Genomic DNA, 115,343 nt, shown 5'->3' with positions numbered 1-115,343 from the left:
AATTTAGGTGCAATGCCTTATGTATCAGTTACAGCAAATATTGATCATACCGATTTAAAAACAGCCTCCAAGGATGTACAGCGCAGTATCAAAGCCCTTGGCGAGCTTCCTCGTGGTTTATCGATGGAGCAAATAGGACTTGGAAAAGTATTATCAGAGACCATGAGCAGCCTCGAATCGGGTTTGGCCGTAGCCATTATCGTTATATTCCTGATGCTATCAGCCAATTTTCAGTCGTTCAAAGTTTCTATGGTTGTGCTCACCACAGTGCCTGCGGTTGTGCTGGGCTCATTGATTCTGCTGTTGTTAACCGGATCTACCCTCAACTTACAATCCTACATGGGGATTATCATGTCGGTGGGTGTATCCATTGCGAACGCTGTTTTACTCATCACCAATGCCGAACATATCCGTCGGCATAATGGAGATGCGCTGGCTGCAGCCCGTGAGGCAGCATCCTTACGGCTTCGCCCAATTATCATGACCAGTTTGGCCATGATTGTGGGTATGCTACCTATGGCTATTGGTCATGGTGAAGGTGGCGAACAAGTTTCACCACTCGGTAGAGCTGTAATTGGAGGATTACTATTTTCGACATTTGCCGTACTCGTCATCTTACCGCTTATATTTGCTTGGGCGCAAGAAAAAAGCAGTACACAATCGATCTCATTAGATCCTGAAGACAAAGAAAGTAAACACTATATTGCGGCATTAAAACCTTTATCGTAAAAGCAGTATAATCTATAAAATATGAAAAATAATTTGTTCAAAATATTATCTATCGCCGGTCTGATCGCATCCTTAACAGGATGCCATTCGGCTGCCGAGGAAAATGCAAAAAAAGAAAGTCCGGAAGCTGCAGCTCCGGCAATGGAGACATTTGTACCCACCAAACAGAAATTAACAAATAAAATGCAGATTCCCGGGGAAATCACGGGATTCCAGCAGGTCGAGATTTACGCTAAGGTCAGCAGTTACGTCAAAAGTCTCAACGTGGACATCGGAAGTAAAGTGCATGCCGGTCAGCTATTGGCTGTCCTGGAGGCTCCCGAATTGAGTTCACAGCTTTCAGCAGCCAAATCGCGGCTCAAATCGCAAGAAGCGGTCTATATGGCTACAAAAAGCACTTACGACAGACTCTTTGAAACCAGCAAAGTAGAGGGAACGGTGGCTAGACTGGATCTTGAGGTTGCTGAGTCAAAAAAGAATGCTGATTTTGCGCAGTACCAAGCCGCTAAATCGGCCTACGCAGAGGTACAAAACCTGTTGAACTATTTGGAAATCAGAGCACCCTTCGACGGTGTAATCGCAACAAGAAATGTCAATCAGGGCGCCTATGTTGGTCCTGCTGGCCGTGGCTCGGAAATGCCCATCATGACCATTCAACAACAACGCAAACTGAGGTTAGCCGTTGCTGTTCCGGAACAATATTCGGGTTTCCTCACCGAAAACCAGCCCTTACAATTTACTGTCCAATCATTGCCAGGGCAAACCTTCTCGGGTAAGATCGCTCGTAAATCGGGTGCCCTGGACAGCCGATTAAGATCCGAGCGGGTAGAAATTGACATTAACAATACCGACAACAAGCTATTGCCGGGTATGGTTGCAGAGGTCGAATTGCCTTTAACATCTCAAGACAGTACTTTTGTTGTACCGAAATCGGCGGTATTTACTTCAGGCGAAGGAAGTTTTGTGATTGCTGTTGTTTCGAACAAAACACAACGTATTCCTGTACAGAAAGGACGCAGCATTGATGGTCAGATCGAAATATTTGGTGACTTAAAACAAGACACTAAATTGGTCAGCAAAGCGGATGAAGAGATTATAGACGGAACGTCAGTCAAATAGGACTTTCTACTAATTCCTAAACAAAAGAAAGACCAACCCCATTACAACCGGGTTCGGTCTTTCTAATTTATTCGGTCTTTCTAATTTAAATGCCCATAAATTTAAAGGGTTGGGCAGCCTTAAACAGGTTATTTGAAATCCCATTTATTGCCATCCCTTGCTTCATGTCCAACTTCATCGTCGGAGCCCCTTTCTTTAAATCAAATTTAGCCAGATCTACCCACAGTGTTCCCGGAACCAATACATTCTCAAAATAATAGATTTTATTCTTCTGATCAGTCACGGATCTCCATCGTGTAGACGAAATATTAGGTTCAGATTCCGAGCTTATTCCAAAGGGAACCGAGCAGTTGCGGATCACACTGAAAACACTGGCAACAGAAAGCCGCACATCGTCTGTTTGCGGGATCGCATTAATATAATAAGAAGCCCTCACAAAACGATCAGCAGCACGGTTTGTTCCCGCCAACATGATAGTTCCCGGAATTCCCTGCCAATACCTGTTTAGCGCGAGCTGATCTTCAAAGATGGGCGAGTTTGTCATAACTGTATAGGCCGCATCGTGATGAATCACCAGTTTACCGTTGATGTATTCAAATATAGCATTATCGCCTGTGGCATCTGAAAGCGATAAATGTATGGTCGTAAATTTGGTAGTTCCCGGGATGTAATCACTTACAATTACAAATGGCTCATCCTTTAAAGCAGATACCGCTTCATTGACGGTCGCAAAATTATCCAAAACATATTGGGCCCAAGCCGAGATTGCAAGCCCTTTTTTTGGTCCCGCTGGATCAAATTTAGGATAAGTAGATTCCACTAGCCAGAGTACATTGGCCACCAATCCCTTTTCATTTAAACCATCGACTGTAGCAATGTCCCATGCACTGGAAACAACACTCCCATATTGTGAAGTCCACTGCAATGACTGTGGACCGACCTCCCCGCTTCTTGCTACGCCGCGCGGAAACACCCATAAATTGGCCGCGATATCGTCTCTCCAGTCCATACTTCTAGCTGTGATAACGGTCTGATTAGGTCCTTTATATACAACGCGTGTACAGGATCGACCTTCGTTAGCAACAAAAAGAAAGACGACCAACATAAATTGTGCAAGATACTTCATATGTATAGATTTTTTTAATAAGTGATACAGCTTTTTTGCCTTTGAGGACAAAAGGATCCAATATCTTAAACAATAATTCGGACTTATTGTTTGTCTAAGCTGTAACCGGCATGATTTAATCCGGCACAGCTTAGACGAGCATAATCTATAGCCATAATAAATGGCCCTGGGTACTATTCAGCTGCTTTCGGGTCAATTGCTGCTGCTGCTGCAGTTAATGCTAAGGCCCCCCCAACGATCATAGCCTCCTGCCCCTTTTTTTCCTTAACAGCCAGCACGTCTCCGCGCTTATTATACAGTTCAATAATATTATTAAGGGCTACTGAACCGGTCTGCCAAAGCTGGGCAGCATAAAATTTTTGCTCCGTAGTTTTAACAATGGCTTTACCATCTTCTAAAATCGAATAACTTAAATAACTACGTAAACTGTAAGGTGAATCAGCGCCTTCAAATCGAGCAAGTTTTACCGCAAAACTCTCGCCACTCATATCATACATATACACTTTTTCTTTTTGGGATGATCGTACAATGGATTTAACATCGTTTTTAAAATCAAAATAATGCCCATCCACATAGGCATGTGGTGGGATAAGCACCACATCTTTAGGCAAACTTACCGATGCTGTGATAGAACCGTTCACCCAAGTATCATTGAATATAGTGGATTTACTAGCGTTTATATCGTAAACCGAAGCGTTCATCTTTCCATTAAAAGCAGCTTGTTCAGCAGAATAACCTTGCGTTTTACCATTAATAACCATGGCCGAATTTTTAAGATCCCATAAGATCGGTTTATCGATTTTATTTTCTATTCGAAGGTAAATTCGACCATCTCTGTCGGCAAAGGAATAATCAATTTTTACTGTATCATTATTAAATGAAAACGTTCCCTTGTCTTCATCTTTTTTTACATTCTCCCCATTGAATGTCATGAGATAGTTGGAAGAACAGGCTGAAAGAAAAACAGCACAATACGTTAGCGTGAGAACTTTGAATACTTTTCGCATAATATCAGGATATCTTAGTGTAATTGCAACGGCACGAGTACTATTGTACAACAATATAAAAAACTATTATTAAAAAAACAGCGAAACGACATAAAATAATTTCCTAATTAGGGTATTAATCGCAAAATATCACTGTTTCTATCAAAATAGTACATGATCGTCATAAAGCAGTAAATGGCCCTCTTTTATCGCCCGATACAGCTTTGAAATTGCTTTACATCAGTTTCCATAATAACAGGGATATTACAGGGGGTTAACAGGGGTATAACAGGGGGTTAGCAGGGGTAAATACCCAGTTAACCCCCTGTTAATACCTTGTAAAAAGACTACTATATCCTTCTTAATGGAGAATAGGATATTCGACTGATAATAACCATAAACAAATCAAGGAATATACTCAACTGTTGGTCTGATTAGCGTAACGAAAACGGTTAAACGAATAGAAGTTTTTTTAACCGGAAAGCAAAAGCTATATTTACAGTCAACTAAACCCAATCCAATGAAAGAGAAATTTATTGACAGAAAGGATCAACAGGCCAATAAGATATTTGAAAGAAGAACATTATCCTCCGATTATAGAACGATTATTCCCTTACTGTCTCCCGGCATGGAAATCTTGGACGTAGGCTGTGGTACCGGAACGCTCACGAATGAGGTAGCAAGCTATATCGGCGACGGAACTATAATCGGGCTCGATAATACACCGTCTTTTATCGACAGTGGCAATGAGCTTTATGGTAGCACCCAAAATCTGAACCTGGTCTACAGCAATATTTTTGATTATCAGCCTCCACATCCGTTCGACCTGATTATAACGGCGCGCACCATGCAATGGTTAAGTGATATTCCCAGGGCATTGGGCTTATTCAAATCCTGGTTAAAGCCCGGAGGACAAATTTCTATTTTAGACTACAATCACACCGCCATTGAATGGAACCCTGCCCCTCCGGAAAGTATGCTCACATTTTACCATACTTTCCTGAAGTGGAGAGCAGATGCAGGTATGAACAATCGTGTTGCTGATGAGGTCGCTGCACTGCTCCAGGAAGCAGGTTTCCATTCGGTTCAGGTTATCAATGCCGATCAGACCTACAAAAAAGGAGAAGCAAACTTTGATACCAATCTGGCCATCTGGAACAAAGTCGCCCAATCGCGACAAATGGTTACGGAAGGGTATATCTCCGACGAACTTCGCTTACAGGCTATCGCCGAATACAGCCAATGGATCGAAACGGAAGCGACCACCATGACACTTAAAATGAACGATGTACGGGCTAAAGTATAATCTCCTCTTATCCGTTTTCCTCCTACTGACATTCCCCGGGCTGGCCGTAAAAGCACAGCTCAGGGATACCATGATCAATGTAGGGAACCATAGCCTTCAATTTACTTTAATGGAGGGGAAGGGTATCCCCATTGTCTTTGAATCTGGGGGTGGAAATGATGCTTCCGTTTGGAGAAAGTTATTGGAACCGCTATCGAGCAAATTGGGCGCACCTTTAATTACCTATGACAGGGCTGGCTTTGGGAAAAGTGAAATAGACACCGTTAACATTAGCTTGACAAATGAAGTAAAGGATCTTAAAAATGCCTTGCAGCAATTGGGCTATCGTGATCGGTACTTTTTTGTTGCCCATTCCTTCGGTGGTAACTATACGATGAAATTTATAACGACCAATCCCGGTCAGGTTGTTGGCACAGTAATGATCGATATTGTTTCCCCTTATTTCATGACCATGGAGCGATCCAAATCATTGAAGAGCGAATATGCCAGTGAACTTGATAACATCAAAAAAGAAAGCTTAGGGTTCTATCATCTCGTTTTAAACTACGAAGCATCAACGGCTGTTTTACATGAGGTTGCAGGAAAAATCAATGTTCCTATGACTGTCATTGGCTCAGGAAAATCACCTTTTGAAGAACCCGATCGCAGTTTATTTATTGCTGCCCTTAAAAAATATGCAGATCAAAAAAACAATAGACGTTATCTTTTGGCTCAAAATGCGGAGCATCATGTCTTTTATGACGAACCAGATCTGGTCATTGATGAAATCGTCAAACTGTATCAAAAAACCGCATCCGAGTAATCAAAAAGTCTATCCGTACAACCGATTTTATTTGTAGCTTAGCAAGGCTGTACAACACACAACAACTTATCTTATGGATCATCAGGCCCAAAATGTCATCGATACACCGAGCAACAATACGGTGTTTATGGTATGGAATTTCCACGAAAATGTGGTCATTAAGGATGTCTTCCAACGCTTATGTGCATTGGTTGTCAATCTCAACAATTCGGCGCAGGTACGTTCAAACCTTGTGAAAGCAAGCGTGGTATTGGGCATAAGTCACCATGCCTGGAAAAAGCTTGAACTCAACGAACCTATGCCAAAGGAATTGGTTCCTTTCGAACCTATCATCGGTCAAAAACATATTGCTGTAGCTACCCCCGGAGATTTACATTTCCATATTCGCGCTTATGAAAAAAGCTATTGCATTGACATGGCGACCGAAATAGCAGCCTTATTAAGTCCCGTTGCCGATTGCAAGGAGGAAATTCATGGGTTCAGATATTGGGATGGCCGAAGTATCTTGGGTTTTGTCGACGGAACGGAAAATCCCCTTGGTGAGGATCGTGCTTTCTTTGGTATCGTTGGTGATGAGGATGCAGCCTATACGGGTGGAAGCTATTTATTTGTACAAAAATATATTCACGACATGAACGCCTGGCGTTCTTTACCCGTCGCTGAACAGGAGAAGGTCATCGGCAGAAGCAAAGCAAACGATATTGAGATGGGCGACGATGAAAAACCGACTAATTCACATTCGGCCCTAGCCAATGTCGGTGACGATTTGAAAATTGTTCGCGACAATATGCCTTTTGGGCAAATCGCAACAAATGAAATGGGAACCTACTTTATCGCTTACGCCAGCACATTCAGTACCGTACAATTGATGCTAAAAAGAATGTTTATTGGTGAACCCGAAGGGAATTACGATAGAATACTGGACTTTAGTACGGCGCATACCGGCTCCCTGTTCTTCTGTCCAACAATCAATATGCTGAAAGAATTTGCAGGTTAAAACCTGTTTATCCGCGAAGCAGATCATTTCCAACAGGATATCCCAACGTAGAGCACTGGGTCATGGAATATGGTCCCAATGGAATATGGTCCCACAAATTTATTTTTAACACTACACGACAAAAAAAATGGAAATCACTATTATTCAGCTAGGTGACGAAAACATTGGTGAAGTTAAAGGTTCAGGCGTCTTTATCCATAATCTCGATGATGGTCTACAGATTATGGTCGACTGTGGCGCGCAAGAAGCATACAAAGCAATTATTTATCAAGAGAACATCACAGACGATTTCTTCGAACTTAAAACAAAACTTGCCGGTGAAATTCTTCAAAAATATACGCAGTATGGCTTTGACATTGCCATCGTTGGCGATTTCTCCAGATACAACAGCAAAAGTCTAAACGATTTTATCTACGAAAGCAATAAATCAAAGAAAATCAATTTTGTAGGTACGCGTGAAGAAGCGATAGCCAGATTTTCAAATCGTTAAGTCATGCATATTGAATCAGAAAGATTAGCGATTCGCCCCATTATGGCGGAGGATAGTCAGGCCGTATTCGGTTACCGTTCGGATAAAGAAACCAATAAATACCAGGGCTGGATTCCAGACTCTTTGGCAGAAGTCGATGCATTTATTGCTAAAAATCCGGGCACATTCAATCTTCCAGAGTCCTGGTTTCAGCTCGTTATGACCGACAAAATAGCAAACGCAGTAATCGGCGATATTGGCGTTCACTTTTTTGGTACTGAACACCTGCAGGTGGAATTGGGCTGTACCATAAAAAAAGAATTCCAGCAACAGGGCTATGCCAAAGAAGGACTGAAAACAGTTATAGAGACCCTTTTCCGTCAGTATCATAAACATCGGATCACGGCCTCGGTAGCTCCGGAAAACAAGGCATCCATGCAGCTTTTAACAAGTTTGGGATTCCGAAAGGAAGCTCATTTTGTAAAAAGCTATTTCCATAACGGTCAATGGGAAGATGATGTGGTCTTTGCAATCCTTGCCGAAGAATGGGATTCAACACAATAAGTCGTCTCTTCGCGACTTATTGTGTCGTACGATTGATCCAATCGGCATAAGACAGCACGCCCAGTTCGGGCCTGCCCTCCCCTTCCAAAACTGCGATAAACTCCAATTGGTTGCCATCCGGATCATTAAAGTAAATGGCCAATGCCGGCATCCATGCAAAGACCATCGGTGCTTCGATCCCATCCTTTAAAAAATTATAAGGTGTCAGGTCACGTGTTTTCAGATAGTCCACGGCATAGTTCAAGATATCCTCTTTATCCGCTCTAAAAGCAAAATGTCTCGGTTGAAAGTTTGTTTCTTCCTGCCACAGGCCCAACATATAGTCTTTGCCGGTTCCAATCCATAAAAAAACAATAGGACGTGTCGGATCGCGATGTGCCACACGTAATCCCAATACCTCCGTATAAAATGCGACCGATTTAGCTAAATCACGCACCTGAATATGCGTTTCGTATAAACCTTGTATCATAAGTTATTTCATTTTAAAATTATTTCAATCCATTGATAGCGCGCTCGTGATGTAAATGCAAGATCGGATAGGATTTGCCCATACCATCTACAGCTGAGCGTCCGATAAGCTGATATCCTTTTTTCAGATAAAAATCAACAGCCTGCTGATTTTGCTCATTGACATCAACTTTATACACCTGGAGCTTATCCAGCACATACTGTAGTGCCACAGTCCCAATACCTTTTCCCCTGTAGGCTGAATCCACAAATAACATTTCTAGATTATCATCGGAGACAGCGAAAAAAGCAGTAGGCTGTCCCTCATCATCGATGACATATACCTTTAATTGTGGTAAATACTCGGTTGGGATCAGTCTCTTATATAACTGAAGATCCTCCTCTTTCAAAAAATCATGTGTTGCCCGAACCGAATTTTCCCAAATGCGCAGGATTGCCGCATAGTCGGCTTCACTTGCCGCTCTTATTTCCATAACGATTATCTCCCTCTAAAAATTCTTATTTACACCGTATCGCTACGGAATGGCATTCTTATAAAAGCTTCCCTTCCGCTTTACAGAAAGGCAATGTAAGTTAAATTGGAGAACTAAAATCATGAAAAAGTTAAATAAGACAGAAAGATGATGATTTAGGTTCCGATAATTTGATTTCAGAGAAAACAACCTTATCTTGTAAATAAACGCATTAGCCATGTACAACACACTTCTATTTAAAAAATATCTCCCGGAAGATTTTGACGCTTTCCACGACTTGGTTAAAGGGGATGATGTCATGAAATACATTACTGGTAAAGGATTGTCCAAAGAACAGGCCCGGAAAAAGTTCGATTCGATTCTCGAGATCAACCAGCATCCTGATTTAGGTTATTTTAAAGTAATCGAAGCGGATACGCTAAAGCTTTTGGGGGACTGTAAGCTTGTTAATTATAAAAAAGATCCAAGTGTATTCGAAATTGGTTATTTGCTGCGCAAAGAACATTGGGGAAAGGGGCTGGGAACACAGATTTGCGAGTCGATGCTAACCCTTGCCACAACATTAAATCCGGATAAAGATGTGATTGGTATCATTGATCCCGATAACACCGCATCGAGACGATTACTAAGCAAATTTGGATTCAAAAGTTTCTTCGTTGGGAAAGAAGACAATATTGCCACAGAAAAACTGATGCTCAAACGGACAGCATCCGAATAAACAAAGCCCATTCGAATTAGTAAAAACAATAGGAACTGTATATGCCCAAACCGAACAAAAAGTCAATGAAGTTTAAGGTAAAAACAACTTATAATACACACGAAAGTCTTCAAGATACCTTATCATTCTTTGGCGTAAATTGCCACCGCCCCTATTATATTTCTTCTGGAAATCCGATTTTTGAATACCCAAGCAATGCTTTTCGTATTGATTATTATGCCATCTGTATCTGTACAGCGGGCGATATAAATATTCAGGTAGACAATCAGGAATACCATATCTCGACAAACCATATCCTCATATCCGCCCCAACAACAATTATCCGGTTTTCGCAGGTCAGCGCCGACTTTAGAATGAAGCTACTCTTTTTTGACAAAGCATTCCTGCTTAAACATATTGTCAATCCATTCTTTATCGAACAACTGGGGCTTTTTAAAAATTCGACCTTTACCATTGTCAGCTCCCAAGATAAACAAATTGACAAGCTGTTAAAATTAATGGACTACTTCAAAGAAGTTACCTTAAGAACAACACATTTTACAGCAGATATCATCCGCACGATCATCTTTAATCTCCTGTTAGAGATCGCCGACGAATTGGTCTCTAAAGACCATAATACAACGGAAAGTGTACAAGAGACCAACAACCTGTTCTATAAGTTTACAGACCTGGTTCAGCGACATAGCAATCAATACAAAGAAGTACAATATTACGCCGACCAGTTATTTATTTCAAACAAATACCTCATTCAGATTGTTAAAAGAGCATCAGGTAAAACACCACATGAAATTATTGATGAGCGTGTGCTTAAAGAAGCCTATGTGCTGCTCGGGAATCCCGAAAAGACTATCTCAGAAATTTCTTATGAAATCGGATTTAATTCCATCTCAGCATTTGGTCGTTTTTTCAAAAAATACTCCACCTTATCGCCATCAGAGTACCGAAAGCGACAAAATATGTAGAAAGAGGAAATTCGGTAGAACAATAGCGAATTTGAGGGCACAAATGATTAAGGTGGTCTTTGTAACTTTACTCAACAATTAAAAAAACATAAGAATCATGAAAGAAATCACCTCAAAATTCGACAAAGTATTAAATGCATCTGCTGAATATGGAAATGTAAATCATGAACCCGATTCAAGCAAAGAACAACAACGTAACACACCGAAAAAATCGATGCCCTTTTCTGATCAGATCGGAAATTATCAACGCAATAAAGGTATTCCACCAAAATCATATAAAGACAGTAAAATTTACATCGTCGGAAGCGGTATAGCAGGGATGTCTGCAGCCTACTATTTTATCCGAGATGGTCATGTTCCTGCTGAAAACATCACATTCCTTGAACAGCTCCATGTGGAAGGCGGCTCGTTAGATGGCGCCGGTAATGCAACCGACGGCTATGTCATCCGCGGTGGTAGGGAAATGGATATGACCTACGAAAATCTTTGGGATATGTTTCAGGACATTCCTGCATTGGAAATGCCTGCCCCCTACAGTGTTCTGGACGAGTACCGTTTGATCAATGACAACGACTCCAACTACTCCAAAGCAAGGCTTATTCATAAACTTGGTGAGATAAAAGACTTCAGCAAGTTTGGATTGGGCAAAATGGATCAGCTGGCCATCATTCGATTGCTCCTCAAAAATAAAGAAGATTTAGATGACTTAACCATCGAAGACTACTTCAGCGAGTCATTTTTATCCAGCAATTTCTGGACCTTCTGGCGTACCATGTTCGCTTTCGAAAACTGGCATAGTTTACTTGAGCTGAAATTGTACATGCACCGCTTTTTACATGCGATAGACGGATTGAATGATCTTTCATCACTCGTATTCCCGAAATACAATCAATACGACACCTTTGTGACCCCTTTGCGCAAAGTACTCCAAAGCAAAGGTGTAAACATTCGATTCAATGTGTTAGTCAAAGACTTGGATATCCAAAGCAATACCGATGGAAAAGTTGTGGAGGCCCTGATTACAGAACAAGACGGTAAAGAGGTAAAAATTCCAATCGGAAAAGACGACTTCGTCATTGTGACAACTGGATCAATGACAGAAGATACCTTCTACGGCGACAACAAAAATGCACCGATCATCGCTATCGACAACAGCAGCAGCGGTCAAAGTGCAGGCTGGAAACTCTGGAAAAATCTGGCTGCCAAATCCGCCATCTTTGGTAAACCCGAAAAGTTCTGCAGTAACATCGAAAAATCAGCATGGGAGTCTGCGACCCTGACATGTAAACCTTCGGCTTTAGTCGAAAAACTAAAAGAATATTCTGTCAATGACCCTTATTCCGGCAAAACAGTCACTGGCGGTATTATTACCATTACCGATTCTGATTGGCTGATGAGTTTCACCTGTAATAGACAGCCACATTTCCCTGGCCAACCGGATGATGTTCTTGTCTTATGGGTATATGCCTTATTTATGGATAAAGAAGGAAATTACATCAAAAAGCCAATGCCACAATGTACTGGAGATGAAATTTTAGCCGAACTATGTCACCATTTGGGCATTATTGATCAACTGGACGATGTTATCAAAAATACGATTGTACGTACGACATTTATGCCTTACATCACCTCGATGTTTATGCCAAGAGCAAAAGGCGACCGTCCGAGAGTCGTACCTGAAGGATGTAAAAACCTGGGCTTGATCGGTCAGTTTGTCGAAACCAACAATGACGTTGTCTTTACCATGGAAAGCTCGGTACGTACCGCACGTATTGCGGTATACGAACTGCTGAACTTAAACAAGCAGGTTCCGGATATTAATCCCCTACAATACGACATCCGCCATCTTTTGAAAGCAGCCAAAACATTAAATGATGACAAACCATTTGTGGGCGAAGGCTTACTACGTAAAATGCTAAAAGGCACTTATTTTGAACATATCCTGCCTATCGGTTCTGAGGAACAAGAAGACCATGAATCTTTCCTGACAGAGCAGATCACCAAATTCAAAGATTGGTTAAAAGGAATTAAAGGATAGGGATCACAACCTGCGCCATGATTCCGTGGCGCAGATTTTTACGAATTGAAAAAACAATAACATCATGGACTTTAAAAATATAACGATAGCTGGCAGTGGGGTTTTAGGCTATCAAATCGCTTTCCAAACAGCATTTCATGGCTATCATGTCACTGTATACGACATCAACGACGATGTATTAAAAAAAGCAGCAGCAAAATTTGATATTTTGGCGCAGGCATTCGAGAAAGATCTTCATGCGAGTAAAGAACAACTGGCTTCAACCTTTGACAGGCTAAGTTATAGTTCAGATCTGGCCGCGGCGGTAGCAAACGCAGATCTTCTTATCGAAGCCGTTCCCGAAAACCCAGCCATTAAAATTGGCTTCTATCAGGAGTTAGCGAAAGTGGCTCCGGAGAAAACCATTTTTGCCACAAACTCCTCAACCTTGCTACCAAGTCAATTTGCCCAAGAAACCGGCCGTCCAGAGAAGTTCCTGGCGCTACATTTTGCCAATGAAATCTGGAAGCACAATACAGCAGAAATTATGGGCCATCCGGGTACAGACAAAACTGTATTTGAGCAGGTTGTAAACTTTGCAAAATCCATTGGCATGGTTGCCCTCCCGCTGCACAAGGAGCAGCCTGGCTATATTGTAAACTCCTTACTTGTCCCATTACTTTCGGCGGCAACAGATCTTTTGGTCAACGAAGTGGCGGATGCCCAAACGATCGACAAAACCTGGATGGTTGCCACTGGGGCGCCAACAGGCCCCTTCGGCATACTCGATATCGTTGGCATCACAACAGCTTATAATATCAATAAAATGAGCGCCGATGCAACAAATGATCCCTTAAAGATCAAAACAGTGGCCTATCTCAAAGAGCATTTTATAGACAAAAACAAATTGGGCGTCGCTACTGGGGAAGGGTTCTATACCTATCCCAATCCGGCCTATCAATCGCCCGACTTTTTAAAGTAGGTCTCTTCATAAACACTAAATCGTCGCAGGTGGAGCGGTGACGATTTAGTGTTTATGCTTATTTCAATCCGCTTCCTTCTTTCACTCATTCGCATATACTCCGTTCAACCATGCAAAAGTTGAACGATGCTGTCCATTCAATACCGGTTTGCTGATACCCATTGTTTTAAGGATGGCATCAAATGCTTCACCGATCATCAAATCATCACGATTGCTAAAAAGTGAAACCACAAGGTCTTTCTGTACATCGATATATACGATATGATGAAACCCGGTAGATTCACCTGAACGAAACAGGATTTTATGGCCTGCATTTTTTTGAATAAACCATCCGAAATGATACGCTATTCCATCCTTTACCGGGTAGGCCATTTGATCGAACAATTGCTCCAGTCCCGGCTGTATTAACCGATCTTTTACCAAAAAATTGGCCCATGTATGATATTCATCCGCAGATAGATAAACACCCCCATCCCCCTGTGTCGCACTTGTCACACTCTGATCGGCAAACAGGTAGGAGCCTTCTGTCGGATGATAACCGTAGACTCGTTCATCAACCGTCGTGCCCGGTTCATATACCAATCCCTTGCTAATGCCTATGGGTTCAAACAAGTGATTTTTGACAAAGGAAGCAAAGGATTTTTTTGCAACATGCTCGACAATCAGCGATAAAAGACAATAGCCTGTATTGCTATAGCGAAATTGACTTCCCGAAGGGAAATATAAAGGATCAGTCTGCCGGATATACTTCAGCACATCCTTATCCGATACCTGATCTTTCCTTTCTTTCGGTATAAGCTCTTCATAGTCCCAGATTCCGGATGTATGTTGCAGAAGCTGTGCTACAGTAATACCTTTCAGCGCGACTGGCAGATCTTTAAAAAAAAGGGACAATGGGTCGTCTAGTTTTAAACGCTTTTGAATCACTAAGGTATATATCGCCTGTGCAGTCACCTGTTTGCTTACCGATGCCAGGCGAAAATGTGAGCTGGATGTGATTGCACGCTTTTCCTTCAAATCTGCACGTCCAATTGCATAACGATAAATAAGACGACCATTTTGGCTAACTGCACAGCTAATCCCCGGAGCTGCCGGGTCCTTATAATAGCCTGCAATGGTGCTATCCAATTTTGATTTATCCATTTTTTGTCCCATAACAACACTTGTTACACAGATCAAAATAAAACTCAGTTTTAGGTTTATCATATTTTATACAGTACATTTCGGTTTATATTGTCAGCCTCCTGAAAGGCACAGCGTATTAAATCAATTTGATCTTATTGCTTTTCAAAAATGTACCCTTCAAAAATCGAAATTTTCTTGCAATGCGCGGGTGTTTTTATTGATTTTTATTTATTTCTTTTAATTTTGCTTTCATGCTTCATTTCTCATGAAGCCGAACTGATCCGGAATCCTTCCCTCAGTTCTTCATTAAAAAATCACGACAGACTATGTTTTTTATTTTCAGTATCTACGACTTTGTATTAGCAGAAAAAACGGTAACAGCGACCTTAAAAAAAGAAAACGCGCCAAGAAATTTCACCTTGCAGATTATTACGCCAGCCCGTCGGTTTATAGGCCTACCTTTTGGCGGTGGATTTGTCAAACTTTCCAGACTTTACGACGAACAAGGAAAATTGATTCACGCACGGAATTATTCAGATGAATTAAAAGCAGAGATCAAAGCGTTCAAAAGTCAGTATAGCATCCCCTATTTTCAGTTATGGAAAGGATTTCTAATTGTCACTGCGGCAATCCTTATCTGGGCAGTCATTTATGGGGTAAAGAATAAATTGGGAAATCAACAACGGGAAAAAGAAGTTGGTCAGATGATTGATAATTTGAAGCAACTAAAGGCAGGCCAGCTTTATGGCGCTACTTTTTTTACCGATCAGGATGGTAACAGTATAAATGGACTTCCTGCAGGTTGGATAAAAATAGATAAAATCGTGGGCGACACTGTTTTTATACATCGTTCAAAGCAGCTCGACACAAATTCGGCACTTTTTGACATGAAGAACATTGCTTCGTTCAGGCCCCAATCGACCGATGAATGGCAGGAAAAAACAGAAAAAATGGATTTAAATCTATTGAAAAAACAGCTCGAGGATGCTGCGACAAAAAAAGTCGATCTGCTCTATATCGGTAAAGACCACGAGAAATATTCAGGTGTTATATTGACGATAAAAGGTAGCGAGTAAGCCTTATTTCTAGGTATAACCAACGTATTGACTTTTCAGCGCAGACAGATCATGCGGCTAGGTCCATACTTAAAAAACTCAAGATCGGACGTTTTAAGCAGCGGCCGATCTTGAGTCTCTATTTTTAGTACTGGATTTTTTCGTCAATATCGTATTTCATACCTGGATAGTGCAGCAACCTTCGCATCAAGGCAATCTGACCGGCAAGATAATCCTCCCGTCCGATACACATCCCAATGAAATTTAGCTTGTCCTCCTCAATAAAAGGGATATTCATATTAATCTTAAATAGTTCAGCCAGCTGCGTATCGTCCACTTGCAGCAAAGCAGCATAGACTTTCGGTGATATCGATTTAAAATTTTCTTTTAATTCCAGCACACTGGGATAGTGATAACTTTCATCGAGTGTCTTTCCCATAAAAAATAGCTCATGGTAAGGATCATTTTCCTGAAGGCCAAGAACATGAGCCATAGCATAACGCACATTTACAAAATTACCCGCCATCCATACGATATGGTTGGTCTGTCCATCAATTCGTTTTAATGCATCTTCTTCCGAAACGCCATCCAACGCGTTCAGAAAAATTTGACTGTGCATACGATAAGCAGGAATGATGATTTCTAATTTTAATGATTTCGGTTTATCCATATCGTTTTGATTTTTTAAAATACTAAATAACTGATTTATACTAAAATTACACGTTTCAATAGCGATTACACTTGTCGTAGGACAAGAAATAAAAATGAACAAAATTGATAGATCATTGCGAAATAAATTCTAAATTTCTACTAAATTGAACTTCTATCTTTACCACATGAAGATTTTGATCATAGAAGACGAATTGGAGCTGGCCAAAAGCATCGCAACATACCTTAGCGAGCAACACTATTTATGCGAATTTGCGCCAACTTTACAGGATGCTCTAGACAAAATTCAGTTATACCAGTACGACTGTATCTTACTGGACATCGGTCTACCAGATGGAAATGGTCTGAAACTACTCGAAGAGTTGAAGACGCAGCGAAAGCAGGACGGTGTGATCATCATTTCTGCAAAAAATGCATTGGACGACAAAATTCATGGACTACAACTGGGGGCCGACGATTATCTAACGAAGCCTTTCCATTTATCTGAGCTCACAGCACGAATCTATTCCTTGATCCGTCGCAAACAATTCAATAGCTCAAATATTGTTGTGCAAAATGAAATACAGATTGATCTACTTGCAAAAACAGTTATTGTCAATAATCTTCCTATTGTATTGACAAAAAAAGAGTTCGATCTGCTGATGTTTTTTATTGGCAACAAAAATAAAGTAATTTCAAAAAGTACCTTAGCAGAACACTTGTCCGGCGACATTGCTGATATGCTCGACAACCATGACTTTGTCTATGCCCATGTCAAAAATTTAAAAAAGAAACTACAGGACGCCGGAAGTCAATCTTATATCAAAACGGTATACGGTACGGGCTACAAATGGGAAAATTAAAATAGTGAGATGAAACCCCTACTGAGCAAAATAACGACCCCATTTCTACTCTATGTATTGATTGTACTAGGTGTCAGTATTCCTGTTTATTATTTTGTAATCGACGGAATATGGAAAAGTGAATTAGACGAACATAACGAAATTATCGTCAAGAAAACAACCTACGAGCTGAACAGTTTAAAACTGTCCGAAGACAGCCTCCAAGCCAGCATCGCTTTATGGAATAACATACAACCTGAAACCAATATACATCGCGTAAAACCGGGCGATTTATTGCAAGATAGCGTGTATACCATCGAAAAACCGCAGCGTTTTGTCGAGCCAAAGACAATTGACCGATTTAGATGCTTATCATCTGTTATTCAGATCAATGGTGCGCCTTATCGTTTTACTGTACAAACAAATATTGAGGAATCCGTAGAGACTATTGCCGCCATTGCCGCAACAACACTGTTTTTCTTTGTTATCTTGGTCATTGGTTTACTTATTATCTCCAGAAAAATATCACTTAGGCTCTGGAAACCATTTCGAGATACCGTTGATAAATTGAAGGCATTTAATCTCAATAGTCAACAACAGGTTGACTTTCAGCAAACGGACACCATAGAGTTCCATGAGCTTAATCAATCCTTATCCAAGCTTCTTGAAAAAAACCTGGCCGTATACCGATCACAAAAGGAATTCACTGAAAATGCTTCTCATGAATTGCAAACACCTTTGGCAATCCTAAAAAATAAGCTAGATATCTTATTGCAGTACCCTGATCTAAGTGATGAGCAGTACCAGCTCTTTGAAGATATGCATAAAGCGCTTTCACGTAGCACGCGAATCAACCGCAACCTGCTGCTGCTCGCCAAAATTGACAACAGTCAATTCGATCATTCGGAAAAAATCAGTATAGACTCGCTTGTTACACAAAGTATTGAAGTCATGCAAGAACATCTGGAGCTAAAACAGCTACGACTGCAACAGGAGATCCAACCGTCGGTGCTGCTGACAGGAAACAGCAGTCTGACCGAAATCCTGATCAACAACCTACTCCTGAACGCCATACGTTACAGCAATGCCAACGATACAATTGCTGTACATCTCAATCAAACTTCTTTAACGGTATATAACCCCGGTTCAATGCCCTTAGATAAAATACTTTTATTCAAACGGTTTTCCAAACTCTCGAAAAACAGCCAAGGCAGCGGTTTAGGATTGGCAATTATTACCGAAATCGCCCTGTATCAAGGCTGGACTGTTGATTATCAATTTGAAAATAATCAACATATTTTTTCCATTCATTTTTAAAATTCCAAAAGTAGTCCTATTCTACGATCAATAACAGACATTAGGTAAGTGATGTCATCGCAGGACCGTGTAGAAAGTTTTATTTGCATATCCGTGTAAATTTAGCTTAGTTTGATACATTTGTAGGGACAATGCATGGATGGCCCATGATTTGGTATCATAGATAAATTTCGATTTATCGAAGTTTTTAACGTTTTTCTTTATATGAAGATTCTCCTAGTCGAAGATGACGTACGTGTCGCAGGATTGATCAAACGCGGACTTGATGAAAATGAATTTCAAACAGCTATTGCCTACGACGGCATATCTGGAAAGAAAATGGTCTTACAACACGACTTTGATCTTATCATAACCGATATCGTACTCCCTAAGATGGATGGATTGGATCTCTGCAAAGAAATTCGTCATCTCAAACCCGATGTTCCCATTATCATGTTAACAGCATTAGGAACTTCAGACGGTAAAATTGAGGGTTTTGACGCCGGAGCGGATGACTATCTGGTCAAACCTTTTGAAATGCGCGAACTCCTAGCCCGCATCAGAGTCCTGCTCAAAAGATATCAAAAACAAGATACTTTCACAGGAACAATTTTGCGTTATGGAGACCTGGAAATGAATCTCCATACCAAAAGCGTCAAAAGGAATACTGCCGAAATCCATTTGACCCCCAAAGAGTTCAAGTTACTCCATTATTTATTGCAAAATCCCGAGCGTGTCCTTTCCAGAATGGAAATTGCTGAAAAAGTGTGGGAAACACATTTCGACACCGGAACCAACTTCATTGATGTTTACATCAACTATCTACGTAAAAAAATCGACAAAGATTTTGCAACCAGATATATCCATACCAGATCCGGAATGGGCTTTATTCTAAAACAGGACTAATGCGGATCAGGACACGAATCTCCATATTATTCACGCTGATTACAGCCACCATATTGCTGGTATTTGCCTGTACAGTATATTTTTCAGCGGTGGAGAATCGGGAAAGAGAGTTTTACGCCCTATAGAAAAAAGAAGCTTACACCAAAGCAAACCTTTTTTTGAATGCAAAAGTCGACAAAAAGACCTTAGAAGATATCTACCACAACAACCGAAAAATCCTCAACGAAGTCGAGGTTGCAATTTACGACACCCGTTTTGATCTCTTGTATCATGATGCCGTAGATATCGACTTTGTCAAAGAGACACCAGCCATGCTGCAGGATATTCTCAAAAATAAAGAGATACGATTTTATCAGGAAAAATGGCAGGTCATCGGCATAACCTTTCCATATAAAGACAAAACTTACATCATCACAGCCGCAGCCTATGATCAATACGGCTACAATAAACTGAATAGTCTATTATCTACCATTTTTTTGGTTTTCATTTTGTCTATATTTCTGATCTATGCAGCAGGAATATTCTTTTCCAAAAAGGTCTTTCAACCTATCCTGGAAATGACACAACGTGTAAAAACCATTTCTGCGACAAGTTTGGATGCCAGGCTTACGAGTAGCGGAAATAAAGACGAGCTTTCCGAATTGGCCAGCACATTCAATGCGATGCTCGACCGCCTCGAGAACTCCTTTGATGCCCAAAAGCATTTTGTCTCCAATATCTCGCATGAGCTAAGAACACCCTTGGCCGCCATGATTGCAGAACTCGAGATTTCTGCCAATAAGGACCGTAGCATAGTGGAGTATAAAACTGTCATCGACAATACGCTAAATGATGCCCAAAAACTGAAGAAGTTATTTAATAGCTTACTTGATTTTGCAAAAGCAAGTTATGACAGTGCTGAAATCGCGTTTAAAACCTTACGTATAGACGAAATACTAATTGATGCATGCCAGCAGGTTCTCCAGTCAAGTCCAAATTATAAACTCGACATTTTTGTCGATCCGGCGATTGAAGATGAAAAACTTCTATCCATCAATGCAAATGAGTATCTATTGCAGGTCGCCTTTGTCAACCTCATTGAAAATGCCTGTAAATTTTCACCCAATCAAAAATGCCTAATCGCTATCAAAGCGGATGAAAATAGAATTCAGCTGGAATTTAAAGATGACGGAATAGGCATTGACCCAGTCGATCTGCCCAATATATTCACACCATTCTATCGTGGAAGCAACAAAGATTATAGCGAGGGAAATGGTATTGGTTTATCGCTTACCCGAAAAATCGTGCTTCTCCATCAAGGCGAGATCACCGTCCGCTCGGCAAAAGGCGTTGGAAGTGTTTTTAGCATTGATATCTCACATCGTTCCCTATCCTGATAGCATGCTATTTTTTTTTAAGTCTCCTTAACCAGCATATTGTGGTAAAGGAAAAATGTAGCACTGTCAGCTAAGCAGGAGAAATTCTGTTTTTTCTCAACTTTTTATACATGCTTTTCAAGGAAGGCGAAATCAGTATCAGCAAAAGTATGCTGATACTGATCATGGACATGATCTCATAATAATCCATGGCATAGCGCACAAAGGATTGGATCTTGACCCGCTCAGCAACGAGCTTTAAGGCTGCCGTATGTTCCTTATACTGCAGTCCATGCTGCAAAATGCTGACAGATTCCTGCTGCAGGTACTCCCGAAATAAGGGATTGCCCACTTCCGTTTGGTCCCTAAAAACCTGCTGGTGCTGGGCATATTCAAACAACTTGAAAAAATTCTGCAAACCGATACTGCTCGTGTAGCCCAGGTATCGGATAGCAAGACAGACCGCAGCAGCAGAAGCCCCCAATTGAGGGCTGACACTGGTAATGCAAAATAAGATGGTGGGTACCATAATAATCCCTACTCCGAGTCCATGTAAAACTAAGGGTATCCAAAAATGCGCATCATTACCCTGCCCCTCAAAGGAGAAAAACATCCATTGGTGAAACAGCAGCAAGCAACAATAGCCCGAAATCCAGATCCATTTTACGGGGCGTTGCCCAAGCATCCAATACAATGAGCCTAGAACACCAGCGACAATACCAGCAATATTAAACCACTGGATATAGGACAAATGAATAGGATCGAGTTGAATAACCTGTACGAGATATTGATTTGAGATAGTCAAGGAGAAGCGCTCGATATACATCATGTACAAAATCAATAAGCCCAAGAGAAAGTTCCTGTTTTTAAAAATCGCCAAATGAACATACACACGCCTGAGCACCATTTGCCGAACAATAAAAAGAATAAGCAACGCTAGACCTACCCCTAATATGATCAGCATATGTTGATCGTTAAACCAATAAACTTCTTGTCCATACACCATTAAATAGCCAAAACTGACGATCACAAGACTATAGAAAATACAGCTTGCCCAGTCTAATGAAAACAAAGGGTAAGGGCGTATATGCCGTATAGAGCGCATCGACAGCATAATGAGCAATAAACCCGGTACAAATGATAAGGCAGCGTATAGATAGAGCTGATCAAAATTGAATGAATCGATAAATTCAGCCGTGACGAAAGTATTAAATGGGGAGCTGCAGAGTAACATACCAAAAAAGACAGCATAACTTACTTCCTTAGCCCGATCGCTTTTCAACCGTGAGAATATCATGGAGATCGATAAGTTTACGGCAGAAGCAAACAACATCCCTTGGAAAAAGCGCAGGCCATATACCCAGCTGATATCGGTGATGCTGTACATCAAAAAGCAATTCAATAGCTGCAGAAGATTAAAAATAATGTAGTACTGCTTGATGGGAAAGTATAAAAAAAAGCGTCGTTCTAAAACGTAGAATCCAACAAAACCAGCATAAAACAAAATGATCAGGAACTGAACATCACTGGGTTGGGCACCGTAAAATCCAGCGGTGACATTTGTATTTGCACCTGGCAGGAAAAATAAGACCATACTCGGCATCAAGCTGCTAAACAGGATAAGCTTGATCAACCACTCCGGTACCCATTCTTTAAAAATTCCTTTCACTAGTTCTGCTTTTTTGATACCGACACATTCACATTCATTCCCGAAAGAAGCTGTTGCGCTCCCTTTTGCCTATCCAGCTCAATGCGCACAGGTACGCGTTGTACAATCTTCACAAAGTTGCCCGTTGCATTATCTGGTGGCAAAAGGGAGAATGCAGATCCTGTAGCCGGGGAGATGGAAATAATTTTTCCATAAAATTTTTGATCCGGATACGCATCAGCCACCACCTCAACCCTATTGCCAAGATGCAAATAACGCAGTTGTGTTTCCTTAAAATTAGCCGTTACCCAGGTTGGGGTTTCTCTATTGACGATAAAGCCTAAAACTTCGCCAGCACTTATCATTTGACCTTTTTCAATCGTGCGTTTGCCAATCTGCCCATCGTAAGGTGCACGAATAACGGTATACCCAACATCAAGCCTTTTACGGCCGACAGCAGCCGTCAAACGAACACGTTCGGCATCGACCACACCTTTTTTCATATCCACATCATGCACACGCTCCTGTGAAGCCTGTAATTTATGCTTTAACGAAGCCAGCTCACTCTTATACACATCCAACGTTGCTTTTACATCCTCCAGTTGCTGTGCCGTTGCAGACTTTTCCTGAAACAAATAATTATAGCGATCATATTCCAACTGTTGCTTGGTTACCCGAGCCTCCCCGGCAGCAATTGAGGTCCGTAAAGATTCATGTTCCGCCTGGAGAATTTCCTTTTGACTATGAAGAACATTGATCTCTGCAGCTTCCTTATTGACGGATGCAGCTACCTGATCAGCCTCATATTTATATTCCTTATTATCTATAAGCAACAAGGTATCACCCCGTTTAACCAATTGATGATCGTGATAATGCACAGAAACCACATATCCTCCTACCCGAGAAACAATGGGATTGATATACTGTGTTACCTGTGCATCATTTGTGTAGGTATACCGCAGTCGCATCCATAATGCTTGAGCGCCCCATAACAACAAGGCCAACAAGACAATTCCGGCCAACCAGTTGGTGATTCGAGTGAGTTGTGCCTCCACAACTGTTCTTCGTGATTTAGGTTTCATTAGATAGTACCCTTCAAAAATTCGATAAAATAATAATGTTTCTGTATCGCAATATGTGCGGTTTCAAGATCAAAAAGTGTTTTTAGGTATTGCATATCAGCATCCAATAGATCCGTAATCAAAGCCGATGATTTAAAATACCTGTTTTTTATAATTCGTGCATTTTCCTGCGCCAACGCCTTATTGTTTTGACAGACGTCCTGCTGCTTAATAGCCAATTGATAATCCAACAGGGCCTGTAACAGCTGATTTTCCAGAATCTCCTCTTCATGATGGTGTTTTACCTCTTGTCGATCCAATGCGATCTGTGCTCCGCGCACCACGTTTTTATTGAGATAGATAGCCGAGATCGGTATGCTTAATTTGAGCCCTGTGATACTCAGATTATACCAGCTGGGATTATAGGGATACAAGAAGACCTGTGGATTGGCAAAGGTAAATGTGCTGGTCAAACCCAACTCAGGAAGATAATTTGATCGCGCCTGTTTGACCGACAATTTCTTCAAAACAACTTCCTGTTCGGATTTTAGAAGGGAAAAAGCATGGCTTCGCGCTTCGGCAACAAGCGCTTCATAGCTGGGGCTTTCCACTTTAAAAGGTTCGGTCAAGGGGATAATCTCTGCTGTAATACCGCCAATTAGCTGCAGCTTCTGATTTGCAGCCTGAATATCATGACCGATCTGCACGAGCAACAGTTCCCGCTTCGAAAGTTCCAACGAAATACGCAAGACGTCACTGTGTAATACCACGCCCGCCTTATACAGATGCTCAATCTCCTTGAGCTGTACCCGTTGATCAGCAATATCCTGCTCGATTAAAGATCGGTTACTATACGACAGTTCCAAATCCAAAAAAAGATTGCAAACCTCCAATTTCGTCTGTGCTGCGGCATTCTTCCAATCGATTCTAGCCAGCTCATTTTCCAGTTTTTTGGACTCTATTTTCATTAGGTCCCGATGCCCATTGTAGAGGTTCAGATAAAAATCCAGGCCGCTATCGTACAAGTAATGAAGAATATCATGCTGGGAAGGTTTATTTAAAAGCCCCTGGTCATATACAGGCATATTACTTGCATAACTAGCAGAAGCTCTGGCGGAAATCTTAGGGAGCAACTCCATGCGTTGCTGCTGTACTGCCACCTCAGTTTCTTTGAGCTGCAAATAGGACTGCTCGATGTATTTACTGTTTTGTAGTGCTTTGTCGATCATGTCTTTCAGCGACATACGCAAAGAATCGAGGGCGAAGGTGTCCGAAATAGCGCATACTAACAATCCCATGGTTAGTATGCCTTTTGCCCAATAGGGAGGAAAAAAGTTCACGTGTGCTATGTAATTTTTTTGCGTTGCAAACTTAGACACTTATTGGAACTTGGATTTCTTCACAAACGCCAATATGTTATGGAAAAAAGACATTTTTTCATCAATTCAAACAAAAAGACCAATATCTGCCAAGAAGTCCTTACAATATCCTTTTTTACAGCACATAAAAAAGGCCTTTCAAATCATGATTTGAAAGGCCTTTCTCGACGGTATAATAATAGATTATCCGTATAAGGAATCTTCTATTGCATTCCACAACTGGATTCTTTTTTGTAGCGCAATTTTACTGATCTCTTTCATTTCCGTCCATTTAACCTCATCGTCCTTGGCAAGATCTGTGATCATCTGCATCGCCAACGGTCCATGCTCGTCGCCGTCAAGATCAATATGGCGTTGAAAATAATAAATAAAGCTATCCAGATTGGCTGTAGGAAAGTTTGTTTTAATTTCTTCCAAAATAGAGGTAAACATTCCCGGGATAAGATCTTCGCGTCCAAATGTAAATGCTGCAGCAATTTTATGCACCTCGCCCTCAGCAATCACTTCGAATGTAAAATTCAAAAAGTCTTTGATCCGCTTGTCCAATGTGGTCGTTGCAATGACATCGAATATGTTGCTCGATTTTTTGGCTTGAGCAATAAATTTGTTGACCAGATGAAGGTCGGCACCCATGGCATCCATGGCGTCCAGATACATCTCAAAATGGCTCAAACGGCGGCCATCAATGTATTCATCCGACTCCTCAGCCAATACAATTTCGTTGATTAGATAGCGTGTTGATGGATGCTCACTCGCAAACCAAGGTAAAGTCGTACAGGTCAATTTAATCTGTAAAGCTTTTAGTAAAGACATAAAATCCCATACAGCGTACACATGCCCTTCTGTAAAAGAACGTAGATTCTTGATCGTTTTGATCTTACGATATAAAGGGTGTTGCAATAATACCTCGCGTTCGGCAGCAATGTATTCGTTAATTTCCGCAATTCTATTCATGGCGCAAAAGTATTGTCTTATCTCTATTTTTAAAAGTATTTTCGATGAGATTACAGTAACATGATAAATTTTTCGCCCAGCTATCCGCTTCATAACCAAATCACAGCCAACCACGCGCCTCGCTTTTGACCTCCGTATTCCTGTTGCTAACGCCCATTTACCCTTAAAAACAAAAATATTTTTTATTATAAAAAATAATCTACTATATTTGTAGAGTATTCAGAATTGCATGATGCAATACCAACCGAGTGCAGGCACCGCGGTGGTAAATTAATACGGGTTTCGACCAAAATAAACGTCGCTGAACGATTATTTTCCCCAACAAGATCTGGATACAGTTTATGGTTTAATCCTTTAAATTTTTAAATTGTATGGCTACTACAACAAATCTTTACCAACACTTACTGGAAAAATTCAGTTATTACTCAACAGATGAACTGATACAGCTCAACAATGACACCATTTTGGGACAAGGCTGGGGTTCAGCCAAGGCAACCTTTAGAACAGCTTTGATCAGTACGTTCTCCAAAAGAGGATTGGATCTTTCCAACATCATTTCCAAGGAAGACGGTTTTACCTCGGTGAAGCATGTCCCTGTACGCTTGGAACAGAATGTCCTGATTCCTTTACAGTAATCGTTATCGGCAAAAAAAAAGCGCGCATCGAAAGGACTTCGTGCGCGCTGCTGTGGTTGGTTTAGGAAATTGCCGATTTAAAAGAAGGCAATAATCTTATTATTTATAGTTTGGATTCTGAATTAACACACCTGCGCTTTTCTCAATTTCTGTTTGTGGTAATGGCCAGCGGTAAAATTTGTCCTCAAAATGATAAGGCACTTTACTGTCTTTGACCGCATTGAGTACTTCGCCTGCGATATGCCAACGAATCAAGTCGTAATGCCGTAGTCCTTCGAAAGCGAGTTCAACCCTTCTTTCGTGGCGGATACGGTCGCGCATTTTTTCCTTGGTATAACCGGCAGGAAACCCGGGCATCTGAACGCGGCTTCTCAAGGTATTCATGGCATCGTAAACCGATGGGTCTGGTCCGGCGATTTCATTTTGTGCTTCAGCATACATCAATAACACCTCCCCAAACCGCAGTACAACCGCATCCTGTTGGCTCAATGTTGAAAAGCCAAAAGGTAAGTTGGCCGGATCCAAAAATTTCAATACCCCATAACCTGTAGGCCGCGGATTGGACGGTGTATGGATCTTACCGCCGCCAAAGTCAGGATGATCCACGAAAATTGTTTTGCTCAAGCGCGGATCCCTATCTTTGAAGGGATTGGCTCGGTCAGTTAAGGGTGATTCACCATAAGGCAAACCATCTTTGCATTCATAGGTATCCACCAGGTTTTGTAAAGGTGAAGCAGCGATCCAATCGCCTAGGTACATGTCCCAGGGGGCTGTATTATTCGGTGCCAGAAAATTGACCGAAAAGATAATCTCGGTATTGTTCTTCTGTGTTGCATCGCGAAAGACATTTTCAAAAGCCGTACTCAGGGTATACTCTTTCATGACATCGGTGCATAAGTCTTTTACCTCTTTCAAGATTGCTAAATCGGGCACCCCTTTGTCACCATAAGCCGCAAACAGTAAAACCCGTGCTTTCAAGGCTTTTGCTGAACTTGCGGTCGCATGCCCCCCATTATTGAAATAAGGTTTAGCCGCTAAGTTAGCGATCCCAAAATCCAGATCAGCCCGAATCTGTTTTAGGATATTCTCCGCACTTTCCTTTGGCTGACGTTGATTCTCCAGACTAAGGGAAGTCAGCACAAGCGGCACCTCACCATAAATACTGTACAATTGGAAATAAACAAAAGCACGGATAAAGCGGGCTTCGGCCTCCATATTTTTCTTCTCCCAATCGTTCATATCGGAGCCGTTATAGCCCTGAAGCTTCTCGATCAGGCGATTGGCACGTCCTATTCCCACATAAGCGTCGTTATAAATTCCGGTTTCATACCCCCCTGTGGTCGGATTTAAATTCCCACCTACGATTTCATTGACGCTACCTGAGTTGAACTGATTGTAGCCATTGTCGGTCAGACAGTCCCGGAAAGGCATCCCATAGGAGAACGTCTCACTCTGCAATGACGCGTATACACCGGCCAAGGCATTATCAAAATCCGATTTTTTGCTAAAATAGTTGTCCGAAGCAATCTGATCCAAAGGATTGAGGTCCAAGGCACTGTTACAGGAACCCAAAAATAGTCCGGATAGCATCAACGCTGTTATAAATTTCTTTTTCATAGCACTTAAAAGTTAACTTGTACACCAAATGAATAAATCTTGTTTTGTGGATACTGTACCAGATCACCATTTCCATAGCGTTCAGGGTCCAAGCCCTTAAATTTGGTCGCAGTAAGGAGGTTATCACCCGAAAAATAAACCCGTAGGCGTTCAATTTTATATTTTTTCAACAGCCCATCAGGTAAAGTGTATCCGAACACAAGATTTTTCAATCTGAAGTATGAAGCATCCTGTATAAAATAGCTGGAAGCACGGCTGAATTTCTCCGGAGCACTCCAACCCCAATAAATACGGGGCATCGTTGTCGAAGGGTTTTCAGGTGTCCAACGGTCTAACCAATCTTTTGTCGGCGGGCTACCCTGTACAAATGGCGTTACGCCCCAGCCCGAAACATAGGATTTGACGCCATATACTCCTTGTAATAGAGCCGAAAAGTCAAAAGCCTTAAAACTTGCACTTAGATTAAAGCTATAGTTCAGTTTTGGATCTACACCAGAAATAATTGTTCTGTCGTTCGCATCGATTTTTCCGTCCCCATTGACATCCCGATACTTAAGATCTCCCGGCAGTGTATTATCATTAAACTGCTTAGGCGACCCCGTTACTTCGGCATCGGATTGAAATATGCCAATGACTTCGTAGGTATAAAAGCTGTCCATCGCATAGCCATTTTTTTTGATCGTATAGCCGCCGATTTCAGGCTCGCCAAATTTGACCAGCTTGTTTTTGAAACGATCGAGGTTTGCACCTAGCTGATAGCGTAACCCTTCCAATGCTCCCGTAGTAATCTGATTACGATAGGTAATTCCCAATTCAACACCTTTATTCTCGACAATTCCATCATTTACATAAGGTGCTCCCAAACCAACGATTGCAGTAATCTGTGACTGTCTTAGAATATCGGTCGTTCTCTTCTTATACCAGTCAAAGGTGATATCTAAATTTTTAAACAGACTCAGGTCCAATCCCACATCGGTCATCGTTGTTGTTTCCCATTTGATAATCGGGTTGTTTAATCCCTGTTGAGCAACACCTGAATTTAGCGTACTATTGTCAAAAGAATAATTTCCGGTAAGTCCCAATACGGGTTGATACGGATAGTTGCCGGTATTCTGATTTCCGAGTTGGCCCCAGGATCCACGGATCTTCAAATTATCCAACCAACCGGAAGCGAATTCCTTGACAAAAGACTCTTCCGATACACGCCAGCCTGCAGAGAAAGAAGGAAACGCTGCCCAACGGTTTTTACCGTAAAACTTGGAACTACCATCGTAGCGCATATTGGCTTCCAAGAGGTATTTCCCTTGATAATCATAGTTCAATCGGCCGAAATAAGAGATCAGCGCCCATTGGTTGGCGGTTCCGTTTGCCCGTTGAATATCCGATCCCCCCGCATTTAATTCCGTTAGCGTATCGTCGACAAAATTCTGTCTGAAGCCCTGAAGGTAGGTATACTTACTTTTTTCAATGCTATATCCGGCCTGAGCTTTGAGGTGGTGTGCCCCAAACGCGCGATCATAGTTCAGGTAAGTAAATAAATTGGTGTATATTGTTTGCTGATCCTGATCCGTAAGGCCCTTTCCAAGATCCAGTGTTGTTCCGAGCGTGCCCGTATGGTAGTAATATTCATCCAACGTTGATTTATAATCCTTGTACTTGTCCATATTGAAATTATAGGCCCCTTTGGTATACCAGGAAAGACCTTTAAACAGCTGTACCTCCATCCAGGCTTGTAAATTGGCTGCATAGTCATCGGTATTGTACGTGAATTTCCGATCCAATACGGCCATAGGATTTTTATTGTTGTACTCCCAGTCGTAAGCTTTGTACGTGTACCGTCCGCTACCATCCGGCAAAAATGGGCCATAGGTTGGTGCCTGCGACATGGCCGATAGGAACAGGTCTTTGGATCCGCCTGGAATAGATTCGGTATGTCCTGTTTTGAGCAAGATATTTGTTCCGAATTTAATACCTTCCGAGATTTTGGTCGTCAGATTGAGACGGGCGGAATAACGGTCGTAGTTAAAACCTTTGATCATTCCATCCTGATTGACGTAGCCCAAGCCAACATTAAAGGTTGTCTTCTCGTTTCCGCCCTGGATACCGAGATTATGGGTATAAGTGGGTTTCGTTTGGAAAATAAGCCCCAGCCAGTCCGTATTTGGATATTTTACAGGATCGTTGCTATTGCGATAGGCAGCGATCACATCGGCGGGATATAGACCATCGTTGAGATTGGAATTCTTACGTGCTTCGTTGTATAATTCCATATACTGCGCCGAATTGGTGATCAGATCAAACATTTTCGTGGGCTTATAGATACCCACATTTCCGTCATACTGAACGGTTGTTTTTCCCGATTTCCCTTGTTTTGTCGTAATCAGAATAACGCCATTGGCTGCACGCGAGCCGTAGATTGCTGCGGAGGCTGCATCTTTCAGCACACTGACATTTTCAATATCATTGGGATTGACGTCGGAGAATTTTCCCTGTACACCATCAATCAGCACCAGGGGATCCGATCCGGCACCGCTAAAGGTGCCCTTACCACGAATGCGGATGGATACACCTTCATTGCCCGGTTCTCCCGACCCTTGATTGATTTGTACGCCCGGGATTGCCCCCTGCAGCATGGAAGCTGTATTGACAACGGGTCGTTTGATCATATCTTTGCCACTCACTGTAGCCACGGCACCGGTTAGGTTTACTTTCTTTTGCGTACCGTAACCGACCACAACAACCTCTTCCAAACTCGACGAAGCGTCGTTCAGCTGCACATTCACGGTTCCCTCATTTGCAGCAATAGCCATTTCCCTGGTTTCAAATCCCAGTGAAGAGAACGTCAGTACGGCAGTTCCACCTGTCAGGCTGAGCTCGAATTGCCCCTGCTGATCCGTTTGTGTTTCCTGCGTTGTATTTTTGACCCGTACTGTCACGCCGGGTAGCGGGCGCCCTGTATTGTCCAGCACTTTTCCTTTTATTGTACGCTGTTGACCTATCCTATCAAGGATGGTGGAAGGGGCTTTTTCTGTTGGTGCAAAACGACGGTCTGTCGTCCTTAGTGATGCTGCTGAGCCCGTATAGGGTACAGCTATCGAAAGACAGAGTGCCATTATACTGGCCTCAGGACCGAAGGACAGGCCCTTGATCAAAGGCCATTGTCTTGTCTTTTCTGTTTTCATATTTACTTTTTTTGTTTATAAGGTGCTTTATCTTGAAATTTTTGACACAAAGCATCCCCTATCATGCAAAAAATTGCATGATCCAATTCGGTTGAGGACGCTATGTTTAGTTATTTTTCTTTTGTACGATAGGCGATCCAGTTATGATCTATACATACGTTAAGTTGTTGTGATTTGGGTGAATAAATCTGATAGTTCAGTATCTTACCATCTTTCCATTCCATATCTAGTGTGTGATTTCCCTTGATGCGCATGCCCCTCACCCGGCCTTCTTTTTTCCAGGCCTGAGGAACCGCCGGTAGAAGATACACCGTATCCTGATGAGACTGCACCAGCATCTCGGCAATGCCAGCTGCTCCACCAAAATTACCATCGATCTGAAATGGGGGGCCTGCTGTTAGCAAATTGGCGTAAACACCACCGCCGGCGCCATAATTGATATGTGTATCGACACGTGGGGTCATGAGTTGCCGAAATAATTTATAAGCCCGTTCGCCTTCATGCAATCTGGTCCAAAAGAGTAGTTTATGAGCAATAGCCCAACTCGGTCCATCATCCCCCCGCACATCTAAGCTTTTTTTAGCGGCAAGCTGCCAATCTGGATGTTCATCATAACGAATCAGATAGCCCGGATACAAACCGTACAGATGCGAGATATGCCGATGCTGCGGATCCACCTCTTCATAATCTTCGATCCATTCCATGATGCGGCCATCTTTGGCGAGCTGCACAGCTGGTGCTAAGCGTTTCAGTTGTGCCGCAACCTGCGTTAAAAAAGGATCCGATTGTTTGCCCAATAATCCCGCTGCATGGATGATATTTTCAAATAATTCGCGTACGATCTGATTATCTATCGTTGGTCCCATCGTGACATTTGCCTGCTGCCCATTCGGGAGCTTGAAGGAATTTTCGGGAGATACAGAGGGGGACGTCAACAGCCAACCCTTGGTTGGATGTTCGGTCAGAGCACTGGAGTAAAACTGTGCTGCCCCATAGAGAATCGGGTATATCCGCCGTAGATAGTCCATATCTTCGGTATAAAGGTAATGTTCCCAAAGGTTATTGCAGAGCCAGCCCGAGCCCGCATTGGCAATGCCCCAGGAAGCAGACTCTCCGGGTTCGGTATAGCCCCATACATTGGTGATCACATGGGCTACCCAGCCCGGTGCGTTATAATACGCTTTCGCGGTTTTTGCCCCCGGAGCCATAAGGCCTTCCACAAGTCCCACCAAGGGCTCATTGAGCTCGCCCAAATTGGCCGCACCGAGGTGCCAATGGTTCATCTGCACATTGATATCGAGGTGGTAGTCCCCATTCCAGGGCGTCTGAATCTGATTTGCCCATAAGCCCTGTAAGTTTGGTGGTAGCAAGCCTAAGCGCGTACTGCTGATACTAAGGTAGCGACCATACTGATAGAATAGTGCTGCTAATCCTGGATCCTGATCCGGTTCTTTACCAAAGGCCACCAAACGCTCATCGGTCGGTAAGTCATCTTTCGACTGCCCTAATCGGAGCGACAAACGGTTGAACTTTGCCAAGTAGTTTCGTAGATGTTCGGCATACTGCTGGCTATAGGATTTTTTCAACGCCTTTGTTAGCGTTTCAGCTGTCGCACGCTCAAAATCCTTACCTTTAAAATCAGTATCTGTTGCCACGTAAATTAGCACTTCGTCAGCCTGTTGAATAACAATAGATTGTCCTTTTACCAGCTGTTTCCCTCCTTTTATCTGCGCGCGGACACGTGTTTTAAACTGCATTCCTTTACCGTCCACACCATTGTCCAATTGTCCGAATAAAATAAGCTCGCCATTCTCGGTCTTGGCAGTAGCCCTTTCGGGGCGGTCAATCTTGATTTCCAGGCTAATCTGTCCTTTTTTGCTGCTCTGTAAACGAATAACGCCCAGGTCATCAGCAAAGCTTGTCCAATATTCGCGGCTATACCTGACGCCTTTGAGCTCATAGCTTGTTTTTGCCATCGCCTTATCGAGATCCAATTCCCGGCGATAGTTCTGCACTGCGTTGAGATCCGTTTGTCCGTCAAAGGCAAGCATCAGATTGCCGAGCACTTGATAACAGCCCCATTGCTTACCGCCCGATCCGGGGCCCTTGCAGATAAAATGCTGGTCTATCAGACGCTGAGCAAGGTCGTTTTTTCCGCTTTTGATCAGATTTCGAATACTATCCAAATACCTGCTGGCCTCATAATTATTGGCATCCTGAGGGCTTCCCGACCATAGGGTGATATCATTGAGCACAATATGGTCATTCTTCAATCCACCATCGGGCATCATACCAATTTTTCCATTACCCAGTGGTAAGGTCTCCTCCCATTGTTTTGCCGGCTGCCGATACCAAAGTTTGCCCCCCTGCACTTGCCCAAATAAGTTGCCCGAAAAAAAGAAAACCACAAGCGTGCAAAGTAACTGACCTTTCCGAAGATTTATTTTTGATGATCTATTCATGTGGTTTTAGTTTTTTGTCCAGTCATCAGTTCGGAAGGGAGATCCGGGTATTCCGGCTTCGTTGTATAAAGTCAGGTCCGGGTTATCGGCCCAGCCGTAGCGCACTGCGACGGGCGATGGTACTTCTTTGGCAGATACGATCAGCTTATTTCCGACCTGTTTGACTTCTGCAGGATAAAAAACCTGATCGGCACCAGCAATTGTGAAACTACCGTTGCGGTTATCCGCTCCCTTCAGCACAAGCTTTTTGCCCATGGGGTTAAAGCTAAGTTCCATTTCCGCGGCTTTTGTCGTCCAATGCTGAAGGACAGGACCCGAATAAGGGATCTTCTTGCCATAGAGCTGCGCTGTTGCGATCCAGCCAAGTCTTCTACCGACATCCTGCTTATTTTTCGGATGAATATCCTGTGCATCGCCGATATCCGTTATAACAGCCATACCTGTATAAGGCAATTTGAGTGTTTGGCGCTGGGCTTCCCGTAATCTCGCCCAGGAAGAAGGCTGCGGTGTTACACTTTTCGCTTTAAAGTTGGCCAGTTGAACAAAATAAAAAGGCATCTTTTCATTGTTCCACTGCTGGCGCCAGTCCTGAATCAGTGCGGGCAGCAGTTGCTGATAAGGAGCGTCTTTTGAATCTGCGTTACTTTCACCCTGGTACCAAATGGCGCCTTTTATTTTAAAATCCACAAAAGGTTTAACCATGGCATTGTAGAGCACAGTCGGTCTGTTGGGCCCCTCCATCGCATTAGGTTTTGCCGGCAGCTTCGCCAGATCATAACCTACTTTGCATTTCCAGTCTCCAACGAGAGATAGCTGTTCACCATTTGGCCCTTCCAGTCGAGGTTGTTCTGTTCCGCCATATATTCCACCATCGCCGGCTCCATCAAATACGCGAACAGCGATATGCAATAGGCTTGAATTGTTGGCCGCTGCAGGAACAGTATACTTCCGAATCTGGTCGTAACCGACAGTTTCACCCACTTTTGTACCATTGACATAAGTGATGTCATTGTCATCAATCGCTCCCAAAATCAACTTGAGGGGTTTACCTTGCCAATGTGCCGGTAGTTCAACGTCTTTGCCAAAATAAACGACACCATCCATTCCCGGAAACAGGTTCTTGTCAAAAAAGCTCGGAATAGTAATCGTCGACCAGCTGCTTTTATCCAATTGTGGGGCAAACCACTCGCCCTGCGTTGCTGTCTTCACCTGATCCTGCTGCTCGGCGACGCGATTCCATTCGGCCAGATCTTTCGCATAGATTTCCTGTGCATCCGGACGTTGAATTTTTTCAATGGCCGCCGTATAGGTTGAAAAAGGTGAAAGTGCCTCCCTGCTCATCCAGGCTTCAATAATTGTTCCGCCCCAGGAGGAATGGATCAGGCCAATGGGAATGCCTGTTTTCTCGTAGATCTCGCGTGCAAAAAAATAGGCTGTCGCCGAAAACTCCGGAATACTTTGTGGCGTCACTGGATTCCATCCACCGGACTCCACCTTCACTGCGGTGGTAGGTTGATTGGCGGTTGCTTTTGGAATCTGCAAAATACGAATATTGGGAAAGTTGGCTGCTTTGATTTCCTGCTCAAAGTTATTGATCTTACCCCAGCCCGCCAGGGGCATTTCCATATTTGACTGTCCTGAACAAAACCAGACTTCACCGATCAGAATATTTTTTAGGATCAATTGATCACCATCGTTGATGGTAATTTGGTAGGGTCCACCGTATTTCGGTGTCTCCAGATAGACTTGCCAGCCTCCCTGCTGATCGACCTCAACCTGATAGTTCTTGTTGTTCCAGCTGGTGTTTACGCTAAGTTCCTTGCCGACTGCGGTACTGGTTCCCCAGATCTTGACCTTTTCTTTCTGCTGCAGCACCATATTGTCGCCAATAAAAGCCGGCAGCTGTACTTTGGCCTGTAGGGCAGAAAATCCACTGGCAACGCTGAGTAGCAGGGCCAACAAAGTCCGTTTATACTGTTTAGGTTTTATCATGATTTTTGAGTTTTTTGCTCAATTGGGTTTATACATTTGGCGCATCCGAAGTCCCGGCTGTTAGCGTCGAAGCTTCAGATGTACCACCGTTATTTTTTAAAGTGCCGATATTTTTAGTAAAACACTGGGACGGTTGCTATTCAGGTCTGGATTTACGCCAACTTTCATCAGGTAGTCGCCCGAACAGGTTTGTCCCTGACCTAAGCTCGACTTGGTTCCCGGATACAGGTTGATCTCCTCCACCCGGTATTGCTTTTGGGCATCCAGTCCTTTTAAACGGACAGGATCGGTTGTGCCGATACCATAGCGGTTATTGACCAGGTAGTTGAAGATGACAGCCTCGGTTTTTTGGCTATTCACGTAGCTGAGGGCGGCAAAGTCACCTTCACGTGGATCGGCCAGACGATACTGCTCCCCATGCCAGATTGTTCCTTTAAGCGCGTCGTAATTCTTTACCGCCTGCTGGCAGAATAACAGATCCTGTTCTTTCAGATGGCTCACCACAATATCAAAACCCAGTTTGCCCATCATCGCTACATCCGTACGGAATTTTAGGGACTGTTTTCCCCAGTCTGTCACATGGTTTGAGGTGCTGATTGCCGGGAAAAAGTACGAATACTCGTACTGCATAAAAATACGCTCCAGAGGGTCTGTATTGTCCGAAGGCCAAAATTCGGTAAAGTACCGAAGTGCCGCATAGTCCACACGACCACCACCGCCCGAACATAACATCATCGGCACTTTCGGATACTTCGAACGAATGCGCTCCAGCACCTTATAAAGGCCTTCCACATAAGAAACATAGAAAGCACCCTGATCTTTTAGAAATGCGGAATGCGCATTGTAAATGACCGCATTACAATCCCATTTGATATAGGCCAATGCCGGATTTTTGGTAAACAGGTCGTCCAGAATCTGGAAAACAAAATCCTGCACCTTGGGATTTGTCAGATCCAGGATCAACTGATTACGGAAGTAATGTTCTTCACGTTGCGGCTGTTTGACAACCCAATCCGGATGTTGCTCGTAGAGTTCGGATTTGGGGCTAACCATTTCGGGTTCTACCCAGATACCGAATTTAACGCCCTGCTTGGTCGCTTCTTCGACAAGTGTTGCGATACCATTGGGCAGTTTTGTCCGGTTCGGTTGCCAATCTCCTAGACTGGAATGATCGCTGTTACGCGGATATTTATTTCCAAACCAGCCGTCATCCAATAAAAATAGATCTACGCCTAGTTTTTTGGTATCCTGGAGCAAACCTTTTAATTTTTGTTCATTAAAATCAAAGTAGGTCGCCTCCCAATTGTTGAGTAAAGTCAGGCGTTCGCCATTTCCATCCAGCAGCTGATATTTACGGGCCCAATTGTGCAGATTTCGGGAGGCGGTGCCTTTTCCCTTTGTCGACAAGGTATAGATCAATTTGGGTGTTGTAAATTCCTGGTTGCTGGCTAATTTTACATTGGAAGCATAGTTATTTATTCCGGCAATGATACGTAGGTTATTGAGGTAATCCACTTCAAAATCCACCTTAAAATTCCCACTATACCCAAGGCTTGCCATCAGCACTGTCCCTTCATCTTCGGATGCTGCCTTGCCCAGTGACACCATAAAGGAAGGTGGCTGGAATAAATTCGCCCGTGTTCCGAGCTTACTGTCCAGCACTTTAATGCCATGTGTTAACGGAGCCTCGTCCACCTGCATTTCTTTTGCCCAGTCGCCATGGTACTGCCGTAGCCAATACGCGTTGGAGCGCAGGGTCAGATTGGCCGAAGCAAATTTTTCCAGCGTGACGGCTTTCTTTTCCTTATTCTGGATCGTTGCCCACTGCTCAATGATATCTTCATTCAAAAACGATTTGTAGTGTAAAACGACATAAATATCGTATACCGGATCTTTTAGGGTGATATCAAGCTGTTTGACATTGGTATCCAGGTTTTTCACCGCATGCTTTTCATAGCGCAGGTCCAGGGAACGGTTACCATCGGCATGAACAACACTGATGGCTGGTTCCAGTAGGTTTTTCGAACCTGAGGGGGTATACGCCGCATTGGAGAGGCCACTATAATCGGTCAATTGTTTATAACCGCTTGCAATGGTCGAGTACTCTTTAGAATCACTCAATTTTTCACCGTAATAGAGCATTTTCAGTGTTTTCGTGGAATCGTACTCCAACACTAAGGCATTCGATCTGGTTTCAATAGGAATCTGTTTGGACTGCGCCTGTGCCTCCAGATGGACAAGCCCCTGGGTCATCAAAAGCCCGAGTACAACATGTTTAAAATGATGGGTTGGCATATATAAATAGATTTAGGATTTGTTAACGAACTTGACTATTTTGTTTGCTTTCAATTGAATCTTATAAAGGTATTTACCATTGATTTCCTGCTGTGGGCTTAGACCTGCCAATTGGGAAGGGCTCAATACCTGAATCGTTTGATCTTGCGGCGATGAAACAATAAGCTGCCTAATGCTGCTGTTGTTCCATTCCATCTTGTCGATATGTACATTGCCCCGGGCTTTGAGCCCTTTGACCGTTCCGGCCGACCAGCGATCAGGCAGTGCAGGAAGTAATTCCAGCACATCCGTCTGCGACTGCAGCAACATTTCACTCACCGCAGCCACATAACCCAGGTTGCCATCAATCTGAAAAGGTGGATGTGCGCAGAGCAAGTTGGCGTAAACGCCACCGCCATTGTTGTAATCAATACCATCGCCGCCAACGAGGTTAATGAAATTAGTTAGGATTTTATAGGCGTGATTCCCATCCTGCAAGCGGGCCCAAAAAGCCACCTTCCAGGCCATGGACCAACCGGTGGATTCGTCGCCTCGCGCGGTCAGCGTAACTCGTGCAGCTTTGGCCAGTTCCGGTGTTTTTAAAACAGAGAATTGGTTACCGGGGTACAGACCAAACAGATGCGAAACATGGCGGTGCTTGTCCTGTGGATCATCACGATCCGTTTCCCACTCCTGCAACTGTCCCCATTTACCGATTTTGGGTTTGAGCAGCGCATCGCGAAGTGCCATGATATGTTTACGGTAATCGGCGTCCATATTTAAAACTGTGCTCGCCTGGATGTAGTTGTTAAAGAGATCGTAAATAATCTGGTGGTCATAGCTCACGGCATCCTCTGTGGGTCCATGTTCCGGCGACCAGCCCTTTGGCGCCACCACAGTTCCGTCCGGTCTTCGAACTAGACGATCATCCCAAAACTCACTTATTTCTTTCAAAATCGGATACGCAAATTCGCGTAGGTATTTCTCGTCCTTGTTAAAGGCATAATGCTCCCACAGCGCCTGCGCATACCAGGCACTTCCAGGGGTATTCCAAAGAAAGCTCTCCCCACCGAAGATATTATTTTCGGTCTTTACGGTCCAGCCCCTTACGCCCGGAAATTCCTTTTGTGTATTTATTTTTTTCACCTCACGCATGCTATTGATATAATCGAGGTAAGGCCAGGCCGATTCACCCAGATTAGCGACTTCCGCAGGCCAATAGTTCATCTGCACATTGATATTGGAATGGTAATCTGAGCGCCATGGTGGATTGTTACTGTTGTTCCAAAGCCCTTGCAGATTTGCAGGCAAACCACCTTTCCGTGAGGAACTGATCAGCAGGTAACGTCCATATTGGTATACCAATGCTTCCAAAGCCGGGATCGGTTGTTTTTTATACGCCTCCAACAGCGCTTTTGTTGTTTGCTTGGCGTCCAGCTGGCTATGGTCGAGATCAAGCTCCACGCGGTTGAACAGCGCTGTATAATCTGCAACGTGCCGTGCCAGGAGTTTATTTACGCCATATTTTTCCGCTTGCTGCAGATAACGTTCATTGACCTTCATCGGTTCTTCGGCCGACTTCCATTTGGTCGCCCGTGTATTGGCGTAGTCTGTTGCGGCACTCAGCAGCAGAACAATTCGATCGGCAGATTTTACGTTAAGGACAGCCTGTCCTTTTTCATCTGTCGTTTTGGAAAGTGAACCGCCTACGACCTGCACGCGTACCTGTGCGGCATACCGCATGCCATTATCGAGCGTTCCCTGAAACCACAGGTGACCATCTTCTGCCTGTACCGCCTGCCCATGTGCATCCTGAAGTGCGATCTGGGCATTGAGTTTCCCTTTTTTACTGTTCGCATACTCAAATACCATGACCTGATCGGGCTGACTCGCAAAATACCGTCGGTTGATTTGCTGTCCATCCTGCTGATAGGCTATTTCATGCAGACCTTTATCCAAATTCAATTTCCGGCTATAAGCGGTAAAGGATTTATTAATATCGGAGTCAAAACGAACAAAAAGATCACCAAAAGCCTGATAGGCACCTGTTTCCTGTTCATCACCTGTCCAGAGGCTATTTTCATTAAATTGAATATGTTCCTGATTTACGCCCGCGAAGATCATCGCGCCAATTCGTCCATTTCCGATAGGGTATGCTTCGGTCATCCAATCTTTGGCAGGTCGATCATCCCAGAGATAATACCGTTGGGCCTGGGAAGTGCCAAAACAAATGATCAGGAGTGTTAAGAGAACGTATTTCATTTTTGTGTGCATCAACATAGCGGTTTATACAATTTTATTGGGCAATGCCCAAGGGTGAAAAAACAAGGTATATGACAATCATCAGGACAATCAAAATTGCGCCCACACCATAGCGGCCTTTCCAATAAGCTTCTTTATCCTGGCCCGAAAACTCAAATTGATACTCCGATAGATAGTTTGGCTGGCTCAGTCTACTTCCCCCCCAGATGACCAGCGCCACAGCGATAAACAACAGCGCGAACAGGTGCAGATAGTGTAGCTCTGTTTTCCAGACAAACACCAGAAAAAAATAACTGAACATGTATAAAAACAATCCAATCTGTGCCATGCGAGGTGTCACACGGCGGGATAAAATCCCTAAGATCATAATGGTGAAAATGGGCATATTAAATAAGCCCGATACGGTCTGCAAATAGGTATAAAATCCATCATGGGCAAAAAGGATAAAAGGGGCAATAAACATCGCCGAAATTGAAATAATCAATTCAAACAATTTCCCTTTTCGCACCAATTCCTTTTCACTGTATGGTCTCTTTTTATAAGCCAGATAGGGTTTGTAAATATTAAAAATAAATAAACTGCCACAGCTCTGCAGCCCTGCGGTATATGTTGTCATCGCAGCGCCAAAGACCAAGGCCAAGGAAAAACCGATCAGGATATCGGGAAAAATTAAAACGATAAGTTTCGGAAAAACAGAAGCCGTAGGCTGTACATGCGGCAACAGATGCACAGCCAAAAGCCCCGGCAGATTGATCAGCAAGGGCATAAGGAGCTTACCACCCGCAGCCAAAGTCATCCCTTTTTGGGCCTCCTTTAAATTCTTAGCACTCAGGGCCTGCTGTGCAATATAGGGTTCCATCCCCCAGTAATAGAAATTGATCAGCAGCATTCCGGTAAATAAGGTCGAAAATGGGACCGCATCATGCTTTCCGCCAACAGCATTGAGGTGCTCTTTTTTTTCATGCAGTAACTGCGCTAGACCCGACCAGATATCGCCACCTCCAAGGTGCCAGAGCGCAAAGACAGGAATAAGCACAGCAAGTAAAAACAGACATAAGCCTAAGCTTAAATCCGATAAGGAAATCAGCTTGAGACCACCCAAAATACTATATAAACTACCTATCACGCCTAAAGCCCATACCAGCAACCAGATGCTCTGCCAGTAGGTAATATGCAATAACGCCGGGACATCAAACATGGTCGCAAGGCTCAATGCTCCACCATACAATACAGGAGGCAGCAAATTGACAATATATCCAATCAAGATGAGGATAGAAACCAGCATTTTTGTTTTGGTGTCAAATCGCAGCGCCAAGAAATCCGGAACCGTCCGAAAGCCATGCTTAAAATAAATAGGTAGCAGAAACTCCGATACCAAAAGCATGGCAACAACGGAACTAATGCCCCAGCCGATAACTGAAAGATTATTGATATAAACCGATTCGTTTTCACCTATAAACTGGTTGGCGCTCAAGTTTGTCAACAGCAAGGCTGAACCAACCATCCAAAAGCTATTGCTCTTTCCAGCAAGAAAGAAGCCGTTGAGCGTCGTGGAATAGGTGGTCTTAAATTTCCATAAGGACCATAGCGCAACCAAACCGGTAAAAAGACAAAAACTAAAAATTATCATCGTAAAACTTTCTTTTTTATACAGAGCCGCGATCTGCCAATGTTGTCGGTACCACTTCCCGGATCAATGTTCTTTCGAGCACAAACTTGGCTGCTTCCGATCCGATACGTGCAAAACTTGTCGAAAAGGTGGTAATACCACCGCTGATAATCTCTTTGATGACATCATCATTATGCGATAAAATCCCCAGATCCTCGCCCAAGGTCCAGCCCTTTTGCAGCACCTCTTTTAACATCTGATAGAGTTCCGGATTGTGAATGGTAAAATACAGTTTCCCTTTTTTTAGATCCCCTACATGGTACTGCTTTTCGATACGTCCTTTTATCTTATAGTCTTTCAGAAAGCGTAAGAACGCATTTTTGATTTCATTGGGTTCGGCTGTATTTTCCCGAAAATAGAAGATCACTTCTTTATACTTTTTGATCTTTGGTTGTAGTTGCTGGAATACAGCATAGGTGGCTGCTTCAAATTCCTGAGAAACATAAGAATATTCCGCGCCCAAATCCATCAGCCGGTCGATAATCAATAGTTTTGACACAGGAATATTTCGCAATAAACGCTCAGAATCGGCATTTTCAATCGGAGCGACAATATATACCGTATAGCGTCCCTGAATACGATTGAAAATATCTTCAAAGGTTTCCATATTGTTGTGATGGAAAAAAAGATCGACCGTAACTTCCTCCGGAAGATTGGCCCGCAATTCGGATACCAAGGTATCCTGAAAAGTATCGTAAGCATATAACAAGACGGCAACTTTCTGTTTCAACTGCGTATTATTACTGACTACAAAATATCCTTTTCTATTTTTGGATTCCACCACGCCATGAGCAATTAGGTCGCGGTAAGCTTTGGCAAAGGTTTCGCGTGCATAGCCTAGGTATTGGATCAAGTTATTGACAGAAGGCAAACTGGCGTGCACCTCCAGTTCATTGGCATCAATGGCATCCAACACGCCCTGTACGATACATTCATGTTTCGAAAGCCCATTTAAAGCTTCCAATCGTTTGATCCGATCGATCAACGCCTTAAACTGTTCTTCTTTGGTTATCTTCATATAATATTATTAACTAAAGAGCAATCTTAAGCAATTTTGCTCCTGCTTGCTCAAAGGCAATGGGATTTTTAGCAGTAAATTCCTGCGCTGTTTTTTCAAACAGTTCCACCGCCTTATAGGTTGTATTTGGCTCCAGGCCAATCTGTTTAAAATCTATGTTTATTGCTACCGGGGCTGTATTGTAATTAAATATGGCCACATACAGCGTTGTTCCAATCTTTTTGTAATAATACGTATTTGCTGCTTTTCCTTCTACAAATCCTGCCGGACGGAAGCTTTTACCGTCGGCAATAATTTTTAGAATTTCGGGGTCCTGCAGATATTGATTCATCTTTGGCTGCCAGTTTTCTTTTTTCGATAGGTCGTCACCAAGGATAATGGTCCCCGTTACCACACCGGAAAGCAGTCTTGCCTTATTGACTTCAGGGCTTTCATCATGAAAGACCAGGTGGTCGGCATCGATAAAATCGTAAAGATAAGTTTGCCACCAGCCGTAACTAACGCTGTTTAGCGTATATTGAGTTTGATCGATCGTCTTCCAGGCGTCGCAGGCTATTCTGCGCATGTGTGCAAATTGGGCTGTCGCCAGGGAAGGCGAAATTGCGGCATAGATCAACATTTTACCCTGCAGCACGTCGACGAGATGTTTCATCCCCACAGCATAAGCCTGCATACCTGTCTGAATTTTCTTATCGTAAAAACCTGTGGATTCGATTGCCGCATGAGAGAGGAAATCGACCTTGATCATTCGGAAGCCACAGTCGACCAATTTCCCTAAGATCACATCCATACGGGCCAACGTACCTGGATGTGTCGGATCAAGAGCCCGACCACCATCTAAATTGTGGTAGCCTTTTTGGGTTTTTGTCCAAAGCTGGCCAAAGGTAAACTGGCTTCCCTCTGCCTTGCGGTCGGGGCCACTTCCATGCCCCCAGTCTGTAAAAGGGGCCCAATACACACCGGGCTTGAGGCCCAAAGAATCACAATAGCGAACAAATTGCTTCAGCTGCGTGTAGTCGCCTGACATACCTCCGGGCGTCATATTATCCCAAAAAGAGTCAAGATCTATAAAAGCTTCGCCATCTGCGTTCCGGAAATAAGGAATATCTTTTGCGAAATAGTCTGCTGTGCCTGTGGCATTCTGAAAATTAAGTTTTTCCTGTATAACACCCCAGCTGTTCCAGCCGACAGGTGTAGCTCCTTGCCACGATTTCACATAGGCCGGCGATAGCTTCCGGTGTATTTTAGCATAGTTTTCGAGCCCAGTACGCCAATCCTTGTCGTAAGACACGAGGTATTTTGGGGAGCGAATGACATCCCCCTTCACCGTCCCGTGCGCCATGGAATCCCGTGTGATAGTTACATCTGTAAATCCCGCCTGTGCTGCCAAGTGGGTATATTGCCCCTGATCTCCTTCGATCGCGATACCCGATTTCCAGACGGATTGATCCAATGAACCAATCAACAGACCTTTTCCGCTGTCCTTATCGTATACAACACCGACTTCGGCGCTGCGCTTACTATTCATTGCAAGGACATTGTTTTCATACGAAATAAACGTATCATTATCAAAAGGAACAGCCAGCTGATACAAGGATTTCCCCAGACCGGCAACTGAAGTATTTGACCAGATAGGCACAAGTTCATTACTGGCTATATTTTTACCCCTAACTTCAAGTTCAAGGATGACGCCATCTATTGTGTCGTAGAAATAAAAATGCTGCAGCAATGTGATGCCCTGTTGGGTTTTAACAGAAATGGTATACTGTATACCTTTGCCCAAATTGTCCTGAATGGGCTTTTCTGTGACGCTGCGGGTTCCTTTCAGTTTATCAGTGCTAATTTTTTGTCCATTAGCAAGTGCCAGATAGGCACTTGCTTGTTGGATATAGGCGACTTGATCTTTACTTAGTGAATATGTTCCATCTTGTTTGTTATAGGTCAACGTTAGGCCATTTTTCTTGACCTGAAAAGGCTGCGCATACACAGTCATCGAAGCAGTCAGTAAGAATAATATTCCAAAAAAATATTTCATCGATTTATTTTTGAGTTCTCTATTTTGATTCCGTTTTTTCAAAGATTTATTAAGGACATTAACTTTTATACTATTATTGTCCATTCCAGAAACTGAGCTCGCTCATGTTACTCTGATTTGTATCACCATTCGCATTATGTTTGACCCGGATTCTAATATACCTAACTGGTGGTGGATTTTTAATCAATTCAAACTTTTTAGCGGCACTTCCATCATCGGTTCTTACGGCATCCAATAACAATGTCCATCCTTTTCGTATCGCTTCATCCTTCCAGCCAGCGTCATTGGCCGGCAATGTAGTAGCTGCATTACTAATATCTGCTATTCCCCACACCTCAAATTGATCCGGATTATGACAGCAATTTCGCCCTGTCTCCTCTAAAATACTTAGATTATTATATATCTTACCCATATCGAAACTAATGGTATGCGGTAAAGGCACATTACTTTGACTATGGTATATATTCGGATATCCCTGCGGTCCTATACTACCATCCCACAAATTTCGAAGGGGACTTTCATTCAATGTACCAACATCGTTGGGTAACGAGAGCTCTTTGAACAATGATTTATCACATAAAACATTAAAATAAACCTGTGGAAAAACCGCATCAGCTGTGGCACTAAAAATATCTATAGCATTCCGCTTGGGTTTATAAGAAGATCTATACGTAATTTCCGTTCCTGGCTTATAATCGTTTAAATTCAGAATACTATCTGTTGGAGCAAGATCAACTTCTTTGATCATATTCGCGGTAGTGGTATATTTCACTTTTGTCGTCACATTTACGGTATCCGGTTTGTTAAAATTAAGTTCGACCTTTCCATTATCAAAAGTTACATAAGGAACATCAGCATTATAAGGTCTATTCAATAAACTCGCCCGATAAATAGGTCCATATATTTTGGCGTTCAGAAGTTTCGGAATGGATTTATTTCCTTTCGCATCGTATGAATAGATCGTGAATGTATATACTGCTTCCTCCAAATTGGCAATTGTTGCCGAGATACTATCCTTTTGATCGGTGACATTGACAACGACGGAATCTTTTTGATTATAAAAAATCACATACTTGACAATACTTGGATCAGAACTTTTTTTCCAGGTCAGTATTGTTCGCAAATTTCCTGGCTTTTCAAGCACCTGACCAACCAAACCGGTATAAACAATTTCATGCCCCCCGAGTAAGTCCCGGAAATCTGTCTGTTGTTTGCTACAACTTGCAAGTAATGCAAGAAAGAAACAGATTAAAGTAATTATATTATTTTTCATTGTTTGTTACATTGATAAACTTTACTATTCAGGTGTTCCATAAGGCGTTATCTCCATCAGATGCGCACCGGCCTCTCTTCCCCAAACGGTTGACACAGCTATTCGCAAATACTTAACTGGAGGAGCACCAAATGGCACTCTAAAACTTACACCTTGTTTAACAAATTCTTCGTCGGCAGCAGTCGAGTTGGCCGGTGCATTTCCGGATGGTGGATCGGGGAAAATAAAATTCCCTAAATTCACCCAATTGCCAATCACCGCCCCTTCATCTGCTCGCACAGGTAACTTGACATTATCAGGTATGGCAGCATTGCTCCCCCATAACGAAAATTCCCTAGGATTGGCATACTTATACGTATACTGTGATCCTGTTCTTTCAAACAACACAAAGCGACTCAGCTTATATGTTTTTCCTATACCAAAACTGCAGGAGTAAGGGAGAGGTTCTCCGAACTTGGTATGCCAGCCACTGCCATCGGCCCTACCGTCCCACAAATTTTGTATCTGCCAGTTAAAATCTATTGGAGTATCTGAACTCAGATTCAGTGTACTAAATTTGTTTTTGTCCATCGCCTCTTCAAACAATGGGGTCAATGAAGTCTGTAATGTATCTGAAAAATTTCCCCAGCGGTCAGCAACATATACTGCAAATTTGCGTTCAACGGCATTAAACCCAAATACAGAATGATTTATTTTAGTAGCTTTGGTAATAAACTGGTCTTCAATTTCCATCAAACCAGTGTTTTTATTGAAGCTTAACAACACGATGCTGATCTGCTTGCCCGACGGATTATCGCCCGTAACATTGACGCCAGAAAAATCCGGTGATAGCACAAGTGATGGACGGGTTTCCAGATAGGCTGGTATCTTCGGATTTACAGTAACGGTAACGGGGTCAGACATAATATTAGCTCTCGTTACTGTATACAAAGTGACTTCGTAAGGTTTTTCTTTCGCAAATCCCTCCACAACCACCGTATCCTTATAATAAGAAGACTTGGTTTCCCTAACAAGGTTATCGTTTACCTTGTATTTGGCCAACACATACAGAATATTCGGTGAATTGGGCAAATTATACGTTATATTGGCACCACCTGTAAAATTATCAACCTTAATGTTACTAACAGGTAAAGGTTTACTTGTATCTTCCGAGATAACGACATTAAAGCCGTTGTTTTTCTTACAGCCGCTTATAATAACTGCTGTCAGTATAAAGAGAGCTAAAGGAAGAGTATATTTTTTAATATTCATCATAACTAAGTTTACTGTTACCACAAAGGATTCTGAACTAGATTACTATTTACCGGAAAATTATCGGAATTAATTGGCCATAAATAGTTCTTTGCACTAAAGACCGGAACAAATAAGGTCAAAGGGCGATAATAATTAACGGATTGCTCATTATATATATTCCAACCCTGTATAGGCTTACTCATGACACTCTGCAATTCCTTCCACCGGCGCAAGTCCCATCCCGGCACGCATTCAAATGCGAGTTCGATTCTTCGTTCCTGATGGATGATCTGACGCAAGCCTGATTGTGTCGTATATTTTGAGGGATTTGTCGACAAACTAGCGGTATACGAATCTCTTATTGCTGGTATATTTGCTCTAGCCCTTACAATATCGATATAGGGTAGTACCTCACTAAAATTCTTGCCTTGTTCATTTAGGGCCTCTGCATACATCAAATAGAGATCGGAAAGTCGCATCAATGGAAAATGAAAGTTTTCATAAGTCATTTGCGTACCGTATACTGTTAGATAATTCACCAATTTTTTGGCCCAATACCCCGTAATATTTGTATGTGATTGATCTTTAGGCCCTGCATAACTTGTCGTTCCTTTTGCCTGTACATAAAATGCATTTGTCGGATTATTTAATTCGCCGTTTCCATACCATACACCACCATCGAAAGCGATCGCAGCATAAAAACGAGGCTCACGTTTGAAATGTGCAGCGACAGTTTCATAACCATTGTGTACATAATATTGATCGTTAACTGTTGCTGTTTTCAGTGCATACCTATTTCTGTAATCCCAGGTTTTGTCCTCCTCAATAGGGAGTCCATTCGCTGTATAAAATAGTTCCTGTTGCGCAATCGGAACAGAAAGTGTTCCCTGTGCGCTACCTAAATTGGCTGCTGAGGCGGCAGAAAGCCGTGGCATAAAACGTTCTTGTAAACCAAACCCAAATACAGGATTCAAACCCCATATTAATTCAGTGTTCAATTCCCACTTTTCGGTAATGGCGGTTTGCATAGTCAAAACATCCTTTAATTCTTTTGGAAGATTTGCGGGCATCGCAGCTGTAGGTGTAAACGTATGCAAGCGCAGGCCATTAGCAAGACAAGCGTTTAGTGCCTCGGAACAAGCTTGAGCAGCGCGGTCCCATTTGGTATTATCTTTTGCCTGATTAAACAGAAGTTGACCATCTTTATTACCAAAGCCAATGTAATCCGGATTTCCATTAAATAAGGGACTAGCTGCAGTTGTTAAAATCTGCGCTTTGACGGAAAGTGCTATTAGTCCTGTAATTCGCCCCAATTCCAGTTGTGGGTTTTGGATTTGAATGGGTAGATTCGGAATAGCCTCGTCAATTAACCGTACCATATAGTTTACAACCGAATCTACCGGAGCCCGCTTCACCTTAACGTCTTCGATTGAGCTATTAATTGGTAAGTTGACATCAATAATTGGAATAGGCCCGTACATTCTAAACAAGTAAAAGTGATAATAGGCTTTCAAAAACTTCGTTTCTGCAATCCATCTTTTCTTTTCCGATTCACTAAGGTCGATGGGCTTATCAATGTTCTCAAGCATAGTGTTATAACGTCTTATTGCCTTAAAAATAGCTTGCCCTCCCTCAGCACCATCCCAGTAATTCAGCCCTGGTTTCCCCGTGTTCTGCGTACCTCTCATGATATTAAATCCCACAGGATTAAGCCCCTGATTATCATTAATTTCATTTGGTGCAGGATAGATTATCTCCCCTGAAGTAGAAAAACCCGCGTCCAGCCAAGGCGTATTCATCTGCTGTAACGTTGAGTAACAGGTAAACAGATAATTTTCAGCTTCGTTACGATTTCTAAAAGCATAATCGATTGTACCGACATTGTCAGGTGTAACATTCAGGTACTTCTTACATGACACCGTCGAAATAAACAGGACAGCCATGTATAAAAATTTTGAATATGATGTCTTCATGTGTTGATTCATTATAGTAAAAGGCTTATATACCGAGGTTGATGCCTAGGTTATATACTTTCTGGAGCGGATAGGCAAATCCATTTCCTCCCAGCTCGGGATCCCACATTTTGAAGGGGCTCCACGTCAACAGATTCAATCCACTAAAATAGATACGCAAGTTCCTGACCTTAATCCTGTTTAGTAATTTTGTCGGGAATCTATAACCAAACTCCAAAGATTTCATCCGGATAAAGCTACCGTCGCGTAGCCACCATGTACTATTTTGGCGATTGTTTTCTATCTCCGCTCCATTTGTACCCAATCTTGGGTATAGGGCATATAAATTTTGGTTATCTTCAGACCAATGGTTATCTGCATACTGTTGGATCACCTGGGTATTTCCCGGTAACCAAGAGTCAGGGCTCTTGATAAATGGACTTGTCCGAGCTGGATCGATAACAAAAGAAACCCTTGCCTGCCCCTGGAAAAATACGCTAAGATCGAAATTTTTATATCCTGAGGATAAACCGAAACCATATACAATTTCTGGAACTGTTGGGTTGCCGAACCAAGTTTGGTCCTTACCGTCGATAACACCATCTCCATTTAGGTCACGATATTTAATGTCACCACCTCTTGGTGCAATTCCATTACTACTGAAAATCTGGGTCGGCGAATTCTGCGCTTCTGTATCGTCAACAAATAAGCGCTCGGCGATATAACCATAATTTCTATTTATTGCCACACCGGTATGAAGTCTATATTTTTCACTGTAATTAGGCTCTTCATACTGGGTATATTTGTTTTTGGCGAACGTAAAATTTGCGATGGAAGAGATCCAAAAATCATTGCTAAAGTTGTGTTTTCCATCCAATGAGAATTCAATTCCTTGAGATTCCACCTTTCCAATATTTGCGTTTATGCCCGCCTCTAAGCCCATTGTAGTTGGAATATTAGCACGATCCTGGAGAATATCGGATTTATAGTTTTTATAAACTTCAGTAATCAGCTTCATATTTTTCAGGAAAGTAAGCTCCAATCCCAAATTGATCTGTCTCGAAATCTCCCAGGTGACATCTCTATTTTCATAATTATTGATTGTTACACCATTATGCGAATAGCCATTATTAATTCCAAAATATGCTGGATTGCCACCATTTAGATTTACATCCGATAGATAAAAAAATCTTCTATCACTAATTGCATCATTTCCAACCAAACCATAACTACCTCTAAGTTTCATTCGATTGATCACATTGGAAAAATGTCCATAGAACTTTTCATCAGATATAATCCAGGATGCCCCCATTGTTGGAAAGAATCCATACCTATGATTTTCCGAAAAGCGCTCAGAACCGTTGTATCCGAAGTTGAACTCCAAGAAATATCGGCTTTTGTAGGCATAGGTCGCACGTCCGGATAAGCCTAAATTTCGATAAGGCAGCGAGGTAAACAGAGTCTTTGCGTTCGCATTTAACTGCTGTTGTTGTGTTCCTATCAGTGCCGCGCTAATATTGTGGTTTTCATTCAAATCAGCTGTATAGTCCAATACGCCCTGTAAATATAAAAATGTGCTGAGTGTACTCTCTCCGGCGTAATAATTTAAATACTCTCGCGCCTGATCAGGTTTATTGTTAATCCAGTTCAACGTATATTGATCACTAGCTTTGTCGTAGGATTTTACATTATAAAAATAAGGTGCATAAGCCAGTTGTGATTCAAATCGCGCATACCTATTTGTGCTAAAAATGCTTCTGAAATTCAGACCTTTTGTAATAAAATCCAATTTTTGATTTAGTTCCAACTGAGCCAGCATCCGTGATTCCGAAAATCTTCTGTTTCCTCGAAGTAAAGCAGCATAGGGATTAATGTTCTTTACCTCAGTTGACGAAGATGGTAATGTACTACCATCAGGCAAAACAGTCGCATCGGTATTGTTCCCAAAGAGAATATGTTGTACACCGGCATTTGCCGCATCAGGTTCATAAAAAGCTGGAAAATCCACCGGACTTGTATGCATCGCTATATTATAAAGATCTGTTGCAAAAGATGGATCATTGGTCATCGGCCCCCTATATTCATTGAAATTTCCGGAAAGACGAACAACAAGTTCCGTACTTTTAGTCAGATCGATATTGACATTAGAACGGAGCTGATAATTTTTAAAGCTGACATTGTTATTATTGTTATTTCTAATATCCGTCTTCAAAATGCCCGCGTCGTTTGCATATGACCCAGCAATATAATAGCGAGCCACACCACCTCCACCAGAAACATTCAGATTTGCTCTTTCGGTACTTGTCCGTTTCTTAAACAACATATCCATCCAATTGACAGCTGGATAAACAAAGGGATTACTTCCAGGTGCACCTTCCATAGATGCCTGCGTATTCATAATTTTGTTAGGAGTATAAAGTGGTACTGCAGCTGGATTTCTTGTCAAGAGCGCTTCATTATATAATTTCATATAAGTAATTGGATCAGCGAGCTGCAAATTTTTAACAGATTCAGATGCAGAACGTTCCAATCTAACATCAATTTTTGCTCTTCCACTCTTCCCTTCTTTTGTTTTTACGAGAATAACGCCATTTCCGCCCCGCGCTCCATACAAAGCCGTAGAACTGGCATCTTTCAAAATAGAAAAGCTCTCGATATCATCAACTTGCAATCGCGCTAGATCGGAACTGGTCATTTCAACGTTATCAATCAAAATCAGCGGATCTCTTTTGTAGCCAAAGGTTGTAACGCCACGAATAAAGAAATTTGAGTTATCCTGCCCCGGTTGTCCACTTGGTTGAAATGCAATTACACCTGCTACTTTTCCGGCCAACGCATTGGTTAGATTACTCGCCGGCACTTTCAAGTCTCCGGGCCTAACGGAAGTCACTGCTCCGACAATTGCTTCTCGCCGTTGTTTTTGCCCCAATGCCGTGACTACAACTTCACCGATCTCGTTGCTTGTCGATTTCATCCGTACTGTTACAGTGAGCTGATTAGGCTGCACTTTCAGGAGTTGTTGCTGATAACCTACTATGGAAAATTTGAGTACATTTCCATCAGCAACATCCAACTGAAACCGTCCTTGTGCGTCGGTCTTTGTCGCCCGTCCCTTTCCCTCCTGGGCGACAACACTCACACCCACAATTCCCGCTCCCAGCGTATCAACAACAGTCCCGGAAAGCTTCCGAAACTGTTCCTGAGCATATCCCTTACTTATAGCCAAAGCAATAAGAAACAGGAATAGTCCAGTTTTTTTAATAAAGTTAATAGATTTCACACTCATAGATTAGATGGTTATTATTGGTTATTATATAAGGTTTAAAACAGAATAGCAATTCCCCTTTAAATTAGCTATACTATACTACTCTATACTAGTTATTAATCAAATGTATAAAATGTATTTATGTCATCCAAATATTTTTTACAATAATAGGTTCAGGCTGTGTGTCATAACTAGGCTAGCGAGCCACTATTTACCACGAGGAAATAAGGGAAAAATAAAGCGGGATGTACAATCATGGCTGATTATACATCCCGCTTAGTAAATAATTTAAAAAATTTTGATCACAAAAAAAGGTAGGCCTAGCCTACCCTTTTGTCAATGAGTGATGATATTTTAACGTATGATTGAGTGAATGTGCGGTCTGCCGGGCATCGTCCTGATAGGACGATAAATCTTGGCAGGCTCTGATATCTGCTACATCCACCTTGTTTCTTACTTTGCTGATGACCTGATTTAATTCCGATTTCCAGTTTCCCGGATCGCCAAAATCGTCCACCCAATTTTTGTTAATAAACCTTTTATAGTTCAAAAGCAAAATATACAATTCCTCACCACTACCGGCGCGATTGATTGACGTGCGCCAGTTCTCTAATTTTTCTTTAAAACTCATAACCAGCAATATACAAAAAAAATATTACTTTTTCAAATTAAGGAGCTTATACAGCCTTTCATTGACCTGAATATGACATGTCGCATATTTTTTTGACCGACAGCACTTGCATTGCATGGATAGGACCTCAATTCCCTGTCAAGTAATATTCAGAAAAACTATTATATTTATTCATTGCGATTTTAACGCTTAGGCGTTTCCTATTGGTTTGAAGACACTATTATGCGTTATTTTGATTTTGACGACAGCAAATACGGCTTTCCCTTAGCGATGGATGCCCACCGGTTCGAGGATAATACCGATCTGATTTTTGAGGCCGGTCCGCACACCATCAACTTTTTTGAGATCATGTTTTTTGAACAGGGAAACGGAGTCGCATATACCAATGAAAAACGTATCGAATTATGCCCAGGCACCATCTTATTCGCTTCACCCAACCAAATTAAGCAATGTGACTTTGATAAAAACGGTGTCAAAGGATTTCATTTAATCTTTAAACCCGAGTTTTTGGAATCTTTCTTTCAGGATAAAACACTGGTATACAAACTCCCCTATTTTTACAACTATTCGTTTGCACCTTATATTGTCGCGATGGAGGGTGATTTTGAGTTGTTCAAGCCCATGCTCTCCGAAATTGTTTTTGAAATCGGCGCGTTCCGATCCGACAGCCCCAATATGATCCGCGCATTACTTGCCAGTATTTTACTTCGACTGGACCGGCTATTTCGTGCGTTTCACCATATAGCCAACGAAAGCGCAAACAACAATTTGCTCACGCGATTTAAAATGCTCATGGAAGAGCATGTCAACTCCAACCTGAACTGCAACCAATATGCTAGTTTACTAAAAATACATCGCAATGAGCTGAATCACAAAATCAAAGCCTACACGGGACATAGTCCAATTACCCTCCTCCAACACCGAAAAATACAGGAAATCAAACAGCGGCTTCTATTGGATGAACAGTCTATCGCCCAAATTGCCTTTGAACTTCATTTCAGCGATCCTAATAATCTTTCCAGATTTTTCAAAAAACTGACGGGCTTATCTCCTTCCGCCTACAAGCAGAAAATGCAAAATGATAGTTTTTCATAAACTTGTGATATTTATTCAATGACGCAGCAGGCTACCTTTGCATAGATCGTCATTCCAATCGCGCGGTGAGGATCTCCGTTTTAAGATTCATCAGCTGGATACCTGTATGTTATCGAGCTACACAATGGAAAAATATGCTAAAACTACTGCTACTCTCTTGTTCACTGTATGGGCTGTTTACTACTCCACCTTACCGTATTACCGGTCGGTTGGTTGACCATCAGTATAACCCCGTTGGGTATTTTATTCTTGAAACCTATGCGTCCAATAAGGAAAGGGAACCCTTGGCTTTATTAGGTCGAGATACCGTTAGAAACAGCAATGGCGAATTTAAAATACAGGTGGTAAAAAAGGGCAGCTATCTCCTGAAAATAGCCGTTCCGGATTACACCGATTATTCCCTGTTTACCACGATCCAGGATTCCAGTTACTCCTTTCCCGAAATACACTTACAGCCGACCAAATAAGTGCCATCTATGCAACCTTGTATCCAGCCTTTTGCTGTTAGGAAGCTTAGCTTACCCATAGACCCTGTTTTTGCGATCACATTAGCCTTCTCTAGGGTGATTGGTCGTATTCGCGTAAGGTATGCAAGGGACTTACTGGCGCCCTTGCTTGCTTATTCTTTGCCTATTCTCTGCCGATTGGTTGCTATTTAATTACCGTTTTAGCAGAGAAACAGCGAAGAAACACCAAAGAAACGGCAAACGAATAGCAAACCATTCTCGAAGCAGATACAAAGAAGCCCCGAAGAATAAGCAAAGAAACGGCAAATAACCACCAATCAAGCAACAGAGAATCAGCAAATAAACAGCAAACCGATCTCGGAACAAGTGCAAGATAGCGTACAAAAAAATTTAATTAATGACTAAACTTTACTGGTATTACCGGGTCTCATTAACAAGAGTACACCAAGATCATTTGCTTTCAAATTTAATCCGATGCCCTATATGATGACAAAAGTCCCATTTAAAACCATGCTCGTTCTTCTTTTGTTGACTACTGCCACACAGGCTATTTGTGCAAATATTGCGCAATATAACCGTACTGCCCTTTTGCTTCAGGACCATCTGGGCGATGGTTACAGCAAAATCGGATCACGCGTTTATTATCGCGGTAAAGAAATTCCGAACGCCAATGCCGGTTCATTTCAATTTTTAGGTTCGGGTTATGCAAAGGATACCTGGAAGGTTTATTTTCGAGGAGCAATAATAGCTGATGCAAGTCCATCCACTTTCCAGTTCCTGGGAGACGGTTATGCCAGCGATGCCTGGAAGGTTTATTTTTATGGCAAGCCACTGTCAAATGCAACAGCGTCTTCCTTCAAGATACTGGGAAATGGTTACAGCAAAGACCCCTGGAAAGCTTACTATTTAGGCAAAGAAATTAATGGGGCCAATGCTTCAAGCTTTGAAAATCTCGGCCGGGGTTATGCAAAAGATAATTGGTCGAGCTATTATAGAGGCGAAAAGAATGATAAATTTGCTGGTCCTACCACTCAGCCCCTTGGCGGTCAATATGCCAAGGACAATTGGTCTGTTTTTTATAAAAATCAGAAAGTGGAAGAGGCTTCTCCTTCAACCTTTGAATACCTTGATGACGGCTATGCCAAAGACGCCTGGAACCTTTTTTACCGCGGAGTCAAAGTCGAGGGCGGCAGCCCCAACTCGTTCAAATTAATCGGAAATGGCTATGCAGCAGATCCCTGGGTAGTTTACTATCAGGGGGTAAAAGTTAAGGGTGCCTCGCCATCTACATTTAAAGCGCTTGGAGGAGGTTATGCAAAAGACTCCTGGGCAGTTTTCTATCGCGGCCAGGAGTTAAAGGGAGCAGGTGCTAGCACGTTTGAGTACTTAGACAACGGCTATGCACGGGATGCGTATACGAAGTTTTATCGGGGCGAAAAATTGGATTAATTTTATTCTATAATAATGTTGATACCGACCATTTTGGCCTTGTATTTAATTTTTTCGATAAGCCCAGAGTAGCTTCAGTTGCGCAACAGGAATTCATTGAACAACGGCCAATCCACGGAAAGATAGTATAAGCAAACGAAAATCTGATGGTGACCAAGTTTGGCCTTTTTACAGTGCTTGTTCAGTGATTGTTCAGTGCTCGTTCAGTGCTTGCTCAGTGATGACTGAACAAACACTGACTGATTACTGTCTAAATACTGATTAAAAATTGGTTTTAGGTATAATTTGGTAGCAGTATATTGTTGCCGTTGATCCCCAAATTATATGCGGTAAATACAAGCATTATTTACCGCAAAAAAAGCGGGGAATAAACAATTTATTCCCCGCATAAAGTAATGTTTAGGGTCTTTTAAGGATTAATAACCAAGCTATTCCCGAGGCCGGTCATAAATACAGGGCCTATATTTTGGGCTTTCAGCAGATCGCGATGTTTTGTATCCAGTTTAGGCGCTCCAGCATCTGCCGCTGCTGCAAAAGGATAATTCCCCACAAAGGTACCCAATACCGGACTGCTACTCGTAGGCTCATAGATGCCATCTGTTGTTAGTGTGTATTGTGGATTAACTCGGGTAAATCCAGCCGGCAGCTGTTGACCTGTCGGTACATCGAAAACAATGTTTCCCTGATACACAAAATTGACCGGTTGATCGGTAAAGGTCAACATGGTAGACTGGGCAGATTGTGAAACCACATTATTTGCGATATGCCCATCCGTTGGCGGCAATGTCCGGCTATTGCCACCTTTACCTGAACCTATATCGAATGACTGCTTACACTTGATCATGGTATTGGCAACGACTTTTACGCGTTTTACCTGAAAGTAACCGCTTAAAGGTGAATTTGGTACACCGTCCATGATGGCCAACGCAGCTTTTTGTCCCGTGCCGGCCATATTCTGGAAGTAATTGTTGTAGACAAGATGATCTTCACCGATGATACGAATACCGCCAGCGGCACTATTGCCATTACCAACAAAATAGTTACCATAAACGGCTGATCCATTACCATGCCGCAGACAAAGGGTTCCCTGGCTTTCATAGAAATAGTTGTTGCGGATCGTATCGGCTCCCATCTTATTGGATATAATTTCCGTTTCGCCGTTACAGCGCTGGAAAATATTATCTTCAATGGTTGTAAGTGCATTTGTCATCGACCAATCGCTGGTTCCGACACGGATGGTTTCCCCACCATTATCCGGTACCGCAGCACGCTCACCAAAGAAGTTGTGATCGATCCGGTGTTTCATTGGTTTACTGGTTCCCCATACGACCATGGTCGGTCCCTGATGGGTCTTTCCTTTTAAATAGCAGTGGTCAATACGATGGTAGGATCCATTGATGGAAACCCAACGGTAGTCGGTCGTTGCTGCCGGTGGATTATAGTCCACAATCGACGTATTGGTAAGGCGGCAGTTTGAAGAGGAAGAAGTAAAATCCACCACATTTTTGCCTGTCGTATACCCATCCTGAAATACGAGTCCATCCACAACTAACCATTGTCCCGTGATACTAACAGAAGAAGTACCTTTCATGATAACAGCCCCCCGCTGCTCTGCCATCAATACAATAGGCTGCTGTTTTGTTCCCTGAGCACTGAAGGTTAGGTCCTGATTGGTCCATTGGCCGGACTTCATAATGACCGTGTCTCCGGGCTGTAAGCTCAGTGCCTGAAGATCCGCTGCCGACTGAATGCTGTGGCATTGCGCACAGGCAATACTGTTTAAAGTGAGTTTTTCAGCTGGCGATTTCTCACAGCTAGTTCCTACCGCCAATAGCAGCAGAAGTGAAGCAATAACTGAATTCTTTTTGATCATATTTAAATTTGTTTAAAAGGTTCTTTCGTTAAAGTGCTCCCGAAAAAGGATAAACTGTTGTATTGCCCTTGCTTCCAAAGACATGAACCACGCCATTGGTCACAATATACCCCCCGGACCGATTGGTTGTTTTATTGTTAATCTGAATCGGCGCCAAATCACTGTTATTAACCAGACGTAACACCATCAGCCCTTCTTGATCAAAACCTTTGCCTTCATTCATGTATCCCAATAAAGAACTTTTGCTGGCAACCGTATTGGATGGAAGCATTGTTTTGGCCTTTGTATTTTCAATAGTCAGCTTATCGAAGTTATAATTCCCTTGCAGCATGAGATAAAGGAAATAGTTACGGACATCATCTTTATTGTATTCTTCCCATTTTGTTGCCGGTCTCGTAATCGGTTTACCTGTTCCGTCCACTCCGGTCACAATTGGAAAGTCAAAAAACAGGCCTGCTGTCACCTTCTTCGTTTTAGTATCCCAGGTCTTTATGGCTTCATTATGTAAAAAAATAAAGGTTCGATCGTTTTTTTCAAATTCTTCCAAAGGAATTCCGGCATATTCTAAGCCCTTCCGCATCCATTTAAAAACTGTATCCGTTGGGTTTTCTACCGTCTCATACGATCGGTTCTCCAAAAATTTCCGTGCACTTATCCCGATATTGGGATCTAAAGTTTTATGTTCGTAGTCGTAATCTTTTTGCAGTTCCAAATCGAAAAGTGAACAACTTGTCATTAATAGACTTGCTACGATGATAACGCTATAGGTCCATTTGGTCTTAAACATTCTTTTCATGACTCTCTGATTTAAATTCTTCTATTAATCTGTATATCCGGGATTTTGAACCAATGATTTATTGGAGTTTAAAACATTCCGGTGAATAGGCCAATACACTCTGTTTGTTGGATCTAGAAATCCAGGTTTATCTAAATTACCCGCTTCTTCCTGTCTACGTTTCAAGATTGGGTCCATCACTTCCTTCACACGTCCGGTGCGCACCAGATCAAACCACCTTTTACCTTCACCAAAAAGTTCCAGACGACGTTCATCCAAAATCGCCGTTTCCAACTGGTAGCTTGTAGCAATAGATGCATCATTTGCATCATACTGTGGCAGGCGTGCACGCTTGCGGACAAAGTTTAAATATTTCAGGGCATTGGTTCGGTCACCGAGGCCATTCAACGCTTCAGCGTATAAGAGATACATGTCACTCAGTCGGTACATGGTCAAATAAACCGGTAGGGTCTGATTTGTCACCGGCCATGGATCCGCTTTGGTTGGGTTGGCATCAGTGGGATACCACTTGATAAAGCGATCTCTTTTGTTGCTTGGCAATCCAAAATAGACATCCAATGTTTGTTGAGGCCGAATATCTGGACTTGGCGAGGTTGTCGTTTGTGGCTGAAACCAGGTTGCCCACACTCCTTCATCGACTATGATCTGCTTATTATTGGGAGACCACGACGTTTGCATACAGGCACAGCCATTTTTTAAGTAGTCCCAATGGATACTCCAAATCGTTTCTTTACTGGAAGTTGGATTGACAAAAATAGTCTTCCAGCTTGCGCCATCCTGCAAATTGGTTTCATTGGTTCCGGCATAGCTCACTCCTGTAGGAGACTTTGTCAAAAACAGGCGTGTGATCCATGTTGTTGCATTTTGATAGTCCTTTTTCCACATATATACATCAGCCATGATCGCGCATATTCCTGCTCCTCCGATTGTCCATAGGGCGTTTTTCGCATCTTTATCGACCAGAGAATAGGCTTTTTCCAGATCTGGAATAATGACCTCGTTCAATATCTTATCTTTCGGTTCACGTGCGCTGGCAGCGGGCTGCTGTACATCCTCATAAGGTTCAAGCCATATCGGAGCATCACCCCAAACACGGACGAGATAGAAATAACACATCGCTCGAAGCGCATAACACTGCGCGAGATAATCCTTAAGCATCTCCGGGGTAATACGGCTATCCAATTCCGCTGCCTTTGGAATATACTTGATATTGTTATTGATACGCCCGATCGCAGTATAGAGCCCGCTCCAGTCTGAAAACTGGTTGGTTGGCGTAAGGCTATTTAATACGATCTCGTCCACATAATCTTTGGTGTAACTAATTGCCCGGTCAAAATTATCGGCACGATACTCGCCCCAATACAGGTACTTTTCGAGATAATTATCTTTGTTGTCCTGATAATTCCCCTTACCAACCATTTCAAGCTGAAAGGCGCTATACATTCCGGCTATTGCAGCCTGCACATCGTATAAGTTTTTATAATGCTGGTCTAGCGCAACTTCGGCCAGCGGTTTCTCTTCCAAAAATTTGTTACAGCCCCCCAATGTAGCTGACAGCAGTAACAGTGCTAAGATCTTTGTTTTCATGTCAAAAATATTTTTTCTGCTCCATCCTTCAGACGGAACTTACCCTAATCGATAAATGCTAAAAATTGATATTTACGCCAAATCCAAACTCCCGTCTCCTCGGATAACGGCCATCATCCTCTCCCGGTGTCAGCGGATTGTTTGTACTGAATTCGGGATCGTAGCCCCTATAATTGGTCCATGTCAACAGGTTGCTTCCATAAACAAAAGCTGTAAGCCCTTTCATTTTTAATCTGTTGATCAATTGCGGATCGAAGGTATAGGCCAACCGTGCACTTGACAGACGAACAAATGTTGCATCTTCGATATAAAGGCTATTCTGGTTTGTTTTTAGGTTTCCACGGTTGTTTCTCTCCACATAATTTGGATATTTGGCCACATCGCCGGGTTTGCGCCATACATTATAGACCATATCCGGAGAGCCTGCTCCTGTGTTGGTCGGATAATTTTGACGTTGCAGCAACGCATTGTAAACTTCCCCACCAAAAGAACCATTAAAGAGTACATTTAGGGTAAATCGTTTGTATCTAAAGGTCTGCATAAAACCAAAGTAGAAATTTGGTGTCGCATTGCCGAGGATCATACGGTCTTCGTCATTGATCAAACTATCTTTCTTATTGTTAAGCCATTCAGCATCTCCACCTTTCAGTTTACCATCGGGTGCATATAGCTGATGTACTGTACCCTGGTAATCACTACCATTGAAGGTATAGACTGCTTTTCCATCACGATACATCGGTTTGCCCTGATCGTCAAGTACAAGTGTCAATTTCTCCCAATTATCATTGTAGGCATTGGACTCGTCCCAGGCGTAAACCCCTAAATTGCGCCAGCCATAGAAATTTCCGATACGGCCGCCTTCTTCCGCATACCATTTATTGCCCGGGAAAAATGGAATGCCGTCTGCCAGCTTCACGATCTTACCGCGTTCAAAAGAAATATTACCATTCACTTCCCAGCTGAAATCAGGTATTACGATTGGTTTCCCACTAATTACAAACTCCATTCCGCGGTTGCGAATTGTTCCCAGGTTGACGTTCACCTTTGCATAACCAGTTTCCTTGGCAAGCTCCCGTGGATACAGTAGATCGGTGGTGGTCTTGACATAGTAGTCTGCCGTAAATCCTAATCGGCCATTTAAGAAAGTCAGATCTAAGCCCACATTGTTTTGGGTGGTTGTTTCCCATTTGATCCGATTATTTCCAAATGTACTTGTCAATGCAGCTCCGCCGACGCCATTATAAGACCCGCCAAAGGCCACTTTTGTATACGATTCATAATCGCCTACCTTATCGTTTCCAAGCTGTCCAATGCTGTATCTTAATTTAGCATCTACCAATGCTGGCTTCGCCCATTTCATAAAATTCTCGTCCGAAAAACGCCAGGCAGCAGATGCTGAGAGAAAGTTCCCCCATTTATTTGCTGCGCCGAACCGCGATGAACCATCCCTTCTGTAGGATCCCTGAACGAGATAACGTCCTTTGTAATTGTAGCCAATCCGGCTAAAAACAGAGGCAGAAGCGTTGGCCGTTGCTGTGGTATAGGTTTTTGACGGCGTAAGGTAATCCGGAAAAGTCACCAGAACTTCCTCATTGACGCTATTCATATATTCAGAATGAAAACGATCATAGCGTCTGCGATCCGAACTGAACCCCAATAAGGCCGTGACATTATGGTCCTGTGCAAAAGTCTTATTATAATTTAGATAAGATTGAAACTCCCAAGTGAACGTTTTATTAAACTCGTTTGTTCCGCTATTCTGATCCTTGTTTGCCGATAAAAAACGTGGTGAGAATTGGGTATTCTGTAAATTGTCCAACCGCACATTAAACAAGGTCGTAAATTTCAGGTCGTCCCGAATTTGATAATCCAACTGATTGTTCAATTGCCCGGAATAGGTTTCATCGATATTTTTTTCAAACAAGGCGTTGGCGACAGGATTTCGCTTCGAACCGATGTAGCTTGTTAAAGAGCCATCAGGATAGTAAATCAAGGAATATGCCGGACGGTCCATGACGACGCGGATCGTATTGCCGATTGGAATCGTATTGCCTTTTTGCCAGGAAAAAGAAATATTGTTGGAATACCTCAATTTGGATGAAAACTGATATTCAACATTGATACGTGACTGTAAACGCTTGGCGTAACTATTCAAGATGATCGATTTATCATCCAGGTAATTCAAACTGCTGTAGTACCGGAGATTTTTCTGACCACCTGATACGCTCATCTTAATTTCCTTCTTTTGAGCAAGATTTCCCAACAAGAGTCTTTGTAAATCGTTATCCGAATTGAAACTTGGGTTGATGGAATCCGTATTGGTATTGAGGCCTTGAATATATCGGAAAGCCCTTACTTCGGCAGAATTACTTACAGGGATATAATGAGCTAGACGGCCGAAAAGATGATTGTAATTGACATTAACCATGGGTCTTCCCTCTGATCCGCGCTTGGTTGTGATGAGGATAACGCCATTGGCTGCACGCGATCCATAAATAGATGCCGAAGCAGCATCTTTGAGGACCTCGATATTCTCGATATCTGTTGGATTTATGGTCGCACCATCGGGGTTAATTACTCCATCGACCAGGTATAAGGGACCATTTCCCCCATTCAATGTGGAAGTACCCCGCACCTGAATAGATCCTGTCGCCCCAGGTGCCCCACCACCGTCATTGACAATAAGGACTCCGGCAGCCTGCCCCTGTAAGGCATCGAAAAGGTTAATGGGTTGACGCTCTTCGATTTTCTTTGCGTTGACGGAAGATATAGCGCCCGTAAGGTCACGTTTCTTTGCAACACCACCATAACCCGTAACAACAATTTCATCCAGCGCATTGTCACTATCTTCCAACGTGACATCAAGTTGTCGCTGGCTACCGACAGCGCGCTCCTGCTCTTTCATGCCTACTTGACTAAAGACAACGGTACTGGATGATACAACATCAAGCTGATACTTCCCCGTGGCATCTGTACTTGTCCCCTGACTTTTCCCTTTGATACGAACAGTGACTCCCTGCAGTGCCTCTCCTTTTTTGTTGGTCACCTTTCCTGAAAGCCGAATGTTTTGTTGGGCAAAGACCGGTAAGCCTATACTCCCCAAGGTTAGAAATAGGAAGAGTACAAAGCACCCCATTTTTGTGATACTTTTTATCATAATAAATCAGTTTTTATGGCGATTGTCTATCATGAGAAGATGATCGATAACCCAGCCATGCATTTAATAAATTGGTTATTTTTTATAATCAGTTACCTCAAATATCAGTCAATCTGCGAGGTTAAACAGTGTATTTTTTGGTCTTTTTAGCGGTAAAAAATGGTTTTTAGGGGCTTAAAACATAGCTTATTGCTCAAAACAATATCATTGTCCCATAAATTCAAACTTTACTGCACCTATCGTATTCGGTTTATTTTTGGCTGGTGCCGAGATATCGCCTTCCAGTTTCCCGGACGCATTTCTTTTCAGGACTATCCTACGCCAAGAATAGGCTCCTTTCTCATAATCGAAACTCAAACCATCATCGTCATACAGGTTATACATCCCCTCCTTCTCCCCATAATGTCGGATAATCAGGTTCACTTTTTCTCCTGCTGCAGGCGCATGAAGCCGTGCTGTCGTCATTGGAATGATGCCACCATCTTTTACATAGACGGGTATCCGATCGTCTTCGGGTTTGGCAACGATTTCCTCGCCATTACCGACATAACGGCCCGAATAGAAATCGTACCAGTTACCCTTAGGCAAAAGCACCTTTCTAGTAGATTCGCCTGTAAATAAAGGCGCCACCAACAGATATTCGCCACACATGTACTGATCTTTTACCTCCTTGTTTACCGCTTCCAGATAAGGATTTGTTTCCAGATCCTGATTGCTCAGGCTTGCGTTTGTTTGTCCCTGAAATCCCTCTTCCAGCACCATGGCCCGAAAGGGAGGTGTTCCTTCAAAATGGTATTTTGCAAATTCAGAATAGAGATAAGGCATCAATTCCATCCGCAACTGCGCATAGTACTTCACTTTTTCGGCCACTTCAGGAAAAGACCAGGGTTTTGTTCCACTCGACCAAGCATTGATCATGGCCATTGGTGAGAATACAACAGTCTGGAAACGGCGCAACCATTCCTCGCCTGTTTTGGAGCCCCTAACCTCTGGTGTCCACAGTACGCCGCAAAACCCACTATTGACCAGTGCAGTGATGAAGTCCTGATGGCTATAATAGTCGTTATAGATCACGTAGGGCATGTTGTTGGCTCCAGCGTTGGATGCACGCACCAGCCCAAATGTTCGTTTGTTGTGCTGGCGGTATAGACTGTCGGTCAATTTTTGTGCAAGTACACCATAGGTTTGCCGCATTTGTATACCACTGATGCCTGAGGGAAATTTGGCCATGTCCGGCCAAAGGTAGTAGTCGTAACCATCGACCTCGTCAATCTTATATCCGCTGATGCCGATATCGATCTGCGAACGGCTCAGTTGGCCTGCAAGGATGCGTTTTGCGTCTGGATGATTCAGATCAGGAACAGTTCCATTCCACACCGTATGCGAACCGGTAAAAGGTTCAATCGCTTTACTGACAGGAGACTCGGGCGAGATATAAGGGTTTGTCCATAGGTTCAGGCGCACACCTTTATCGGCCAGTTTCTTTACCAAGGCTGCCGGATTTGGAAAACGTCCCTTATCCCATTCAAATGAGCAAGGGTAAGCCTTGGACTGCCAGCCGGGTTCGAGACCGATAAAATCAAGCGGGAAGCCATGTTCCTCAAATTCCGCCACCTCCTTGATCACCTCATCTGCCGTATAAAGCTTTTGTACACGTTGCGTAAAACCGAGCCCCCATTTCGGTGGCAAGGCGCCACCACCACAAAAGAGGTTATAGCGTTTTATGGCATCGAGCGGATTGATGCCTGCAAATACATAAACTTCGGCCCCTTCCGTAGGTACATATACTTCCACCGCATCGGAGTAAGGCCGGGAGTTCCAACTTTTATCGGTATTGCGATCTTTTACTTCTGCAGGAACTTTAGCATCTTTCCGTACGCCTGTTCCCACATAATACGTTAAATATTGTGCTGAGTTGACCAATACACCATATCCTCTGGAAGAGACGTAGAACGGAACAGGTGCATGGGTGCGCCCATTATCTTTGCCACCATAATGGTCGACATGCAGATTAAGGATCTTGCCCCGCTGATGTACCGTCTGAAAATTAAGTCCCAGTCCGTAGATCTGTTCGTTTTTTTGCAGCGGGAACCGCAGGTATGTTTTACCATCGATCAGTTCGGCATGCACCTCCATCTTGGGTAAAGGAAAATCGACAGACTGCAACCGTTCGAGGGTCGCAGCTTGAGGTGTAGCCCCTGCTGCAGACAGCAGCGTATAATTATCGGGTTTGCCAAATGTTCCTTTCCATACACCAGGGTATTGTTCCTGCCAACGAATAGGTTGTGCCGATGCTTCAATCGCCAACAAAAGCAGCAAAATTGTCCATAATCTCATCATAGCTGGTTATTTTTTTAATAAAGCGTACACACACCAAAGTATGGGCGCCTGGCCGTGCATATCCCCTGTTTTCTGTTTTCGATCTAGGTAGTACTGATAATCATTTTTTCGGTTGGTACCTTCACAGACGTTGCTGATATCGCCGTCTTTGTTGATGTAGCCCGTCAAAGCAATCCATGCCTTGCGTGCGATGGGCGTATACTCCTCCGCATCAAGCCATCCCTCTCTTATGCCCATAATAATGGCATAAGTGAACATGGCAGAACCCGAAGTTTCTACCCAGGATTCAGGTTTATCAATCAATTGCCCCCAGAGGCCGTCCGGCCGCTGATACTTCTTTAGACTTGTGATCATTTTGCGGTAAGCAGCCAATATTTTGGGTCTATTGGGGTTGTCTTTCTTTAATGAAGACAGCAATTCGCTCATTCCCGCGGCCATCCAGCCATTCCCGCGGCCCCAGAAGAAAGGCGCATCCGGTGCGTGATAAAAAAGACCATTTTCCTTTTGAATGGTATCGAGGTAGACAACCATTTCATGGGCGGCACGATCAATATAGTGCTGATCTCCCGTTACCTGAAAGGCTTTGGATTGGATCATGGTAATCATATACATATCGTCAATCCAGTAGCGGGTCTGCCAGGTAAGTCCTTTATCGAGAAATTTCTGATAACTATCTTTTACAACCTGAGGGGAGTCAATCGGAATGGACCATTGTGCATTTGCAAAACGCATTCCCATGGTATAGAATTTCTTTTTTTTTGTTTGCAAATAGATCTCCAGCGGAACCGTTCCAAAGACGGAAAAGTCCACATGCCAAGGTCGCGGAACAAGGTGCTTTTCCGTATCAAACAAGGGCATAAAGCGTTGTGTCAATTGCGTCAACAATTTCTGATCATTGCTCACTTCGGCATACTTCAATGCTCCATACCAGGCACAGACTTCGGGATAAGTAATGTTTGTTGGTGGAGCTGGTGGTTTAAAACTGTTATGCGGACTTGCCACAAAACGTTGGGCCACGAGATCACCTATTAATCTGGGGTCAGCCAGCGCCGGCCAATTAACCAGGTCTGTGCTTTGCGCAAATGCACAAAGAGACATGCAGACGCCAATACCCAGGAGTATGGACATACAGAACTGCTTCATCATCAGTTGGGTTTATAATTAAGTTATAACCCAAATATCAGCAAGCCAGTCTGTTTTAAGGGGATAGTTTTTGTTCGTTTAGGTGGAAAGATTGGTATTTGACAGGGTTCGTTTCGGCAGTTTAGTTGTACGGAATAAGTACTCTTATTGTACTTTTCTCTTTTGCCAATAGACTTACGCAACGTTTGCGTCAACAGTGCTATATCTATACTTAGGGAGTGCTTTATCCGTGCTTCATCCATAACGGTGGATAGTGGGCGAAAAGCGCTACTTCATTATCAGCTTTTTTATAACAAAAAACACCCCAAAAGCTTTCATCAAGCTTTTGGGGTGTAACAGATTAATTTTACTATATTATTCCTTAGTTAAATTTAAATTTAACACCGAACTGCATATAATAAGTTGAAGAGATCGATTCATTAACACGCGTAGTTGAGCGAATGATATCTCCATTTGCAGCACCTAGTTGGAATGTAGGTTTCGTAGTTCCGTCGCCTAAACTTGAAACATTTCTCGGATTAAGTAGGCCATTGTTAGCAAACTTATAAACACCCCATGAAGGATTCAATAAGTTTCCAACATTGAATATATCCCAAAAGAACTCTAAAGAATTTTTCTTACCGCCAATTCCGTTGAACAATTCCTGAGATAATCTGAAATCGAATTGATGTCTCCACGGCATAGCTCCACCATTACGTTCTGCAAATTGTCCTTTTCTGCTACTTAGATATTTATCACCATCAACAAGATTCCAAAAGATTTCAGATTGTTCTTTCGCTGTATAGGCTTTACCTGAGTAGTCTGATAAACCAGTTGGAATATCGACAAAGGTAATTTCGGATGCATCTTTTGGTACATAGATCAAATCATTTCCATTCCAACCGTCTCTATTAAAGTCGGCTGTATAGTAATAAGATATACGACCTGTAGAAGAACCAGAATAGAATAATGTCATGGAAGTATTCAGATTCTTGATCCACTTATTTGTATAACTTGCTGATGCCACAATACGATCAGGAACAATATTGGATGTATAACTTAGACTTGCATTGTTAGGGTTTCCAGAACTTTGCATTGGAAGGCTCCATAAATTAGCAATCTGATCTCCAGACCCATCTCCGTAGTTTTTAGCTCCACTACGAATATATGCAATTGAGGCCGCAAAACCTTGATCGAAACTTTTAGCCAATTGAAGGGATGCGGACCAATAATGACCACCTTTTGCATTTAGCATCTTAATCGCAGAGAAACTACCTGTCGCTGTAGATGAAGCTTGCCCATTAGCATCTAATTTATTGATATATTTATCAACATTAGCATTCGGATAAATCACCCTATCATCACCATATCCACTAATACCCAACTCTTTAGGATCAACCAAATTCATATTCTTTGCAACAACAGCATTAATATCTTTATTATAAATACCTTCTACAGTTGCAACAACACCATATGGCAATTTATAATCGATAGCCACACTTGATTTCCATGTTGAAGGGAATTTCAGATTCTTATCCATATAAGATATACTAGATGGAATTTTCGTACCACCCTCAGGTTTTGTGGCAGGAATATTAGCAGTAATATCAGGATTAAAATCAGGCATATTTGGATTAGTCTTGCCGCTATATGTATCTGTGAATTGGAGCATTCCAGCATCCCCAGATTGGGCTACTATCCAAACAAAAGGAATTCTACCTGTAAATATACCTGATCCACCTCGAACGATCAACGAGCGATCTCCAAGGGCGTCGTAATTAAAACCAAATCGAGGAGATACCATCACTCTTGATTTCGGTAGAGTACCAGTATTAACTTGTTCACCATTTGCAAATGATAATTGTTGTACTAATGGATGAGTTTTAATTTCTGCTACACCAGGGAAGGTCGGCAATTCAAAACGTAAACCACCTGTCAATTTCAATTTTTCATTTACAGTAAATTCATCCTGTAAATACAATGAGTACTGATTAAATTTAAAACTTGGATACGCTTGTGAACCATCAGCCGTTAAAGGATAAGTGATAGCATAATTACTTGGTTTCGCTCCAGATGTAAAGTCCGCCCAAGAATCAAACACGTAGTATCCTGTTCCAAAACGTTGGAAGCCATTCTTTGTCGTACTTGTTTCGAATTGAATACCTCCAGTGAAATTATGATTATTTAAAATATAGTTCAAGTCATAATTAGCAGTAACAGTCGCTACGTCCCTTAAATTACCATAGGTAAATGGTTCATAACCAAATGTAGTGATAACTGACGCTCCGTCTTTTATATCAACTAATGGAAACAATGCACTATTCGAACTCCTTGGTTCGTTTTGTTTAACATAGGAGATCCGTGCAGTGTGATTAAGATTAGCGCCTAAACTTCCCGTATACTCCATTGTTCCTGAATACAAATTGGAATTTTGTAAGTAATTTGAATTGGAAAAGTATAATGCGTTATTAGAAAGTCTGTTATTTGCACTGGAGAATGATACGCCTGAATTTGTCGTTGAAGAACTCAATCCACCAACGTCATGGCTTTTTACTTGGTTATATTTGAAACTTAACTTATGCTTATCAGCAATATTCCAATCTAATCTTCCAAAAATTTTGGTGTTACTAATATCATTATCATAGCCTTGATATACACCTGGATCATATCCGTATGTCTTTAACAAGTAATCTTTAACTCCATTCAAAAATGTTTCGGATGGTCTCACAATGTAACTAGCAGATCCTGCCGGCGCAGCATCTGTAGAAGCAACTTTGTTTGTACCCGGCTCTGTTGTTTCACTTCTTTCAAAATTAACGAAGAAAAACAACTTATTTTTTATGATTGGTCCACCTAAACTAGCTCCAAATTGTTTTACTGACAACTGATTTACAGGAATGGTTACGTCTTTCACCCTTGTACCTTGTTGATTATCAGACCTACCTGTATAGAACGCAGTACCAAAGAAATCATTACGCCCGGAACGGGTAACAGCATTCACAGCAGCCCCTGTAAAACCTGATTGACGAACATCAAACGGAGTTACATTCACTGAGATCTGCTCTATCGCGTCAATAGAAATTGGAGAACCATTTGCTGGAATATTTTGGCCAATACCAAATTGATTATTGAAATTAGCTCCATCTACAGTAAAGTTATTCGCTCGATAATTTCCACCACCAATAGCTGTTCCATTTGCCTGAGGCGTTAACCTTGTCAAATCATTTACACTACGTGAAATAGATGGCAAATTTTCGATCTGGCGACGTCCAACGATAGTAGAAGCCCCATTCCTTTCACTTTTTAAAGTATTTACTCCAGTTACAACAACTTCTCCAAGAGTAGTACTATTGTCACCAAATACGGGGTTCAGCACGAAAGGTTCACCCAATTGCAAATAGACATCTTCATATACAACCGGCTGTTGCCCAACATAAGTTACTTCAACTTTATAAGGTCCACCAACACGCATCGATGGTAGGTTAAAACGACCAGCCGCATTCGAGGATCCAGAATAAACAGTTCCTGATGGCACGTGTGTAGCCTTAATTGTTGCTCCCGAAGTTAGACTGCCGTTTGCTTCTTTTACAATACCTGTAACGCTACTTGTTGTAACCTGAGCTTGTACAGCACCATAGCTGGCCATAACAAGAGCGAAAAAGAGTAAAGATCTTTTCATATAATGTGATTTGTTAAAAAATGTTAAGCAAAATTACTAAGAGATTTCAAATTACAAAGGACTTAATATAAACTTAACACACTAAACCACACATACTTCATAAAATACAGGCGATAATTACTATATTAACATACAATTTATCAGCAAAAAAAACGTTGTAACATGTTTTAAACCAGCATTCCCCTCCGTACAAACTGATCGAAAATAATTTTCCACATCAAATCCGCAAAAATCTTTTGTAACAACATTCTTCCATTCGGAATTTAACTTTTTGAAAATTTTTAACTAATTTCCTGTCAATCGAGACTTTTATTAAACAACTCAGTTTCTTGTCGAATTTGAGCCACTGTAACCTATTCTGATCGAAAAAATCAAAACGATTGTATAGACGTGATGGTTTATATAAAAAATGTTTCAAAAACCGAGAACTTTTCAGAAATTCGCGCACCTAATAATTTATGCTTCATGGAAGACGGTATTCAAAATTCTTCTTTTCAAGAACCTGCAGACATTAAATTGTCTCCGGCAGGACTCTCCTTCTTGGCTTCAGCGGCCAAATGGGCCAATTTTTTGGCCATTGTCTGTTTTATTTTCATCGGCATTTCTGCCATAACCATGGTCAGCCTAATCTTTGGAGCCAGTGCATTATCACTCGGGGCCGACGAATATGTAACAGCAGGGGCCTTATCCACATTCGGTGTACTTTATCTCTTATTTCTTGCTTTTTTCTGCCTTCCAATTTATTTCCTTTATAATTTCGGATCAAAAGCGAAAAAAGCAATCGAGAATCGCGACAGTATCCAACTCGAATTATGCTTAGATGCACTCAAAAAACATTACAAATTTATTGGCATTATGGTCATCATCACCATCGCCTTTAATTTTATGGGGCTAGTCGTTGGTGTCGTGCTGGGCATTAGTGATGCTTTTGCCGGCGTATAATACTTTCGTAAATAAGGCTTATAAAAAAAGCGGAGTATGCTAGGTGCATACTCCGCTTTTTCAATTGTATTGACTCTTTATTTTTTATAATATTTCATCGCGTTTGGAATCAATTTCTGAATATCCGCAATCCGTCGCTCATCACTCGGGTGCGTACTCAAAAACTCAGGCTGCCCTTTTTGACTACCCGAAGCCATACGTTTCCAGAAATCTACAGCCTCATTTGGATTATAACCTGCCAAAGCCATAATAATCAAACCTGCTGCATCCGCATCAGATTCATCACTTCTCGAAAATTTCAATTGCGCCAGGTTTCCACCTAAACCATACAGATTATTAAAAACACCAAGCGTACTGTTTCCAGACACCCCTGCTGCTGAACCTAAAATCTGTCCACCCAGCTGTAAAGCAATCTGATTCGAAGCCTGAGCTACAGAATGCTCCTCAATAGCATGGGCGATCTCGTGCCCCATAACTGTTGCTAAACCCGCTTCTGTACGTGTTACCGGCAATATTCCGGTATATACCGCAACTTTACCTCCAGGCATACACCATGCATTCACATCATCGCTCTTCACCAAATTAAACTCCCAGTTGAAGTTAAATTGATTTGCGCGGCCTGTACTTTGCAAATACTGGTTAACCGCCGTTGCAAGCTTGTTACCAACGCGTTTCACCATGGCTGCATCTGCAGTTCCGGTTACTACCTTCGCGTTATTTTTCGATAAGAAATCTTTATAAGCCAATGCAGCTTGTTGGTTCACTTGATCTGCGCTGACCAATTTCAAATATTTTTTACCCGTAACAGCTGAAGTTGCGCAACCTGACAACCCCGATGCCAGTGTTACACACGCTAATACCATAGCCGAATACTTAAACACTCCGTTCATATGTATATATTTTCTTTCAATGGCCATATGGAATATCCGAGCGATGGTGATCGGCTTTCAGCTTTTCCAACATGGATATTTCACAATAAATTATTAAATACGTTTTAGAGGATGCAATTATTGTGCCTATTCTTTTTCCTTCGGCTTTTTCTTAAAGAGGTAAATCTTGGATTCATGCCCCTTTAACAAACGCTCTATATTCTTTTGGTGGGTGATTAACAACAGGATACAGATGGCTATTCCGTAAAGCAGCACAGAAGGTATGGTTGTTTTAAAAATAAAGGCCAAACTAAAAGGAAATGCAAAACCTGCAGAAATGGAACCGAGCGAAACATAATGAGTTGTCAGCAGGATGATGATAAACACTGAAACACAGACCAAAGCGGCAGGTGTATGTATAGCGAGGATCATACCACACAGGGTTGCCACCCCTTTTCCACCTCTAAATCCCGCAAATACAGGAAACAAGTGACCCAATACTGCAATAACGCCAAGTGCCAACTGAAAGTTGACAAATTGGACATCGCTCGTATTTTGCCCCAGTTCTATTAAATAAGCCAGGTTTGTTGCTGTCCAGCCTTTAAATATATCTACAAACATCACGATCGATCCCGCTTTAGGGCCCAAGACGCGAAAGGTGTTAGTCGCCCCAGCATTACCGCTACCGTACTCACGAACATCTACCCCATAAAATGCCTGTCCCAACCAAACTGCTGTAGGTATGGAACCAAACAAATAAGCTAGTAATACTGCAGTTACTAAATAAATCGATATCATTAATTAAATCAGTTCTTATATTAATTTGGCCTTCAGACTAAGATCCAGGCTCCTTACACTGTGTGTCAAAGCACCTACTGAAATATAATCTACCCCAGCCTCCGCATACGATCGGATCGTGTCGAAAGTTATTCCCCCAGAGGCCTCTGTCTTGAATCGATGGTCAATTAGCTGAACAGCTTTGGCTACATCCTGCGGCGAAAAATTATCTAACATGATTCGGTCCACTTCGCCAAAGTTAAGAACTTCATCAAGCTCCGCAAAATTTCGGACTTCAATTTCTATTTCTATTGGTTTATTTAGGTTCTTTCTGTAATTATTTGCGCGCTTTAGAGCCGGTACAATACCGCCACTATAGTCCACATGATTGTCCTTAATTAAAATCATATCAAAAAGACCAAAACGATGATTGGTCCCACCTCCTATGCGAACGGCTTCTTTCTCCAATACACGCAATAAGGGTGTGGTTTTCCGGGTATCCAAAACTTTTGTACCTGTACCTTTGAGAAGGTCTACGTATTTTCGGGTAGTTGTCGCAATGCCACTCATACGCTGCATGACATTCAGCACCAAACGCTCTGCCAGCAAAATACTTTGGATATTTCCCCTCACATAAAAAGCAATATCACCTACTTTAACCTGACTTCCATCGTGGATAAACACCTCGCAGGTCAACGTATCGTCAATATAGGCAATAATCGCCTGCGCCACTTCGACCCCTGCTAAAATACCGTTATCCTTAACAATCAATTTGGCTTCACCTTGTGCGCCAGTTTCAATCGTAGAAAGTGAGGTATGATCTCCATCGCCCAAATCCTCCGCGACAGCCTGTTTTACAAAATGGGCCAGATAGTCCTTGATTTCCTTCTCCATAAATACTATTTATTGGGCTAAGATGTGGAATAATTTTTTAATCGAAAAATAGATTTATAAAAAAAGCATCGCTAGCTTTAATTTTTGTCGATTCTTAGCTCTTCAATCGAATGGTTATTATTTCCTACGCCGATCTTAATAAAGACACGATAGTTTGTTTGTTCTGTAGCTAATGTAAATGTAAAATATTGATAGCCATTGTTCGCATTGCTGGCTTGCGTCAATTTAACAGTCTTGGGTTTATGCTGATTAAAAAATGCCGCCAACATGATTTCTGACTGATACTTTGTGTATACGCCATTCTCCCCCAAAATAGATAAGGTTAAGTTTGAGCCGAAATACTTGGCCATATTTTTTGCATTACCTTCTTTCAAATACGATTTCAGTTCCTCTGAAATACTTCCTAAAGAATCATCATCACCTGGCAAAGCTACCTTTACCACTGTATTTACTTCTCTTAAATAATGCCCGAAGGCCGCAGTGTGTACAAAAAGACTATTAATAAGTATAAATGCGCAATAGCTTAAAAATTTCATATAGCTCAACATATTATAGAACAGCTTCTATCATCCATATCAATCATTAGGTAGCTCCGTTTTTTAACCGAACATAAACTATGCCACAAACCTATAAAATTATTAGGGATTAACAAGGGAACTTTTTAAGATGCGTTGATAGATTCTAAAATTAAGATTATCTTTGTTATACGATGAATAAGAAAAAAGTTGCACTCATGATCCTAGACGGACTAGGATATGGAAAACATGATAAATCAAATGCAGTTGAAGCTGCAAACACTCCATTTTTAGATCATTTATTAGAAGCTTATCCAAACTCGAGCTTAGAGGCCTCTGGTGAAGCTGTCGGCTTACCTGCTGGACAGATGGGTAACTCGGAGGTTGGTCACATGAATCTTGGCGCCGGAAGAATCGTCTATCAAGAATTGGGTCGTATTCACAAAGCTGTCAACGACGGCGTATTCAATACGGATCCTATTATTCAAGACGCATTTAAATATGCATTGGAAAATAACAAAAAGGTACATTTAATCGGATTACTTTCCGATGGTGGTGTACACGCACATACAAAGCACTTAAAAGGCTTATGTGATGCTGCAAAACAGGCCGGCTTGACAAGTGACCAAGTTTTTATACATGCATTTTTAGATGGCCGTGATACGGATCCAAACTCCGGCATTGGTTATGTTAAGGACCTACAAGACTATTTAAAGACGACAACAGGTACTTTTGCCTCTGCAATCGGTCGATATTATGCGATGGACCGCGATAACAGATGGGAACGCGTAAAATTAGCATACGATCTTTTAGTAAAAGCAGAAGGTGAAAAATCCAATGACCTTGTTGCATCGATCCAAAAATCATACGACGAAGGTGTAACCGATGAGTTTGTGAAACCAATTGCATTGGTAGACTCAAATGGTGCGCCAGTGGCAACAATCCAAGAAGGTGATGTTGTATTCTGTTACAACTTCAGAACAGATCGTGGCCGCGAGATTACAATTGCGTTGACACAAAAGGCATTTCCGGAATATGATCTACAACCATTAGATCTATATTATGTGACAATGACCTCTTACGATGAAACATTTCAAAATGTCAGAGTTGTTTTCCAAAAAGACAACTTGTCCAATACTTTAGGTGAAGTGTTGGAGGCAAACCATAAAACACAAACGCGTATTGCCGAAACAGAGAAATATCCGCACGTGACATTTTTCTTTTCAGGAGGTCGTGAACAACAGTTTGAAGGTGAAAACCGCTTGTTGGTTCCATCCCCAAAAGTTGCGACTTACGATCTTCAACCGGAGATGTCTGCCAAAGGAATTACAGAAGCTATCGTTAATGACATGGAGACCCTTCAACCAGATTTTATCTGTCTGAATTTTGCAAACCCAGACATGGTAGGTCACACAGGTGTTTTTGAAGCTGTCATAAAAGCGGTAGAAACTGTTGATCAATGTACAAAAACGGTTGTTGAAACAGGCCTTAAAAATGGTTACTCCTTTATTATTTTGGCCGATCATGGTAACTCCGAGTTTATGGTCAATGAAGATGGATCGCCAAATACGGCACACACAACCAATTTGGTTCCGTGTATCTTAATTGACGATCAGTATAAGAAAATAGCAGATGGTAAATTAGGTGATATTGCCCCAACCGTCTTACAACTTTTAGGCGTCAATATCCCCGTTGAAATGACAGGAAATGTATTGGTATCAGAATAATAATTTACTTAAAAATAGCAGCAGAGCACTTTCCCTTCTTATGGGCAGTGCTCTGCTTTTTTGGAGCTGTGGATCACCATCCGCGACAAAAAAAACACAAAAATCTTCAGCTATATTTTCTGTCGATTCGTTTTTTAATGCCGAAGTCAATCGCTTGCGGCAGCTCAATCCCGCAGTTCTAAAATCTGTCAGCAAAGACGGCGAGAAAGAACAACGTGAACTGAAAATTGGCAACTGGAAAAATGAACTCTCCGCTTTTCAGTCTGCCGATATCAGCAAAAACTTCGACCCATCACTGTATGAAGTCAAAGCTGTAGACTGTGTGACAGAATTTACAGCTAAAAAGAAAGAACTGCAGATACAGAAACTGCGTATCGAGTTTGACAAAAACGAAAAGGTAAAACACATCCATATCGATAAAAAGATAACAAATACCTTATACGATAGTCAAGAAAAATTAGACTATTACAGCGACTCGCTGTATCGAATTGTCAAACTGCAGGATGTCCAAGGTTTGGATGCCAATCAATACGAAATTGAAGGCAAGTTTATTCCTTCCAAAAAATAGACAGCCTGATCAGCACCATACACAGCCCTCAAGAATAGCATCCATTTTTGAGGGCTTTTCTGTAAATTCAGCTTATCTTTTAAGCGGACATTTATACAATGTCACAACAATAATAAATGCAACACAATTGCTTTATATTTTATTTTCCTTATCTTTGACCAGATTAACAAAATAACTCAACGGATAAATGGGTTTAAACGTAGTGATTTCAGCGTGAAAGATATCTCATTGAACAAATTTGCAGCATTCATGCTCTTAATGACCTTCTTAATTGGTCAGTTCATTGTATATACCCATGAGCATCCGCAAACTGCACTCAGTATCGTAGACAGTCCTGCAAAAAAACACCATGCAGACCATCCGAAGTGTTCCATCTGTGACCAAAATTCACATCCACAAATTGTTTTTCATTTTACGCTACGCGAATTAATACTCCCGACGCAGCAAGTTGAATTTGGCCTGTTTATCACGGGAGATCAAATTATTCGATCACTGCTTTCTGGCAATCGCGGTCCCCCCATCGCTTAATTTTTACATAAGTCCAATAATGTCACTCCTATATTCTTCTCATTATTGCGACAAACGACTTCATAAAAGTTTTTAGGACTCGACAATCTCAAGAATTCATACGATGAGTTATTGGGCTGCTGTTATCCTTGATGTTATATATACGTAAAAATTATTCGTACAGATGAAACTTAAAATTATAGGCTGCATTTTTATGCTTGTCTCCTATTTCTCCATATTTCCGGCCCTTGCCGCAACAATCAGCGGTAAAGTAACGGATGCAAAAACAAATCTTCCCATTGCCGGTGCTACAATATCTCTGCAACAGCTTCGTTCGAGCACTGCATCAGACCAACAAGGTCAGTATAGCTTTAAATCACTTCCTTCAAGTGGACGCTACCTGGTTGAGGTCCGTTTCTTGGGCTATCAGTCCGTTGTCAAGACCGTCGATCTAACTTCAGAAAATCTTTCCCTCGATTTCGCCCTAACCGAAAGTATTATTGAAACCAATGAAGTCGTCGTTACAGGTACATTGGTCACTTCACAGAGCCGTCGCAACAGTACCTCGGTTGCTGTAATCTCCAAAGATGAATTACAGGGAAATGCGACGAATCTTATTGATGCGCTTGCCCGACAAGTTCCCGGACTAAGCCAGATCACAACGGGACAAGGCATTTCAAAACCTGTTATACGGGGTCTTGGCTATAATCGTGTCGTCACGGTAAGTGATGGTGTCAAACAGATGGGACAGCAATGGGGAGACGAACATGGTATTGAAATCGACCAAAATCAACCGGATCGTGTGGAGGTCCTACGCGGTGCCGCTTCCTTGATGTACGGATCTGATGCTATTGGCGGTGTAATCAATGTGCTTGAACCAAATGTTCCTACAGCTGGGCAAATTAAAGGTGAAGTATTGAGCAGCTACTCCACCAACAACGGACTAACCAATAGTTCGGTTATGCTTACCGGTAATGAAAATGGCTTCGTATGGCGTGGGCGTGGTTCTTATCAAAATGCATATTCTTATAATACACCCGCAGGCCGATATGGCAATAGTGGTTTTAATACCAGTAATTTCAGTGGTATGCTCGGGCTAAACAAACAATGGGGCTACTCTCATCTGAATTTTTCATACCTGAAAAATAATATCGGCTTTTACGACGCCGAACCTGGTGACCCGCTTTACATAAACTCAAAAAGCCGGACCTTAGATTTCCCTAAACAGGATATCCGCCATTACAAACTGGCCCTCAACAATAACTTTGTCATCGGTTCGGGTAGTTTAAAACTTGATCTGGGCTATCAAAAAAATCAACGTCGGGAGCTCGAAGAAGCAACACCTTCTTTATTCTTTGATTTGAATACATATTCACTTGACGCAAAATATTCGTTAAGTGAAAAAAATGGTTGGCAACATGTCTTTGGCATTAGTGCTAGCCAGGAACACAGTTTAAATAAAGGTGTTGAATTCTTAATTCCGGCCTATGATCAGTTGGAATTGGGTGCTTTTGGCTATGCAAAGAAAACCTGGGGCGAAAATACCTTTAACGTTGGATTACGCTATGACTACGTCAACAACAAAGGCAAGCAGCTCTTTATTGAAGACGAAGAGCAGTTCGCTGGCTTTAAAAATAGTTTCAGCAATGTTAGCGGAGCACTTGGATATACCCATATTTTCAGCGAAGACCTCAATTTCAAAGCAAATGCCGGTTCGGCTTTTAGAGCGCCTAATCCTGCAGAATTAGGTTCCAACGGGGTACACGAAGGAACGTACCGCTATGAAGTTGGTAATGAAAACCTGAAACCTGAACGAAGTTACCAAGCGGATGCAACCCTGGAGTTTGGACATAGCATCGTTACCGGAAGTATCGGAATCTATGAAAACTATATCCACAATTTTATTTATGCCTCAACAACAAAAGGCGACACGAAAACCGTTGTGGGTGAAGATGGCGATTCGCATACCTACGACGTATATCGCTATGGCCAGGTAAACGCCAATCTTTACGGTGTTGAAGGAAGCCTGAATTTTCATTTGTTAAACTGGATACACCTGGACAATACGTTTAGTTATACCCATGCACAGAACAATACCTTTAACAGACCCTTGGCAATGATTCCAGCTGGTGTTGTACACAATACATTGCGTCTTGAGCCCAAGATTAGCGGCTTGAATGCTTTCTACGTTTCTGTAGGGCTGGACAATTATTTCAAACAGAACCGCATTGATGAAACCTTCGAAACGCCAGCAAACTCTTATACTTTATTGAACGCAGGAATCGGTACGACATTACATCTCGGATCGCAGCAACTGAAAGTATTTGCAGCAGCTTCAAACTTGACCAACAAACGTTATTACGATGCGTTGAGCAGATTGCGCCCAGGACGTCTTTCACAGGAAGACACGAGCTTTGGTGTCTACAATATGGGTAGAAACATCACCTTCGGTGTATATCTGCCATTGAGCATAAAGTAAATTAAGCCTGGTAATAAATGATCGTGAGATCAATTAAGATTAGTACACGGCAAAATAAAAAAGCGGGATCTTGAAGATCCCGCTTTTTTATTTTATAATTATTTGGGGTCATCTGCTGTCGCTTCCCTTGCCAAGGCTACTTCGTCGGGCATGGCTTCAAGGGAGGAATCCAACGCAAACAAGGATTCATCTGAAGCTCGGTCACCACCGGCAATCTTCAGTTTATCCATCAATTCCAGCGCCAATTTCTCTTCTTCAATCTGTTCCTTGACAAACCACTGTGCAAAGTTCCACGTTGCCCAGTCCTTCTCGGCCATCGCTAAATTGACAATGTTATAGATCGCTTCGGTATTATCTACTTCATGTTTAAAAACGCGATTAAAGCATTCGGTCAGCGATTTTGGGTCAGCTGGAGGCGCTGCAATAGCCTGTATTCTGGGGCGGCCACCTCTTTCCAGAATATAACCCATAATTTTAGTCATGTGATTTCGCTCTTCCTGGGCATGTCTATACAGAAAATTGGCGATTCCGCCATAACCCTGATCATCTGCCCATACCCCCAACGCCAAATAAATCTGTGCAGCCTCAGCTTCTTTTGTCATCTGACTGATTAAAATTTGCTGCATTTCCTTTGACAATCGATTCGTTTCCATAATATTCATTTTGATTTAGGAAAAGAACAGTTTCGGTGCTTATTTCGTTTGAAATTTATCAAAGTAAAAACTGTCGAAAATTCACTCCTCGAAATGAAACTGGATCTCATTTGTGACCAACTGTTACATTCCAATAAGTACATTTCAACCGGCACAAATCAATAGGTACAAAATCAACAAGCACAAAAAAGGGAATACCATTAGCATTCCCTTTTTCTATGCTTTTATAGCGATACTATTTCAAGTTATCTCTATATACTTTCGCTTTTTTGATTTCTGTTTGGATATCTTTTTTCGATGCATCAAAGCTCAACACTTTTTCGTAATCCTTGATTGCATTGTTATAAGCGTCAGTTGCCATTGCCTTATTGTAGTTAGGCGTACCCTCCGTTCCGATCAAGATACCTAAATCGCGATTCGCGATCGCTCTATTTTGATAGAATTTCGAATCAGTCGGCGTAATAGCAATTGCTTTTGAATAATCCTCAATAGCAACTTTCAACAACTGCTCTTTGTTAGCAACAGATGTCTTATTTGTGGCTTGAGTAGCAAGATTGTTTGTTGCTTTCGCTTTGAAGTATAAAGCATTTGCATTTTTACCGTTCAATGCAACTACTTTTCCAAAAGTTTCAGCTGATTTTTTATAGTCACCATTTTGAAATTGAGAATATCCCAACATATATAATACGTCCGGATCTTTCCCTTCTTGAGGGAGGGCTTTAGTCAAGTATGACTCTGCATTCTTGAAATCACCATCCAAAAGAGCTTTCTGCCCCATTCTCACATTAGCGTTGCTATGCTCAGCCTGTTTTGGTTGTTGTGCATTCGCGCTAAAAGCAACTAAGGCAAAAACCCCAGTAAACAAACCCAATTTAAATGATTTTAAATTCATATCTAAATAGTTACGTTTTTATATTCACTCTTTAATGATCACTTGTGATCGTTTCTACATCTGTAAAAAAGCATCCGATTGATTTCTTTAAACTTAAAAACTGCCATCGGCGCCCTTTCACATTCCAATATTACAATTATTATGCCTATTTCTCCAACAAATGGCAGATAAATTTTATTTAACCTGCCTTTTTTTCCTATTCTAGAAAATAGATTTGTAATTTTGCTCACTTTTAGCAATTGGCACTTCCCTTGCAATATAGGGGAAACAATAATAGAAGCTTAAAATTTGAAAGTCAGCCGTCAACATGTCAGCGACTGCCAAATACACAAAATAAATACTATGAGCAAATTCGAAACTTTTGATTTCAGTCAAGCAATTCCAATCGTTGCAGAGGATACCGAATTCTTCCCCTTACTTACACAAGAGGATGAAGATAATATGGCGAATGCTGAAATTCCAGAAGCATTGTCTATTTTGCCTTTGCGTAATACCGTATTATTTCCCGGTGTTGTCATTCCGATTACCGTAGGTCGAGATAAATCCATCAAACTGGTCAAAGAAGCCTATAAAGGCAGCAAAACCATCGGTGTTGTTTCTCAAAAGGACATGACTGTAGAGGACCCAGGGTTTGAAGAACTAAATAAAGTGGGCACCGTAGCTCATATCATTAAAGTCCTCCAAATGCCTGATGGTAATACCACCGTCATCATCCAGGGAAAACAACGGTTCAACTTGTTGGAAATTGTCGATACTGAGCCTTATTTAAAGGCACGTGTGGAGAAATTCAATGAAGCGAAGCCGAAGATGACCAAGCACTTTAAAGCGACAATTTCTACCTTAAAAGAAATGGCGCTGCAGATCATCCAACTTTCGCCAAACTTACCTAGTGAAGCTGGTATCGCGATTAAAAATATTGAAAGCCCTTCGTTTCTGATCAACTTTATTTCGTCGAATATCAATGTCGAAATGGTCAGAAAACAGGAACTACTTCAAATACCTAAAGTAGAGAATCGTGCCAAACTTTTATTGGAGCTCCTGACAACAGAAATCCAGATGCTGGAACTAAAGCACCAGATCCAGAATAAAGTACGTGTCGACCTTGACAAGCAACAACGTGATTATTTCTTGAACCAACAGCTCAAAACAATCCAGGAAGAGCTGGGTGGAAACACCCCCGATCTTGAGCTGGAAGAGCTTAAAAAACGGGGTAAGAAAAAGAAATGGAATGTTGATGTCGAAAAACATTTCACAAAAGAACTCGAAAAGCTATCGCGTATCAATCCTGCGGCTGCTGATTATTCGGTACAGCTCAATTACCTTGAGCTACTACTTGATCTACCCTGGAATGAAACAACAAAAGACAATTTTGATTTAAACAAAGCACAAAAAGTGCTCGATAAAGATCATTATGGGCTTGAGAAAGTAAAAAAACGTATCATTGAATACCTTGCGGTATTGAAATTAAAAAATGATATGAAAGCACCTATTCTTTGTTTAGTAGGCCCTCCGGGAGTCGGTAAGACTTCTTTGGGAAGATCTATTGCCAAAGCATTGGGGCGTAAATATACCCGTATGGCCTTGGGTGGTGTGCGCGATGAAGCAGAAATCAGAGGACACCGCAAAACTTATATCGGCGCAATGCCGGGCCGTATCATCCAGTCCCTGAAAAAAGCAGGAGCAGCAAATCCGGTTTTTATTTTGGACGAAATCGATAAAATGAGTGCGGATTTCAAAGGAGATCCTTCGTCGGCATTATTGGAGGTATTAGATCCGGAACAAAACACACATTTCTATGATCACTATGTCGAAATGGAGTTTGACCTTTCCAAAGTGATGTTTATTGCGACGGCCAATTCCTTGAGCGCTATTCAACCTGCGTTATTGGATCGGATGGAAATTATCGAAGTGAATGGTTATACCATCGAGGAGAAAATCGAAATCGCGAAAAAACACCTTTTGCCAAAACAACGCGAAATGCATGGAATGGCGGCCAAAGATGTCTCGTTAAAGGCTAAGATCATCGAACAGATTATCGAGGATTACACACGTGAATCTGGTGTGCGTGGATTAGAAAAAAAGATCGGCTCTGTGGTACGTGGTATTGCAACACGCATTGTCATGGAAAAGGATTACAGTCCGAGCATCAACGAACAGGATCTGCTCGATATCCTAGGTGCTCCAATATTTGATAAGGACATCTACGAAAATAACAATGTTGCCGGTGTCGTAACGGGCTTAGCCTGGACTTCTGTCGGCGGCGATATCTTATTTATAGAATCTTCGCTGAGCCCAGGAAAAGGACGTTTGAGCCTGACAGGTAATTTGGGTGATGTCATGAAAGAATCTGCGTCGATAGCACTAGCCTACCTGAAAGCCCATGCTTCGGATTTCGGCATTAACTACCGCGTTTTCGACCATTGGGATATCCATATCCACGTTCCTGCGGGTGCCATTCCAAAAGATGGTCCTTCAGCTGGTATAACCATGCTCACAGCACTGACATCGCTATTTACCCAACGTAAAGTGAAGGAAAAATTAGCCATGACAGGTGAAATTACATTACGTGGAAAAGTATTGCCTGTTGGCGGTATTAAGGAGAAAATCCTTGCCGCAAAACGTGCGAACATCAAAGATATTATCCTTTGTAAATCCAATGAAAAAGACATCTTGGAAATCAAGGAAGATTATATCAAAGACATGCAATTCCACTATGTGACTGAAATGTCGCAGGTGATCAAACTCGCGCTATTGGAAGAAAAAGTAACTGGTGCCATCGATCTGGCTCAAGATATAGAAAATACAAAAAAAGAGAATTAACAGATACCTGAAAGGTTTTGAATAGAAAGGGGCTATTCAAAATTTGGACTGCCCCCAAAAGATTGGACAAATTTAGTTAATTAGATTTGTAATAATGAGCTCGATATTCTGTCGGGCTCATTCCATTTAAATTTAGTTTTATCCGTTGATTATTGTAATAGGANNTGGACTGCCCCCAAAAGATTGGACAAATTTAGTTAATTAGATTTGTAATAATGAGCTCGATATTCTGTCGGGCTCATTCCATTTAAATTTAGTTTTATCCGTTGATTATTGTAATAGGAGATATAATCTTCTATTTCGCTCACAGAACCTTATCAGCTATTCTTAAACGGTTTGAGCTGACTTTTCAAACAATTCTTTGTTGGAGCCAAGCTTCTTTTATCATAGCTTTTGATTGCAGAAATCATCGTTTAGAACCTAACTTTTCATGTAGGAGCTCCTCGTCCAAACTATCTTCATATTTTGAAATCACCAGCGTTGCCGCTGAATTTCCGATCAAATTGGTTATCGCCCTTGCTTCACTCATAAAACGATCCACACCAAAGATCAAAGCGACAGATTCTACCGGTACATGGCCTACTACAGGCAAAGTCGCAGCAAGGGTAACGAAACCGCTTCCTGTTACGCCTGCAGCACCTTTGGAGGTCAATAGCAATACCAACAATAAGGTAATTTCCTGCTCCAGGCTGAGATGCATATTGAGGGCCTGCGAAATAAAGACCGCTGCCATAGTCAGATAGATACTTGTCCCATCGAGATTGAAAGAATAGCCCGTGGGGATAACTAAGCCCACAACAGGTTTGGCACAGCCCGCATCTTCCATCTTCTGCATAATCCCCGGCAAAGCCGACTCAGAAGAGGAAGTCCCCAAAACGATTAAAATCTCTTCTTTGATATATTTTAAAAACTTAAAAACATTCACCTTGAGATAAAAATACAATACGGCCCCAATCACGATGATCACGAAGATAAAACAGGTCAGGTAGAAGCTCAACATCAGCATACCGAGTTTAGATAAGGCCTGGATTCCAAACTTACCGATCGTAAAACCCATTGCTCCCATTGCCCCGATTGGAGCCAGGTACATGATCATTTTGATAATGGAGAAGAGAACCTTCAGAAAAGATTGCAATACATTGAGCACAGGCTCGGAAGCTTTCTGCCCTATTTTTGTCATACCGATCCCAAATAGCACTGCAAAAACGAGCACCTGCAACATATTGTCAGACGCTACCGCAGCAATCACATTACCTGGAATGATCCCGATGATAAAATCCATAAAACTATGTGGCTCTTTGGATTCTGAAATATAATGGGATACCGAAGATACATCAAGACTCGCTGGATCGGCGTTCATCCCGGTACCCGGCTGTATCCAATTAACAAAGACCAGACCGATAATCAGGGCAATCGTTGTCATGATCTCGAAATAGATAATGGAAGTTAAACCGATTTTCCCCACTTTTTTCGTATCCTGCATTCCCGCTATCCCGATCACAATGGAGCTAAAAATCAATGGCGCAATAACCATCTTGATCAGTTTAATAAAAGCATCTCCTAATGGTTTTAGCTTAACAGCAAAATCGGGGTAATAGATACCACAGATGATCCCCACAAGTATACCCACGATGACTTGAAAATAGAGGCTCTTAAAAATATGCTTCATGATAGATTTATTTACGGACAGCAATTCCCTTGCTTTAATCGGTTTTTTAATTTAGGATATTGAAATTAATTGGTACGAATATAAAAAAAAAGGGATGCATAAATGCATCCCTTCCTATTATAATTTTGAACTTAGCTGCTGAAATATGCTCTTACATTCTTTCCTTCAATCCAGTTCATATAAGCTTTATTGACAACCTTGTTTCCACCAGGTGTTGGGTAATCACCGGAGAAATACCAATCACCCTTATGGTCTGGACAAGCTTTGTGTAAATTATCCAAAGTTTGGTAAATTACTTCAAGCTCTGCTTTCAGGTGGTGAGGTCTTACGATACGAGCAATTTCTTCCGAAATCTCTTCATCAGTAAAAGGTGCATAGATCGCTTTGACATAATTATCGATATCATTAACGTCCTGAGTCATTGATAATACACATTTTTGATAAACTTCATCGATAATATGTGCCATACCACGTTGTTTTAGGAGATTAATTGCGGCTTCGAATGCGACAAATTCACCCATACGTGACATATCGATACCATAACAATCTGGGTAACGAATCTGAGGCGCAGATGAAACAATCACGATTTTTTTAGGATTCAAACGATCCAGGATCGTTAAAATACTTTGTTTCAATGTTGTTCCCCTTACAATCGAGTCATCAATGGCAACAATCGTATCTTCGTGATCTTTTACAATACCGTAAGTTGTATCGTATACGTGCTGTACCATGTCTGTACGGTCCGCATCTTGCGTAATGAACGTACGCAGTTTAGCGTCCTTCACGTTGAGTTTTTCAAAACGAGGTTTAATACTCAAGATTTCATCCAATTCTTCATCAGAAATTTTTTCTGAACGATTCAATAAAGTATCTTTTTGAAAATCCCGAACGTAGGCATTGATACCATCCATTAGGCCATAGTAAGATACTTCAGCTGTATTTGGAATAAACGAGAATACGGTATTTTTGATGTTATTTTTAACAGATTCCAATACCTGAGGTACCAGTAATCTTCCTAATTCTTTACGTTCTTGATAGATATCAGCATCTGATCCACGTGAGAAGTAAATCCGTTCGAAAGAACAAGAACGTTGTTCTACGGGCTGTCTAAACATCTCTTGGGATACTGTACCATCTTTTTTAGCGATCAGGGCATGGCCTGGTTTAATTTCCTTCACAGCACCAATAGGAATATTGAATGCAGTTTGGATGACCGGTCTTTCCGATGCTACAACCAGGATTTCCTCATCCTGATAATAAAACGCCGGACGGATACCAGCTGGGTCGCGCATAACAAAAGCATCACCATGACCAAAGATACCTGCGATGGTGTAACCGCCATCCCAAGTTTTGGCCGAACGCTTCAATATTTTGGTAACATCAATATTTTTAGCAATCAGCGAGCTGATCTCAATATTAGAATGACCTTCTTTTTTGAATTGATCGAAAAGATCCTGGTTCTCATCATCTAAGAAATGGCCAATTTTTTCCAAAACGGTTACGGTATCTGCTTTTTCCTTTGGATGTTGTCCCAACTCATATAATTGTTGCAACAATTCATCCACATTGGTCATGTTGAAGTTACCCGCTACCACCAAATTACGAGACATCCAATTGTTTTGTCTTAAAAATGGGTGACAGCTTTCGATACTGTTCTTTCCATGCGTTCCATAGCGCAAATGTCCTAAAAGTACTTCTCCCGTAAAACTTACGTTATCTTTTAACCATTGCGTATCTTTTGACTCTTCTGGAAATGCTTTCTGAACAGAAGCAAATTTTTTCTGTACATATTCGAATATGTCTGCCACAGCAGTTGAACCCATTGCTCTGTAACGCGAAATGTAACGATTTCCAGGTTTAACATCAAATTTAATGGTTGCAATTCCAGCCCCGTCTTGTCCACGGTTGTGCTGTTTTTCCATTAATAGGTACAATTTGTTGATGCCATAAAATGGCGTACCATATTTTTCCTGATAATAAGATAAGGGTTTTAACAGGCGAATTAGTGCGATTCCGCACTCGTGTTTAATAGCGTCGCTCATATCTTGATTTGATGTCGCAAAAGTACAAATTATTTAGCACTTACCGACCCCTCCCTTCACTTTTTCAGCAATAAAATTACAGTGAATAGACAGATGCTCTTTGGGATAGCTCCTTAAGACCTATTGGGCGATAAAAACAGGGACTTTCACCGCATGCCGTAGCTTGTTAACTGTCTCACCAAAAACAAAATCCTTCACACCGCTGTGCCCATGGCTTCCAACGACCAATAGATCGGCGCCGTATTTTTCACATACTTCTGCAATACTCTTGATCCGGTTATTGTATCCAAGTTCATATTCAGTTTGATGTCCTTGCGACAATAAAAAATCAGCATACAATTTCAGCCGTTCCAAATCCTGACGCGATTCATAATCATCCGTCGAATCCCCGGTATATTTCACCGATGCACTCTCAACAATATGTACAACGACAAAGGTCGTGTCGTCATGCGACAACTGTAAAGCATATTGGATTACTTTCTGATCTGAATTTGAGAAATCCAACGCAATCACAACTTTCTTAAAAGAGCCCTTATGTTCAAAATGCAATGCCTCAAATGGTGGGTGAACCTCCAGCTCCGTTGGTTTCGATTTGAGTAAAATGGGGTATAATACGGTCATCATCAATAAGGCAAACAAACCCACAGCGCCCATCACCAATAATACCGTTACCACAATATTATCAGCTTCACCAATCCAGCCGACCACTTCGTCGTAGACCAATTTAAAATTCAGAACAGCGATAATGGCCGCGATCAGCCAGGCCACAATTTTTGTTAGCGGTTTAATGGCAAAAATACCCATCTTGACTTTATCGCTCACAAAATGGATCAACGGAATGACGGCAAAAGCGAGCTGCATACTCAAGATCACCTGACTAAAGATCAGCAGCTGTCCAACGCGACCTTCGCCCGAAATAAGAATCACCAATACAGCCGGGATAATCGCCAAAAGCCGGGTTATAATCCTTCGCAAAGTCGGACTAATCCGCAATCGAAGGTATCCCTCCATCACAATCTGACCGGCTAGGGTTCCCGTCACCGTTGAGCTCTGCCCGGCAAGAATCAAGGCAACAGCAAATAATTTTGAGGCCCATTCCGTTCCAAGAAGATTGCCCAGTAGGTGGTAAGCATCTTCAAGTTCGGCTACGTCATGCATACCGTTTTTGTGAAAAACAGAGGCTGCAAGAATCAATATCGCGGCATTTACCAAAAAGGCCAGGTTCAAGGCAATGGCACTATCCCAAAAGTTATACTTGAGCGATTTTCGAATAGAAACCTCATTCCGGTCAATCTTCCGTGTCTGTACAAGAGCCGAGTGCAAATATAGATTATGCGGCATGACGGTCGCGCCTATAATGCCTATGGCAATATATAGTGCGGCACTATTCGGGATACTGGGTATAAATCCAGTGGCCACCTCGGCAAAATCCGGTTTCGCCAAAAACATTTCTACCATGAAACACATGCCGATAAGCGCAATCAGGCCAATGATAAAAAGTTCCATTTTCCGCATCCCTAGCTTCTGAAGATAGAGCAATAAGAAAGTATCTGCAAAACTGATCATTACCCCCCAGAGCAGATCAATGCCGAAAAGGAGGTTAAGACCGATTGCCATACCCAAAACCTCCGCCAGGTCGCAGGCTGCAATTGCAATTTCAGCAAGTACATAGAGCACAAAATTCATCCGTTTAGGATAGGTTTCCCTGTTACACTGCGCAAGGTCTTTACCGCGTACAATACCTAAACGGGCACATAGATTCTGTAGTACTAGCGCCATGATATTACTCATCAACAGCACCCAAATCAGGGTATAGCCAAATTGGCTTCCTCCAGCAAGATCGGTAGCCCAGTTACCTGGATCCATATACCCCACACTAATGAGATAAGCCGGACCAAAGAAACTAAGTATCTTCTTAAATTTGGATTTCCCTTGATTGACATCTACACTTTCATGGATATCAGATAGGGATTTATGATGAGATTCGTCGTAATGCATAAAGTACTATAAGTGCAATATCGTCTATTGTCGGCCTTAAAGATAAAAAGCTTTACATTATTAGGCAATTAAACCGCGATATTATTAGAATTTAAATGCCAGCTGGCCAGAATTTTCCTTTGATTGGTTGCCAAATTGGATGAAATCGATGATCTCGTACTGCCCTAAATCAGGTTTAAACTGCCGCACATGAACGCCCTTGCACATAAAGCTCAGGTCGACAGACCGCAACTGTTCTTTTGCAATTTCAAGCTGTTCTGGTTCCAGACGTCGTCCAATCGAAATATGGGGTTCGTCGCTAATCTCGATCAAATCAAACTCCGCTAAAGTTTGAACAACCTTTCGCGCCCGGTCCTTGAGATAACTCCGGGCATGTACAGTCGGTGCAATATAGTACGCACCACCGGCGAATGATGAAAAATGATCAAAATAAACATACTGACTCCGCTCATAGACCAAAGTCTCCTGCAAAGCCTCAATAGCCATTGTCAGTTTACTCCCATCTGCTTCAAAAGCACATATCGTTACATGGGCTTTGGAATTGCAACTGGGATACCAGCCTTTGTTTTTGTCGGGAAACAGTTCGGCTAACGATGCACGTAGTCGCCGTTTTAAGCCATCTACCAAGACAATACCAGCTTCATCAGGCTGAAAAACAAACGAATATTTATTGACACTACCCTCCATAACAAAAATCAGTTTCCGATCAGTAGGTAAGATAACAAATACCATGGAGATAACAAAACCAAAACCCAGCAGCAAGCTAATGAGACACTACCACCCGATGCCATAGTCCTCCCCATTGTTGCTGCTGCCACCCCAAAGTGTATGGTGCTGCTGGTCGAAATAAATAGCATTGATAGGTCCACTGGTACGATCACCGAGCTGTATGCTATACCCCATTTTCTTTAATTGTTCAATAATTGCTGGTGCCGTATTTTTATCCAATAGAAGGCTACCTGAGCGCGGTTTTCGATCATCGGTCTTCGTTCCTCCCAGCGATAGCCAAAGCTGGTTACTGTTGATATTGGCCGCCTCGCTGGCTTGTTGTGGCGTCATACCAAACTCGACCATATTCAAGAAAAACTGCAATAGGTTTTGATCCTGTGTATCTCCTCCCTGCACAGCAAAAGAAAGGTAAGGTTTTCCGTTTTTCAAAGCCATCGAAGGCGTAAGCGTTACACGCGGTCTTTTCCCCGGCTCGACCACATTGAACGGGTTAATCAACGAATCTAAGACAAAACTCTGCAAACGTTGGCTCATGCCCACCCCGGTATTCCCGGCGATACAGGCAGGGAGCCAACCACCACTCGGTGTGATCGAAACAACCCAACCTTCTTCATCCGCAGCTTCAACGCTTGTGGTTCCCCGCAATAAACGGTCGACATAAGCACTATCCACCGTTAAAGATGCCAAAAGAGCTGTTTTTGGCAATTCCGTTAGCGACGAACTTGAGCGTGCGTCATGTTTAGGAACAAAATCATTTTTCAGCTCCGTATGTGGCGTAAACTCTTTCTTACGCTGCTCCAGTAACGAAAGATACGGATTCTGCTTACCTTCGTAGGGATAAGGGTCTCCGGGAAGTACATTTGGGTTATTTTGCTTAAGATCAATGGTTGCGGCCCTCGCCTTGGCATAGGACTCATGTAAAAGACCTTGAATAGGTGTCTTAGGTTTACCGTAAGGATCACCGTAATAAAAATCCCGATCGGCAAAGGCCAAGTTCATAACTTGATAGAGTGTATGGATATAGGGAGCCGAATTATAACCCATTGCCTTTAGATCGAAGTTTTTCAGCAACTGCAAACTCTGCAGCATGGCCGGTCCCTGTGTCCATTCTTGTAATTTATACACATCTATGCCCTTATAATTGACATGCAATGGTTCCTCCTCAATAGGTTTCCAATTGGCTAGGTCTGCTTTCGTGATTAAGCCTCCTTGCTCCTTACTGCCACGGACAAATTCATCTGCAATATCGCCGGTGTAAAATCGATCATAAGCAGCCATGATTGCAGCCTTTCGATCTTTACCCGCTGCAAGAGCCTGCTTTTCGGCTTCTATCAATTTGGATAGGGTCTTATGCAGATCCTGCTGTACAAAAACCTCTCCGGCTTCGGGAGCTTCCCAGGATTTACCATCATGTACTAAAAACACCTTTTTACTGTATGGCCATTCTTTAATGCGCTCTTTGCCACGTTCAATACTCGTTGCAGTTTGCGCATCAATCGGGTACCCTGCAGCCATTTCAAGAGCAGGAGCTAATACTTCTGCTAGACTTTTCGTTCCATAATGAGCCAACATATAGCACAAACCGCCGGGTGTACCCGGTGTGACAGCAGCAAGGGGACCATATTCTGGTGGAAATTCGTAGCCCTTTGATCTAAAAAAATCGACTGTCGCTCCACTGGGTGCTACCCCCAAGGCATTTATCGCAATGACCTTCTTTAGTTTCGGATGATAAATTAAGGCCTGCGTCTCTCCGCCCCAACTCAGTACATCCCACATCGTACAGGTTGCTGCGAGCATTGCACAAGCAGCGTCCACCGCATTTCCCCCTTGTTGGAATAGCTGGGCACCCGCTGTTGCCGCCAAGGGTTTGCCCGTAATAGCCATCCAATGTTTTCCATGTAAAGGTGGTTTCTGTGTACGCTGAGCGGAACTCATCATCGGCGTACAGGTAGTGAGCAATCCAAACAGCGTCATCAGTAGCAAGGGGGATCTTCTTTTCATAGCAGCAATCTTTCGTTAAGCAATCTTTCGTTAAGCAATGGTTTTAGTAAAACCAAGATAGGTATTTTTAAAACAAACAAAAAACTCCCATCAACCGAGATTGATAGGAGTTTTTAAAATCTTATTTGCTATTGGTTTACCAATAAATAGAATATAATGCTGTAACCAATAGCGCTACGATCAATGCAATGACCAAAAACGCCCGGTGTGGTTTAAACATCGTGGTATCAACTTCCAATCCAGCTGGCACGACACCGCGCTTATTGTCGACTATACTGATGAGAATCATACCGATAATACAGATGATGAAGACGAATCCCATTCTATCCAAAAATGGAATTTCGTAGACTCCTGTTGTTGGATTTGGAACGGAGAAACCTGTCGATGACAAGAATGACAGATCGACCCAATCCGGCAATTTCTTGAAGATGATGGAGAAAATAAAACCACCAATTGTTGCAAACAAAGCTGCATTTGAAGTTGCTTTCTTCCAGAAGAATCCTAAAATGAACATCGCAAAAATACCTGGAGATACAAAACCCGTATATTCTTGAATATATTGGAATCCACCTTTTTTATCAATACCCAAATGTGGAGCAATCAGCACACCCAAAATCATGGCAACCACAACAGTTAGCTTGCCGATATTGACCAATTTCTTGTCCGATGCTTCTGTATTGAATACTTTTTTATAAATATCCAAGGAGAAGATTGTAGCGATACTGTTTGCTTTACCTGCCAAAGAAGCGACCACTGCAGCTGTTAGTGCTGCAAAAGACAAGCCTTTTAAACCTGCTGGCAATAAATTCAACAAAACTGGATAAGCGTGGTCAGGGTTTACCTCACCATGTTGCATCATTTCATTTTGGAACAAGCCATCTTTCCACATTACATAGGCTGCAATACCCGGCAACACAACAATGATAGGCATTAATAACTTCAGAAATGCTGCAAACAAGATACCGTTTCTCGCGGTTTTCAAATCTGCTCCAAGCGCGCGTTGCGTGATGTATTGATTACACCCCCAGTAATTCAAATTAACGATCCACATACCGCCAATCAACACAGTTAACCCCGGTAAATCGAGATAGTTCTCATTTTTACGATCCAAAATCATATGGAAGTGGTCGGAAGCTTTTTCGGTCATCAAGTGATAGCCTTCCAATACTCCTGAGCCACCATAGTGCTCTGAAACGAGATTCAAGGCTAGGTAAGTGGTAGCCAAACCACCCAATACCAAAAAGAAAACCTGAATAATATCCGTATAACCGATTACTTTCATTCCTCCCAATGTAATGATCACAGCAAAAATCGCAATGGCATACATACAGGCATCCAGACTGATACCGGAAATACTACTTACCGCAATGGCTCCCAAATAGAGGATGGATGTCAAATTAACGACAACATACAACAATAACCAGAAAACGGCCATGATCATCGCAACAGTCCCATTATATCGTTTATGGAGAAACTGTGGCATCGTAAAGATCTTGTTCTTTAAGTATACCGGGATAAAAAATACCGCAACGACAATCAGTGTAATGGCAGCCATCCACTCGTAAGTCGCAATAGCCAATCCCATCTTAAATCCGGAACCGCTCATACCGATAAATTGCTCGGCCGAAATATTGGACGCAATAAGTGAAGCTCCGATAGCCCACCAAGTCAATGACCCCTCAGCCAAAAAATAGTCTTTGGAACCTACAGATTCAGATTTTTTGCGATAATACACCCATAATCCGTAACCTGCTACAATAACAAAGTATACCAGGAAAACGATGTAATCTTTTGTGCTTAAATAATTATTCATGTATTGGTAATTGGTTTAATTTGATCGCCTAATATAGAAATATTTTTAGAACTATATATATCTATTGACCAAATTTTCTAAATACTCCTGTTTACCACTAATCGTTTTCGGCTCACCTAATTCCACTGCTAAATCCCTTAAGTTCTCCAGGGTCAATGTCCGTTCTTCAAATGACGCACCATGGCCTGTATCAAAAGAAGCATAACGATCGGCCCGTATTTTTTTGTAATCCGAGTCTTGCAAGATACGATCTGCCGTAATAAGCGCGCGCGCAAAAAGATCCATACCACCGATATGTGCATAAAACAAATCTTCAGGATCTGTCGAGTTCCGACGGATTTTGGCATCAAAATTCACACCTCCACCTTGGAATCCACCACCTTCTAAAATAATCAACATGGCTTCGGTCAATTCATTGATATCATTCGGAAATTGATCTGTATCCCATCCATTTTGATAATCACCGCGGTTAGCATCAATGGAGCCCAATTTACCTGCATCTACAGCAACCTGTAGCTCATGCTGGAACGTATGTCCGGCCAATGTCGCATGGTTTACCTCTAAATTTAATTTAAAATCTTCCAAAAGATTATACTGGCGCAGGAAGCCCAGCACGGTAGCCGCATCATAATCGTATTGATGTTTTGTAGGCTCACATGGTTTCGGCTCTATAAAGAAAGTTCCTTTAAAACCATTTTTGCGGGCATAATCCTTGGCCATGTGTAAAAACTGGGCAAGATGTTCCTGCTCACGCTTCATATTGGTATTTAAAAGGCTCATATACCCCTCTCTACCACCCCAGAACACATAATTTTCACCACCAAGAGCAATCGTTGCGTCCAAGGCTGCCTTGACCTGTGCGCCACCATGTGCAAGAACATGAAAATCTGGATTAGTTGCTGCTCCATTCATGTAGCGTTTATGGCTAAAAAGATTGGCTGTTCCCCAAAGCAATTTTATACCGCTTTCCTGTTGTTTTTCCTTCGCATAATCAACGATAGTCGACAGACGTTTTTCATTTTCAACCACATTATCCGAATAATCAACTAAGTCCACATCATGGAAGCAATAGTAGGGTATATTTATTTTACTGATAAATTCGAATGCCGCATCCATTTTATCTTTTGCCCTTGTGATTACATCGTTGCTTTCATCCCATGGAAATTGATGTGTCGGTCCGCCAAATGGATCAGATCCGTTACCATTGAAAGAATGCCAGTACGAACAGGCAAATTTAAAGTACTCTTCCATGGTTTTGCCGCCAACAATTTGTTTTGGATTATAATAACGGAAAGCCAATGGATTTGTACTGTCCTTTCCTTCAAATTGAATTTGGCCAACGCCTTTAAAAAATTCTTTTTTCCCTTTGATAATATTCATCTTATTTACTATTTATTTGTTTGTTTAATAATTCCTTCCATTGCTGATAATGCTCCTCATATTGCGCTACAAATTGAGGTTCCACTGTATACACAGGTTTCAAAGACCGAAAAGCTTCTTTAAAATCTGCATAATACCCACTTCCTATACCTGCTCCAAGAGCGGCTCCAATACTGCCATCATGATTAAAGATTTCAACTGGAACGTCAGTGGCTCCCACAAATGACTCCCTGAAAACAGCGCTCAAGAATAAATTTGCATAACCTGCACGAATCATATTTGGATACAGATTGTTTTCGCGCATGATATCCAAACCATAGCGAAAAGCATATGCAATCCCTTCCTGTATAGCACGCAGTATATCGCTTGTCTCATGCCTATTCAAATCTATCGCTGAAATTGAAGCTCCAACCGTTTGATTATTGAGCATCCGCTCGGCACCGTTGCCAAATGGGATAACCTGCAATCCTTTGCTACCGATAGGAGATGCGCCAGCCTGGGCGTTAATCTGTTCGTAAGACAAATCGCGTCCCAACAAACGTCTACCCCAGCTATTCATAATGCCTGTTCCATTGATACAGAGCAGTACACCTGTACGGATATCATTCTCCTGATAATTCACATGAGCAAATGTATTTACACGCGATTCGCGGTCGGCGATCAGCTTGTCGCTGACGCCATAGATCACCCCGGAAGTACCTGCGGTCGCAGCAACTTCACCAGGTTGAAGGACATTCAGCGAAAGTGCATTGTTAGGCTGGTCGCCGGCTTTATAATTGATGGTCACTGTACCAGAAAGCCCAAGTTCTTCAGCAACAGCGGCTTTAATTTGACCATGCGTTGAAAACACAGGTAAGATCTCAGGAATAAGATGATCATCAAAGCCATAATAATCCATAATCGTACGCGACAATACATTATCCTTGAAATCCCAGAATATCCCCTCAGATAGGGCTGAAATGGAAGTCGTCACCTGCCCCGAAAGTTTCATGGCGATGAAATCCCCCGGCAACATGATCTTATCTATTTTTTCATAAATTTCCGGCTCGTTTGCTTTTACCCAGGCCAACTTTGACGCTGTGAAATTACCCGGGGAATTCAGATGATGACTCAGATTAAAAGACCTTCCGATTTCTTCAAAAGCGATATTTCCCAATTCAACAGCCCTGCTGTCGCACCAGATAATGGCATTTCGCAACACATGCTGATCTTTATCGACCACAACTAAGCCGTGCATCTGGTATGCAATGCCAATGGCCGAAATTGCTTTGGGGTCATACAGGCCCAGCCCGTTTGCCTTCAACAGAGCCTGTTTAAAGTAGTCCCACCAATCGAGCGGGTTCTGTTCTGCCCAATTGGGCTCCAAAGTAATTATGGGAGCTTCTACATCCGGATATTGCACCGAGCAAACCTTACGTTGTGAAGATGCCTCGACAATCGAAACTTTTACAGAAGAAGTACCTACGTCTATACCTAATAAATACATGGTAATCAATTCAAATTGGTTATAAAAAACAACATCGGCTCAATATTGCAACCGGTTGCATAAAAGTAGGGTATGTTTCTGAATTATCAAAATATTAAATAAAATTATTTACTTTGGAGCGTGAATAAAAAAACGACAATTTATGATATAGCCCGTGCGCTTGGAGTGACAGTCTCTACCGTATCGCGCGCATTGAATAATGTGCCTACGATCAGCGAGGCGACACGAAAGCTGGTGCTCGACAAAGCAAAGGAATTGAATTACAGCGTCAATAAGTTGGCCTCTTCTCTTTCCTCGGGCAAGTCCAATACCATCGGTGTCATTGTTCCTACCATGCAAATTCATTTTTTTGCAGAAGCCGTACATAGCATTGAAAAAGAGTTAAAAAAACACAACTACAGCCTATTGCTTTATCAATCGAATGAATCGTTTGAAGATGAAGTCAATGGCGTGAAGACCTTACTTGAAGCTCAGGTAGACGGCATCATTGCTTCGTTGTCGCTGGAGACGCAAGAAACCCAGCATTTTCAGGAAGTGATCAATCAGCGCAAATGCCTGGTTATTTTTGACCGTACCCATAAAGATATTCCTGCTCCTGTGGTCAAACTTGACGATTTTAAAGCAGGCTACCTTGCCACACAACATCTGCTCGAACAGGGTTATAAAAACATTGCCTTTATCACAACGGACAAAGAAATCGCTATTTTCCAGGATCGTTTCCATGGTTTCGAAGCGGCCTTAAAAGATGCGCAGATTTCCCCACGGAAAGACTTTATCATTCGCGGCGACTTATCTATTGAAGCCGGCATCAAAGGAACCGAACAGATTTTAAAATCTGCGATCCAACCGGACGCCTTTATTGGTGGTGATGACTTTACAGCTGTCGGGATTATACAGGCCTTAAAAACTGCAAATATTGCCATTCCAGCGACAGGAGTGATCGGTTTTGCAAACCAGACCTTTTCTTCCTTTATCAGCCCTACACTATCAAGTATTGATCAACAGGCCAACAAAATGGGGGAAGAATGTGCAAAACTCTTTCTGAAAATGGTCAAACAAAAAAATCCGTACGATGCCATCGAACAGATTGTTCTTGATCCCATATTGATAAAAAGAAAATCTACCAATAGAATAGACAAATAATCAGTACCTTTGCCTAAATTTGTTTAAATGCAAGCCCGGCAGAAATTTAGGATAATAAGCATCTGCTTATTATTCGTCATTCAGGCCCTTTTTTTAGTGGCCATCTTTGTAGAAAATACACATTCTTATATTGTATTGGCTTTTATTGGCCTATTGTCCTTACTGATCTTATACAGTTACCTCAGGTCGCCCATTCATCATCACAGGCATGAATATGAATCGATCAAAATTGCCCTTTGGGTACCTGTAGGAGCGATTGCATCCTACTATTTCAATCAGGTCTTCGGCTTGGGTCCTGTATTGGGCGCTGCGCTGACAGGTACCATAGCCTCTTTCATTCCAAATATCAACAAAAATTCGACTTATCTGCCCCACCTTCCAGCAGCAATTTATTGCGGCGCATTTGTAGGAATGTCCAATGCGCAAGTGGCTCATGGGTTCTCTTTTATTTTAGCAGCGAGTATTTTTACAGCGATCTTTCTGATTGTATCGAAAAGTTTATTAAATGGTGTCGGCGGTAAACTAGGCACATTGGCCTTTCTTGGTGTTTCACTGACTTACCTCCTTTTATATATTTTTAAGTAATATGGAAACATTCATTTTATACCTAGTTGGCATCATCGGGAGCACGGCGACATACTATGTCAACACCAAGTTTCACCAAGGGGCAGTGCGTTCATCGGCATTGCTGACCTTACTTGTTGCAGGTTTTCTACATTTCTTCCCACAAAGTGTTTCTCCTCATCTCGCACAGTACATTCCCCCTATTTTTATAGGCGCGTCATTTATAGGCATGGTTTCCAAAAACCAGTTATCAACCTATTTTGGTTTGGCTCTAGCTGGCGCTATTTTCACGACAATACTGCTCAATACCAGTAAATTTTTTACTGGTTATGGCGGAGCCCTCGGCACTTCCGCCTGCATCGCGCTGTTGGTCGTACTGAGCATTCCTTATTTTAAATCACCACGGAAAATGACCGTTGGATTTCTTCAGCTCCGCAAAACAATCTTAAAAAAACAGGGAAAAATTTCAAAAAGACGAGTAGATTTGTTTAAATAAAAAGCATAACCACATGAAACCTTTATTTCTGGTCTTTATTATCCAAACCTTCTTATTGAGCCAGCTGAGTGCTCAACAAGCAAAAATCAACATCGTAAATCAAGAACGCAACAGCAGCTACAGAGGCCTAAGTGTAGTCGATGATACAACTGTATGGGTAAGCGGAAGCAATGGTACCGTCGGGCTCAGCACCGATGCTGGAAAAAACTGGCAGTGGGTAAATCCAATTGGCTACGAAAAAACAGATTTTAGGGATATCGAAGCATTTGATGAGAACGAAGCCTTAATTATTTCGGCAGGTTCCCCGGCCATCATCTTAAGTACCCATGACGGCGGTCGAAGCTGGAAAGAAGTATTCATAGATAAGCGGCCCGAAATATTTTATGACGGTTTTGCTTTTACACCAAAAGGGATCGGTATTGCCTTTGGCGACGCCATTCAGGGGAAAATGCCACTATTAAAAAGCATCGATTTCGGAAGGTCCTGGAAAGATATATCCGCGAATATGCACTTTACAATTACCGAAGGAGAGGCCGGTTTTGCGGCCAGTGGAACCTCCATCTACTGCGATAATAAAGGGACATACTGGATTGCCACCGGTGGAACAGCAGCCAATATCTACAGCAGCAAAGATCAGGGGGACACATGGCAACGTTACAGCTGCCCCATCATTCAGGGGAAAAATAGCACCGGTCCTTTTTCCGTTGCATTTTACTCGTCGAAAACTGGTATTGTAGTCGGTGGCGATTACAAAGAGGATAAAAACAAAGACAAAAATAGCCTGTTAACCAACGATGGCGGTAAAACATGGTTTGCGCCAGAAACAGCTCCCGATGGCTTTAAGTCGGCCGTTATTTACCTTTCAAAAAAACAGCTGATCAGCACGGGAACCTCGGGTACAGACCTCTCTAATGACGGCGGAAAAAACTGGACGCCTATCGGAAAGGAAAGCTTCAATGCCGTACAAAAGGCAAAAAAAGGCCAAGCGATATTTTTAGTGGGTGATAAAGGAAAAATAGCGAATTTAGCATTATAAGCTAAATTCGCTATTTTTTGCACCTCTACACGCTATTTCTTACAACAACGGCGCACTATTTTTTGCAACACTGGAGCTAGGTTTCGCAGTGCAAAAAAACTGATATTTACTCACTTATAAACAACTACTTGCGCGACAAACGCGATTCTTCCAAATCCAGGGAATACTCGATCTCTTTAATAACATCACTGTCAAAGGCCTTGCTTTCCTTGATCTTGTACAGGCCGTCACGACGTAGCGCCAAAAGTTCCAACATAATTTTATTATAGAGCCCCCTTACTGCAGAAAGCTGCGCACGTGTATCCTCCTCTTTCGCTCGTTCGGATGCATTTACACTCCGGATGATCTGCTCTTTAACACGGGCAATTGTCTCATGCTCCAGCATTTCCTTTGCGTAATGTTTATCCAGATACGCAATAGATTCTTTACCAAGACGTACCCGAATCTCATCGATTTGCTCCTCCATTGAAGCTTGCTCATCGACCTCTTCAATTTTTATCAATTTAATCAACAAAGGCAATGTAAGCCCCTGAAAAACAAGCGTCACTAAAATCACCACAAATGTAATGAACAAAATCAGATTTCGGTGTGGGAAGGCCGTTCCATCATATAAAGTCAATGGTATTGCCAATGCTGATGCCAAAGAAACCACTCCGCGCATACCGGCCCAACCAACGACCAGGGGTAATTTCCACCCTGGACTCTTTTCCTTGATGCGGACCCGTTTGAATAATATCCTGGGAACAAAAGCCGAAAGATAAACGGCGATTAATCGCAAAACAATAACAATTACACAAATCGCCAATGCATAATCAATAGCTTCCTCCATGGAGTATTCCCCCAAACCATTGATGATCACCGGGAGTTCAAGTCCAATGAGGATAAAGACAAATCCATTTAAGAGAAAACCCACTGTCGCCCACACTTCTTTGGTTTGGATCCGTGTATGATAGTTGAGGTAATCCCCTGCCCGGAAGGAAAGAAACAATCCGCCACTAACCACGGCCAAGACCCCCGACCACTCAAAATGCTCCGCAACAATATACATCAGGTAAGGTGCAATAAGGGTTATGGGTGTTGAAATACTCGACGACTTAGCAACATAACGTAGGAATATATAGAGGATGTGACCGATGACCAGACCAACGACAACACCCATGACCGATAACATCAGAAACTGCGTCGTCGCATTGCTCATCACAAACTGGCCAGTAAGAATCGCAATGGATGCAAATCTAAATACCGTCAATGAGGCTGCATCATTCACCAGGCTTTCCCCTTCCAATATCGCAATTCCACGTTTAGGAATACTTACCCCTTTCAGGACAGAACTAGCAGCCACGGCATCTGGAGGAGAGATAATCCCACCCAGTAAAAAGCCCAGCGCCAAGGTAAATCCCGGAATAATACTGACCGAAAAGTAGGCAATCGCCAGCGATGTGAAGAAGACCAAACCAAAGCCCATGATAAAAATAGACCGTCGCCACTTTAGAAAATTCCCCCAATTGGTATACCAGGCTGCTTCAAAAAGTAAGGGTGGCAAAAATACCATAAACACGATATCAGGATCAACACTTATGACAGGTGCCCCGGGGATCAACGAGATCACAAGTCCGCCAACAACCAACAGAATGGGGTAAGAGATCTTGAGGCGTTGACTCAGCACAAATAACATGGCCATAAAGAAAAACAGCACCATCACCAATAACAGGTTACTGTGAATTTTCTGACCTGCCTTTCCACCTACGGCCGCTTTCACATCCGCATAAGGTGCCGACATGGACATGCTGTATTGACGAAGCTTCCATTCATTGTCCTGCTTACTTAATACGCCCACGCCACGAAAGGACTTGGTATTGATCTTAAACGTTTCATCAAACCAGGCCGTCGTGCTATCGGCATTAAAGCTGATATGCCGCTTGTCATAGGTGTAAGTCCAGGCATTTTTGGGATTGAAATATTGATCGCTGAACTTCTCTGCATGGGCTTTATCCCACCTTTCATCATGATCAGTACCCAAAATAACTCCATCTGAAGCAATAACATTCAAAAATGGACCATACTTTACCTCACCCGAAGTTTTGTGCCAACGATCCAGTAGCCCATTGATTTCGTCCATAGGCTGCTGGGCACTTGTCGGAAAGACAAATAAAATTAAACTAAGAAAACAATACGTACCTAAAATGATCTTTCTAATCATACATTATAAAACTTCGTAATAGCTAAGACAATCCTCTTCCGATGAGATCAGTCTTAAAACAAAAAGCTGCATAGGCAGCTTTTTATCTTTATTTAATTATTTCTTCAATTTCGCGGATAATCTTCTGCGCGATCTGCTCAGCAGCTTCAGGCGTAGGTCCCTCCGAGTAAATCCGAATAATCGGTTCGGTATTCGATTTACGTAAATGAACCCATTCATTTTCAAAGTCTATTTTCAATCCATCGATTGTTGAATGGTCTTCATTTTTATATTTTTCCTCCATTTTGGCCAATAAGTTGTCAATGTCCAATTCCGGAGTCAGTGTAATCTTGTTTTTTGACATAAAGTACTGCGGTAAAGAGGCGCGGTATTCGGAGGCTTTTTTACCAAGTTTAGCCAGATGTGTCAAGAAGATCGCTACCCCTACCAGTGCATCACGGCCATAGTGAGATGCAGGATAGATAACACCGCCATTTCCTTCTCCGCCAATTACCGCATCCACTTCCTTCATCTTTGTAACCACGTTGACTTCACCAACAGCAGCGGCATAATATTCGCCACCATGTGCTTTAGTCACATCACGCAGTGCGCGTGTAGAAGATAAATTAGAAACTGTATTTCCTTTTTTATGCTGCAATAAATAATCTGCTACTGCCACTAAGGTATATTCTTCACCAAATAGCTCACCATCCTCCATCATAAAGACCAATCGATCTACATCTGGATCTACAGCAATCCCTAAATCAGCTTTGTTTTCAATAACCGCAGCTGATAGATCTGTCAAATTCTCTTTTAATGGTTCGGGATTATGCGGAAACTGACCATTCGGCTCACAATGGATTTTATAGATTGTCTGCACACCAAGCGCATCCAATAAGGCAGGTATAAATGTACCACCTGTACTGTTTACGGCATCCAAAGCAACTTTAAAATTAGCGGCTTTAATAGCTTCCTTATCAACATATTCCAACGCTAATACAGCGTCTACATGTTTCTGTAAATATGAATAGTCTTTATGAACCTGTCCTAATGCTTCAACTTCGGAAAAATCAAAGTCTAAGGATTCACCAAGGGCCAATACCTCTTGCCCTTCGGCATCTGAAATAAATTCGCCCTTTGCATTCAGTAACTTTAGCGCATTCCATTGACCTGGATTGTGTGAAGCAGTCAAAATAATACCACCAGCAGCTTTTTCCATAGGTACAGCGATCTCTACCGTTGGCGTTGTTGAAAGACCTAAATCAACCACATCAACACCGATGCTTTGCAAGGTACCAATCACCAAATTACTTACCATCTCACCAGAAACACGCGCATCTCTTCCAACAACAATTTTTTTGATACCACTCTGCTTAACAATTATTTTGCCATAAGCAGCTGTAAACTTAACGATATCTATTGGGGTAAGTGCCTCTCCAGCACGCCCGCCTATCGTACCTCGTATTCCTGATATTGATTTAATTAAAGTCATTTCTTTTGAATTGATTAACGTGTAAATTTAGCACAATGGCAATAAAATATCGAATTAAAATTATAATTAATAAATATTTAACGTATATTTGTTGCAACAAAGTTGTTTTTAAAAGAAACAACCGTTTGCAATGAAATTATTTTTACTTTTGAAAAGTGAGTTTTTAAAGTTTGGGAATTTCATTGTCATCAGCAACATTTATGATTCAACAATTAGTACACATCGATCAAGAGATTTTTCTGGCCATTAATCAGGGCTTGAGTAACCCCGTGTTTGATTGGTTATTGCCTATACTACGCAATCCATATACCTGGGCACCCTTGTATTTATTTCTGATCATATTTTTCATAAAGACCTATGGAAAAACGGGAATTCTAATTGTTGCCATGACCTTGGTTACCTTCGGAATTTCCGATGGTATATCATCTCATTTGATCAAAAAGACTGTAAAAAGGATTAGACCATGTAACGACGTGGAGTTTAAAGAAAATGTCAACATCCGGGTGCGGTGTGGCTCTGGCTTTAGCTTTACCTCCTCTCATGCGGCCAATCATTTTTCTCTTGCTTTTTTCTGGATTGTACTTTTCCGGAGAAGATGGAAACATGCGCTTTGGCTTTGTATTACCTGGGCAACGCTAATTTCAGTCTCCCAAATTTATGTTGGTGTCCATTACCCGTTTGATGTCCTCTGTGGTTCAGCCTTAGGTATCCTGGTTGGATTGGCAACAGGCTACTTATTCAAACGGTTTGTGCCTAGCTTTTTTAAAACTGAACACGTATAATGAATTCAATTTTATTGATTTTAATTTTATTCATACCTGCATTTGCAAGTGGAATTGCTGTATTTTTTGTACAAAAGAAAGGAACCAGTTTCCTTAAACTCATCCTTTCTTTCAGTGGAGCCTATTTATTCTCTATTACAGTACTGCACCTCATTCCGCATGTCTATCAGTCTAACAATACTTCACCTGAGGTATTGGGTATTTATGTGCTTGCTGGATTTCTTTTCCAGCTCTTTCTTGAACAGTTCTCCCAAGGGATCGAGCATGGCCATATCCATACCGACAATGATCATGACCACCACAATCATCGTTTTCCAATAGGTATTATGTTCAGTCTATGTCTTCATGCTTTCCTTGAGGGCATGCCGCTTGCAGCAACACATCAGACTGAACTTGCACTAGGCATATCCATCCACCACATTCCGGCGGCATTTGCATTGGGAAGTATTCTAATAAGCACGCATTTAAAGAAAAACACCATCCTCATTACACTAGCTCTATTTGCGGCAATGACGCCTTTTGGTTTTTTGCTGAGCAAAGCCATCAGTGCAGGTGAAGTAGGCAATATCCAGCAATATTTTGATAAAATCATGGCCGTGGTTATTGGTATCTTCTTGCACATATCGACAACGATACTTTTTGAATCGGGCTCAATTGACCATCATAAATTCAATAAAAAGAAAATGATTGCTGTGATAGCCGGTGTTGCTATTGCACTCGGAAGTTTCTTATTTGTCGGAGAACATGATCATGGGCACGATCAGCATCAACAACCGCATGATCATGAACATCATGACCATGCGCATTAATTTCTTTAGCCGCGAAGTTTATCCAACAGTGCACTTAAAGTCATTGCCTCTTCTTCGCTGATTCGATCGGGTAAAAGATCCTTCATCAGCATATCCTCATCTAAACTCTTAAGAATCTCGAGGCCCTTCTCAGTGATAACCAAATCCACTGCCCTTTTATCACCACCCGATTGACAACGTGAAACCAATTCTTTGGAAACCATGCGATCAATCATACGCGAAATATCCGGTGTAGTGCTCAACATTCTTGATTTAATCAGATTATTGGTTGCAGGCTTGGGAAATTGGCCCCTCAATATGCGCAAGACATTAAACTGTTTCAAAGTGATTCCTTCTTTGGCAGCACGCTGTTCAAGCTCATTGTTAATCCAATTGTACGTGTATAGAATATTTACCGTACAACGATGCCATTCATTGCTGAATTTACTTACTTTGATTTCGTCCTCAATCTTCATTCTGGTTGATAATTAATCGTTCTGAATAGTAAAGATAGCTGTTTTTTACTAAATACATAACTATGACATTAGAATCATTCTAAATGGTAGAAATTCTGTATATTTGAAGAATTCAAAAAAACAGGCAGATGCGTAATAGAACTAGCTTAGATAAGCTAAAAAAAGGGGAAAAAGCGGTAATTATAGATTTTGATTCACACGAAATTCCAGCTAAATTTTTCGAATTGGGGTTTATACCCGGTACTGAAGTAGAAGTGAAACATATCGCACCTTTGGACGGTCCCATATGTCTAAATATTAGTGCTAATAACGCCTTAATTGCTATCCGCAAATCAGAAGCTAAAGTCATCCTTATTGATCAGAAATAATGAATAACCCGATTATTGCACTTTTGGGTAATCCAAATGTGGGTAAAACATCTCTATTTAACCGGATTACAAAATTAAATCAGAAAGTAGGAAATTATCCCGGTATTACGGTCGAAAAACGTGAGGGGCAAGTTAAAGCCAACAACAAAGTTTATCGTATTATTGACTTACCGGGTACATATACCCTGTTCCCAAGTTCACTGGACGAAGAAGTTGTTTTCAACACTTTAGTCAATAAAGAAAGTAGTTTCAGACCAAACCTCGTCGTTGTCGTCGCTGAACCTACGAACCTAAAACGGTCTATTATTCTTTATCAACAAGCCCGGGAACTCGGTCTGCCGGCCATCTTTGTCATCAATATGATTGATGAAGCCAAAGAAAAAGGAATTACAATCGATGTTCAAAAACTTGAACACCTATTAAATACTAAAGTATACGAAACCAATGCACGTACGGGGCAAGGTATCGATCAGCTGATCAAAAACTTTGATGCTGTTCCGCCCATGTATATCAGCAAATTCAGTCTACCAACGGAAGCTGATGCAGCATTAGAGGAAACTAAACGTCTGTTTCCATTAGATACGGAATACCACACCTGGCAATACCTGGCCAAAGGCGAAGTATCCTTTTTATCGAAGGAAAAAAATCAGGCTATTCAGCAAATCCGTGAAAAATATCAATTGCGGGCCGAGAAGCTGCAAAAAGACGAAGCCATATTGCGCAGTAAATCCCTAGATAGCAGCCTTGCTGAAATCTATGTAAAGGATGAATCCTCGAATAAAAACAAAACCAATACGATCGATAGCATCCTGCTTCACCCAATCTTTGGTTACGTCATCTTCTTTGGCATCCTCTTTTTAATCTTCCAGGCAATTTATACCTGGTCTGGACCTGCCATGGATTTTATCGACGGTTTATTTGGTGATCTTGCGGCCTATACACAAACAACACTTCCTGCAGGACCTCTGACCGATTTACTCAGCAATGGTATTATCAAAGGTATTGGCGGGATTGTAATCTTCATCCCACAGATCGTTATTTTATACATCTTTATCTCGATCATGGAAGAAACGGGCTATATGAGCCGTGTTGTTTTCCTGATGGACCGCTGGCTTCGTCCCTTTGGTCTGAATGGAAAATCAGTGATTCCATTGATTTCGGGCGTAGCCTGTGCTGTTCCTGCGGTCATGTCTGCACGTAACATCGAAAATAGCAAAGAAAGACTGGTCACTATTCTCGTAACGCCTTTTATGACCTGCTCGGCACGTCTTCCTATTTATATCGTTCTGATCGGACTGGTGATACCGGACACGAAATTAGGAGGCTTTCAAATACAAGGTATTGTATTGTTTGTGATGTACCTGCTTGGCATATTCGCAGCTTTGCTATCCGCGATTATCCTGACCAAAGTCATCAAATCAAAACACAAATCATTTCTCATCTTTGAACTCCCCACCTATAAGACTCCGGATTGGAAAAATGTAGCCTTAAATGTCTGGGAAAAAGCATCAAGCTTTGTCTTCGGCGCAGGTAAAATTATTTTAGCCATTTCTGTTATACTCTGGGCATTAGGTAGTTTTGGTCCAAACGACAAATTTAGCCAAGCAGAAGAATATGTAACAAAAAATAACCCCAACCTGTCCGAAGCAGATTTGGAGCATGAAGTTTCATCATATCGTCTGGAACACTCCTTCCTTGGTTATCTTGGCATGGCTATTGAACCTGTTGTTAAACCATTGGGCTATGACTGGAAGATGGGCATAGGTCTCATTTCTTCCTTTGCTGCCCGTGAAGTGTTTGTGGGCACAATGGCAACAGTATATAGCCTTGGTGATGAAGTGGATATCGAAGATGAAGCATCTAAAACAACGGTATTAGGCAAAATGAAAAGCGAAATTAACCGGAATACCGGTTTACCGGCTTACAATTTAGCTTCCGGTGTATCCTTATTACTGTTCTATGCTTTTGCTATGCAATGTATGAGTACAATTGCGGCAGTAAAAAGGGAAACAGGCTCATGGAAATGGACTTTAATACAGCTTGGTTTTATGACAGGTTTGGCCTATTTCAGTGCCTTAATTGCTTATCAACTTTTAAAATAAAAAGCTATGGATAATTTAACAGTACAATATCTCATCGTAGGAATTCTCGTCTTGGCGGCTGTATGGTATGTCGTTAAAAATGTCCGAAAATCATTAAAGGGCAAGTCGAGCTGCTCGAAAGGCTGTGGATGCGACTGCAGCGTAGAAAAAACACAAAAAGCAAATTAATTTATCTTTTTGAGTAGCATTTGCAAATAAGATTTCGTTATTAGCTAGAGTGGCCAAAAATCACACTAGCTACTAATTCATAAAGCGCCGTATTTCTAAATTACGGCGCTTTCTATTTCTTAGCCAAAAACATGGCTCCGGCCATTGTTTATAAAAAAACAACGAAATACATTAAAAGCACAACAGAATGTGCACAAATACCTAAGTGTTTTATTAACTTTATGCGCTTAGGGCAAAAGATGCACTGGGAGCCACGTTATTCGTCGGCACATCATACAGCGGCAGCAATTTTGACCAATTCGATTCTGGTAAGGAGTAAAGTCTTCACAGGTTTCCCCTGCCAAGGATCGGTCAAAACAGACTAGTAACCGTATTAACCATACACATGGAGAAACAGAACAATAAGGAAGAATTAAAAAGAGGACTTCAAAATAGACATATTCAATTAATTGCCCTGGGTGGTGCAATTGGTACAGGCTTATTTCTAGGTATCGGAAAGGCTGCCACACTGGCTGGGCCGGCAGTTATACTCGGCTATGCTTTCGCTGGAATTATTGCTTTTTTTATTATGCGCCAATTGGGCGAGATGGTCGTTGAAGAACCTGTTTCAGGAAGTTTTAGCTACTTCGCCAATAAATATTGGGGTTCTTTTGCAGGTTATGCTTCGGGCTGGAACTATTGGGTCCTGTATATCTTGGTAAGCATGGCCGAACTTACAGCAATAGGTGTTTATGTGCAGTTCTGGTGGCCTGAAATACCCCTATGGGCATCAAGTTTATTTTTCTTCTTTGCAATCAACGCCCTTAATCTTGCCTCTGTCAAAATTTATGGCGAGACGGAATTTTGGTTTTCTATCATTAAGGTTATTGCGATCATCGCAATGATTGTTTTTGGTGTATACTTACTGGTAAGCGGTACTGGAGGTGAGCAGGCAAGTCTCAGCAACCTGACTTCACATGGCGGTTTTTTCCCAAAAGGCTGGTTTAGCGAAACATCGGATGGCAATTTTGAAGGTCTCCTTTCGGCCATGGCATTGATTATGTTTTCTTTCGGTGGTCTAGAGTTGGTTGGTATTACTGCTGCAGAAGCCGAACATCCCGAAAAGAACATCCCCAAAGCGACCAACCAGGTGATCTATCGGATCTTGATCTTTTATGTAGGTGCACTCATTATTCTTTTCTCTTTGACACCGTGGACGAATATCACCGCCGATACAAGTCCTTTTGTACTGGTATTTGACAAACTTAATGGATTTGAATTTACCCTCTTTGGAAAGACTTTCTATTTCACAAAAATTATCGCAAATACGCTAAATCTCATTGTTCTTACCGCCGCATTATCAGTATATAATAGCAGTGTGTACAGCAACAGCAGAATGCTATATGGACTGGCAGAACAGGGGAATGCCCCTCGTTTTCTTTCGAAACTCAACAAGAATCATGCGCCTATTAACGCAATTTTGGTCTCGGCACTTTTCGCTGCGATCTGTGTATTTATCAACTATATTGCGCCGAAAAATGCCTTGGAGATCTTGATGTCGCTTGTGGTATCTTCACTGATTATAAACTGGGTCATGATTTCCATTACACATTTGTATTTCAGAAAAAATAAACTCGATGCCCACTTGCGGACCAAGTTCCCATCCTTTCTATATCCCCTAAGTAACTATATCTGTCTGATCTTTTTGATCGCTGTACTTGGCATCATGTGGATCACAGGAATGAAACTTCCGGTAGAATTGATCCCCGCTTGGCTTATATTACTCTATGTGAGTTATGTTTTGATCAAAAGAAAGAAATCTTAGTTCACAGAACCTCGATCTTATCAATAAAAAAAGCCTGATTCATTGCATGAATCAGGCTTTTTTGCTAAAATTTAAAGCGGGTATTCCTCCTCGAGAATAGCAAATTCATAATTATCGCTCCAATCATCTTTTAACGGTAAAATTTTCCGTCTGCGAGCCTCTTTGACCATGCCGACTTTCTCCATTACTTTAGCGGAAGCGATATTTTCAACCGCACAACCGCCCTCAATTCTATGAAAATTAAGTTCCTTGAAACCAAATGTCAGGATTCGGTTCAATGCCTCTGTTGCATAGCCCTTATTCCACATTGTCGGAACAAGCTTAAACCATACTTCTGCATTTCGATAGCGTAGCTTGACAACGCTGATATTAATTAGACCAATAAACTCCTTTCCTTCTAGAGTTTCTATATAAAAGGTATAATCCTTTCGGACATCGGATTCATGGATTTGCGCTGACCAAGCTTCCACCATTTGCGCCGTATGGGCTATTCCATCCGGAAATCCACTCGGATTAAACAATGCAGATTCAGGGTACATTAATAGGGAATGGATATTTTCCAAATCTATTTTCTCTACGGATCTGAGCTTGAGCCGTTCTGTTTTAATTTCCATTTTTAAAATTACACAAATGGCTTATTTTCTGCTGCCATTTGACACTAATAACTAAAACAATCCCAGCTGTGTGCCTGCATCGGGTAAGCGAAAAAGATCCCTTCTCAAGGATGGGAGCGTCCCATTATTCATATATTTCTTGACAGAAAGCTTGAATAAATGCTGTAAACTCTCGGCCATATGACCATCCCCTTTTATCCTCCGCCCGAAATCGGTATCGTTAATTTTTCCACCATGACAGGCTTCAATCCAATGTAATACCTTCTCAGCACGGTCAGGGTAGTTCTGATAGAGCCAATCCTTAAAGATACCACCGATCTGTCCATTGAGCCGCACGATGGTATAAGAGGCTGTAATTGCGCCCGCATCTGCCCCCGAACGAATCAGATCTGAAATCTCATCACTATTGATCCCCGGAACAATGGGTGCCATCATCAGCATGACGGGTACACCAATCCCTGTCAATCCCTCGATCAGTTTCAACCGGGCCGATGCCGTTGCAGTACGTGGTTCCATTTTCTGACGTACCTCCTCGCGCAACGAATTGATGGTTACTGCAACGGAAACCAGATTGCGTGCTGCAAGTTCACGCAAAAGATCAAAATCCCGCCGCATCAGTACATTTTTGCTGATGATAGAGACCGGATGCTGGTATTTGACCATCAATTCTAAAAGCGAACGTGTGATACCCAGCTTCCGTTCAATAGGTTGATAACAGTCTGTATTACCGGAAAGCATAATCAAATCGGGCTGATAGCTCGATTTTCTAAACTCCTGTTCGAGAAGCTGAGCGGCATTATGTTTTACCAAGATCTTACGCTCAAAATCCAATCCTGCACTAAAACCCCAATACTCATGCGAATTGCGCGCATAACAGTAAATACACCCATGTTCACAGCCCTGATAGGGATTAATGGATCTTTCAAAACGGAGATCCGGACTATTTGACTTGGAAATAATGGATTTTGGATGAGTCGGAATAAATTGTGTTTTTTCGGCCCCCAAAAACTCCTCATCCAGCCCTTCAACATGCTCCTGCACGTATTGGTTAGAAAAAAATTTGTTATTGGGATTGATCTGCGCCCCTCTACCCTTAAAATATTCTGACGAATTCATAAGTTAAAATTACTAAAATTATTAGTAGTATCAAATTAAGATTTCTCAATCTTTATAGCGGAAAGTGAATATCTTCGAATTAGAAGCCCAGATAAGTCGCATTTTAAACCAAACAAAAAATCCCTATACTGTCGTTACAGGATAGGGATTAAAATTCTTATGCTAGATCTCAGTCCAGCTTCTTATTATTTCATTAAGAAACCACCACCGAGTAGATCATTGCCTTCATAAAAAACGGCCGATTGTCCAGGAGCAATACCTTTCACATTGTGTACAAAATCAATGCGCACTTTATCGCCTTCTTGGGAGATGGTCGACAAAGCACCAGAATCTTTATAACGTACCTTTGAAATTGCTTCCATCGGTTGATCCAGTCCGGCATATTTCACAAAGTTCACATTGCGAACATAGGCATGTGACTTTTCAAGTTCGTGTTCTTCACCCAATACCACCGTATTACTTTCTGGAAGGATTTCGATCACAAACATCGGTTTACCCAAGGCAATACCTAAGCCTTTACGTTGACCGATGGTGAAATAAGGATAGCCAATATGTTTACCGACGACGGTACCATCGGAAAGGATAAAATTACCCGGACCAATTTGTTGATCCAATGTTGGCACCTTATGTCTCAAAAACGCACGGTAGTCGTTGTCAGGAACGAAACAGATTTCATAACTTTCAGACTTATTGGCCAATTCTTTTTGTCCCATATCCAAAGCCATCTGACGAATTTCCTTTTTCGTGAAAGATCCTAAAGGAAACTGCGTCCGCGCAAGGTTTTCTTGAGACACGCCCCATAGAACATAAGATTGATCTTTATTTTCATCCTTACCTTTTGATATCACATAGCGACCATTGTCGTGCATACGGATATTGGCATAGTGCCCGGTAGCGATAAATTCACAGTCCAATTTGTCAGCACGTTTCATTAAAGCCTCCCATTTGATGTGGGTATTACACAATACGCATGGGTTAGGCGTGCGTCCAGCAATATATTCTTCTACAAAATTATCAATCACAAAATCTCCAAACTCATCACGTATATCTAATATATAATGAGGGAAACCATAGTTTACGGCTAATGTACGAGCGTCATTGATACTATCAAGGCTACAACATCCGGTCTCTTTCGACGAACCACCTGCGGATGCATAATCCCATGTCTTCATCGTGATACCGATAACTTCATATCCTTGTTCGTGGAGCATGACAGAAGCAACGGAGCTATCTACCCCTCCACTCATTGCAACTAAAACTCTTCCTCTTTTACTCATCTCTAATTATTGAAATGCAAAGATACAGCTTATTCCTTTTCCTATATGTTAGTTTCTTGTAATTTTATCTCGATCAAAATCAACACGTTCGAAAAAAGTACGAAAATAATCTGCATAAAAGTTTTAGAATTCAAATTATCGGACTATATTTGCATCGCAATAGGGGAACAAACCCATAGCAAAAAAGCGGTGCCATAGCTCAGCTGGTAGAGCAAAGGACTGAAAATCCTTGTGTCCCTGGTTCGAACCCAGGTGGCACCACGCTTCAATCTGATGATCACAGATTTAAATAAAAGGTCAACTGGTGCCATAGCTCAGCTGGTAGAGCAAAGGACTGAAAATCCTTGTGTCCCTGGTTCGAACCCAGGTGGCACCACAAAAAAAGCTTGTTCATTGAACAGGCTTTTTTTGTTTTAGCTAACTGCATTTCATACAACTTCCCCTTCACCTCTGCTGTGTAGAACATGTACCATATCCCTACTACTCGATTTCGATGGGCGATGTTTTCATTGATTGAAGGACAATATCAAAAAACGATCATGGATTTTGGAAATGAACCGGAGTTGTCACTTTAAAAACCACACAAGTTTATTTTCCAAAATCCAATCGCTGCTCTGCTACGATTCAGCAATAATAGAGCGATCCAGATGCACATAGCCACCGTCCACATGTATCAATTGGCCAGTTGTATGACTTGACTTGTTAGACAGCAAAAAGACTGTTGTATCGGCGATTTCTTCTGCTGTCGTCATGCGATGCTCCAATGGAATGCGATCCGTAATTTTCTTCAAGGTCTCCTCCGGATTTGATAAGGTTTGAATCCAGGTATCGTATTGCGGAGTGGCACATTCTGCTACGATAATGGCATTTACACGAATCGAGTAAGGCAACAATTCTACAGCCCACTCGCGTGTAAGCGCATTACGTCCACCATTGGATGCCGCATAAGCCGAGGTATTTCCCTGTCCTGTTTCGCCAGTTTTGGACGAAATATTCACAATACTGCCCTTAGAAGCTTTCAATGCATCCAAAGCGTGGTGTGCCATCAGATAGTAGTGAATTAAGTTCTTATGCAGAGAAGCAACAAATTTTTCATAATTACCTGAAGCTAATCCGACACCATCA

Annotated in this window: 90 protein-coding genes, 2 tRNA genes and 1 riboswitch (2 of these 93 cut by a window edge); of the genes, 38 read left to right on the top strand and 54 right to left on the bottom strand. The window is 42.0% G+C overall.

The annotated features are described in order from the left end of the window. Nucleotides 1-729: the end of an efflux RND transporter permease subunit gene (locus B4N43_RS14075; RefSeq protein WP_088162577.1), read on the top strand. The gene continues 2,562 nt to the left of window position 1, outside the view; 729 of the gene's 3,291 nt are visible here — the last part of the coding sequence; the start codon falls outside the window, past its left edge; the stop codon is at nucleotides 727-729. Between the two features lie 21 nt (nucleotides 730-750). Further along, a complete protein-coding gene (locus B4N43_RS14070; RefSeq protein ID WP_286735375.1) occupies nucleotides 751-1,848 on the top strand; it encodes an efflux RND transporter periplasmic adaptor subunit in 1,098 nt (365 codons plus the stop codon). 85 nt (nucleotides 1,849-1,933) lie between these two features. Here B4N43_RS14070 and B4N43_RS14065 read toward each other — a convergent pair whose 3' ends face one another. Then, the gene (locus B4N43_RS14065) at nucleotides 1,934-2,974 is read right to left on the bottom strand and encodes a linear amide C-N hydrolase (RefSeq protein ID WP_286735374.1); all 1,041 of its coding nucleotides are present in this window, start codon (nucleotides 2,972-2,974) and stop codon (nucleotides 1,934-1,936) included. Nucleotides 2,975-3,147: 173 nt separating this feature from the next. Then, nucleotides 3,148-3,981, bottom strand: a complete 834-nt coding sequence (locus B4N43_RS14060; RefSeq protein ID WP_286735373.1) for a hypothetical protein — start codon at nucleotides 3,979-3,981, stop codon at nucleotides 3,148-3,150. A 499-nt stretch (nucleotides 3,982-4,480) separates the two neighbouring features. Between B4N43_RS14060 and B4N43_RS14055 the strand changes: the two genes are divergently transcribed. The 5 genes from B4N43_RS14055 (at nucleotide 4,481) to B4N43_RS14035 (ending at nucleotide 8,098) form a co-directional block, all read left to right on the top strand. After that, the gene (locus B4N43_RS14055; protein ID WP_286735372.1) at nucleotides 4,481-5,266 is read left to right on the top strand and encodes a class I SAM-dependent methyltransferase; all 786 of its coding nucleotides are present in this window, start codon (nucleotides 4,481-4,483) and stop codon (nucleotides 5,264-5,266) included. Continuing rightward, nucleotides 5,247-6,068 (top strand): alpha/beta fold hydrolase, encoded by an 822-nt coding sequence (locus tag B4N43_RS14050; RefSeq protein ID WP_145329597.1) that lies wholly within the window; start codon nucleotides 5,247-5,249, stop codon nucleotides 6,066-6,068. The genes B4N43_RS14055 and B4N43_RS14050 overlap by 20 nt, the downstream gene beginning before the upstream one ends. Before the next feature lie 73 nt (nucleotides 6,069-6,141). Next, nucleotides 6,142-7,065 (top strand): Dyp-type peroxidase, encoded by a 924-nt coding sequence (locus B4N43_RS14045; RefSeq protein WP_286735371.1) that lies wholly within the window; start codon nucleotides 6,142-6,144, stop codon nucleotides 7,063-7,065. Nucleotides 7,066-7,192: 127 nt separating this feature from the next. Continuing rightward, nucleotides 7,193-7,555, top strand: a complete 363-nt coding sequence (locus B4N43_RS14040; RefSeq protein ID WP_286735370.1) for a DUF4180 domain-containing protein — start codon at nucleotides 7,193-7,195, stop codon at nucleotides 7,553-7,555. Nucleotides 7,556-7,558: 3 nt separating this feature from the next. After that, complete coding sequence (locus B4N43_RS14035; RefSeq protein ID WP_286735369.1) at nucleotides 7,559-8,098, top strand: GNAT family N-acetyltransferase; 540 nt, start codon at nucleotides 7,559-7,561, stop codon at nucleotides 8,096-8,098. 16 nt (nucleotides 8,099-8,114) lie between these two features. Here the strand turns inward: B4N43_RS14035 and B4N43_RS14030 are convergent, their stop codons facing one another. Together B4N43_RS14030 and B4N43_RS14025 are read right to left on the bottom strand one after the other, a co-directional pair. Beyond that, complete coding sequence (locus B4N43_RS14030) at nucleotides 8,115-8,567, bottom strand: VOC family protein (protein WP_075993850.1); 453 nt, start codon at nucleotides 8,565-8,567, stop codon at nucleotides 8,115-8,117. Nucleotides 8,568-8,586: 19 nt separating this feature from the next. Beyond that, nucleotides 8,587-9,039: a GNAT family N-acetyltransferase gene (locus B4N43_RS14025; protein ID WP_286735368.1), complete on the bottom strand. Its 453-nt coding sequence runs from the start codon at nucleotides 9,037-9,039 to the stop codon at nucleotides 8,587-8,589. A gap of 217 nt (nucleotides 9,040-9,256) precedes the next feature. Here B4N43_RS14025 and B4N43_RS14020 point away from each other — a divergent pair, with 217 nt between their 5' ends. From B4N43_RS14020 to B4N43_RS14005, 4 genes are all read left to right on the top strand, one after another. Then, the gene (locus B4N43_RS14020) at nucleotides 9,257-9,757 is read left to right on the top strand and encodes a GNAT family N-acetyltransferase (RefSeq protein WP_286735367.1); all 501 of its coding nucleotides are present in this window, start codon (nucleotides 9,257-9,259) and stop codon (nucleotides 9,755-9,757) included. A 65-nt stretch (nucleotides 9,758-9,822) separates the two neighbouring features. Continuing rightward, the gene (locus tag B4N43_RS14015; protein ID WP_115050774.1) at nucleotides 9,823-10,719 is read left to right on the top strand and encodes a helix-turn-helix domain-containing protein; all 897 of its coding nucleotides are present in this window, start codon (nucleotides 9,823-9,825) and stop codon (nucleotides 10,717-10,719) included. A 97-nt stretch (nucleotides 10,720-10,816) separates the two neighbouring features. Continuing rightward, complete coding sequence (locus B4N43_RS14010) at nucleotides 10,817-12,757, top strand: oleate hydratase (RefSeq protein ID WP_115050009.1); 1,941 nt, start codon at nucleotides 10,817-10,819, stop codon at nucleotides 12,755-12,757. A 64-nt stretch (nucleotides 12,758-12,821) separates the two neighbouring features. Further along, a complete protein-coding gene (locus tag B4N43_RS14005; RefSeq protein WP_115050007.1) occupies nucleotides 12,822-13,718 on the top strand; it encodes a 3-hydroxyacyl-CoA dehydrogenase in 897 nt (298 codons plus the stop codon). A gap of 81 nt (nucleotides 13,719-13,799) precedes the next feature. Here B4N43_RS14005 and B4N43_RS14000 read toward each other — a convergent pair whose 3' ends face one another. After that, nucleotides 13,800-14,924: a serine hydrolase domain-containing protein gene (locus tag B4N43_RS14000; protein WP_286735366.1), complete on the bottom strand. Its 1,125-nt coding sequence runs from the start codon at nucleotides 14,922-14,924 to the stop codon at nucleotides 13,800-13,802. Nucleotides 14,925-15,169: 245 nt separating this feature from the next. Here B4N43_RS14000 and B4N43_RS13995 point away from each other — a divergent pair, with 245 nt between their 5' ends. Further along, complete coding sequence (locus B4N43_RS13995) at nucleotides 15,170-15,919, top strand: hypothetical protein (protein ID WP_070567022.1); 750 nt, start codon at nucleotides 15,170-15,172, stop codon at nucleotides 15,917-15,919. 124 nt (nucleotides 15,920-16,043) lie between these two features. Here B4N43_RS13995 and B4N43_RS13990 read toward each other — a convergent pair whose 3' ends face one another. After that, nucleotides 16,044-16,568, bottom strand: coding sequence for a DinB family protein (locus tag B4N43_RS13990; protein ID WP_115050001.1), 525 nt, complete (start codon nucleotides 16,566-16,568; stop codon nucleotides 16,044-16,046). 166 nt (nucleotides 16,569-16,734) lie between these two features. Here B4N43_RS13990 and B4N43_RS13985 point away from each other — a divergent pair, with 166 nt between their 5' ends. From B4N43_RS13985 to B4N43_RS13970, 4 genes are all read left to right on the top strand, one after another. After that, complete coding sequence (locus tag B4N43_RS13985; protein ID WP_115049999.1) at nucleotides 16,735-17,409, top strand: response regulator transcription factor; 675 nt, start codon at nucleotides 16,735-16,737, stop codon at nucleotides 17,407-17,409. Nucleotides 17,410-17,418: 9 nt separating this feature from the next. Next, the gene (locus B4N43_RS13980) at nucleotides 17,419-18,705 is read left to right on the top strand and encodes a sensor histidine kinase (protein WP_115049997.1); all 1,287 of its coding nucleotides are present in this window, start codon (nucleotides 17,419-17,421) and stop codon (nucleotides 18,703-18,705) included. A gap of 204 nt (nucleotides 18,706-18,909) precedes the next feature. Next, nucleotides 18,910-19,590, top strand: a complete 681-nt coding sequence (locus tag B4N43_RS13975; RefSeq protein ID WP_115049995.1) for a response regulator transcription factor — start codon at nucleotides 18,910-18,912, stop codon at nucleotides 19,588-19,590. Between the two features lie 158 nt (nucleotides 19,591-19,748). Next, nucleotides 19,749-20,966, top strand: coding sequence for a HAMP domain-containing sensor histidine kinase (locus B4N43_RS13970; protein WP_236560265.1), 1,218 nt, complete (start codon nucleotides 19,749-19,751; stop codon nucleotides 20,964-20,966). 70 nt (nucleotides 20,967-21,036) lie between these two features. Here B4N43_RS13970 and B4N43_RS13965 read toward each other — a convergent pair whose 3' ends face one another. From B4N43_RS13965 to B4N43_RS13950, 4 genes are all read right to left on the bottom strand, one after another. Continuing rightward, a complete protein-coding gene (locus tag B4N43_RS13965) occupies nucleotides 21,037-22,614 on the bottom strand; it encodes a hypothetical protein (protein WP_286735365.1) in 1,578 nt (525 codons plus the stop codon). Next, complete coding sequence (locus tag B4N43_RS13960) at nucleotides 22,614-23,675, bottom strand: HlyD family secretion protein (protein ID WP_286735364.1); 1,062 nt, start codon at nucleotides 23,673-23,675, stop codon at nucleotides 22,614-22,616. Before B4N43_RS13960 ends, B4N43_RS13965 begins: the two co-directional genes overlap by 1 nt. Then, entirely contained in the window at nucleotides 23,675-24,952 is a 1,278-nt protein-coding gene (locus B4N43_RS13955) for a TolC family protein (protein WP_286735363.1), read from the bottom strand. Before B4N43_RS13955 ends, B4N43_RS13960 begins: the two co-directional genes overlap by 1 nt. 264 nt (nucleotides 24,953-25,216) lie before the next feature. Further along, the gene (locus tag B4N43_RS13950; RefSeq protein WP_286735362.1) at nucleotides 25,217-25,987 is read right to left on the bottom strand and encodes a DUF3050 domain-containing protein; all 771 of its coding nucleotides are present in this window, start codon (nucleotides 25,985-25,987) and stop codon (nucleotides 25,217-25,219) included. Nucleotides 25,988-26,197: 210 nt separating this feature from the next. Continuing rightward, a riboswitch (SAM-I-IV-variant riboswitch) is annotated at nucleotides 26,198-26,291 on the top strand. Nucleotides 26,292-26,358: 67 nt separating this feature from the next. On the opposite strand from B4N43_RS13950, the gene B4N43_RS13945 reads away from it, so the two are divergent. Next, on the top strand, nucleotides 26,359-26,622 hold the full coding sequence (locus B4N43_RS13945; RefSeq protein ID WP_070567048.1) for a 5-oxoprolinase: 264 nt from the start codon (nucleotides 26,359-26,361) through the stop codon (nucleotides 26,620-26,622). A gap of 99 nt (nucleotides 26,623-26,721) precedes the next feature. Here the strand turns inward: B4N43_RS13945 and B4N43_RS13940 are convergent, their stop codons facing one another. The 14 genes from B4N43_RS13940 to B4N43_RS13875 form a co-directional block, all read right to left on the bottom strand. Further along, complete coding sequence (locus tag B4N43_RS13940; RefSeq protein ID WP_286735361.1) at nucleotides 26,722-28,239, bottom strand: RagB/SusD family nutrient uptake outer membrane protein; 1,518 nt, start codon at nucleotides 28,237-28,239, stop codon at nucleotides 26,722-26,724. A 5-nt stretch (nucleotides 28,240-28,244) separates the two neighbouring features. Further along, nucleotides 28,245-31,421 (bottom strand): SusC/RagA family TonB-linked outer membrane protein, encoded by a 3,177-nt coding sequence (locus B4N43_RS13935; protein ID WP_286735360.1) that lies wholly within the window; start codon nucleotides 31,419-31,421, stop codon nucleotides 28,245-28,247. Nucleotides 31,422-31,531: 110 nt separating this feature from the next. Then, nucleotides 31,532-33,883, bottom strand: a complete 2,352-nt coding sequence (locus tag B4N43_RS13930; RefSeq protein ID WP_286735359.1) for a glycoside hydrolase family 95 protein — start codon at nucleotides 33,881-33,883, stop codon at nucleotides 31,532-31,534. 6 nt (nucleotides 33,884-33,889) lie between these two features. Next, nucleotides 33,890-35,875: a sialate O-acetylesterase gene (locus tag B4N43_RS13925; RefSeq protein WP_286735358.1), complete on the bottom strand. Its 1,986-nt coding sequence runs from the start codon at nucleotides 35,873-35,875 to the stop codon at nucleotides 33,890-33,892. A gap of 96 nt (nucleotides 35,876-35,971) precedes the next feature. Next, complete coding sequence (locus B4N43_RS13920; RefSeq protein WP_286735357.1) at nucleotides 35,972-38,170, bottom strand: alpha-galactosidase; 2,199 nt, start codon at nucleotides 38,168-38,170, stop codon at nucleotides 35,972-35,974. A gap of 12 nt (nucleotides 38,171-38,182) precedes the next feature. Then, nucleotides 38,183-40,411: a glycoside hydrolase family 95 protein gene (locus B4N43_RS13915; protein ID WP_286735356.1), complete on the bottom strand. Its 2,229-nt coding sequence runs from the start codon at nucleotides 40,409-40,411 to the stop codon at nucleotides 38,183-38,185. 34 nt (nucleotides 40,412-40,445) lie between these two features. Further along, the gene (locus B4N43_RS13910) at nucleotides 40,446-42,041 is read right to left on the bottom strand and encodes a solute:sodium symporter family transporter (protein ID WP_286735355.1); all 1,596 of its coding nucleotides are present in this window, start codon (nucleotides 42,039-42,041) and stop codon (nucleotides 40,446-40,448) included. A 16-nt stretch (nucleotides 42,042-42,057) separates the two neighbouring features. After that, nucleotides 42,058-43,098, bottom strand: a complete 1,041-nt coding sequence (locus B4N43_RS13905; protein ID WP_286735354.1) for a GntR family transcriptional regulator — start codon at nucleotides 43,096-43,098, stop codon at nucleotides 42,058-42,060. A 13-nt stretch (nucleotides 43,099-43,111) separates the two neighbouring features. After that, complete coding sequence (locus B4N43_RS13900; RefSeq protein WP_286735353.1) at nucleotides 43,112-45,133, bottom strand: alpha-galactosidase; 2,022 nt, start codon at nucleotides 45,131-45,133, stop codon at nucleotides 43,112-43,114. A gap of 73 nt (nucleotides 45,134-45,206) precedes the next feature. Continuing rightward, nucleotides 45,207-46,406, bottom strand: a complete 1,200-nt coding sequence (locus B4N43_RS13895; RefSeq protein WP_286735352.1) for a DUF4998 domain-containing protein — start codon at nucleotides 46,404-46,406, stop codon at nucleotides 45,207-45,209. A gap of 24 nt (nucleotides 46,407-46,430) precedes the next feature. Then, nucleotides 46,431-47,660, bottom strand: a complete 1,230-nt coding sequence (locus B4N43_RS13890) for a DUF4959 domain-containing protein (RefSeq protein ID WP_286735351.1) — start codon at nucleotides 47,658-47,660, stop codon at nucleotides 46,431-46,433. A gap of 14 nt (nucleotides 47,661-47,674) precedes the next feature. After that, nucleotides 47,675-49,612: a RagB/SusD family nutrient uptake outer membrane protein gene (locus tag B4N43_RS13885; RefSeq protein ID WP_286735350.1), complete on the bottom strand. Its 1,938-nt coding sequence runs from the start codon at nucleotides 49,610-49,612 to the stop codon at nucleotides 47,675-47,677. 25 nt (nucleotides 49,613-49,637) lie between these two features. Beyond that, nucleotides 49,638-52,877, bottom strand: coding sequence for a SusC/RagA family TonB-linked outer membrane protein (locus B4N43_RS13880; RefSeq protein WP_083663739.1), 3,240 nt, complete (start codon nucleotides 52,875-52,877; stop codon nucleotides 49,638-49,640). A 304-nt stretch (nucleotides 52,878-53,181) separates the two neighbouring features. After that, a complete protein-coding gene (locus tag B4N43_RS13875; protein ID WP_075993880.1) occupies nucleotides 53,182-53,487 on the bottom strand; it encodes a hypothetical protein in 306 nt (101 codons plus the stop codon). A 222-nt stretch (nucleotides 53,488-53,709) separates the two neighbouring features. Between B4N43_RS13875 and B4N43_RS13870 the strand changes: the two genes are divergently transcribed. The 3 genes from B4N43_RS13870 (at nucleotide 53,710) to B4N43_RS13860 (ending at nucleotide 56,498) form a co-directional block, all read left to right on the top strand. Continuing rightward, the gene (locus tag B4N43_RS13870) at nucleotides 53,710-54,582 is read left to right on the top strand and encodes an AraC family transcriptional regulator (protein ID WP_286735349.1); all 873 of its coding nucleotides are present in this window, start codon (nucleotides 53,710-53,712) and stop codon (nucleotides 54,580-54,582) included. Nucleotides 54,583-54,716: 134 nt separating this feature from the next. Then, on the top strand, nucleotides 54,717-55,049 hold the full coding sequence (locus B4N43_RS13865; protein WP_157626195.1) for a hypothetical protein: 333 nt from the start codon (nucleotides 54,717-54,719) through the stop codon (nucleotides 55,047-55,049). Nucleotides 55,050-55,532: 483 nt separating this feature from the next. Continuing rightward, entirely contained in the window at nucleotides 55,533-56,498 is a 966-nt protein-coding gene (locus B4N43_RS13860) for a DKNYY domain-containing protein (protein ID WP_286735348.1), read from the top strand. 409 nt (nucleotides 56,499-56,907) lie between these two features. On the opposite strand, the gene B4N43_RS13855 is transcribed toward B4N43_RS13860, so the two are convergent. From B4N43_RS13855 to B4N43_RS13825, 7 genes are all read right to left on the bottom strand, one after another. Further along, nucleotides 56,908-58,371, bottom strand: a complete 1,464-nt coding sequence (locus B4N43_RS13855; RefSeq protein WP_286735347.1) for a polysaccharide lyase 6 family protein — start codon at nucleotides 58,369-58,371, stop codon at nucleotides 56,908-56,910. A gap of 28 nt (nucleotides 58,372-58,399) precedes the next feature. Next, entirely contained in the window at nucleotides 58,400-59,167 is a 768-nt protein-coding gene (locus B4N43_RS13850; protein ID WP_286735346.1) for a hypothetical protein, read from the bottom strand. 24 nt (nucleotides 59,168-59,191) lie between these two features. Beyond that, nucleotides 59,192-60,754 carry a RagB/SusD family nutrient uptake outer membrane protein gene (locus B4N43_RS13845; RefSeq protein WP_286735345.1) on the bottom strand — a complete coding sequence of 521 codons (1,563 nt, stop codon included), beginning with the start codon at nucleotides 60,752-60,754 and terminating at the stop codon, nucleotides 59,192-59,194. Between the two features lie 58 nt (nucleotides 60,755-60,812). After that, nucleotides 60,813-63,911, bottom strand: a complete 3,099-nt coding sequence (locus B4N43_RS13840; RefSeq protein WP_205400574.1) for a SusC/RagA family TonB-linked outer membrane protein — start codon at nucleotides 63,909-63,911, stop codon at nucleotides 60,813-60,815. A gap of 204 nt (nucleotides 63,912-64,115) precedes the next feature. Beyond that, on the bottom strand, nucleotides 64,116-66,251 hold the full coding sequence (locus tag B4N43_RS13835) for a TIM-barrel domain-containing protein (RefSeq protein ID WP_286735344.1): 2,136 nt from the start codon (nucleotides 66,249-66,251) through the stop codon (nucleotides 64,116-64,118). A gap of 6 nt (nucleotides 66,252-66,257) precedes the next feature. Further along, nucleotides 66,258-67,397, bottom strand: coding sequence for a glycoside hydrolase family 88/105 protein (locus B4N43_RS13830; protein WP_286735343.1), 1,140 nt, complete (start codon nucleotides 67,395-67,397; stop codon nucleotides 66,258-66,260). 358 nt (nucleotides 67,398-67,755) lie between these two features. Beyond that, complete coding sequence (locus B4N43_RS13825) at nucleotides 67,756-71,052, bottom strand: TonB-dependent receptor (RefSeq protein ID WP_286735342.1); 3,297 nt, start codon at nucleotides 71,050-71,052, stop codon at nucleotides 67,756-67,758. A 465-nt stretch (nucleotides 71,053-71,517) separates the two neighbouring features. Between B4N43_RS13825 and B4N43_RS13820 the strand changes: the two genes are divergently transcribed. After that, on the top strand, nucleotides 71,518-71,994 hold the full coding sequence (locus B4N43_RS13820; RefSeq protein WP_286735341.1) for a hypothetical protein: 477 nt from the start codon (nucleotides 71,518-71,520) through the stop codon (nucleotides 71,992-71,994). A 77-nt stretch (nucleotides 71,995-72,071) separates the two neighbouring features. On the opposite strand, the gene B4N43_RS13815 is transcribed toward B4N43_RS13820, so the two are convergent. From B4N43_RS13815 to B4N43_RS13800, 4 genes are all read right to left on the bottom strand, one after another. Then, nucleotides 72,072-72,884, bottom strand: a complete 813-nt coding sequence (locus B4N43_RS13815) for a M48 family metallopeptidase (RefSeq protein ID WP_075994938.1) — start codon at nucleotides 72,882-72,884, stop codon at nucleotides 72,072-72,074. Between the two features lie 126 nt (nucleotides 72,885-73,010). Continuing rightward, nucleotides 73,011-73,661, bottom strand: a complete 651-nt coding sequence (gene plsY, locus B4N43_RS13810; protein WP_075993893.1) for a glycerol-3-phosphate 1-O-acyltransferase PlsY — start codon at nucleotides 73,659-73,661, stop codon at nucleotides 73,011-73,013. A 15-nt stretch (nucleotides 73,662-73,676) separates the two neighbouring features. Beyond that, nucleotides 73,677-74,534 (bottom strand): carboxylating nicotinate-nucleotide diphosphorylase, encoded by an 858-nt coding sequence (gene nadC / locus B4N43_RS13805; RefSeq protein ID WP_286735340.1) that lies wholly within the window; start codon nucleotides 74,532-74,534, stop codon nucleotides 73,677-73,679. 77 nt (nucleotides 74,535-74,611) lie between these two features. Further along, nucleotides 74,612-75,070 (bottom strand): DUF4783 domain-containing protein, encoded by a 459-nt coding sequence (locus B4N43_RS13800; RefSeq protein ID WP_157698559.1) that lies wholly within the window; start codon nucleotides 75,068-75,070, stop codon nucleotides 74,612-74,614. A 173-nt stretch (nucleotides 75,071-75,243) separates the two neighbouring features. Here B4N43_RS13800 and gpmI point away from each other — a divergent pair, with 173 nt between their 5' ends. The 4 genes from gpmI to B4N43_RS13780 all read left to right on the top strand — a co-directional run bounded on the left by gpmI (nucleotide 75,244) and on the right by B4N43_RS13780 (nucleotide 80,330). Next, on the top strand, nucleotides 75,244-76,776 hold the full coding sequence (gene gpmI, locus B4N43_RS13795; RefSeq protein ID WP_286735339.1) for a 2,3-bisphosphoglycerate-independent phosphoglycerate mutase: 1,533 nt from the start codon (nucleotides 75,244-75,246) through the stop codon (nucleotides 76,774-76,776). Next, on the top strand, nucleotides 76,757-77,344 hold the full coding sequence (locus B4N43_RS13790; RefSeq protein WP_286735338.1) for a hypothetical protein: 588 nt from the start codon (nucleotides 76,757-76,759) through the stop codon (nucleotides 77,342-77,344). Before gpmI ends, B4N43_RS13790 begins: the two co-directional genes overlap by 20 nt. A gap of 213 nt (nucleotides 77,345-77,557) precedes the next feature. After that, on the top strand, nucleotides 77,558-77,872 hold the full coding sequence (locus B4N43_RS13785; RefSeq protein ID WP_139144933.1) for a hypothetical protein: 315 nt from the start codon (nucleotides 77,558-77,560) through the stop codon (nucleotides 77,870-77,872). A 163-nt stretch (nucleotides 77,873-78,035) separates the two neighbouring features. Continuing rightward, nucleotides 78,036-80,330: a TonB-dependent receptor gene (locus B4N43_RS13780; protein ID WP_070563672.1), complete on the top strand. Its 2,295-nt coding sequence runs from the start codon at nucleotides 78,036-78,038 to the stop codon at nucleotides 80,328-80,330. Between the two features lie 98 nt (nucleotides 80,331-80,428). Here B4N43_RS13780 and B4N43_RS13775 read toward each other — a convergent pair whose 3' ends face one another. Further along, complete coding sequence (locus tag B4N43_RS13775) at nucleotides 80,429-80,983, bottom strand: ferritin (protein WP_120336483.1); 555 nt, start codon at nucleotides 80,981-80,983, stop codon at nucleotides 80,429-80,431. Between the two features lie 235 nt (nucleotides 80,984-81,218). Beyond that, complete coding sequence (locus B4N43_RS13770; protein ID WP_070563675.1) at nucleotides 81,219-81,875, bottom strand: tetratricopeptide repeat protein; 657 nt, start codon at nucleotides 81,873-81,875, stop codon at nucleotides 81,219-81,221. Nucleotides 81,876-82,217: 342 nt separating this feature from the next. On the opposite strand from B4N43_RS13770, the gene lon reads away from it, so the two are divergent. Further along, nucleotides 82,218-84,695, top strand: coding sequence for an endopeptidase La (lon, locus tag B4N43_RS13765; RefSeq protein ID WP_070563678.1), 2,478 nt, complete (start codon nucleotides 82,218-82,220; stop codon nucleotides 84,693-84,695). A 76-nt stretch (nucleotides 84,696-84,771) separates the two neighbouring features. On the opposite strand, the gene B4N43_RS25525 is transcribed toward lon, so the two are convergent. From B4N43_RS25525 to B4N43_RS13725, 10 genes are all read right to left on the bottom strand, one after another. Beyond that, nucleotides 84,772-84,879 carry an IS3 family transposase gene (locus tag B4N43_RS25525; RefSeq protein ID WP_414711909.1) on the bottom strand — a complete coding sequence of 36 codons (108 nt, stop codon included), beginning with the start codon at nucleotides 84,877-84,879 and terminating at the stop codon, nucleotides 84,772-84,774. Nucleotides 84,880-84,892: 13 nt separating this feature from the next. Continuing rightward, on the bottom strand, nucleotides 84,893-85,003 hold the full coding sequence (locus tag B4N43_RS25520) for an IS3 family transposase (RefSeq protein WP_083295844.1): 111 nt from the start codon (nucleotides 85,001-85,003) through the stop codon (nucleotides 84,893-84,895). A 98-nt stretch (nucleotides 85,004-85,101) separates the two neighbouring features. After that, nucleotides 85,102-86,364 carry a C4-dicarboxylate transporter DctA gene (dctA, locus tag B4N43_RS13760; protein WP_145329722.1) on the bottom strand — a complete coding sequence of 421 codons (1,263 nt, stop codon included), beginning with the start codon at nucleotides 86,362-86,364 and terminating at the stop codon, nucleotides 85,102-85,104. Between the two features lie 131 nt (nucleotides 86,365-86,495). Further along, entirely contained in the window at nucleotides 86,496-88,406 is a 1,911-nt protein-coding gene (locus B4N43_RS13755) for a class II glutamine amidotransferase (RefSeq protein WP_088162625.1), read from the bottom strand. A gap of 120 nt (nucleotides 88,407-88,526) precedes the next feature. Then, nucleotides 88,527-90,404: an Nramp family divalent metal transporter gene (locus B4N43_RS13750; protein ID WP_286735337.1), complete on the bottom strand. Its 1,878-nt coding sequence runs from the start codon at nucleotides 90,402-90,404 to the stop codon at nucleotides 88,527-88,529. 84 nt (nucleotides 90,405-90,488) lie between these two features. Further along, the gene (locus tag B4N43_RS13745) at nucleotides 90,489-91,136 is read right to left on the bottom strand and encodes a 2'-5' RNA ligase family protein (protein ID WP_075993905.1); all 648 of its coding nucleotides are present in this window, start codon (nucleotides 91,134-91,136) and stop codon (nucleotides 90,489-90,491) included. Between the two features lie 42 nt (nucleotides 91,137-91,178). Further along, complete coding sequence (locus tag B4N43_RS13740) at nucleotides 91,179-93,134, bottom strand: gamma-glutamyltransferase family protein (protein WP_286735336.1); 1,956 nt, start codon at nucleotides 93,132-93,134, stop codon at nucleotides 91,179-91,181. A 136-nt stretch (nucleotides 93,135-93,270) separates the two neighbouring features. After that, nucleotides 93,271-94,947 (bottom strand): sodium/sugar symporter, encoded by a 1,677-nt coding sequence (locus B4N43_RS13735; RefSeq protein ID WP_088162628.1) that lies wholly within the window; start codon nucleotides 94,945-94,947, stop codon nucleotides 93,271-93,273. 51 nt (nucleotides 94,948-94,998) lie between these two features. Next, nucleotides 94,999-96,327: a xylose isomerase gene (xylA, locus tag B4N43_RS13730; protein ID WP_075993907.1), complete on the bottom strand. Its 1,329-nt coding sequence runs from the start codon at nucleotides 96,325-96,327 to the stop codon at nucleotides 94,999-95,001. 1 nt (nucleotide 96,328) lies between these two features. Further along, nucleotides 96,329-97,813, bottom strand: a complete 1,485-nt coding sequence (locus B4N43_RS13725; protein ID WP_201638736.1) for a xylulokinase — start codon at nucleotides 97,811-97,813, stop codon at nucleotides 96,329-96,331. 120 nt (nucleotides 97,814-97,933) lie between these two features. Here B4N43_RS13725 and B4N43_RS13720 point away from each other — a divergent pair, with 120 nt between their 5' ends. From B4N43_RS13720 to B4N43_RS13705, 4 genes are all read left to right on the top strand, one after another. After that, nucleotides 97,934-98,956 carry a LacI family DNA-binding transcriptional regulator gene (locus B4N43_RS13720; RefSeq protein WP_286735335.1) on the top strand — a complete coding sequence of 341 codons (1,023 nt, stop codon included), beginning with the start codon at nucleotides 97,934-97,936 and terminating at the stop codon, nucleotides 98,954-98,956. A gap of 96 nt (nucleotides 98,957-99,052) precedes the next feature. Next, nucleotides 99,053-99,541: a hypothetical protein gene (locus B4N43_RS13715; protein WP_286735334.1), complete on the top strand. Its 489-nt coding sequence runs from the start codon at nucleotides 99,053-99,055 to the stop codon at nucleotides 99,539-99,541. 1 nt (nucleotide 99,542) lies between these two features. Next, the gene (locus B4N43_RS13710) at nucleotides 99,543-100,016 is read left to right on the top strand and encodes a hypothetical protein (RefSeq protein WP_286735333.1); all 474 of its coding nucleotides are present in this window, start codon (nucleotides 99,543-99,545) and stop codon (nucleotides 100,014-100,016) included. A 13-nt stretch (nucleotides 100,017-100,029) separates the two neighbouring features. Further along, on the top strand, nucleotides 100,030-101,052 hold the full coding sequence (locus B4N43_RS13705; protein WP_075993911.1) for a WD40/YVTN/BNR-like repeat-containing protein: 1,023 nt from the start codon (nucleotides 100,030-100,032) through the stop codon (nucleotides 101,050-101,052). Nucleotides 101,053-101,176: 124 nt separating this feature from the next. Here B4N43_RS13705 and B4N43_RS13700 read toward each other — a convergent pair whose 3' ends face one another. Beyond that, entirely contained in the window at nucleotides 101,177-103,252 is a 2,076-nt protein-coding gene (locus B4N43_RS13700; RefSeq protein WP_145329712.1) for a Na+/H+ antiporter, read from the bottom strand. An 88-nt stretch (nucleotides 103,253-103,340) separates the two neighbouring features. After that, nucleotides 103,341-104,723, bottom strand: coding sequence for a phosphoglucosamine mutase (gene glmM, locus B4N43_RS13695; protein WP_120336231.1), 1,383 nt, complete (start codon nucleotides 104,721-104,723; stop codon nucleotides 103,341-103,343). A 200-nt stretch (nucleotides 104,724-104,923) separates the two neighbouring features. Between glmM and B4N43_RS13690 the strand changes: the two genes are divergently transcribed. Beyond that, nucleotides 104,924-105,505 (top strand): phosphatase PAP2 family protein, encoded by a 582-nt coding sequence (locus B4N43_RS13690; protein WP_120336230.1) that lies wholly within the window; start codon nucleotides 104,924-104,926, stop codon nucleotides 105,503-105,505. Next, the gene (locus B4N43_RS13685; protein WP_075993914.1) at nucleotides 105,505-106,314 is read left to right on the top strand and encodes a ZIP family metal transporter; all 810 of its coding nucleotides are present in this window, start codon (nucleotides 105,505-105,507) and stop codon (nucleotides 106,312-106,314) included. Before B4N43_RS13690 ends, B4N43_RS13685 begins: the two co-directional genes overlap by 1 nt. A gap of 5 nt (nucleotides 106,315-106,319) precedes the next feature. On the opposite strand, the gene B4N43_RS13680 is transcribed toward B4N43_RS13685, so the two are convergent. Next, nucleotides 106,320-106,769: a MarR family winged helix-turn-helix transcriptional regulator gene (locus tag B4N43_RS13680; protein ID WP_286735332.1), complete on the bottom strand. Its 450-nt coding sequence runs from the start codon at nucleotides 106,767-106,769 to the stop codon at nucleotides 106,320-106,322. Between the two features lie 128 nt (nucleotides 106,770-106,897). On the opposite strand from B4N43_RS13680, the gene B4N43_RS13675 reads away from it, so the two are divergent. From B4N43_RS13675 to B4N43_RS13660, 4 genes are all read left to right on the top strand, one after another. Beyond that, entirely contained in the window at nucleotides 106,898-107,137 is a 240-nt protein-coding gene (locus B4N43_RS13675) for a FeoA family protein (RefSeq protein WP_046672175.1), read from the top strand. Then, nucleotides 107,137-109,239, top strand: a complete 2,103-nt coding sequence (gene feoB / locus B4N43_RS13670; protein ID WP_286735331.1) for a ferrous iron transport protein B — start codon at nucleotides 107,137-107,139, stop codon at nucleotides 109,237-109,239. Before B4N43_RS13675 ends, feoB begins: the two co-directional genes overlap by 1 nt. 6 nt (nucleotides 109,240-109,245) lie before the next feature. Then, the gene (locus B4N43_RS13665; RefSeq protein ID WP_075993917.1) at nucleotides 109,246-109,407 is read left to right on the top strand and encodes a FeoB-associated Cys-rich membrane protein; all 162 of its coding nucleotides are present in this window, start codon (nucleotides 109,246-109,248) and stop codon (nucleotides 109,405-109,407) included. Nucleotides 109,408-109,792: 385 nt separating this feature from the next. Further along, complete coding sequence (locus B4N43_RS13660; RefSeq protein WP_286735330.1) at nucleotides 109,793-111,211, top strand: amino acid permease; 1,419 nt, start codon at nucleotides 109,793-109,795, stop codon at nucleotides 111,209-111,211. A 71-nt stretch (nucleotides 111,212-111,282) separates the two neighbouring features. Here the strand turns inward: B4N43_RS13660 and B4N43_RS13655 are convergent, their stop codons facing one another. From B4N43_RS13655 to mnmA, 3 genes are all read right to left on the bottom strand, one after another. Then, nucleotides 111,283-111,825 carry a GNAT family N-acetyltransferase gene (locus B4N43_RS13655; RefSeq protein WP_286735329.1) on the bottom strand — a complete coding sequence of 181 codons (543 nt, stop codon included), beginning with the start codon at nucleotides 111,823-111,825 and terminating at the stop codon, nucleotides 111,283-111,285. A 51-nt stretch (nucleotides 111,826-111,876) separates the two neighbouring features. Beyond that, nucleotides 111,877-112,941, bottom strand: coding sequence for a PA0069 family radical SAM protein (locus B4N43_RS13650; RefSeq protein WP_145329700.1), 1,065 nt, complete (start codon nucleotides 112,939-112,941; stop codon nucleotides 111,877-111,879). Between the two features lie 185 nt (nucleotides 112,942-113,126). Beyond that, complete coding sequence (gene mnmA, locus B4N43_RS13645) at nucleotides 113,127-114,218, bottom strand: tRNA 2-thiouridine(34) synthase MnmA (RefSeq protein WP_046672147.1); 1,092 nt, start codon at nucleotides 114,216-114,218, stop codon at nucleotides 113,127-113,129. A 188-nt stretch (nucleotides 114,219-114,406) separates the two neighbouring features. Between mnmA and B4N43_RS13640 the strand changes: the two genes are divergently transcribed. Beyond that, nucleotides 114,407-114,479 (top strand) — tRNA-Phe (locus tag B4N43_RS13640). A gap of 42 nt (nucleotides 114,480-114,521) precedes the next feature. After that, nucleotides 114,522-114,594 (top strand) — tRNA-Phe (locus B4N43_RS13635). Nucleotides 114,595-114,835: 241 nt separating this feature from the next. On the opposite strand, the gene B4N43_RS13630 is transcribed toward B4N43_RS13635, so the two are convergent. Continuing rightward, nucleotides 114,836-115,343, bottom strand: partial view of an SDR family oxidoreductase gene (locus B4N43_RS13630; RefSeq protein ID WP_120336224.1) — the 3' portion only. 284 nt of this gene lie beyond the right edge of the window; only the last 508 of its 792 coding nucleotides appear in the window; the start codon falls outside the window, past its right edge — the gene reads right to left on this strand; the stop codon is at nucleotides 114,836-114,838.

Source organism: Sphingobacterium sp. UBA1897, from assembly GCF_002337775.1.
In the GTDB taxonomy this organism is placed as follows: Bacteria; Bacteroidota; Bacteroidia; order Sphingobacteriales; family Sphingobacteriaceae; genus Sphingobacterium; species Sphingobacterium siyangense.
This window is presented reverse-complemented; position numbering and strand designations above follow the sequence as displayed.

Excerpts from the sequence above, each read along its gene's own strand:
- B4N43_RS14070 (WP_286735375.1), top strand. The coding sequence starts at position 751 with ATGAAAAATAATTTGTTCAAAATATTATCTATCGCCGGTCTGATCGCA.
- B4N43_RS14065 (WP_286735374.1), bottom strand. The coding sequence starts at position 2,974 with ATGAAGTATCTTGCACAATTTATGTTGGTCGTCTTTCTTTTTGTTGCT.
- B4N43_RS14060 (WP_286735373.1), bottom strand. The coding sequence starts at position 3,981 with ATGCGAAAAGTATTCAAAGTTCTCACGCTAACGTATTGTGCTGTTTTT.
- B4N43_RS14055 (WP_286735372.1), top strand. The coding sequence starts at position 4,481 with ATGAAAGAGAAATTTATTGACAGAAAGGATCAACAGGCCAATAAGATA.
- B4N43_RS14050 (WP_145329597.1), top strand. The coding sequence starts at position 5,247 with ATGTACGGGCTAAAGTATAATCTCCTCTTATCCGTTTTCCTCCTACTG.
- B4N43_RS14045 (WP_286735371.1), top strand. The coding sequence starts at position 6,142 with ATGGATCATCAGGCCCAAAATGTCATCGATACACCGAGCAACAATACG.
- B4N43_RS14040 (WP_286735370.1), top strand. The coding sequence starts at position 7,193 with ATGGAAATCACTATTATTCAGCTAGGTGACGAAAACATTGGTGAAGTT.
- B4N43_RS14035 (WP_286735369.1), top strand. The coding sequence starts at position 7,559 with ATGCATATTGAATCAGAAAGATTAGCGATTCGCCCCATTATGGCGGAG.
- B4N43_RS14030 (WP_075993850.1), bottom strand. The coding sequence starts at position 8,567 with ATGATACAAGGTTTATACGAAACGCATATTCAGGTGCGTGATTTAGCT.
- B4N43_RS14025 (WP_286735368.1), bottom strand. The coding sequence starts at position 9,039 with ATGGAAATAAGAGCGGCAAGTGAAGCCGACTATGCGGCAATCCTGCGC.
- B4N43_RS14020 (WP_286735367.1), top strand. The coding sequence starts at position 9,257 with ATGTACAACACACTTCTATTTAAAAAATATCTCCCGGAAGATTTTGAC.
- B4N43_RS14015 (WP_115050774.1), top strand. The coding sequence starts at position 9,823 with ATGAAGTTTAAGGTAAAAACAACTTATAATACACACGAAAGTCTTCAA.
- B4N43_RS14010 (WP_115050009.1), top strand. The coding sequence starts at position 10,817 with ATGAAAGAAATCACCTCAAAATTCGACAAAGTATTAAATGCATCTGCT.
- B4N43_RS14005 (WP_115050007.1), top strand. The coding sequence starts at position 12,822 with ATGGACTTTAAAAATATAACGATAGCTGGCAGTGGGGTTTTAGGCTAT.
- B4N43_RS14000 (WP_286735366.1), bottom strand. The coding sequence starts at position 14,924 with ATGATAAACCTAAAACTGAGTTTTATTTTGATCTGTGTAACAAGTGTT.
- B4N43_RS13995 (WP_070567022.1), top strand. The coding sequence starts at position 15,170 with ATGTTTTTTATTTTCAGTATCTACGACTTTGTATTAGCAGAAAAAACG.
- B4N43_RS13990 (WP_115050001.1), bottom strand. The coding sequence starts at position 16,568 with ATGGATAAACCGAAATCATTAAAATTAGAAATCATCATTCCTGCTTAT.
- B4N43_RS13985 (WP_115049999.1), top strand. The coding sequence starts at position 16,735 with ATGAAGATTTTGATCATAGAAGACGAATTGGAGCTGGCCAAAAGCATC.
- B4N43_RS13980 (WP_115049997.1), top strand. The coding sequence starts at position 17,419 with ATGAAACCCCTACTGAGCAAAATAACGACCCCATTTCTACTCTATGTA.
- B4N43_RS13975 (WP_115049995.1), top strand. The coding sequence starts at position 18,910 with ATGAAGATTCTCCTAGTCGAAGATGACGTACGTGTCGCAGGATTGATC.
- B4N43_RS13960 (WP_286735364.1), bottom strand. The coding sequence starts at position 23,675 with ATGAAACCTAAATCACGAAGAACAGTTGTGGAGGCACAACTCACTCGA.
- B4N43_RS13955 (WP_286735363.1), bottom strand. The coding sequence starts at position 24,952 with ATGGGATTGTTAGTATGCGCTATTTCGGACACCTTCGCCCTCGATTCT.
- B4N43_RS13950 (WP_286735362.1), bottom strand. The coding sequence starts at position 25,987 with ATGAATAGAATTGCGGAAATTAACGAATACATTGCTGCCGAACGCGAG.
- B4N43_RS13945 (WP_070567048.1), top strand. The coding sequence starts at position 26,359 with ATGGCTACTACAACAAATCTTTACCAACACTTACTGGAAAAATTCAGT.
- B4N43_RS13940 (WP_286735361.1), bottom strand. The coding sequence starts at position 28,239 with ATGAAAAAGAAATTTATAACAGCGTTGATGCTATCCGGACTATTTTTG.
- B4N43_RS13935 (WP_286735360.1), bottom strand. The coding sequence starts at position 31,421 with ATGAAAACAGAAAAGACAAGACAATGGCCTTTGATCAAGGGCCTGTCC.
- B4N43_RS13930 (WP_286735359.1), bottom strand. The coding sequence starts at position 33,883 with ATGAATAGATCATCAAAAATAAATCTTCGGAAAGGTCAGTTACTTTGC.
- B4N43_RS13925 (WP_286735358.1), bottom strand. The coding sequence starts at position 35,875 with ATGATAAAACCTAAACAGTATAAACGGACTTTGTTGGCCCTGCTACTC.
- B4N43_RS13920 (WP_286735357.1), bottom strand. The coding sequence starts at position 38,170 with ATGCCAACCCATCATTTTAAACATGTTGTACTCGGGCTTTTGATGACC.
- B4N43_RS13915 (WP_286735356.1), bottom strand. The coding sequence starts at position 40,411 with ATGAAATACGTTCTCTTAACACTCCTGATCATTTGTTTTGGCACTTCC.
- B4N43_RS13910 (WP_286735355.1), bottom strand. The coding sequence starts at position 42,041 with ATGATAATTTTTAGTTTTTGTCTTTTTACCGGTTTGGTTGCGCTATGG.
- B4N43_RS13905 (WP_286735354.1), bottom strand. The coding sequence starts at position 43,098 with ATGAAGATAACCAAAGAAGAACAGTTTAAGGCGTTGATCGATCGGATC.
- B4N43_RS13900 (WP_286735353.1), bottom strand. The coding sequence starts at position 45,133 with ATGAAATATTTTTTTGGAATATTATTCTTACTGACTGCTTCGATGACT.
- B4N43_RS13895 (WP_286735352.1), bottom strand. The coding sequence starts at position 46,406 with ATGAAAAATAATATAATTACTTTAATCTGTTTCTTTCTTGCATTACTT.
- B4N43_RS13890 (WP_286735351.1), bottom strand. The coding sequence starts at position 47,660 with ATGATGAATATTAAAAAATATACTCTTCCTTTAGCTCTCTTTATACTG.
- B4N43_RS13885 (WP_286735350.1), bottom strand. The coding sequence starts at position 49,612 with ATGAAGACATCATATTCAAAATTTTTATACATGGCTGTCCTGTTTATT.
- B4N43_RS13880 (WP_083663739.1), bottom strand. The coding sequence starts at position 52,877 with ATGAGTGTGAAATCTATTAACTTTATTAAAAAAACTGGACTATTCCTG.
- B4N43_RS13875 (WP_075993880.1), bottom strand. The coding sequence starts at position 53,487 with ATGAGTTTTAAAGAAAAATTAGAGAACTGGCGCACGTCAATCAATCGC.
- B4N43_RS13870 (WP_286735349.1), top strand. The coding sequence starts at position 53,710 with ATGCGTTATTTTGATTTTGACGACAGCAAATACGGCTTTCCCTTAGCG.
- B4N43_RS13865 (WP_157626195.1), top strand. The coding sequence starts at position 54,717 with ATGCTAAAACTACTGCTACTCTCTTGTTCACTGTATGGGCTGTTTACT.
- B4N43_RS13860 (WP_286735348.1), top strand. The coding sequence starts at position 55,533 with ATGATGACAAAAGTCCCATTTAAAACCATGCTCGTTCTTCTTTTGTTG.
- B4N43_RS13855 (WP_286735347.1), bottom strand. The coding sequence starts at position 58,371 with ATGATCAAAAAGAATTCAGTTATTGCTTCACTTCTGCTGCTATTGGCG.
- B4N43_RS13850 (WP_286735346.1), bottom strand. The coding sequence starts at position 59,167 with ATGAAAAGAATGTTTAAGACCAAATGGACCTATAGCGTTATCATCGTA.
- B4N43_RS13845 (WP_286735345.1), bottom strand. The coding sequence starts at position 60,754 with ATGAAAACAAAGATCTTAGCACTGTTACTGCTGTCAGCTACATTGGGG.
- B4N43_RS13840 (WP_205400574.1), bottom strand. The coding sequence starts at position 63,911 with ATGATAAAAAGTATCACAAAAATGGGGTGCTTTGTACTCTTCCTATTT.
- B4N43_RS13835 (WP_286735344.1), bottom strand. The coding sequence starts at position 66,251 with ATGATGAGATTATGGACAATTTTGCTGCTTTTGTTGGCGATTGAAGCA.
- B4N43_RS13830 (WP_286735343.1), bottom strand. The coding sequence starts at position 67,397 with ATGATGAAGCAGTTCTGTATGTCCATACTCCTGGGTATTGGCGTCTGC.
- B4N43_RS13825 (WP_286735342.1), bottom strand. The coding sequence starts at position 71,052 with ATGAAAAGATCTTTACTCTTTTTCGCTCTTGTTATGGCCAGCTATGGT.
- B4N43_RS13820 (WP_286735341.1), top strand. The coding sequence starts at position 71,518 with ATGGAAGACGGTATTCAAAATTCTTCTTTTCAAGAACCTGCAGACATT.
- B4N43_RS13815 (WP_075994938.1), bottom strand. The coding sequence starts at position 72,884 with ATGAACGGAGTGTTTAAGTATTCGGCTATGGTATTAGCGTGTGTAACA.
- plsY (WP_075993893.1), bottom strand. The coding sequence starts at position 73,661 with ATGATATCGATTTATTTAGTAACTGCAGTATTACTAGCTTATTTGTTT.
- nadC (WP_286735340.1), bottom strand. The coding sequence starts at position 74,534 with ATGGAGAAGGAAATCAAGGACTATCTGGCCCATTTTGTAAAACAGGCT.
- B4N43_RS13800 (WP_157698559.1), bottom strand. The coding sequence starts at position 75,070 with ATGAAATTTTTAAGCTATTGCGCATTTATACTTATTAATAGTCTTTTT.
- gpmI (WP_286735339.1), top strand. The coding sequence starts at position 75,244 with ATGAATAAGAAAAAAGTTGCACTCATGATCCTAGACGGACTAGGATAT.
- B4N43_RS13790 (WP_286735338.1), top strand. The coding sequence starts at position 76,757 with ATGTATTGGTATCAGAATAATAATTTACTTAAAAATAGCAGCAGAGCA.
- B4N43_RS13780 (WP_070563672.1), top strand. The coding sequence starts at position 78,036 with ATGAAACTTAAAATTATAGGCTGCATTTTTATGCTTGTCTCCTATTTC.
- B4N43_RS13775 (WP_120336483.1), bottom strand. The coding sequence starts at position 80,983 with ATGGAAACGAATCGATTGTCAAAGGAAATGCAGCAAATTTTAATCAGT.
- B4N43_RS13770 (WP_070563675.1), bottom strand. The coding sequence starts at position 81,875 with ATGAATTTAAAATCATTTAAATTGGGTTTGTTTACTGGGGTTTTTGCC.
- lon (WP_070563678.1), top strand. The coding sequence starts at position 82,218 with ATGAGCAAATTCGAAACTTTTGATTTCAGTCAAGCAATTCCAATCGTT.
- dctA (WP_145329722.1), bottom strand. The coding sequence starts at position 86,364 with ATGAAGCATATTTTTAAGAGCCTCTATTTTCAAGTCATCGTGGGTATA.
- B4N43_RS13755 (WP_088162625.1), bottom strand. The coding sequence starts at position 88,406 with ATGAGCGACGCTATTAAACACGAGTGCGGAATCGCACTAATTCGCCTG.
- B4N43_RS13750 (WP_286735337.1), bottom strand. The coding sequence starts at position 90,404 with ATGCATTACGACGAATCTCATCATAAATCCCTATCTGATATCCATGAA.
- B4N43_RS13745 (WP_075993905.1), bottom strand. The coding sequence starts at position 91,136 with ATGGTATTTGTTATCTTACCTACTGATCGGAAACTGATTTTTGTTATG.
- B4N43_RS13740 (WP_286735336.1), bottom strand. The coding sequence starts at position 93,134 with ATGAAAAGAAGATCCCCCTTGCTACTGATGACGCTGTTTGGATTGCTC.
- B4N43_RS13735 (WP_088162628.1), bottom strand. The coding sequence starts at position 94,947 with ATGAATAATTATTTAAGCACAAAAGATTACATCGTTTTCCTGGTATAC.
- xylA (WP_075993907.1), bottom strand. The coding sequence starts at position 96,327 with ATGAATATTATCAAAGGGAAAAAAGAATTTTTTAAAGGCGTTGGCCAA.
- B4N43_RS13725 (WP_201638736.1), bottom strand. The coding sequence starts at position 97,813 with ATGTATTTATTAGGTATAGACGTAGGTACTTCTTCTGTAAAAGTTTCG.
- B4N43_RS13710 (WP_286735333.1), top strand. The coding sequence starts at position 99,543 with ATGGAAACATTCATTTTATACCTAGTTGGCATCATCGGGAGCACGGCG.
- B4N43_RS13705 (WP_075993911.1), top strand. The coding sequence starts at position 100,030 with ATGAAACCTTTATTTCTGGTCTTTATTATCCAAACCTTCTTATTGAGC.
- B4N43_RS13700 (WP_145329712.1), bottom strand. The coding sequence starts at position 103,252 with ATGATTAGAAAGATCATTTTAGGTACGTATTGTTTTCTTAGTTTAATT.
- glmM (WP_120336231.1), bottom strand. The coding sequence starts at position 104,723 with ATGACTTTAATTAAATCAATATCAGGAATACGAGGTACGATAGGCGGG.
- B4N43_RS13690 (WP_120336230.1), top strand. The coding sequence starts at position 104,924 with ATGATTCAACAATTAGTACACATCGATCAAGAGATTTTTCTGGCCATT.
- B4N43_RS13685 (WP_075993914.1), top strand. The coding sequence starts at position 105,505 with ATGAATTCAATTTTATTGATTTTAATTTTATTCATACCTGCATTTGCA.
- B4N43_RS13680 (WP_286735332.1), bottom strand. The coding sequence starts at position 106,769 with ATGAAGATTGAGGACGAAATCAAAGTAAGTAAATTCAGCAATGAATGG.
- B4N43_RS13675 (WP_046672175.1), top strand. The coding sequence starts at position 106,898 with ATGCGTAATAGAACTAGCTTAGATAAGCTAAAAAAAGGGGAAAAAGCG.
- feoB (WP_286735331.1), top strand. The coding sequence starts at position 107,137 with ATGAATAACCCGATTATTGCACTTTTGGGTAATCCAAATGTGGGTAAA.
- B4N43_RS13665 (WP_075993917.1), top strand. The coding sequence starts at position 109,246 with ATGGATAATTTAACAGTACAATATCTCATCGTAGGAATTCTCGTCTTG.
- B4N43_RS13660 (WP_286735330.1), top strand. The coding sequence starts at position 109,793 with ATGGAGAAACAGAACAATAAGGAAGAATTAAAAAGAGGACTTCAAAAT.
- B4N43_RS13655 (WP_286735329.1), bottom strand. The coding sequence starts at position 111,825 with ATGGAAATTAAAACAGAACGGCTCAAGCTCAGATCCGTAGAGAAAATA.
- B4N43_RS13650 (WP_145329700.1), bottom strand. The coding sequence starts at position 112,941 with ATGAATTCGTCAGAATATTTTAAGGGTAGAGGGGCGCAGATCAATCCC.
- mnmA (WP_046672147.1), bottom strand. The coding sequence starts at position 114,218 with ATGAGTAAAAGAGGAAGAGTTTTAGTTGCAATGAGTGGAGGGGTAGAT.